Annotated in this window: 105 protein-coding genes and 7 tRNA genes (2 of these 112 running past the window's edge); 58 read left to right on the forward strand and 54 right to left on the reverse strand. The window is 69.7% G+C overall.

Annotated elements, in window-relative coordinates; genetic code table 11:
- From WG922_RS11775 to WG922_RS11785, 3 genes are all read left to right on the forward strand, one after another.
- On the forward strand, positions 1–12 hold the 3' portion of the coding sequence (locus WG922_RS11775) for an oxidoreductase-like domain-containing protein (protein ID WP_445322822.1). Its footprint begins 222 nt before the window's first position; the window shows 12 of its 234 coding nt (coding positions 223–234); the start codon falls outside the window, past its left edge; its stop codon occupies positions 10–12.
- 182 nt (positions 13–194) lie between these two features.
- Positions 195–752 (forward strand): DUF924 family protein, encoded by a 558-nt coding sequence (locus WG922_RS11780; protein WP_340282814.1) that lies wholly within the window; start codon positions 195–197, stop codon positions 750–752.
- Between the two features lie 43 nt (positions 753–795).
- On the forward strand, positions 796–1,245 hold the full coding sequence (locus WG922_RS11785) for a c-type cytochrome (protein WP_340282815.1): 450 nt from the start codon (positions 796–798) through the stop codon (positions 1,243–1,245).
- Here WG922_RS11785 and nadC read toward each other — a convergent pair.
- Both nadC and WG922_RS11795 read right to left on the reverse strand, forming a co-directional pair.
- A complete protein-coding gene (gene nadC / locus WG922_RS11790) occupies positions 1,242–2,138 on the reverse strand; it encodes a carboxylating nicotinate-nucleotide diphosphorylase (RefSeq protein ID WP_340282817.1) in 897 nt (298 codons plus the stop codon). The genes WG922_RS11785 and nadC overlap by 4 nt on opposite strands.
- A complete protein-coding gene (locus WG922_RS11795) occupies positions 2,135–2,620 on the reverse strand; it encodes a bacteriohemerythrin (RefSeq protein WP_340282818.1) in 486 nt (161 codons plus the stop codon). Before WG922_RS11795 ends, nadC begins: the two co-directional genes overlap by 4 nt.
- A gap of 207 nt (positions 2,621–2,827) precedes the next feature.
- Here WG922_RS11795 and WG922_RS11800 point away from each other — a divergent pair, with 207 nt between their 5' ends.
- Both WG922_RS11800 and WG922_RS11805 read left to right on the forward strand, forming a co-directional pair.
- Positions 2,828–4,279, forward strand: a complete 1,452-nt coding sequence (locus WG922_RS11800) for an APC family permease (protein WP_340282819.1) — start codon at positions 2,828–2,830, stop codon at positions 4,277–4,279.
- Positions 4,276–4,887, forward strand: coding sequence for an SAM-dependent methyltransferase (locus WG922_RS11805; protein ID WP_340282821.1), 612 nt, complete (start codon positions 4,276–4,278; stop codon positions 4,885–4,887). Before WG922_RS11800 ends, WG922_RS11805 begins: the two co-directional genes overlap by 4 nt.
- A gap of 42 nt (positions 4,888–4,929) precedes the next feature.
- Here WG922_RS11805 and WG922_RS11810 read toward each other — a convergent pair whose 3' ends face one another.
- The 11 genes from WG922_RS11810 to WG922_RS11860 form a co-directional block, all read right to left on the reverse strand.
- On the reverse strand, positions 4,930–5,901 hold the full coding sequence (locus WG922_RS11810; RefSeq protein WP_340282822.1) for a tripartite tricarboxylate transporter substrate binding protein: 972 nt from the start codon (positions 5,899–5,901) through the stop codon (positions 4,930–4,932).
- A 59-nt stretch (positions 5,902–5,960) separates the two neighbouring features.
- Entirely contained in the window at positions 5,961–6,740 is a 780-nt protein-coding gene (locus WG922_RS11815; protein WP_340282823.1) for a tripartite tricarboxylate transporter substrate-binding protein, read from the reverse strand.
- A gap of 9 nt (positions 6,741–6,749) precedes the next feature.
- Complete coding sequence (locus tag WG922_RS11820) at positions 6,750–6,920, reverse strand: hypothetical protein (protein ID WP_340282824.1); 171 nt, start codon at positions 6,918–6,920, stop codon at positions 6,750–6,752.
- A 25-nt stretch (positions 6,921–6,945) separates the two neighbouring features.
- Positions 6,946–8,076, reverse strand: a complete 1,131-nt coding sequence (locus WG922_RS11825; protein ID WP_340282825.1) for a mandelate racemase/muconate lactonizing enzyme family protein — start codon at positions 8,074–8,076, stop codon at positions 6,946–6,948.
- A gap of 11 nt (positions 8,077–8,087) precedes the next feature.
- Positions 8,088–9,578: a hypothetical protein gene (locus WG922_RS11830; RefSeq protein ID WP_340282826.1), complete on the reverse strand. Its 1,491-nt coding sequence runs from the start codon at positions 9,576–9,578 to the stop codon at positions 8,088–8,090.
- Complete coding sequence (locus WG922_RS11835; RefSeq protein ID WP_340282827.1) at positions 9,575–10,630, reverse strand: dihydrodipicolinate synthase family protein; 1,056 nt, start codon at positions 10,628–10,630, stop codon at positions 9,575–9,577. Before WG922_RS11835 ends, WG922_RS11830 begins: the two co-directional genes overlap by 4 nt.
- A 33-nt stretch (positions 10,631–10,663) precedes the next feature.
- Entirely contained in the window at positions 10,664–11,584 is a 921-nt protein-coding gene (locus WG922_RS11840; protein WP_340282828.1) for a GNAT family N-acetyltransferase, read from the reverse strand.
- Positions 11,571–12,620, reverse strand: a complete 1,050-nt coding sequence (locus tag WG922_RS11845) for an NAD-dependent epimerase/dehydratase family protein (RefSeq protein ID WP_340282829.1) — start codon at positions 12,618–12,620, stop codon at positions 11,571–11,573. Before WG922_RS11845 ends, WG922_RS11840 begins: the two co-directional genes overlap by 14 nt.
- Complete coding sequence (locus tag WG922_RS11850) at positions 12,617–13,351, reverse strand: TetR/AcrR family transcriptional regulator (RefSeq protein WP_340282830.1); 735 nt, start codon at positions 13,349–13,351, stop codon at positions 12,617–12,619. Before WG922_RS11850 ends, WG922_RS11845 begins: the two co-directional genes overlap by 4 nt.
- Positions 13,352–13,446: 95 nt before the next feature.
- On the reverse strand, positions 13,447–15,051 hold the full coding sequence (locus WG922_RS11855) for an FAD-dependent oxidoreductase (RefSeq protein ID WP_445322825.1): 1,605 nt from the start codon (positions 15,049–15,051) through the stop codon (positions 13,447–13,449).
- A gap of 90 nt (positions 15,052–15,141) precedes the next feature.
- Complete coding sequence (locus WG922_RS11860; RefSeq protein ID WP_340282832.1) at positions 15,142–16,149, reverse strand: Bug family tripartite tricarboxylate transporter substrate binding protein; 1,008 nt, start codon at positions 16,147–16,149, stop codon at positions 15,142–15,144.
- Between the two features lie 121 nt (positions 16,150–16,270).
- Here WG922_RS11860 and WG922_RS11865 point away from each other — a divergent pair, with 121 nt between their 5' ends.
- The 6 genes from WG922_RS11865 to WG922_RS11890 all read left to right on the forward strand — a co-directional run bounded on the left by WG922_RS11865 (position 16,271) and on the right by WG922_RS11890 (position 23,007).
- Positions 16,271–17,173 carry a LysR family transcriptional regulator gene (locus tag WG922_RS11865; RefSeq protein WP_340282833.1) on the forward strand — a complete coding sequence of 301 codons (903 nt, stop codon included), beginning with the start codon at positions 16,271–16,273 and terminating at the stop codon, positions 17,171–17,173.
- A 33-nt stretch (positions 17,174–17,206) separates the two neighbouring features.
- Positions 17,207–17,866 (forward strand): response regulator, encoded by a 660-nt coding sequence (locus tag WG922_RS11870; protein ID WP_340282834.1) that lies wholly within the window; start codon positions 17,207–17,209, stop codon positions 17,864–17,866.
- A complete protein-coding gene (locus WG922_RS11875) occupies positions 17,863–19,209 on the forward strand; it encodes a sensor histidine kinase (RefSeq protein ID WP_340282835.1) in 1,347 nt (448 codons plus the stop codon). The genes WG922_RS11870 and WG922_RS11875 overlap by 4 nt, the downstream gene beginning before the upstream one ends.
- Positions 19,210–19,264: 55 nt before the next feature.
- Positions 19,265–20,677 carry a Do family serine endopeptidase gene (locus WG922_RS11880; RefSeq protein ID WP_340282836.1) on the forward strand — a complete coding sequence of 471 codons (1,413 nt, stop codon included), beginning with the start codon at positions 19,265–19,267 and terminating at the stop codon, positions 20,675–20,677.
- 281 nt (positions 20,678–20,958) lie between these two features.
- Entirely contained in the window at positions 20,959–21,939 is a 981-nt protein-coding gene (locus WG922_RS11885; protein ID WP_340282837.1) for a mechanosensitive ion channel family protein, read from the forward strand.
- Between the two features lie 81 nt (positions 21,940–22,020).
- A complete protein-coding gene (locus tag WG922_RS11890; RefSeq protein ID WP_340282838.1) occupies positions 22,021–23,007 on the forward strand; it encodes a Bug family tripartite tricarboxylate transporter substrate binding protein in 987 nt (328 codons plus the stop codon).
- Positions 23,008–23,145: 138 nt separating this feature from the next.
- Here WG922_RS11890 and WG922_RS11895 read toward each other — a convergent pair whose 3' ends face one another.
- The 6 genes from WG922_RS11895 to WG922_RS11920 all read right to left on the reverse strand — a co-directional run bounded on the left by WG922_RS11895 (position 23,146) and on the right by WG922_RS11920 (position 28,671).
- A complete protein-coding gene (locus WG922_RS11895; protein WP_340282839.1) occupies positions 23,146–24,357 on the reverse strand; it encodes an MFS transporter in 1,212 nt (403 codons plus the stop codon).
- A gap of 99 nt (positions 24,358–24,456) precedes the next feature.
- Complete coding sequence (locus WG922_RS11900) at positions 24,457–24,936, reverse strand: hypothetical protein (protein WP_340282840.1); 480 nt, start codon at positions 24,934–24,936, stop codon at positions 24,457–24,459.
- 24 nt (positions 24,937–24,960) lie between these two features.
- The gene (ku, locus tag WG922_RS11905) at positions 24,961–26,007 is read right to left on the reverse strand and encodes a non-homologous end joining protein Ku (RefSeq protein ID WP_340282841.1); all 1,047 of its coding nucleotides are present in this window, start codon (positions 26,005–26,007) and stop codon (positions 24,961–24,963) included.
- 305 nt (positions 26,008–26,312) lie between these two features.
- Positions 26,313–26,525 carry a KGG domain-containing protein gene (locus WG922_RS11910; RefSeq protein WP_340282842.1) on the reverse strand — a complete coding sequence of 71 codons (213 nt, stop codon included), beginning with the start codon at positions 26,523–26,525 and terminating at the stop codon, positions 26,313–26,315.
- 317 nt (positions 26,526–26,842) lie between these two features.
- Entirely contained in the window at positions 26,843–28,201 is a 1,359-nt protein-coding gene (locus WG922_RS11915) for a sigma-54-dependent transcriptional regulator (protein ID WP_340282843.1), read from the reverse strand.
- Between the two features lie 98 nt (positions 28,202–28,299).
- Positions 28,300–28,671 (reverse strand): hypothetical protein, encoded by a 372-nt coding sequence (locus WG922_RS11920; protein ID WP_340282844.1) that lies wholly within the window; start codon positions 28,669–28,671, stop codon positions 28,300–28,302.
- A 335-nt stretch (positions 28,672–29,006) separates the two neighbouring features.
- Here WG922_RS11920 and rpoN point away from each other — a divergent pair, with 335 nt between their 5' ends.
- Together rpoN and WG922_RS11930 are read left to right on the forward strand one after the other, a co-directional pair.
- Positions 29,007–30,389: an RNA polymerase factor sigma-54 gene (rpoN, locus tag WG922_RS11925; protein WP_340282845.1), complete on the forward strand. Its 1,383-nt coding sequence runs from the start codon at positions 29,007–29,009 to the stop codon at positions 30,387–30,389.
- 306 nt (positions 30,390–30,695) lie between these two features.
- Positions 30,696–32,108 carry a sensor histidine kinase gene (locus tag WG922_RS11930; RefSeq protein ID WP_340282846.1) on the forward strand — a complete coding sequence of 471 codons (1,413 nt, stop codon included), beginning with the start codon at positions 30,696–30,698 and terminating at the stop codon, positions 32,106–32,108.
- On the opposite strand, the gene WG922_RS11935 is transcribed toward WG922_RS11930, so the two are convergent.
- From WG922_RS11935 to pcp, 7 genes are all read right to left on the reverse strand, one after another.
- Positions 32,087–32,680, reverse strand: coding sequence for a response regulator transcription factor (locus WG922_RS11935; protein ID WP_340282847.1), 594 nt, complete (start codon positions 32,678–32,680; stop codon positions 32,087–32,089). The genes WG922_RS11930 and WG922_RS11935 overlap by 22 nt on opposite strands.
- A 91-nt stretch (positions 32,681–32,771) precedes the next feature.
- Complete coding sequence (locus WG922_RS11940) at positions 32,772–34,070, reverse strand: tryptophan--tRNA ligase (protein WP_340282848.1); 1,299 nt, start codon at positions 34,068–34,070, stop codon at positions 32,772–32,774.
- Positions 34,071–34,072: 2 nt separating this feature from the next.
- Positions 34,073–34,741: a site-2 protease family protein gene (locus WG922_RS11945; RefSeq protein WP_340282849.1), complete on the reverse strand. Its 669-nt coding sequence runs from the start codon at positions 34,739–34,741 to the stop codon at positions 34,073–34,075.
- Positions 34,742–34,793: 52 nt separating this feature from the next.
- Positions 34,794–35,429, reverse strand: coding sequence for an L-threonylcarbamoyladenylate synthase (locus WG922_RS11950; protein WP_340282850.1), 636 nt, complete (start codon positions 35,427–35,429; stop codon positions 34,794–34,796).
- A 10-nt stretch (positions 35,430–35,439) separates the two neighbouring features.
- Complete coding sequence (locus WG922_RS11955; protein ID WP_340282852.1) at positions 35,440–36,360, reverse strand: DMT family transporter; 921 nt, start codon at positions 36,358–36,360, stop codon at positions 35,440–35,442.
- Positions 36,357–37,211 (reverse strand): 3',5'-nucleoside bisphosphate phosphatase, encoded by an 855-nt coding sequence (locus WG922_RS11960; RefSeq protein ID WP_340282853.1) that lies wholly within the window; start codon positions 37,209–37,211, stop codon positions 36,357–36,359. Before WG922_RS11960 ends, WG922_RS11955 begins: the two co-directional genes overlap by 4 nt.
- A 120-nt stretch (positions 37,212–37,331) precedes the next feature.
- Positions 37,332–38,012 (reverse strand): pyroglutamyl-peptidase I, encoded by a 681-nt coding sequence (pcp, locus tag WG922_RS11965; RefSeq protein WP_340282854.1) that lies wholly within the window; start codon positions 38,010–38,012, stop codon positions 37,332–37,334.
- A 360-nt stretch (positions 38,013–38,372) separates the two neighbouring features.
- Here pcp and WG922_RS11970 point away from each other — a divergent pair, with 360 nt between their 5' ends.
- Positions 38,373–39,791, forward strand: coding sequence for a DEAD/DEAH box helicase (locus WG922_RS11970; protein WP_340282855.1), 1,419 nt, complete (start codon positions 38,373–38,375; stop codon positions 39,789–39,791).
- A 159-nt stretch (positions 39,792–39,950) separates the two neighbouring features.
- Here the strand turns inward: WG922_RS11970 and WG922_RS11975 are convergent, their stop codons facing one another.
- Positions 39,951–40,787 (reverse strand): symmetrical bis(5'-nucleosyl)-tetraphosphatase, encoded by an 837-nt coding sequence (locus tag WG922_RS11975; protein ID WP_340282856.1) that lies wholly within the window; start codon positions 40,785–40,787, stop codon positions 39,951–39,953.
- A 24-nt stretch (positions 40,788–40,811) separates the two neighbouring features.
- Between WG922_RS11975 and WG922_RS11980 the strand changes: the two genes are divergently transcribed.
- From WG922_RS11980 to WG922_RS11990, 3 genes are all read left to right on the forward strand, one after another.
- Positions 40,812–42,095: a hemolysin family protein gene (locus tag WG922_RS11980; protein WP_340282857.1), complete on the forward strand. Its 1,284-nt coding sequence runs from the start codon at positions 40,812–40,814 to the stop codon at positions 42,093–42,095.
- 168 nt (positions 42,096–42,263) lie between these two features.
- The gene (locus tag WG922_RS11985; protein WP_340282858.1) at positions 42,264–42,923 is read left to right on the forward strand and encodes a glutathione S-transferase family protein; all 660 of its coding nucleotides are present in this window, start codon (positions 42,264–42,266) and stop codon (positions 42,921–42,923) included.
- Between the two features lie 381 nt (positions 42,924–43,304).
- Positions 43,305–44,567, forward strand: coding sequence for a SulP family inorganic anion transporter (locus tag WG922_RS11990; RefSeq protein WP_340282859.1), 1,263 nt, complete (start codon positions 43,305–43,307; stop codon positions 44,565–44,567).
- A 19-nt stretch (positions 44,568–44,586) separates the two neighbouring features.
- Here WG922_RS11990 and WG922_RS11995 read toward each other — a convergent pair whose 3' ends face one another.
- On the reverse strand, positions 44,587–45,015 hold the full coding sequence (locus WG922_RS11995; RefSeq protein WP_340282860.1) for a VOC family protein: 429 nt from the start codon (positions 45,013–45,015) through the stop codon (positions 44,587–44,589).
- Positions 45,016–45,340: 325 nt separating this feature from the next.
- On the opposite strand from WG922_RS11995, the gene WG922_RS12000 reads away from it, so the two are divergent.
- A complete protein-coding gene (locus WG922_RS12000) occupies positions 45,341–45,820 on the forward strand; it encodes a VOC family protein (RefSeq protein WP_340282862.1) in 480 nt (159 codons plus the stop codon).
- 76 nt (positions 45,821–45,896) lie between these two features.
- Positions 45,897–46,364, forward strand: a complete 468-nt coding sequence (locus WG922_RS12005; RefSeq protein WP_340282864.1) for an AAC(3)-I family aminoglycoside N-acetyltransferase — start codon at positions 45,897–45,899, stop codon at positions 46,362–46,364.
- Between the two features lie 13 nt (positions 46,365–46,377).
- On the opposite strand, the gene WG922_RS12010 is transcribed toward WG922_RS12005, so the two are convergent.
- Positions 46,378–47,205, reverse strand: a complete 828-nt coding sequence (locus tag WG922_RS12010) for an enoyl-CoA hydratase/isomerase family protein (protein WP_340282865.1) — start codon at positions 47,203–47,205, stop codon at positions 46,378–46,380.
- Positions 47,206–47,465: 260 nt separating this feature from the next.
- On the opposite strand from WG922_RS12010, the gene WG922_RS12015 reads away from it, so the two are divergent.
- Positions 47,466–48,575: an extracellular catalytic domain type 1 short-chain-length polyhydroxyalkanoate depolymerase gene (locus WG922_RS12015; RefSeq protein WP_340282866.1), complete on the forward strand. Its 1,110-nt coding sequence runs from the start codon at positions 47,466–47,468 to the stop codon at positions 48,573–48,575.
- 34 nt (positions 48,576–48,609) lie between these two features.
- On the opposite strand, the gene WG922_RS12020 is transcribed toward WG922_RS12015, so the two are convergent.
- Together WG922_RS12020 and WG922_RS12025 are read right to left on the reverse strand one after the other, a co-directional pair.
- Entirely contained in the window at positions 48,610–49,443 is an 834-nt protein-coding gene (locus WG922_RS12020) for a phytanoyl-CoA dioxygenase family protein (protein WP_340282867.1), read from the reverse strand.
- 218 nt (positions 49,444–49,661) lie between these two features.
- Complete coding sequence (locus tag WG922_RS12025) at positions 49,662–50,741, reverse strand: glycoside hydrolase family 5 protein (RefSeq protein ID WP_340282868.1); 1,080 nt, start codon at positions 50,739–50,741, stop codon at positions 49,662–49,664.
- A gap of 299 nt (positions 50,742–51,040) precedes the next feature.
- Between WG922_RS12025 and WG922_RS12030 the strand changes: the two genes are divergently transcribed.
- The 6 genes from WG922_RS12030 (at position 51,041) to WG922_RS12055 (ending at position 58,283) form a co-directional block, all read left to right on the forward strand.
- On the forward strand, positions 51,041–52,978 hold the full coding sequence (locus WG922_RS12030) for an AMP-dependent synthetase/ligase (RefSeq protein ID WP_340282869.1): 1,938 nt from the start codon (positions 51,041–51,043) through the stop codon (positions 52,976–52,978).
- Positions 52,979–53,004: 26 nt separating this feature from the next.
- Complete coding sequence (locus WG922_RS12035) at positions 53,005–53,823, forward strand: ABC transporter ATP-binding protein (RefSeq protein WP_340282944.1); 819 nt, start codon at positions 53,005–53,007, stop codon at positions 53,821–53,823.
- A gap of 18 nt (positions 53,824–53,841) precedes the next feature.
- Complete coding sequence (locus WG922_RS12040; protein ID WP_340282871.1) at positions 53,842–54,771, forward strand: branched-chain amino acid ABC transporter permease; 930 nt, start codon at positions 53,842–53,844, stop codon at positions 54,769–54,771.
- A gap of 27 nt (positions 54,772–54,798) precedes the next feature.
- A complete protein-coding gene (locus WG922_RS12045) occupies positions 54,799–55,875 on the forward strand; it encodes a branched-chain amino acid ABC transporter permease (RefSeq protein ID WP_340282872.1) in 1,077 nt (358 codons plus the stop codon).
- A 91-nt stretch (positions 55,876–55,966) separates the two neighbouring features.
- Entirely contained in the window at positions 55,967–57,292 is a 1,326-nt protein-coding gene (locus WG922_RS12050) for an ABC transporter substrate-binding protein (protein WP_340282873.1), read from the forward strand.
- Between the two features lie 181 nt (positions 57,293–57,473).
- Complete coding sequence (locus tag WG922_RS12055) at positions 57,474–58,283, forward strand: ABC transporter ATP-binding protein (protein ID WP_340282874.1); 810 nt, start codon at positions 57,474–57,476, stop codon at positions 58,281–58,283.
- 152 nt (positions 58,284–58,435) lie between these two features.
- Here WG922_RS12055 and WG922_RS12060 read toward each other — a convergent pair whose 3' ends face one another.
- Positions 58,436–59,077, reverse strand: a complete 642-nt coding sequence (locus WG922_RS12060; RefSeq protein WP_445322826.1) for a Crp/Fnr family transcriptional regulator — start codon at positions 59,075–59,077, stop codon at positions 58,436–58,438.
- A gap of 209 nt (positions 59,078–59,286) precedes the next feature.
- Here WG922_RS12060 and WG922_RS12065 point away from each other — a divergent pair, with 209 nt between their 5' ends.
- Positions 59,287–60,576: a phenylacetate--CoA ligase family protein gene (locus tag WG922_RS12065; RefSeq protein WP_340282876.1), complete on the forward strand. Its 1,290-nt coding sequence runs from the start codon at positions 59,287–59,289 to the stop codon at positions 60,574–60,576.
- 93 nt (positions 60,577–60,669) lie between these two features.
- Here the strand turns inward: WG922_RS12065 and WG922_RS12070 are convergent, their stop codons facing one another.
- Entirely contained in the window at positions 60,670–61,635 is a 966-nt protein-coding gene (locus tag WG922_RS12070) for a LysR family transcriptional regulator (RefSeq protein ID WP_340282877.1), read from the reverse strand.
- 157 nt (positions 61,636–61,792) lie between these two features.
- Here WG922_RS12070 and WG922_RS12075 point away from each other — a divergent pair, with 157 nt between their 5' ends.
- The 6 genes from WG922_RS12075 to WG922_RS12100 all read left to right on the forward strand — a co-directional run bounded on the left by WG922_RS12075 (position 61,793) and on the right by WG922_RS12100 (position 71,161).
- Positions 61,793–63,964 (forward strand): indolepyruvate ferredoxin oxidoreductase subunit alpha, encoded by a 2,172-nt coding sequence (locus tag WG922_RS12075; protein WP_340282878.1) that lies wholly within the window; start codon positions 61,793–61,795, stop codon positions 63,962–63,964.
- 32 nt (positions 63,965–63,996) lie between these two features.
- The gene (locus WG922_RS12080; RefSeq protein ID WP_445322827.1) at positions 63,997–65,457 is read left to right on the forward strand and encodes an indolepyruvate oxidoreductase subunit beta family protein; all 1,461 of its coding nucleotides are present in this window, start codon (positions 63,997–63,999) and stop codon (positions 65,455–65,457) included.
- 66 nt (positions 65,458–65,523) lie between these two features.
- Complete coding sequence (dctP, locus tag WG922_RS12085) at positions 65,524–66,513, forward strand: TRAP transporter substrate-binding protein DctP (protein WP_340282880.1); 990 nt, start codon at positions 65,524–65,526, stop codon at positions 66,511–66,513.
- A complete protein-coding gene (locus WG922_RS12090; protein ID WP_340282881.1) occupies positions 66,510–67,040 on the forward strand; it encodes a TRAP transporter small permease in 531 nt (176 codons plus the stop codon). Before dctP ends, WG922_RS12090 begins: the two co-directional genes overlap by 4 nt.
- Positions 67,041–67,056: 16 nt before the next feature.
- Entirely contained in the window at positions 67,057–68,376 is a 1,320-nt protein-coding gene (locus WG922_RS12095; protein WP_340282882.1) for a TRAP transporter large permease, read from the forward strand.
- A gap of 370 nt (positions 68,377–68,746) precedes the next feature.
- Positions 68,747–71,161 carry an AI-2E family transporter gene (locus tag WG922_RS12100; protein WP_340282883.1) on the forward strand — a complete coding sequence of 805 codons (2,415 nt, stop codon included), beginning with the start codon at positions 68,747–68,749 and terminating at the stop codon, positions 71,159–71,161.
- Between the two features lie 134 nt (positions 71,162–71,295).
- Here the strand turns inward: WG922_RS12100 and WG922_RS12105 are convergent, their stop codons facing one another.
- Complete coding sequence (locus WG922_RS12105; protein ID WP_340282884.1) at positions 71,296–73,710, reverse strand: ATP-binding protein; 2,415 nt, start codon at positions 73,708–73,710, stop codon at positions 71,296–71,298.
- Positions 73,711–74,096: 386 nt separating this feature from the next.
- Here WG922_RS12105 and WG922_RS12110 point away from each other — a divergent pair, with 386 nt between their 5' ends.
- On the forward strand, positions 74,097–74,333 hold the full coding sequence (locus tag WG922_RS12110; protein ID WP_340282885.1) for a hypothetical protein: 237 nt from the start codon (positions 74,097–74,099) through the stop codon (positions 74,331–74,333).
- 34 nt (positions 74,334–74,367) lie between these two features.
- Complete coding sequence (locus WG922_RS12115; protein WP_340282886.1) at positions 74,368–75,087, forward strand: S1 family peptidase; 720 nt, start codon at positions 74,368–74,370, stop codon at positions 75,085–75,087.
- Between the two features lie 118 nt (positions 75,088–75,205).
- On the opposite strand, the gene WG922_RS12120 is transcribed toward WG922_RS12115, so the two are convergent.
- On the reverse strand, positions 75,206–75,535 hold the full coding sequence (locus tag WG922_RS12120; RefSeq protein WP_340282887.1) for a hypothetical protein: 330 nt from the start codon (positions 75,533–75,535) through the stop codon (positions 75,206–75,208).
- A gap of 66 nt (positions 75,536–75,601) precedes the next feature.
- Here WG922_RS12120 and WG922_RS12125 point away from each other — a divergent pair, with 66 nt between their 5' ends.
- Positions 75,602–75,826, forward strand: coding sequence for a hypothetical protein (locus WG922_RS12125; protein WP_340282888.1), 225 nt, complete (start codon positions 75,602–75,604; stop codon positions 75,824–75,826).
- A gap of 70 nt (positions 75,827–75,896) precedes the next feature.
- Here WG922_RS12125 and WG922_RS12130 read toward each other — a convergent pair whose 3' ends face one another.
- The 8 genes from WG922_RS12130 to WG922_RS12165 all read right to left on the reverse strand — a co-directional run bounded on the left by WG922_RS12130 (position 75,897) and on the right by WG922_RS12165 (position 85,806).
- Entirely contained in the window at positions 75,897–77,090 is a 1,194-nt protein-coding gene (locus WG922_RS12130) for a sensor histidine kinase (RefSeq protein ID WP_340282889.1), read from the reverse strand.
- Between the two features lie 325 nt (positions 77,091–77,415).
- A complete protein-coding gene (locus WG922_RS12135; RefSeq protein WP_340282890.1) occupies positions 77,416–78,678 on the reverse strand; it encodes a PAS domain-containing sensor histidine kinase in 1,263 nt (420 codons plus the stop codon).
- Between the two features lie 89 nt (positions 78,679–78,767).
- Positions 78,768–78,843, reverse strand: a tRNA-Thr gene (locus WG922_RS12140).
- 57 nt (positions 78,844–78,900) lie between these two features.
- A complete protein-coding gene (locus WG922_RS12145) occupies positions 78,901–79,914 on the reverse strand; it encodes a class 1 fructose-bisphosphatase (protein ID WP_340282891.1) in 1,014 nt (337 codons plus the stop codon).
- A gap of 64 nt (positions 79,915–79,978) precedes the next feature.
- The gene (pepN, locus tag WG922_RS12150; RefSeq protein ID WP_340282892.1) at positions 79,979–82,648 is read right to left on the reverse strand and encodes an aminopeptidase N; all 2,670 of its coding nucleotides are present in this window, start codon (positions 82,646–82,648) and stop codon (positions 79,979–79,981) included.
- A gap of 19 nt (positions 82,649–82,667) precedes the next feature.
- A protein-coding gene (prfB, locus tag WG922_RS12155) for a peptide chain release factor 2 (protein ID WP_340282893.1) occupies positions 82,668–83,772 on the reverse strand; the annotation gives its coding sequence in 2 pieces (ribosomal slippage) (positions 82,668–83,690 and positions 83,692–83,772; 1,104 coding nt in all).
- A 113-nt stretch (positions 83,773–83,885) separates the two neighbouring features.
- Positions 83,886–84,809 (reverse strand): hypothetical protein, encoded by a 924-nt coding sequence (locus WG922_RS12160; protein WP_340282894.1) that lies wholly within the window; start codon positions 84,807–84,809, stop codon positions 83,886–83,888.
- An 85-nt stretch (positions 84,810–84,894) separates the two neighbouring features.
- On the reverse strand, positions 84,895–85,806 hold the full coding sequence (locus WG922_RS12165; protein ID WP_340282895.1) for an alpha/beta fold hydrolase: 912 nt from the start codon (positions 85,804–85,806) through the stop codon (positions 84,895–84,897).
- A gap of 26 nt (positions 85,807–85,832) precedes the next feature.
- Here WG922_RS12165 and WG922_RS12170 point away from each other — a divergent pair, with 26 nt between their 5' ends.
- The 8 genes from WG922_RS12170 (at position 85,833) to plsY (ending at position 94,444) form a co-directional block, all read left to right on the forward strand.
- Positions 85,833–87,584: an acyl-CoA synthetase gene (locus WG922_RS12170; protein WP_340282896.1), complete on the forward strand. Its 1,752-nt coding sequence runs from the start codon at positions 85,833–85,835 to the stop codon at positions 87,582–87,584.
- Positions 87,585–87,692: 108 nt separating this feature from the next.
- Positions 87,693–88,664: a TRAP transporter substrate-binding protein gene (locus WG922_RS12175; protein WP_340282898.1), complete on the forward strand. Its 972-nt coding sequence runs from the start codon at positions 87,693–87,695 to the stop codon at positions 88,662–88,664.
- A gap of 56 nt (positions 88,665–88,720) precedes the next feature.
- Positions 88,721–89,215: a TRAP transporter small permease gene (locus tag WG922_RS12180; protein ID WP_340282899.1), complete on the forward strand. Its 495-nt coding sequence runs from the start codon at positions 88,721–88,723 to the stop codon at positions 89,213–89,215.
- Between the two features lie 178 nt (positions 89,216–89,393).
- A complete protein-coding gene (locus WG922_RS12185) occupies positions 89,394–90,674 on the forward strand; it encodes a TRAP transporter large permease (RefSeq protein ID WP_340282900.1) in 1,281 nt (426 codons plus the stop codon).
- 3 nt (positions 90,675–90,677) lie between these two features.
- The gene (locus tag WG922_RS12190) at positions 90,678–91,964 is read left to right on the forward strand and encodes a glycerate kinase type-2 family protein (RefSeq protein ID WP_340282901.1); all 1,287 of its coding nucleotides are present in this window, start codon (positions 90,678–90,680) and stop codon (positions 91,962–91,964) included.
- Positions 91,965–92,044: 80 nt separating this feature from the next.
- Positions 92,045–93,106: an aldo/keto reductase gene (locus WG922_RS12195; RefSeq protein WP_340282902.1), complete on the forward strand. Its 1,062-nt coding sequence runs from the start codon at positions 92,045–92,047 to the stop codon at positions 93,104–93,106.
- A gap of 9 nt (positions 93,107–93,115) precedes the next feature.
- Positions 93,116–93,622 (forward strand): aminoacyl-tRNA deacylase, encoded by a 507-nt coding sequence (locus WG922_RS12200; protein WP_340282903.1) that lies wholly within the window; start codon positions 93,116–93,118, stop codon positions 93,620–93,622.
- A 192-nt stretch (positions 93,623–93,814) separates the two neighbouring features.
- On the forward strand, positions 93,815–94,444 hold the full coding sequence (plsY, locus tag WG922_RS12205) for a glycerol-3-phosphate 1-O-acyltransferase PlsY (protein WP_340282905.1): 630 nt from the start codon (positions 93,815–93,817) through the stop codon (positions 94,442–94,444).
- Between the two features lie 66 nt (positions 94,445–94,510).
- Here the strand turns inward: plsY and WG922_RS12210 are convergent, their stop codons facing one another.
- From WG922_RS12210 to WG922_RS12220, 3 genes are read right to left on the reverse strand one after another with little or no spacing between them, the layout of a single operon-like run.
- Positions 94,511–96,106, reverse strand: coding sequence for an MFS transporter (locus WG922_RS12210; protein WP_340282907.1), 1,596 nt, complete (start codon positions 96,104–96,106; stop codon positions 94,511–94,513).
- A complete protein-coding gene (locus WG922_RS12215; RefSeq protein ID WP_340282908.1) occupies positions 96,106–96,774 on the reverse strand; it encodes a retropepsin-like aspartic protease family protein in 669 nt (222 codons plus the stop codon). Before WG922_RS12215 ends, WG922_RS12210 begins: the two co-directional genes overlap by 1 nt.
- A 4-nt stretch (positions 96,775–96,778) precedes the next feature.
- Positions 96,779–97,264: a YajQ family cyclic di-GMP-binding protein gene (locus WG922_RS12220; RefSeq protein ID WP_340282909.1), complete on the reverse strand. Its 486-nt coding sequence runs from the start codon at positions 97,262–97,264 to the stop codon at positions 96,779–96,781.
- A 41-nt stretch (positions 97,265–97,305) separates the two neighbouring features.
- On the opposite strand from WG922_RS12220, the gene murB reads away from it, so the two are divergent.
- On the forward strand, positions 97,306–98,346 hold the full coding sequence (gene murB, locus WG922_RS12225; RefSeq protein WP_340282911.1) for a UDP-N-acetylmuramate dehydrogenase: 1,041 nt from the start codon (positions 97,306–97,308) through the stop codon (positions 98,344–98,346).
- Positions 98,347–98,417: 71 nt separating this feature from the next.
- Here murB and WG922_RS12230 read toward each other — a convergent pair whose 3' ends face one another.
- The 5 genes from WG922_RS12230 to WG922_RS12250 form a co-directional block, all read right to left on the reverse strand.
- Positions 98,418–98,597, reverse strand: a complete 180-nt coding sequence (locus tag WG922_RS12230) for a hypothetical protein (protein WP_340282912.1) — start codon at positions 98,595–98,597, stop codon at positions 98,418–98,420.
- A gap of 140 nt (positions 98,598–98,737) precedes the next feature.
- Positions 98,738–100,069, reverse strand: a complete 1,332-nt coding sequence (gene argG / locus WG922_RS12235) for an argininosuccinate synthase (protein ID WP_340282913.1) — start codon at positions 100,067–100,069, stop codon at positions 98,738–98,740.
- Between the two features lie 16 nt (positions 100,070–100,085).
- Positions 100,086–100,403, reverse strand: coding sequence for a pyrimidine/purine nucleoside phosphorylase (ppnP, locus tag WG922_RS12240; RefSeq protein WP_340282915.1), 318 nt, complete (start codon positions 100,401–100,403; stop codon positions 100,086–100,088).
- 71 nt (positions 100,404–100,474) lie between these two features.
- Positions 100,475–101,287: a hypothetical protein gene (locus tag WG922_RS12245; RefSeq protein ID WP_340282917.1), complete on the reverse strand. Its 813-nt coding sequence runs from the start codon at positions 101,285–101,287 to the stop codon at positions 100,475–100,477.
- A 106-nt stretch (positions 101,288–101,393) separates the two neighbouring features.
- On the reverse strand, positions 101,394–101,753 hold the full coding sequence (locus tag WG922_RS12250; RefSeq protein ID WP_340282919.1) for an ArsC family reductase: 360 nt from the start codon (positions 101,751–101,753) through the stop codon (positions 101,394–101,396).
- Between the two features lie 35 nt (positions 101,754–101,788).
- On the opposite strand from WG922_RS12250, the gene folC reads away from it, so the two are divergent.
- The 12 genes from folC to WG922_RS12310 all read left to right on the forward strand — a co-directional run bounded on the left by folC (position 101,789) and on the right by WG922_RS12310 (position 109,400).
- A complete protein-coding gene (gene folC, locus WG922_RS12255; protein WP_340282920.1) occupies positions 101,789–103,078 on the forward strand; it encodes a bifunctional tetrahydrofolate synthase/dihydrofolate synthase in 1,290 nt (429 codons plus the stop codon).
- Between the two features lie 24 nt (positions 103,079–103,102).
- Complete coding sequence (locus WG922_RS12260) at positions 103,103–103,960, forward strand: SPOR domain-containing protein (RefSeq protein ID WP_340282922.1); 858 nt, start codon at positions 103,103–103,105, stop codon at positions 103,958–103,960.
- A gap of 12 nt (positions 103,961–103,972) precedes the next feature.
- The gene (locus WG922_RS12265) at positions 103,973–104,464 is read left to right on the forward strand and encodes a CvpA family protein (protein ID WP_340282923.1); all 492 of its coding nucleotides are present in this window, start codon (positions 103,973–103,975) and stop codon (positions 104,462–104,464) included.
- A gap of 4 nt (positions 104,465–104,468) precedes the next feature.
- Positions 104,469–105,977 carry an amidophosphoribosyltransferase gene (gene purF, locus WG922_RS12270; RefSeq protein WP_340282924.1) on the forward strand — a complete coding sequence of 503 codons (1,509 nt, stop codon included), beginning with the start codon at positions 104,469–104,471 and terminating at the stop codon, positions 105,975–105,977.
- A 1-nt stretch (position 105,978) separates the two neighbouring features.
- Entirely contained in the window at positions 105,979–107,190 is a 1,212-nt protein-coding gene (locus tag WG922_RS12275; RefSeq protein ID WP_340282925.1) for an O-succinylhomoserine sulfhydrylase, read from the forward strand.
- Positions 107,191–107,194: 4 nt separating this feature from the next.
- Positions 107,195–108,589, forward strand: coding sequence for a glutamate--tRNA ligase (gene gltX / locus WG922_RS12280; RefSeq protein WP_340282926.1), 1,395 nt, complete (start codon positions 107,195–107,197; stop codon positions 108,587–108,589).
- A 20-nt stretch (positions 108,590–108,609) separates the two neighbouring features.
- A tRNA-Ala gene (locus WG922_RS12285) sits at positions 108,610–108,685 on the forward strand.
- A gap of 34 nt (positions 108,686–108,719) precedes the next feature.
- A tRNA-Glu gene (locus tag WG922_RS12290) sits at positions 108,720–108,795 on the forward strand.
- Positions 108,796–108,881: 86 nt separating this feature from the next.
- Positions 108,882–108,958, forward strand: a tRNA-Asp gene (locus WG922_RS12295).
- Between the two features lie 62 nt (positions 108,959–109,020).
- Positions 109,021–109,096: transfer RNA gene (locus WG922_RS12300), tRNA-Ala, on the forward strand.
- 77 nt (positions 109,097–109,173) lie between these two features.
- Positions 109,174–109,249: transfer RNA gene (locus WG922_RS12305), tRNA-Glu, on the forward strand.
- A gap of 74 nt (positions 109,250–109,323) precedes the next feature.
- Positions 109,324–109,400 (forward strand) — tRNA-Asp (locus tag WG922_RS12310).
- 187 nt (positions 109,401–109,587) lie between these two features.
- On the opposite strand, the gene WG922_RS12315 is transcribed toward WG922_RS12310, so the two are convergent.
- Positions 109,588–110,541, reverse strand: a complete 954-nt coding sequence (locus tag WG922_RS12315) for a tripartite tricarboxylate transporter substrate-binding protein (RefSeq protein WP_340282927.1) — start codon at positions 110,539–110,541, stop codon at positions 109,588–109,590.
- Between the two features lie 96 nt (positions 110,542–110,637).
- On the opposite strand from WG922_RS12315, the gene WG922_RS12320 reads away from it, so the two are divergent.
- Positions 110,638–111,540 carry a LysR substrate-binding domain-containing protein gene (locus WG922_RS12320; RefSeq protein ID WP_340282929.1) on the forward strand — a complete coding sequence of 301 codons (903 nt, stop codon included), beginning with the start codon at positions 110,638–110,640 and terminating at the stop codon, positions 111,538–111,540.
- A 22-nt stretch (positions 111,541–111,562) separates the two neighbouring features.
- Here the strand turns inward: WG922_RS12320 and WG922_RS12325 are convergent, their stop codons facing one another.
- Together WG922_RS12325 and WG922_RS12330 are read right to left on the reverse strand one after the other, a co-directional pair.
- The gene (locus WG922_RS12325; RefSeq protein WP_340282931.1) at positions 111,563–112,009 is read right to left on the reverse strand and encodes an SRPBCC family protein; all 447 of its coding nucleotides are present in this window, start codon (positions 112,007–112,009) and stop codon (positions 111,563–111,565) included.
- A gap of 55 nt (positions 112,010–112,064) precedes the next feature.
- Positions 112,065–112,327, reverse strand: partial view of a hypothetical protein gene (locus WG922_RS12330; protein ID WP_340282932.1) — the 3' end only. The gene runs 295 nt beyond the window's last position; 263 of the gene's 558 nt are visible here — the last part of the coding sequence; its start codon lies beyond the right edge, outside the window; it ends in the stop codon at positions 112,065–112,067.

The following is a 112,327-nucleotide window of genomic DNA, read 5'->3' on the forward strand; positions in this document are numbered from 1 at the left end:
GCTTTGCGCTGAGGAGCGAAGGCCGCTCTGTGGCCGTGTCTGCCGCAGGTCGCCCTGAGCTGCCGCCCGAGGTCTACGGCAGGAGCGCTCGGCGTAAGGGCGCGGTGGCACACAGCACGCACGTCGCACCGCACCCCGCACTTGCGCACTTGCGCACTCGCCCATGCACCGGGTGCAGCGCCTAGACTTCGCGCATGCAGCCCGACGCCTCGCCCCCCACCAGCCCCGACGCGGTCGTTTCCTTCTGGCGCGAGGCCGGCCCCGCCCGCTGGTTTCGCAAGGACGAGACCTTCGACGCCGAGTTCCGCGCGCGCTTCCTGGAGGCCCACGAGGCCGCCGCGGCCGGGCGGCTCGCGCACTGGGAGGCGAGCGCCGAGGGCACGCTCGCGCTGCTGATCCTGCTGGACCAGTTCCCGCGCAACGCCTTTCGCGGCACGGCGCGCATGTTCGCCACCGACGCCCAGGCGCTGCAGCTCGCGCGCCACGCGCTGGAGCAGGGCTTCGATGTGGCGACGCCGCCCGATCTGCGCAACTTCTTCTACCTGCCCTTCACCCACTCCGAGTCGCTCTCGGACCAGGAGCTCTGCGTGCGGCTGGCCCGTGCGCTCGACGCCGAAAGCCTGCGCTGGGCCGAGATCCATCGCGACATCGTCGCCCGCTTCGGGCGCTTCCCGCATCGCAATGCCCTGCTGGGGCGCGAGACCACGCCGGCCGAGCAGCAGTTCCTCGACGAGGGTGGCTTTGCAGGGTGAGCGCCGCTCTCCCGGTCGGCCTGCGGCGGCGGGGGCGCTGGCGATGGCGTTCGTGTCGCTGCTGCTGGCCGGCTGCGACCGCGGGAACGACACGGAGGGCGGTGCAGGCACCGTCCGCCTGCGGCACGACGATGAGGCCGTCGTCGAACGCGGGCGCACCCTGTACGCGCAGCACTGCGCCGCCTGCCATGGCGCGCGCCTCGAAGGCCAGCCCAACTGGCGCGAGCGCGACCCGGGCGGGCGCCTGCCGGCGCCGCCGCACGACACCAGCGGCCACACCTGGCACCACCCGGACCAGGTGCTCTTCGACATCACGAAGCACGGCGTGGCGCATGCCGCCCGCATGCAAGGCTACGACTCCGCCATGCCGGCCTATGCCGGCGTGCTGAGCGACGAGCAGATCGTGGCGGTGCTGTCCTTCATCAAGGCGCAGTGGCCACGCGCCATTCGCCGCCAGCAGGAGGAGGTGGATCGGGCGGCGCGGGGGCGCTAGCGAGACCCGCGTTCCACCGGCCGCTCCGAAAAGCGCATCGAGAAATCCACCGCCTGGATGTCCTTGATGAGCGCACCCACCGAGATGCGATCGACGCCGGTCGCGGCCAGTTCGTGCAGGCGCTCCAGGGTGACGCCGCCGGAAATTTCCAGGCTGCAGCGCCCGCCGGCCATGCGGACGGCTTCGCGCAGCGTCTCGAGCGGCATGTTGTCCAGCAGCACCATGGTGACGCCTGCGTCCAGGGCTTCCTGCAGTTGGGTGAGGGTCTCGACCTCCACCTGGATGAACGCGACCGGCCGGGTGGCGGCAAGCGCCTGGGCAGCGCGAAACGCTGCCGTGAGCCCCCCCGCCGCGGCGATGTGGTTTTCCTTGATCAGCACCGCGTCGAAGAGGCCCATCCGGTGGTTGCTGCCGCCGCCGCAGCGCACCGCATATTTCTGCGCCTGGCGCAGGCCGGGGATCGTTTTGCGGGTGTCGAGGATGGCCGCGCGCGTGCCGCGCACCGCATCGACATAGCGAGCGGTGCGGGTCGCCACCGCGCTGAGGGTCTGCAGGAAATTGAGGCAGCAGCGCTCGGCGGTGAGCAGCGCGCGGGCCGGCCCGTCGATCTCCACCACCTTGGCGCCCGGCGCGGTGCGTTCGCCGTCCTGCAGGTGCCAGCGCGCCTGCGCTCCCGGCGCCACCTGGCGCAGCACCTCCGTGACCCAGGGCTGGCCGCACAGCACGGCTTCTTCGCGGCAGACGATGGTGGCCGTCACGCGGCGCTCGGCCGGCACCAGCGACGCCGTGAGGTCGCCGCTGCCGACGTCTTCTTCCAGGGCGCGGGCGACGTCCGCGGCCACCGCCTGCGCCGGCGGCGGCTCGAGGGCGCCTGCGGAATGCGCGGCGCTCATGCGCCCGCTCCCGTGCCCGGCGCATCGTCCGCGCGCAGCTCGAGATTGCGCCGGATCACCACCGGCTTGCCGCCGTGGCTGCGCTTGCACATCCAGTGCGCCAGCGCCGAGTCGAGGTAGTCGGCGTGGCCGGGGAACCAGTCGGCCAGGGCATGGGCCAGGCGCCGGCATTCGGAGAGGTCGCCGCGGTCGGCCAGTGCGCGCACCTCGCGCACCGACTTCAGCACCGCGGCGTGTTCGTCGATGTGGCAGTCGCGCGCGGGGAATCCGGTATCGCGCATGCAGCGGTCTTCTTCCTCGAAGTGGGCCACGGCGTGGCGCTCCAGCGCCTCCATCAGGGCTGGCAGCTCGGCGTCGGCGCCGGACTGCAGCGCGGCCACGCACTGCACGAATTCCTCGTGCACGCGGTCCATCGGCGCATAGCCCAGCAGGAGTCCATCGTGCCACCGCATGCTGTCGGCGGGGGTGGTTTCGGTCGTCATGCCCTCTATTTGAACAGCAGCCGATGGCCCCGCTCGCGCGCGGGATCCGCGCGGCCGGTCGCCGCCTGCGCCGCAGTTCGCGGCCAGCAGCCGCCGCGCCGTGTAATCCGTCCGGCGAAGGACAACTCCGACGCCGAGTTCGGCCCTTTCCCACAGGCCGCCCGCCTACCATCCTCCGCTGCGTCTTCCCCGCGAAAACCCCGCCGCATGCGTCCTCCCGCCCCACCGCCTCCCGCCCGCATCCTGGGGCTTCGGGAGGCCGTGCTCCTGATCGTCGGCGTGGTGGTCGGGGCAGGCATCTTCAAGGCTCCGTCGGTGGTGGCGTCCGCCACCGGCCACGCCGGGTGGATGTTCCTGGCCTGGCTCTTCGGGGGGGCGGTGTCGCTCGCCGGGGCCCTGTGCTATGCCGAGCTGGCGACGGCCTATTCCCACCCCGGCGGGGAGTACCACTTCCTCAAGCGCGCCTACGGCCGTGGCCTCGCGTTCCTGTTCGCCTGGGCGCGCTTTTCCGTCATCACCACCAGCTCGATCGCGCTGCTCGCCTTCGTGTTCGGCGACTACATGCAGCAGGTGCTGCCGCTGACATGGGGCCGCGTGCCGGGTGCGACCGTGTATGCGCTCGCCTGCATTGCCCTGCTGTGGATGCTGAACGAGCGCGGCTTGCGCTCAGGCGCCCGGGCGCAGAGCTGGCTCACCGCCATCGTCCTGGCGGGGCTGATGCTGATCGTGCTGTCGGCGTTCTGGCTGGTGGCGCTCGAGCCGGCAGCATCGGCAGCCGCGGCTGCTCCATCGGCCCCGGCGGCGGCCGCGGCTGCGGGGCCCGGCGGCGGCTTGCCGGGCCCCGCCGCGTTCGGTCTGGCCATGGTGTTCGTCCTGCTGACCTACGGCGGCTGGAACGAGGCGGGCTACATCAGCGCCGAGCTCAAGGGCGGACGCCGCGACATGGTCCGCGCGCTGGTGCTCTCGGTGCTGGTGCTCACCGGCATGTACCTCGCCGTGACCTGGGCCTACTGGCGCGCGCTCGGCATGGAGGGCATGGCGCAGTCGCAGGCGCTGGCGGCCGACCTGCTGGGCCTGGCCTTCGGCGCCACCGGCGCGGCGGTCATCTCGCTGCTGGTGGCCGTGGCGTCGCTCACGTCCATCAACGCCACCATGATCGTCGGCGCGCGCTGCAACTATGCCGTCGCCTGCGACTGGGACGCTCTGGCGCGCTTCTCGTTCTGGGACGGCGAGGGCGGCACGCCGCGCGGCGCCCTGCGCATGCAGAACGCGGCGGCGATGCTGCTGGTGCTGCTGGGCGCCTGGGCCGGTGCCGGCTTCGAAGCCGTGGTGGAGTTCGCCGCGCCGGTGTTCTGGCTGTTCTTCCTGCTCACGGGGCTGTCGCTGTTCGTGCTGCGCTGGCGCGAGCCGCTGGCCCGCCGCCCGTTCCGCGTGCCGCTGTACCCGCTGGTTCCGGCAGTCTTCTGCGCGAGCTGCGGCTACATGCTGTGGTCCTCGGTGGCCTACGTCGGTGCCCAGCGCGTGGGCGGCGTGGCGGCCGGCTGGATCGGCGTGGCGGTGCTCGCCTCCGGTGTCCTGGTCCTGGCCGCGGTGCAGCTCGCACCCGGCAATCCGCCGCTGGCCGGTCGCCCAGCGCCCATCCGAGGAAAACGTCCATGAAACCCACACCGCCATCCGTTCGACGCTCTGCAGCAGACGCGCCCGACCCGGTGCGCCGCGCGCTTGCAGGCCTGCTGGTTGTGCCGCTGCTGCCGGCCCCGGCACTGGCCGGCGCAGGCAGCGAGACCCGCCCGCGCCTGGACGTGCCCTACGTGCCCACGCCCCAGCCTGTGGTGGACGCGATGCTGGAGATGGGCAAGGTGCGCGACGGCGACGTGCTGTACGACCTCGGCTGCGGCGATGGCCGCATCGTGGTCACCGCAGCCAAGAACCGCGGCGCGCGCGGCGTCGGCATCGACATCGATCCGCAGCGCATCGCCGAGGCGCGCGAGAACGCCAAGACGGCCGGCGTCTCCGACCGGGTGGAGTTCCGCGTCGGCAACCTGTTCGAATCGGACTTCTCGCCGGCGACGGTGGTCACCCTCTACCTCCTGCCCGACATCAACCAGAAGCTGCGCCCGCAGCTGTGGCGCCAGCTCAAGCCGGGTACGCGCATCGTCTCGCACGCCTTCGACATGGGCGAGGCGTGGCCGCCGGAGAGCACCACCCAGGTGGACGGCAAGACCTTGTACTTCTGGACCATCAAGCCCGAGCACAAGCGCGCTTGAGAGCGAGGCGCGGCGGCGTCGGCGCCGCGCCCGCGCCCGTGCTCAGTTGCTGGTGGCGCCCACGGCCTTGGCCACCTTCCTGATCTTGGCCACCTCATCGACCAGCAGCGATTGCAACTCCTGGGGCGAGCCGGTGGCGGCGTCGGTGCCCAGCTTCAGGAACTGCTCCTTCACCTCGGGCAGGGCCATGGCCTTGCGGATCTCGGCATTGAGCTTGTTCACCACCTCGGGCGGCATGCCGGCGGGGCCGACCACCGCCTGCCAGGTGGAGAACGAGAAACCCGGATAGCCCGATTCGGCGATGGTCGGCACCTCCGGCGCGATGGCCGTGCGCGTGGGCGTGGCCACCGCCACCGCGTCGAGCTTGCCGGCCTTCACCTGCGCGATCACGTCGGAAATGTTGGCGAACATCACGTGCGCGCGGCCGGCCAGCAGGTCCTGCATGGCCGGGGCGCCGCCCTTGTAGTGCACCGTGGTCCAGTCGAGCCCGGCGGCCTGCTCGAACTGCTCGCCCGAGAGGCGGGTGAGCGTGGTCGGCCCGGGCGAGGCCAGGTTGAGCTTGCCCGGGTTCGCCTTCGAGTGCGCCACCAGGTCCTTGAGGTTCTTCACGCCCAGGCTGGGGGTGGTCACGGCCATGATGGGCACGGTGGCTACCAGCGATACGGGGCTGAAATCCTTCACCGGGTCCCAGTTCAGCTTGTCGAAGAAGGCCGGCGCCGCGGCGAAGGAGGTGGCCGCCATCAGCAGCGTGTAGCCGTCGGGCGCGGCACGGGCCACCGACTCGGCCGCGATGTTGCCGCTGGCGCCGGCCTTGTTCTCCACCAGCACCGTCTGCCCCATCGATTGCGAAAGCCGGTTGGCCAGGATGCGGCCCGCCAGGTCGGTGGAGCCGCCCGGTGGAAAACCCACCAGCAGCTTGATGGGGCGGTCCGGGTACGCGGCCTGTGCCTGGGCGGCGGGCGCGCTCCAGGCCAGGGCGGCGGCACAGGCGGCGATCAGCAGGGTCTTGGGCATGGCGGTCTCCTGGGGTTGCGGGTCGGTTGCGGGTGGGTTGCGCGTGATCGCTGTCGGCCCTACTGGGGCTGGATGTTTGCGGCGCGGCTGACGCGGCGCCAGGTCTCGATGTCCTCCTTGAGGAAGGCGCCGAGCTGCTGCGGGCTGCCGGGCACGATGTGCATGCCCATGCCGGCGAGCTTGTCCTTCACCTCGGGCTGGGCCAGCGCCTGCGCCACGTCGGTGGCGACCTTCTCGACCACCGGCGCCGGCGTGCCGGCCGGCGCGAAGACGGCCTGCCACACGAAGGTGTCCATGCCCGGCGCGACGGTCTCGGCCAGCGTGGGCACCTCCGCCAGCATGGGCGCGCGCTGGGCGGTGGTCACGGCCAGCGCGCGCAGCTTGCCGGCGCGCACGTGGGTGGTGGCCTCGACCACGTTGACGATCATGGCCTGCACCTGCCCGGCCAGCACGGCCTGCAGCGCCGGGGCCCCGCCGGCATAGGGGACCATCACGATGTCGGTGCCGGTGGCCTGCTTGATCTGCTCGAAGGTCATGCGCTGGCCGCTGGACGCGCCAGGCGCCGCGAAATTGAGCTTGCCCGGCTGCGCCTTCACGTGCGCGACGAACTCCTGCATGGTGCGCGCCGGCACGTCGGGGTGCACCACCAGCACGTTGGGAATGGTCGAGACCATGGTGACCGGCGCCAGGTCCCGCTGCGCGTCGTAGCCGAGCTGCGCGAACACGCTGGGGCTGATCGACAGGGCCGTGGTCGCCAGCAGCAGGGTGTGGCCGTCCGCGGGCGCCTTGGCTGCGTAGGCCGTGCCGAGGTTGGCGCCCGCACCGGGCTTGTTCTCCACGACCACCGGCTAGCCCCAGCGTTCGGACAGCTTCGACGCCAGCAGGCGTGCCGTGAGGTCGGTCGAGCCCCCCGGCGGGAACGCCACCACCAGCTTCACCGGGCGTTCGGGAAAGGTCGCTTGCGCACCGGCCCCGAAAGGCGCGAGGGCGATCAGCAGGGCGGCGAGCAGCGTGCGCATGGCGGGATCTCCTTCAGGGTGTCGTTCAGAGGGACAGGGGCAGGGCGAAGCGCCGCAGGCGCTCCTCGTCGATGACCACGCCCAGGCCCGGGCCCTGCGGCACGAAGGCCACCTGGTCGCGCACGGGCAGCGGCTCGGCGAGGTAGTCCTCGGTGATGAACTGCGGGCCGTTCAGGTCCACCGGGAGCGTGATGCCGTAGGCGGCGAACAGGTGCACCGACGCGGCGAAGCCGATCGGCGCGTCCATCAGCCCCGAGCCGATCAGCGTCAGGCCGGCGTTGAGCGCCAGGTCGCACATCTGGCGCGCGTAGTGGATGCCGCCGACCTTGGAGACCTTGATCGCGATGCCCTCCACCGCCTCGCGGCGGATCATCTCGATCAGGTAGGGCAGCCCCATGGCCGCCTCGTCCAGCGCGATGGTCAGGCCGCTGGCCGACAGCAGCTTCTTCATCGCGTAGGGATCGCTCATGGGCACCGGCTGCTCGAACAGCGTGACGCCCAGCGCGTCGAGGGCACGTGCCATGCGCAGGGCCTCGTCCAGCGTGTAGCCCTGGTTGGCGTCGGCCCACACATAGCCGCCGCGCGCGGCCCCGACCACCGCGCGCACGATCTGCGCATCGAGCTCCTTGCGGTGCCCGACCTTCACCTTGAAGCCGCGGTAACCCTCGTTCCAGGCGCGCTCGGTGATCTGCGCGGCTTCCTCGGGCGTGGCCGCCGAGACCAGGCGCGCGAGCGGCACGCGGTCGCAGCGCTTGGCGCCCAGCCAGCTTTGCAGGTTGATGCCCAGGCGCTTGCCGATCAGGTCGTGCACGGCCAGGTCGATGGCGCACTTGGCGATGGGCTGGCCCGGGTCGAGCCCGACGGCCAGCTCGCGGTTCATGCGGGCGTGCAGCCCCGCGATGTCGAAGAGGTCGTGTCCGATCACCGCCGGCGCCAGGTAGGCGCGCAGCGAGCTCACGCACGACTCCAGCGTCTCGGCCGACCACCGGCGCGAGGGCCCGGCTTCGCCCCAGCCCACGTGGCCGTCGCTGTCGGTGACCTTGACCAGCGCGATGCGCTTGCCTTCCTCGGGCGTGCGCGAGGCGCCGCGCGGCAGGGTCAGCATGCCTTCGATGGGGAGGCGCACGGGAATGACCTCGACGGATGCGATCTTCATGGCGGTGCGCTCTAGCGGTAGTTGAGGAACACGGGGCTGGCCCAGGCGATGTGGCCGTTCTTCTGGCGCGCGCGCAGGTACACGTGCGAGCGGCCTTCGGGCACCGCGATGCGGCAGCTGCCCCGCAGGGAGGACGCGGCGCGCGGCAGCAGCCGGTGCCACTGGTAGCCCTCGCGCGGGAAGCCGCCGGTGAAGAGGTTGCGCGAGCCCTCGTGCAGCGCCCCCAGCGAGGTCGTCGATTGCTGCACCACCGGCTCGTCGAGGGCCAGGTGCAGCAGCGTGTCGGCCCCGCCTTCGAGCTCCAGCACGACGCTCTGGTTGGGGTTCTCGCGGTAGGCGTTCTGGCGCGCGGTGTACGAACGGATCGCGAGGCCGCGCTCGCCGTCGCGCGCGAAGCGATGGCGCCGCACTTCGTCGTACGGCATCGACTGCAGGCAGGGAAAAAAGCGCAGCAGGCGCCCGCCCTCGACGCCGACGCGCATCGACCAGTCGCACACGCGGTCGAGCGCCAGTGCGCCCCAGGGGCCCCAGCCCCACTCCAGCCGCACCTGCAGCGGCGCGCCGAAAGCCTGGTCGGCATCGACCCCGTCGTCGGCATGGGCGCGGTGCACGATGCGCCCGTCCTGGATCACCTCGACCACGTCCAGCTCGTCGCGGCCGTGCACGGTGAAGCCCACCTCGGCTTCGCGGCCGCAGTCGATGGTCGCGCCCATCGGCGCTCCCTCGACCTGGAAGTCGAGCTCGATGCGGTCGCCGGTGAGGGCGTAGGTGCGGCGCGCGCGGATGGCCTCGAAGATGCCCTCGCGCGTGAAGTCGCGCACCAGGGCAGCCATCAGTCCTTCGCCGTAGGCGCCGGGAAAGCCGGCATGGTCGTCGGAGGAGCCGACGAAGCCGAAGCGCAGGCCGGCCTTGAGGCCCGCGGCCGCGGTGTTGGAGGTCTGGCGTCCGCCCATCGAATGCGTGAAGTACCCGAGCGGGCCGCGGTCGTCCTCGCCGTTGCCGTGCTCGGAGTAGATCTCCACCACCGGCGTGCATTCCTCGCAGAAGCACTCCCAGTTCACGCCGCGGCTGCCGCTCGGATAGGCCAGGTGGTGCGGGATCATCAGCGCGCGCTCGGCGCGGCAGAAGCCGCGCAGCTCAGTGGGGTCGGCGGTGTAGAACAGCGGCCGGTGGTCGCCGGGGAACACCACGCACTGGTCGCCCCAGCGCGAGGAATGCCACTCGAATCCGAGGAAGGCGCAGAAGTCGCCGTCGCGGTTGCCGTCGGCGATGACGTTCTGCACGCGCGGCCAGGTGTCCTTCAGGCGCTTGAAGCCGTCGATCCAGTGGCGCTCGCGCTGGCCTTCCATGGCCGGCATGTCGTGCCAGCTCGAGTGGCCGGTGAAGGCGAAGAAGTCGAGGTGCGTGCGCGCGATGTCGAGCGAGCGCTCGATCGAGCCCACGCCGTAGCCGTGGGCGTTGTGGTTGTGGATGTCGCCGTAGAGGATGCGCCAGTCGCTCATGCCAGCCACCGGGCCAGGTGCTCGCGCACGAAGCCGTCGTCGTTCAGGTGCGGATAGTCGCGGTACACCCGGTCGATCTCGTCGGCCTGCCCCGGCGACAGGCCCTCGTGCGGATCGAGGCACCAGGTGCCTTCGAGCAGCCCCTGGCGGCGCAGCACCTCGTGGCAGCCGGCGATGCAGCCGGCGAAGTCGTTGGCGACGTCGAAGAAGGCGCTGTTGGCGTCGGTGACCTGGCTGTCCAGGGCCAGCATCGCCGCACTGGCACTGTCCTTGGCGGCCTCGGCCTGCACGCGCGCGAAGTACTGCACGGCCTTCTGGGTCCACACGCTCCAGTGCCCCAGCAGGCCACCGCGGATGCGCAGCGTGACCTCTTCGGAGCCGCGGCGCAGCGCGAAGGGCGCGAGCAGGTCCAGCACGATGTGGTCGTCGTTGCCCGTGTAGAGCGTGATGCGGTCCTCGGCGCGCGCGAGCGCCACGCCCCGCAGCACGTCCAGGGTGCGGTAGCGGTGGAAGGGCGCGATCTTGATCGCCACCACGTTCTCGATCTCGGCGAAGCGGCGCCAGAACGTGGGTGGCAGCACCGGACCGCCGACGGCCGTCTGCAGGTAGAAGCCGACGAGCGGCATCTCCTGCGCCACGGCGCGGCAGTGTGCGATGAGCTCGTCCTCGCCGGCGTGCGCCATCGCGCCCAGCGACAGCAGCACCGCGTGGTAGCCCAGCGCACGCGCGATCGACGCTTCGCGGCGCGCCTGGGCGGTGGGGCCGCAGGCGCCGGCGATCATCACGACGGGCCGCGGCACCCATTCGCGCGCCTGTTCGGCGGCCAGGCGCAGCACGGGCTCGTACAGTCCCGCCTCGCGGATGGCGAACTGCGTGGTGTGCACGCCCACGGCCATGCCGCCGACGCCGGCGTCGAGGTAGTAGCGGGTGAGTGCGCGCTGGCGCCGCGGGTCGAGCCGTCGGCCGGCATCGAGCGCGAGCGGGTGCGCGGGTATCACGGTGCCGCGCTGCAGCAGCGCCATCACGTCCTGGGGAATGTCGTCGCGGTGCATGGGGGTTCCTGGGGAAAGAAAGGGATGCCTGCGTCAGGCGAGTTCGGGGCCGGCGATGGCGACCATGCGGGTCGCGTCGCCGAAGTCGGGCGCCTGGCCGAGGGCCATGCGCGTGTAGCCGCGCTCGAGCGCGAAGCCCGCGCCTTCGAGCACCGGGCGCAGCCCGGCGTGGGCGTCGAGCACGTCCAGCAGCACGGGGCCGTCGATGTGGGCGAAGGCGTACGCGAGCAGCCCCCGGGCGGTGGCGTCGTCGGTGTCGGCGCCGGCCTGCGGTGCCACCACCACCGGGCCGACCTGGGTCGCCTGCCGGCCATCGCGCCCCAGCAGGAAGCCGGCGAGCCGGCCCTCGCGTTCGGCCGCGCAGGCGAAGCCGCGCGAGCGCGACCAGAGGCTGCGCAGCAGCGCGCCGCGCTCGCCGCCGAAGGCGGCGCGGTCGAGCGCGCACAGCGCCGGCCAGTCGTCCTCGCGCAGCGCACGCACGGCGACGGCGCCCGGCTGCGGCGCCTGCACGCTGCCCATGTGGCGCCAGCGCGTGATGGACCAGCCGTCGCGAAAGCCGAGCGGGCCGTACACCGTGCGTCCGGCGGGCGTGGCGTCCAGCGCGGGCACCAGCTGCGCGGCACGCAGGCGTGCGATGCAGTCCTGCAGCAAGGCGGTCGCGATGCCCTGGCGGCGGCGCCGCTGGTCCACCAGCACCATGCTGATCCAGCCGAAGCCCTGGAACGGCAAGGTCGCGGCGGTGGCCACCACCGCGCCGGCGGCGTCCACCAGTGCCACTGCCTCGCCGTGGGCCTGGAACAGCCGCCAGTCGGCCGCCACCTGGTTCCAGCCGGACTGCGCGACCAGCGCCATCGCGCCTTCGAGCTGCCGTTCGTCCAGGGGCTGCAGCCGCAGCCCGGCGGGCCAGGCGCCGCCGGCGGTTGCGGCGGAGGCGGACGCTTCAGTACTTGCCATCGCGCGTGCCGAAGTGCGTGTCCTTGCCCAGCGAGGGCTTGCCGTCGGCGACCCAGTGCGCGACCCAGTCGAGCATGGCCGCCATGGGCACGCTGGGTGCGCCGAAGAGGCGCTGCGCCTGCGCGGTGTCGATCAGCCAGGCGGTGGGCGCCTCCTGGCCGACGATGCGCGGCTTCTTGTCCAGCCGCCGGCCGAACTCCTCGGCCAGCCAGCGCACCGAGGTCTTCTCGGGCCCGGTCACGTTCAGTGCGCTCGCAGGCGTGGTGCAGTGTCCGAGCAGGCGCAGCGCCTGCTCGTTCGCGTCGCCCTGCCAGATGACGTTGACCCAGCCCATGCTCACATCGACAGGCCGCTCGTGCAGCACGGCGGTGGCGACGTCGAACAGCACGCCGTAGCGCATGTCGATGGCATAGGACAGGCGCACCAGGCGCCCGGGCGTTCCGTGGCGGTGGGAGCCGTGCAGGAACATCTGCTCGCGGCCCACGCAGGTGGCGGCGTAGAGGCCGGGCGGCGGTTCGGTGGGGACTTCTTCGGACGCGCCCGGGCCGGTGACATCGACGAAGGGATACACGCAGGCGGTGGAGAAGGCCACCGTGCGGGCGCTGCGGAAGGTGTCGGCCACGGCATAGGGCACGCCGGCGTTCATGGCCCAGGTGAGCGAGGGGTTGCCCGCCGAGCCGAACTTGTGGCCCGCCATGAACACCAGGTTGGGCGCTTGCGGCAAGCGGCGCAGGGCGGCGGTGTCCAGCAGGTCGCAGGGCAGGCACTCCACGCCCCAGCTTTCGAGCCGCTCGCGCAGGCCGGGCTCGCTGAAACGCGCGACGCCCAGGATGCGCTTGCCTGGCGCGGCGCGCCGGGCCATGCGGGCGAGGGTCGGGCCCATCTTGCCGCCCACGCCCATCACCATCAGGTCGCCCTCCAGCGCCGCGAGCTCGCGCTCGAGCGCCGGCGACGGCGTGGTCATGAAGTCTTCCAGGTGCTCGACGTCGTCGAAGCGGGCGGGGAGGGCGCGCGTGGCGGCAGGCGAATCGGTCATGGGTTCTTCTTGCGAGGTGCGTGGGAGGCGATGGGGGTGGCCGGCTGGAGCAGGTAGCCCAGGACCAGCTCGGTGATGTGGGCCACGCGCTCCTCCAGGCACTGCGGCGACATCAAGTCGCGCTGGAACATGGCCGAGAGCGTGTAGCGGTTGGAGACGTAGAAATAGCCCAGCGCGGAGATCGACACGTAGATCTGCATCGGATCGACGCCGGCGCGGAACACGCCTTCGCGCGCGCCGCGCGCCAGCAGCTCGGTGAGCCGCTCCAGCAGCGGCGAATGCACCGCCGCCAGCGTCTGCGAGCGCGCCACGTGGCGGCCCTGCTGCAGGTTCTCGCTGTTCAGCAGGGCGGTGAACTCGGGGTGGGCGAAGTAGTAGTCCCAGGAAAAGCGGATCAGGCGCCGCATGCCCTCCTCGGGGCTGGTGCGCTCGAGCGCCAGGGCGCGCTCGGCGTCGCGGATGGCCTGGTAGGCCGACTCCAGCACGGCCAGGAACAGGTCGTCCTTGCTGCCGAAGTAGTGGTAGATCATGCGCACGTTCACCTGCGCCTGGGCTGCGATGCGCTCGACCCGGGTACCGGTGGCGCCGTGGCGCGCGAACTCGGCGGTGGCCACGCGCAGGATCCGGTCACGCGTGGACGGCTGCTCCTCAGGAGTGTCGCGGCCGGCGTGTGCTCCGGGGAGGACGGCCTCGTCGGCGGCGGCGCCGGGTGCTTCGGAAGTCTGGCTCACGGGATGAAGTAAATGGACATTTACTTCAGTGTCCTCCCCGCGTCGGGGCCGCGCCTACCCCGGGAATTCCCTGAAGCGCCCGGATGCTGGGGCGTTCACGCGGCGGGCGCCAGCGGCTCGCGGTGTGCACCGCGCAGCCGCTCCACCAGCGCGACGGTGTCCGCCGGCAGGCTGTCGCCCCGCCAGGCCACATGCTGGTCGGCACGCGCCAGCACCAGGCGGTGGCGGTAGGCCGCCGGCACCGGCACCCCTTCGACGTCCAGGACTTCCAAGGGCATGCGCCGGGCCTCGGCGGCGCGCTGCAGGGGTGCGATGTCGAGGCTGCGGTCGAAGCGCAGCAGGGTGTAGCCGGGGCCGAAGGCATCGAACAGCGAGCGGCGGTCGGGCAGCCAGAAGTGCGGCACGCGGCAGCCCGGCACGGTCGATTCGGTGAAGTCGCCCATGGTGTAGGGCGGCGGCGCTTCGCCGTCGGGCACGAGGATGGGCGAGCCCTCGTAGTAATAGCCGAAGTTCAGGCCGCCGCAGCAGAACTGCTGCACGTTCAGCGCGTAGGCCTCGCGGCCGATCTCGGCGCGCAGCTGCTCGCCCGCTTCGCCGGGCGCCTCGATGTCCTGCGGCACGGCGCGGCGCGCCTTGATCATCTTCTGCGCGTGGTCCATGGCGAAGTTCGAGACCTGCTGCGTGATCGGCTGGCGCTCGGCCTCGTAGGCGTCGAGGATGGCCTCGTCGCCCCAGCCCTGCAGCCGTGCGGCGAGCAGCCACGAGAGGTTCACCGCGTCGGCGATGCCGGCATTCATGCCGTAGCCGGCATAGGGCACCCAGAGGTGGGCGGCGTCTCCCGCGATGAAGACCTTGCGGTCGCGGAAGCGCTCGGCCACCAGGCGGCGGCCGACCCAGTCCTCGCGGCTGAGCACCTCGTAGTCGAAGTCGTCGCCGACGCCCATGATCTGGCGGATCGCCCAGTCGCGATCGACCGAGTCGAACTCGGTCTCTTCGGCGTTCAGGTGGTTGTGCACCAGCCAGGTTTCATGGCCGTCGATGGCGAACACCGTGCCGCAGCGGCGCGGGTTCACGGCATAGAAACCCCAGGCGGGCGTGCCGGGGATCATCGCGCGCAGCCCGGGCGCGCGGATGTAGGTGGACTGCACCCGCTGGATGACGGGCGTGCCTTCGAGCCTGGTGCCGATGCGCTTGCGCACGCCCGAGCTGCCGCCGTCGCAGCCCGCCAGGAAGCGGCTGCGCAGGCTGCGCTCGGTGCCGGTCTCCAGGTCGCGCAGCGTTGCGGTCACGCCCGCGTCGTCCTGCGTGAAGCCGGTCACCTCGGTGCGGTTGCAGATGCGGACCTGCGGCTGCTGCGCCGCATGTCGCAGCAGGATGGGCTCGAGGAACAGCTGGTTGATGCGGTGCGGCGGCTCGGGCGTCGGCCACCAGGTGTCGGGCCCGCCGGTGGCGGTGGCGCGGTCGCGCCGGCTGGGAATGGGGATGCGGGTGAGCTCGGTGCCGCAGACGCTGGTGCGAAACGCCACGTCGTGCGGGTAGTCGGCCGGCAGTCCCGCCTCGCGCAGCGCCCCCGCCACGCCGAGGCGGCGGAACACCTCCATGCTGCGCGCCGAGACGTGGTTGCACTTGACGTTGGGCGGCTCGGCGAAGCGGCGCGTCTCGGCCACGGTCACCCGCACCCCGCGCGAAGCCAGGTCCATCGCCAGGGTCAGCCCCACGGGGCCGGCGCCCACCACGAGCACGTCGGTCTGGAAATTGGCAGCGGTCACGATGAAGGAGTTCCTGCGCTGTCAGTTGAGCTTGATGTTCGCCTTGCGGATCACCTGCGACCACTTGGCGGTCTCCGACCGGATGTAGTCCTCGAACTCCTTGGCGCTGGTGGGCGCGGCCTCGACACCGAGGTTGCGCAGGCTGGTCCTGATCTGCTCGTCGTTCAGCGCGTCGGTGATCTCCTTGTTGAGGCGGGCCACGATGGCCGGCGGCGTGCCGGCCGGAGCGACCACGCCGAACCAGCCCGTCGAGTCGTAGCCGGGGAGGCCGGCCTCGGCGACGCTGGGCACCTCGGGCAGCTGCGGCAGGCGCTTGGGGCTGGTCACGGCGAAAGCGGTCAACTTGCCGGCCTTGATGTGCTGCAGCGCCGAGGGCAGGTCCACCACCGCCAGCGGCACCTGGTTGCCCAGCACGTCCAGCGCGGCCGGGCCCGAGCCCTTGTACGGCACCTCGACCAGCTTCACGTCGGCCATCTGCGAGAAGAGAGCCGCCGTGAGGTGCATGGCCGTGCCGTTGCCGCCGTGCGCGATCGACAGCTTGCCCGGCTCCTTCCTGGCCAGCGCGATCAGCTCGGACTGCGTCTTGGCCGGCACGCTGGGGTTGCCGATGATCACGAACGGAATGGCCGCCAGCATGCTCACGGGGGCGAAATCCTTGAGCGGATCGAAAGGCATCTGCTCGTACAGGCTGCTGTTGGCCGAGAGCGCGCCGGCCGCTCCGACGCCCAGCGTATAGCCGTCGGCCGGCGCCTTGGCCACCAGCGACAGGCCGACGTTGCCGCCGGCGCCCGGGCGGTTGTCCACGATCACCTGCTGACCCAGCTTGTCGTTCAGGCGCGGCACCAGCATGCGGACCACCGCGTCGGCGCTGCCGCCGGGCGGGAAGGTGACGACGATGCGGATCGGCTTGGTCGGCCAGCCGGCGGCGGGCGAGGCTGCGGCGGCGGGCGCCGGTGCCTGGGCCTGGGCTAGGCCCAGGAAGGCGCCGGTGGCGACGAGGGCGGCCAGGGCGCGGGTGAATCGTTGCATGGCATGTCTCCTGTTGTGTTCGTGCGGTGATGCGCATGGGGAAGCGGTGCGCAAGGCCATTGGACGGCGGCAACCGACTTTCGTAAATCGAAATATTCCGAAGAATCTATGATGTGACTTCATGAATTCGAGCGGCTTCACACCCACCCTGCGGCAGTTGCGCGCCTTCCACGCGGTCTACCAGCTCGGCAAACTCAGCGCCGCGGCCGAGCAGATGGCCGTGACGCAGTCGGCCGTGAGCGTGCTGATCCGGCAGATGGAGGGCGGCCTGGGCGTGCGCCTGTTCGACCGCAGCACGCGCTCTCTGCAGCCCACGCAGGCCGCGCGCGAAGCGGTCGCGGTCGCCGCGCGCATCCTGCGCGACGTCGATTCGCTGGGGGCGGGATTGCGCGAGCTCAAGGAGCTGCGGCGCGGCCGGGTGAGCCTGGCGGTCACGCCCACGCTGGCGGAGATCCTGCTGCCGCCGGTCCTGCGGCGCTTCGCCACGCTGCACCCGCAGGTGCGCGTGGTCCTCGACGACTGCGCGCCCGACCAGTTCGTCTCGCGGGTGGTCGGCGAGCACGTCGATTTCGGTGTCGGCACGCCCGAGCGCGCGGCCGCCGACGTCGATTCGCGCACGCTGCTGCGCGACCACCTCGCCCTCGTCTGCCCCGCCGACCACCCCCTTGCGAAGGGCCGCACCGTGCGCTGGGCACAGCTTGCCGGCCAGCCGGTGATCACCGTGCGGCCCGGCTACGGCATCCGCCCGCTGATCGACGGCGCCGCCGGCGCGGCCGGTGTCGCGCTCGACGTGGTCAACGAGGTGTCCTTCCTGTCCACCGCACTCTGGATGACGGCGTGCGGGCTGGGCGTGTCGATCATGCCTTCGGCCTACGCCCGCCATGCCGGCGACGCGTCGCTGGCCGTGCGCCCGCTGGCCGCGCCCCGCGTCTCGCGCGACATCGCGCTGGTCACCAAGCGCGGCCGCTCGCTGTCGCCGGCGGCGCAGGAGCTGGTCGAGGTGATGCGCGCGGCACTCGCCTGATCGGGGCGGCATGGCGCGCTAAGCTGTCGGCCCATGCGCATCCTGCTGGTCGAAGACGACGCCATGATCGGCGAGGCGGTGCTCGGCGCCCTGCGCGCCGAGCACTACGCGGCCGATTGGGTGCGCGACGGCGAGGCCGCCGCCCGCGCGCTGCGCAGCGAGACCTACGACCTGGTGCTGCTCGACCTCGGCCTGCCCCGGCGCGACGGCCTGGAGGTGCTGCGCGGCCTGCGGGCCTCCGGCTCGGCGGTGCCGGTGCTGGTGGCGACCGCCCGCGACGCGGTGTCCGACCGCATCGCCGGGCTGGACGCCGGTGCCGACGACTACGTGGTCAAGCCCTACGACACCGACGAACTGCTGGCACGCGTGCGGGCCCTGATCCGCCGCAGCCTCGGCCAGGGCGAGCCGGTCTTCCGCCACCGCAACGTCACCCTCAACCCTGCTACCCGCGAGGCCACGGTCGATGGGAAGCCGGTGGCGCTGTCGGCGCGCGAGTGGGCCGTGCTCGAGCCGCTGCTCGCGCGGCCCGGCGTCATCTATTCGCGCACGCAGCTCGAAGACAAGCTCTACGGCTGGAAGGAAGACATCAGCAGCAATGCGGTGGAGGTCTACGTGCACGGGCTGCGGCGCAAGCTGGGCAGCGACCTGATCCAGACCGTGCGCGGGCTGGGCTACGTGGTGCCCCGGGAATGAGTCCCGGCGACGCCGCGCGGCGGCCCGCGCACTCGCTGCGCCGGCGCCTGCTGGTGGTGGTGCTCGCGGCCATCGCGCTCGCGTCGCTGCTGCAGGCGGCGGTCGCCTGGCGCGCGGCGCTGCGCCAGGCCGACGCCCTCTTCGACGCGCAGCTGCAGTCGGTGGCGCGCATGGTGCAGGCCGGCGCCTGGATGGGCCCGGAGGGCGGCTCCGGCAGCGTCGATGTGCAGGTGCAGATTCTCGGGCCCGACGGCGCGCGGGTATTCGGGTCGGCCCGCCTCACGCTGCCCGCGACGCCCGTGCTGGGCTTCTCCGAGATGCGGGTGCAGGGCGTGCCCTACCGCGTCTACTCGGTACAAACCGCGAGCCACACCATCCAGATCGCGCAGGACCTGCACGCACGCCGCGAGCGCGCGCGTGGCCTCGCAATTGCCGCGGCGCTGCCGGTGGCCGCGCTCGCACCGTTGCTGATGCTGGCGGTCGGCTGGCTCATCAACCAGTCGCTGCGGCCGGTCGAGCGGGTGCGCGCGCAGGTGGCGCGGCGCCCGGCCGACGACCTGTCGGCACTGCCCGAGCAGGGCCTGCCGCTGGAGGTGCTGCCGCTGGTGCAGGAGCTCAACCTGCTGTTCGCGCGGGTGCGGCTCGCGTTCGAGGCGCAGCAGCATTTCGTGGCCGATGCGGCGCATGAGCTGCGCTCGCCGCTCGCGGCGATCCGGCTGCAGGCCCAGTCGCTGCGGCGGCCGCAGCCCGAGGCCGAGCGCGAGCGCTCCGTGGCGCAGTTGAACGCCGGCGTGGAGCGTGCGATCGCCCTGGCCGAACAGCTGCTGCTGCTGGCCCGGGAGGAGGGTGGCGGTGCGCCGCAGGGGGCGGGGGCGGTGCAGCTGCTGGCGCTCGCGGGCGACGCCATCGCGCAGGCGCTGCCGCAGGCCCGCGCGCGGGGCATCGACCTGGGGCTGGCGCGCGGCGAGCCGGCCGAGGTGCGGGGAGACGCCGAAGCGCTCGCGGCGCTGCTGCGCAACCTGCTGGAGAACGCGCTCAAGTACACGCCGGCGCCCGGGCAGATCGACGTGAGCGTGTTCGTGGACGACGGCCGGGCGGCCCTGGTGGTGGAGGACAGCGGGCCGGGCATCGAGGAGGGCGAGCGCGAACGCGTGTTCGACCGCTTCTACCGTTCCAGCGCCGCGCGCGGCGACGTGTCCGGCAGCGGCCTCGGCCTGGCCATCGTGCGCGCCGTCGCGCAGCGCCACGGGGCGCAGGTGCGGCTGGATCGCTCGCAGCGGCTCGGCGGCCTGGCGGCGCGCGTCGATTTCCCGCGGCCCGAGGGGCGCTTAAGCCAGGCCTAAGGTCTCATCGACACCATCGGCGGGTCGAATCAATTCAACCCAAGGAGCCGACGCAGTGTCCACTTCCTCCCGTTTCCGTCCCGCCACCCTCGTCCTGGCCCTCGCGGCCGCCGGCACGGCCGGTGGCGCCGCGGTGCAGGTCCTGAACAACCGTGCCGAGGCCGCCGCCCCGCCGGCCGTTGCCGCCGTGGTTGCGCGCGCGCCCATGGCCGCGCCCGACTTCGCAGCGATCAGCGAGAAACACGGCCCCGCGGTGGTGAACATCACCGTCTCGGGCACCCGCAAGACGGCCATGGGCCCCGGCGGAGCCGATCCCTTCGAGCAGTTCCGCCGCGGCATGCCGGGCCACGGCGCGCCGGGTGGTGAGTCGCCGGTGCGCGGTGCGGGCTCGGGCTTCGTCGTCAGCGGCGATGGCCTGGTGCTGACCAATGCCCACGTGGTGGACGGCGCCAGCGAGGTGACCGTGAAGCTCACCGACCGGCGCGAGTTCAAGGCCAAGGTGCTCGGCGCCGACGCCCGCACCGACGTCGCCGTGCTGAAGATCGAAGCGAGCAACCTGCCCGTGGTGCAGCTCGGCAAGGCCGACACCCTGCGCGTGGGCGAATGGGTGCTGGCCATCGGCTCCCCGTTCGGCCTGGAGAACACCGTCACGGCCGGTGTGGTGAGCGCCAAGGGCCGCTCGCTGCCCAGCGACAGCGCGGTGCCCTTCATCCAGACCGACGTCGCAGTGAACCCCGGCAACTCCGGTGGTCCGCTGTTCAACGGCGCCGGCGAGGTGGTGGGCATCAACTCGCAGATCTACAGCCGCTCGGGCGGCTACCAGGGCCTGTCCTTCGCGATCCCGATCGACGTGGCGCTGCGCATCAAGGACCAGATCGTGGCGACCGGAAAGGTCGAGCACGCCAAGCTGGGGGTGTCGGTGCAGGAGGTCAACCAGGCCTTGGCCGACTCCTTCAAGCTCGATCGCCCGACCGGTGCGCTGGTCGCCAACGTCGAGTCGGGCAGCGCGGCCGAGAAAGCCGGCCTGCAGGTGGGCGACGTGGTGCGCAAGGTCGATGCCAAGCCCATCCTCGGTTCGGGCGACCTGCCGGCCGCCATCGGCGCCTCGGCCCCTGGAGAGAAGGTGGCCCTGGAAGTCTGGCGCGACGGCAAGCCGCAGGTGCTCACCGCCACGCTGGGCAAGGCAGGCGATCCTGAAGGCGAGCAGCAGGCGGCGGATGCCCCGCAGCAGGGCCGGCTCGGCATCGGCCTGGCGAGCGGCGAGCGGGGCCTGGTGGTGCAGGAAGTCACCGGCGCGGCGGCCAAGGCCGGCGTGCGCAAGGGCGACGTGCTGCTGGCCGTGAACGGCGTCGCCGCCAAGGGCGTCGAGCAGGTGCGCGAAGCGGTGGGCAAGGCCGAAGGCAAGTCCGTGGCGCTGCTGCTGGAGCGCGAGGGCCGCAAGCTGTTCGTGCCGGTCGCGATCGGCTGACGAATCGCGCCGCCCGGCCGGCTGGTCGGCGCTCGGCATACGACAAGGGGGCGCACGGCGCCCCTTTTTCTTGGTCTCACCGACCTGCGGCGCGCCACGTCCCGGACGTGGTGCGAAGCAACCCTGCTGCGGCCCGCTGACGGTGCGCACCGGCTCATCCGGCAGGGTTCGACATGACGCCGGGCCGGTCGAGCGCCACCTCGCCGCGTTGTTACGCCTTGAATGCACGAGCCCGGCGTACGGGCGCTCCGTGCCTATAGTCGCCGACCACCTCCTGTTCCATGGAATTCGACCTCACCGAAGCCACCGGCGCCGTCCAGCAGATGCTCGACGGCTTCGTCGCGCGGCTGCCCTACATGGCGCTCGCGGTGGTGGTGTTCGTGGTCTTCTACCTGGTAGCCCGCGGCGTGCGTGCGGCGCTGCGTGCGCTCGCCATGCGCCACAAGCGCAGGCACAACCTCGGGCTGGTGCTGGGCCGCCTGGGGTACGGCCTCATCATGTTCCTGGGCCTGCTGATCGCCCTCGTGATCGCCATTCCAGGCTTTACGCCGGGTCAGCTGATCAGCCTGCTGGGTCTGTCGAGCGTGGCCATCGGGTTCGCCTTTCGCGACATCCTGCAGAACTTCCTGGCCGGCATCCTGCTGCTGCTGTCGGAGCCGTTCAAGATCGGCGACCAGATCGTGATCAACGACTTCGAGGGCACGGTCGACGAGATCCAGATGCGTGCGACCTTCATGACCACCTACGACGGCCGGCGCGTGGTCATTCCGAACTCCAACCTCTTCACCAACTCGGTGATCGTCAACACCGCCAACCAGAGCCGGCGGCTGGAGTACGACGTGACCATCGGCTACGGCGACGACATCGCCCAGGCCAAGCGCGTGATGCTCGAGGCGCTGCGCGGGCTGCCCGAGGTGCTCGAGTCGCCCCCGCCCGAGACGCTGGTGCTGGATCTGGCCGGCAGCAGCGTGAACGTGCGCCTGCGCTGGTGGGTGCGGCCGCCGCGCCAATGGGACAAGCTGCACTCGCAGGACGCCGTGCTCGAATCCGTCTCGGGCGCGTTGCGGCGCGCCGGTATCGACCTGCCGTTCCCGACGCACCAGGTGCTGTTCCACGACCAGACCGAGGAGCTGGACGGCGACCGCACGCGGCAGCGCGAGGGCTGGCCGCACGCGCAAAACGGCGGCGAGGCGCCGCGGCCCGCGCGCATCGTCGATGCGCTGCGGGAGATCGCCCGGGCCGGTCGCGAGCGGTCCTCCTGAAGGCTGCCGCGCTGCGGCGCCACGGCGCGACGGGCTGCGGCAGCCGTAGACTCCGGGGTTCGAACAACCCTGGAGACTTCCATGCGCCCCGTGTCCCGCCGGCTGGCCCTCGCCGCCGCAGCCCTGTGCCTCAGCCCGCTCGCCAGCTCGCTCGCCTTGGCCCAGCAAGCCGCCTATCCCAGCAAGCCCATCAAGGCGATCGTGCCCTTCGCGGCCGGCAGCGCCACCGACCAGATCGGCCGGGCCTTCGCGCAGAAGATGTCCGAGGTGCTGGGCCAGCCGATCGTCATCGAGAACCGCGCCGGCGTGAACGGCATGCTCGGCGCCGACGCGGTGGCCAAGGCCGCACCGGACGGCTACACCATCCTGATCGGCACCAACAGCACCAACGCGGCGCTCAAGAGCTTGATGAAGAAGCTGCCCTACGACCAGGACACCGCCTTCGCGCCGCTCGGCTACATGGGCTCGGTGCCGCTGATCGTCGCCGTGAACAACGACGTGCCGGCCAAGAACCTCAAGGAGCTGGTGGACCTGGCGAAGTCGAAACCGAAGGGCGTGACCTTCGCCAGCGCGAGCACTTCGCAACTGGTGTCCACCGAGATGCTGGCCAACATGGCCGGCATCGAGATGGTGAACGTGCCCTACAAGAGCGGGCCGGCGGCCATGACCGACCTGATCGGCGGCCAGGTGAACATGTTCACCGCCGACTTCGCCGTGATGCTGCCGCAGGTCAAGGGCGGCAAGGTGCGCGGACTGGCCGTGACCTCCGCCAAGCGCTCGCCCGCCATTCCCGAGCTGCCCACGGTCAACGAGGCGCTGGGCATGAAGGACTACGAGCTGATCGCCTACTTCGCCATGTTCGCCCCGGCCGGCACGCCCCCCGAGGCCATCGCCAAGCTGAACCAGGCGATCAACGCGGCCGCCAACAGCAAGGACATCCAGGAGAAGTTCGCCAACATCGGCTTCGCCGTCGATCCGGGCACGCCGGCCCAGCTGGCCGAGCGCAGCCGCAAGGAAACCGAGAAGTGGGCCAAGGCCATCAAGGCCGCGGGCATCGAGCCGCAGTAAGCGGCTGACGCTGCAGCCGTGGCCAGAGCTGCCGCGGCTGCAGCGCGCCACCGTGCGTTCCCCACGACGCGGCCGGCGCAAGTCCATGCAGGCCTTCGTCCTGCTGCGACGCCGTGCGCGGGGCGTCGCCGCCCCTGCTTACTCCGCCGGCTTGCGGCCCAGGGCCCGCGCGAAGCTCCACGCGGCTGCCGGCAGCGCCAGCGCCGCGGCGGCGAGTGGCAGGCCGCTGCCGACGTAGTCGGTCGCCAGCCCGGCCAGCGCCGTGCCGATGGCCTGGCCGAAGAACAGGCAGAACGCGAACAGCGAGACCGCACTCCCGCGCACGGCGGGGGCCATCTGCGTCGCGTGCGTTTGCAAGGTGTTGTGGAAAAGGTAGGTGCCGAACCCGACCAGCAAGGCCACCGGGCCGGCGCTCCACGGGGTGGGCGAGAGCAGCCAGGCGAGAAACCCCAGGCCCATGAACATGCCGCCGAGCCGCACCATCCTTGTCTGGCCCAGCCGGCGCACCAGCATCGGCGCCATCAGGGCGTACAACACGCCGCCGGCCGCATACAGCGCCACCAGCGCCGACGCCGTCGAAAGCGTCAAGGCAAAACGCAGGTGCAGATAGGTGGGCAGGTAGGTCAGCGTTCCCAGCAGGAACACGCCCTCTGCCAGCGCGGCTGCGAGCACCCACCAGGACCAGCGCCGGGCCAGTACCGAGCCGAGCTGCGCCAGCAGCGCCGGCGCGGGCCCGGGCGTCGGCGGGCTGAAGCCGGAGCGCAGCTTGGCGAACAGCAGCGCGGCGACCAGCAGGTAGCAGGCGCCCGCCAGCAGGAAGGCGCCGCGCCAGCCGACCTCGAGGTCGGCGAACAGCCCGCCGCCGAGCTGGCCGGCCATCATGCCGGTCAGGATCCACAGCAGCAGGCGCGCGAGCACGCTCTGGCGCTGCTCGAGCGGTACGTGGTCGCCGATCCAGGCGATGGTCAGCGGGATCACGCCCGCGGCAGCCGCGCCCCAGGCGCCGCGCAGCCACAGCAGGCTGTCGAAATCCGGCGCCAGCGCGCTGGCCCAGGCCGTGATGCCGCTGGCGAACACGGCGATGCACACCACCCGTGCCTTGCCCCAGCGGTCGCCGACCGGCCCGAAGACCAGTTGCATGACTCCGTACACGACGGAAAAGGTGATGACCACGGCGCCGGCCCGGCCGGGCGTGATGCCGAAATCGGCGCCGAGCCGGGGGATCAGCCCGTCGCACAGGCGAATGGCCGCTCCGCTGAAGAACGCCGCCAGTGACAGCAGCGCGATGGTGGTGGCCGTCGCGCGTGCGGCGGCAAGCTCGGGCGGGGGGAGGGGGGTGGAGGAACTCACGTACGGGATGGCTGCGGCCATTATGGTCGCGGGCCTGCTGCTGCGGCCGCTGCGAGCACGGGCCGGCGTGCCTGCGCGCGCGAGCGCGCCGCCGGGCCTTCAGGCGCTGCTGCCGTGCTCCACCGACGGTGCGGCCTCGCCCGTCAGGCGCGCAAGCCGCTCGGTCAGCCGATCCAGCGCCACCAGGTACTCGCGCCAGAGGGCGAGAAAGTGCTCGTCGTGATCCGACTCCAGCCAGGCTTCCGCATCGGTCATGCGCAGCGCGTGCTGCGCGGCAAGAAAGGTGTCGAGCCGGCGATCGATCTCCAGCAGCGCGCGGAACTCGCCGGCGAGCGCGGGAAACCAGCGGGACTGCACCGCCGCCGCCTGCTGCAGGGCCGCGTCGGCCTCGTCACGCTGCAGCTCGAGAGCGACCTTGCTGCGTTGGGCGGCGACCCACACCGCGTGGCGCGAAAGCGCCTGGGCCAGCACCAGCGCCTGTTCGCGGCGGCGCATCAGCCAGGTGAGGCTGGCACTGACGATGGCCACCACCAGCAGGCCGCCCAGCAGCCACAACGCGTAGTAGGTGAGCGGGGACATGGTGGCAGCGAGCTCGCGTGCGCCTCAGGCGGCGCGTCGGGTGCGTGGCCCCTTGCCTGTCGATGCTGCCCCGGGTTCCTCGGCGCGGCCGCCGCCGCCCTCCTTTCCGGACTTCCCCTGCTGGCTTGCCTTGCCGGTCTTGTCCGCCTTGCCGGCCTTGCCGGCGGCCACGGCTTTCTCGGCCGTGTCCTGCGCCGGCTGTCTGGCAGCGGCCTTGCGGCCGGCCGGTTTCGGCGCGGCCTGCGCATCGGCCGCGGCATCGCGCCGGCCCGGCAGGCTGCGGCGCAGCAATTCGGTGAGATCGATCACCTCGGCTCCGGCGGGCGGCGCGGCCGGGGCCTGCGCTTCGCCGACCTGCTCCAACTGGCCGGCAAGGGCCTTGCTCTCGACGAGCTTCATGACTTCGTCCGCGAACGAATTGCGGAACTCGTCGGCGTTCCAGTGGGACGTCATTCCGTCGATGAGCTGGCAGGCCATCGCGAGCTCGGCGTCCCGCACGCCGGCTGCCTTCGCATCGGCCGGCGGAAGCTTCAGATCTTCCCAGCTGCGGATCTCGCCGCCCCAGCGCAGCAGGTTGAGCACCAGGGCGGGACCGCAGGGAATGATCACGGCCAGGTGCTGCTTGGTCTGGATCACCACCCGTGCGATGCCGACCTTGTTGGTGCGCTTCAGTGCCTCACGCAGCAGTGCATAGACTTTGTCGCCGCGGTTCACGGGGCCCACGTAGTAGGGGCGCTCCAGGTAGACGAAGGGCACCTCGTCGGCGTCCACGAAAGACTCGATTTCGATGGTCTGCGTGGTGCGGGGATAGGCCTGCTCGATCTCTTCGGGCGAGAGCACGACGTACTGGTCGTCCTGCCACTTCACGCCCTTGACGATGTCCTCCTTGGCTATCTCCTCTCCGGTCTTCTTGTTCACGCGCTTGTAGCCGACGCGGTCCATGGTGCGCCGGTCGAGCCAGTCGAAATCGACACCGCTCTCGGCCGTGGCGGAGTACAGCCCGATCGGAATGTGGACGAGACCGAACGTGATGGCGCCCTTCCACAGCGTACGTGTGGAGGTCCTTGCCATGCCCTTGTTCGTCTCAGCCATTCCTGCCCGCCCGGAAAGTTCGTTCCCGAGTGTTGCTATTCGTGTCGGCTGGTCTTGTGGGACGGCTGCCGTGCCACCTGTCGGAGGCGGGCTACAGGAGCCGCATGCAGCCGGCCGCCGATCGGGCGGTCACGAGGCAGCGCTGCGGTCGGGCAGGGCGCATGCGGCGCGGCAGCCCTTCGGCCGCATGGCAGACGCATGCTCGTCCTGCTCGTGGTGGCTGAGCAGGTTCGCTAAGACAGGCGCGGCGCGTGTCGCCGCCCCTGCGCACCCGATGCCGGGAGTCAGCGCGACGGGGCGCGCTGGTGGCGCTTGCGACCCGCGGCGCGCGCCTCCTCGCTCGTGAACTCGTGCGCGTGACCGCTCTGGTGTGCCGCGCGTCCCCCGAGGCTGGCGATCTCGCGCTGGCGCTGCGGATCCATGGCAGCAAAACCGCGTGGGCTGCGCTTCGCGGCGGTGGCCTTCTCGCTCGGGTTCGTCGCAGTTTGGTCAGGCATGGTGCTTCCTTTCGTGCGTGGTTGCGGGACCCAGCGAACAGGGCAATGCGTGTGCCTGGACCGGTGCCTGGCCGTGGCCGCGGCGAGCGAATCGTTGGCGGCTGGCAAAGCGGGCGACGGCTGGCGAGGGCTGCGACGCCGACGGCTGCGACTGCCCGTAAGTCTTGCGGCACGAACAGGCAGTGGAACGCGAGAGCGCGAGGAACGCGAACCCGGGCCGACGCGATCCCGCACCACGCGATTCGGGCGCCGAAGCGGCAACCGCACCCGACGTACGACAGCAACCCGGCCCGACGGAGCGCGCGCCACCCCTGCCCTCAGATGCCGTACTCCTTCAGCCGGTTGTACAAGGTCTTGAGACTCACTCCCAAGGCCGCAGCGGTCCGCTCCTTCTGGTGGCCGAAGTGTTCCAGGGTGGCGAGGATCACCTGACGCTCGACCGCCGACAGCGGTGTTCCCAGCGCGATGCCGACGCCGCCCGGCGGCAGGCAGGCGGGTCCCGGCGTGGGCTGTGGGGGCCGGGGCGCGGACAGCCACTGCTCGGTGATGTCGTCGCCGTCGGCCATCACCCACGCGCGCTGCAGTACGTTGCGCAGTTCGCGCACGTTGCCCGGCCAGCGCTGCTGCGCCAGGCGTGCGAGTGCCGCTGGGGTGAGACGCCTGAGCAAACCCTCGCGCTGCGCGAGCTGCTGCAGGAAGTGGCGCGCGAGCAGCGGAACGTCTCCCAGCCGCTCGCGCAGCGGCGGCAGGTGAATGGGGAAGACATTGAGCCGATACAGCAGGTCTTCGCGCAGCGCGCCGGCGCTCACGGCCTCGCAGGGGTCGCGGTTCGAGGCGGCGACCACGCGCACGTCGGTCTCCTGGGCGACGGTGGACCCCACGCGCATGAACGTGCCCGTCTCCAGCACGCGCAGCAGCTTCACCTGCAGCGCCAGGGGCATTTCCGTGATTTCGTCCAGGAACAGCGTGCCGCCGTGCGCGCGCTCGAAGAAGCCCTGGTGCTGCCGGTCGGCGCCGGTGAAGCTGCCCTTCTCGTGTCCGAAGATCTCGCTCTCGATGAGATGCGGCGAAATCGCGCCGCAGTTCACCGCGAGGAAGGGCTTGGTGCAGCGCCTGCTCATGTCGTGCACCGTGCGCGCGGCGAGTTCCTTGCCGGTCCCGGTCTCGCCGGTGAGAAACACCGTGATGGCGGTGCCGGCAACGCGGGCGATCTGCGCGTACACCAGCTGCATGGCTTCGCTGCGACCGACCAGCTGGCCGAAGCCGTCGCCGTCCGCGACGCCGTGCGGCGCGGCGCTTCGCAGCGAGCCGGCCGTGCGCTGCGGCCGCATGACGCGCGCCAGCACATCCTGCAGCTGCAACGCGCTGACGGGCTTCACAAGGTAGTCGATCGCGCCGCGGCGCAGGGCCTCGATGGAGGTTTCCAGGCTCGCGTGCCCCGTCATGAGCACGACTTCGGATTGCCCCAGCAGGTCGTGCTCGTCGAAGAGGCTCAGGCCGCTGCCGTCGGGAAGGTGCAGATCGAGCAGCACCAGGTCGGGCTGCTGCATGGCCATCTGGCGCCGGGCATCGCGCAACGAGGGCGCCGTCGCTGCCGAACAGCCCTGTCCGGCGACCAGCGTGGCCATCATGCGCGCGGAGTCCGCGTCGTCCTCGACGATCAAGGTGTGGGCCATGTCGTGTCCTCCCTCGGTTCGGCCTGCATTGTCGAACGCCAATGCCGGGCAGGGCCGTAACAGCGCGCGGACGCCGGTAAGCGTGCGTTGCTCAGGCGTCAGTGCTTGCGCGGTACCGCGGCGGGACCCGCCACGATCGGCATCGGGTCCGACGATTCCGCGGCGCGCGCGCCGTCCGCACGATCTGCGGGGAGCACCAGCAGCGCCCGTCCGAGCGCCGATGCGGTGTCGCTCGCGCGAGGATCGCCGAGCGCCTCGACCAGCTCCGCGAGACGCAGCGCCTGGCGGCGCACGACCTCGCGTGCGTCGCGGGCCTGCGGACTGTCGCTGGGCGTGATCTCCAGCACCTCGGTGGCGCACAGCAGGGCACCCAGGGCGCCGCGCAACGCGTGCTGCAGTGGCCGCTGTGGCGGGTCACCGGCGCGCTGCGCCGGCGGCTCGGTGCGCCCGTCCGGCGCGCACTCGTCCACGCGTGCAGCGGGGATGCAGTCGGGGCGCGGGAGATGGTGACGGCACGCGTCTCGCATGAAGGGCCGGTGGTCGTGACGCGGAGAGCCTAAGGGGCGCGCGTGCAAAAGAGAAGCGGCCGCAACGCCCTGTAACGCGGCCTTGCGGCAAGCCATACCGGCGCGCGGAGGGCGCGGCTTGCCGCGCGCCCATGGCGGATGTGCCGCCACGCACATTCGCACGCACGCGTCCTGGAGGCGGGTAACGGTGCGTGTGCGCTGTATGGGACGGTCACGGGACGGCAGCCCAGGCACGGCGGTTGCGGTGGCGAGCCGTAGTTGAAGCAGGAGGGAAGTTCATGTTGATTCCATCGCTGGGGCTGCGTGTCGGCGCGTCGATGCACACCAGCCTGTCGCCGCGCCTGCAGAAGGCGGTGCGTCTGCTGCATATGTCGTCGCTGGATTTCTCGCAGGTGGTGCGAGGCGCACTGGACACCAACCCGTTCCTGGAACTCGAAGAGGCGGCGCTGGAAGAGCCGCTCGGGGCGCAAAAGGCAGGCGCCGACGACACCGCGGGCGCGCCGGAACTGTCCCCCTGGGGAGCGGATACGCTCGCGCGGCCACGCGGCGAAGCGATGGAGGGCGGCTTCGACACGCTGGCCGCGCCGACCACGCTTGCCGACCACTTGCTGGGCCAGCTCAACGTGCTGCCCCTCGATGCGCGCGACCTGGCGATCGCCGCGGGCGTCGCGGGCTCGCTGGACGAGGACGGCTGGCTGCGCACGGATCTCGGCGAGATCGCCGCATCGCTGGGCCTGCAGCCGCTCCCAGACGACCAGGAAATGGCGATCGGGCTGCGTCGTGTGCAGGCGCTGGAGCCGGCCGGCGTGGCGGCACGCAACCTGGCCGAGTGCCTGCTGCTGCAGTTGCCGCAGTTGCGTCCGCCGGGCATGCAGGCGCTGGTGCGCGTCCTGCTCGAACGGCACCTGGAGCGGCTCGCCGCCCACGACTACGCGGGCCTTGCGCGGCTGCTGCACGTGACGCGCGAAGAGGTGGAGGCCGCATGCGCGGCCATCCGCCGACTCGACCCGCATCCCGGCTGGCGTTTCGGGCACACGCCGGTGCACTACATCACGCCCGATGTGATCGTTCGCCGGCAGCGCGGGCAATGGACCGCAGTGCTGAACCCGGCCGTCGTGCCGCGGGTACGGCTGAACCAGGCCTACGCCGATCTGTTCAGCCGCCATCGGCAGCCGGAACACACCGAGTTGTCGGCGCATCTGCAGGAGGCGCGCTGGACGGTGCGCAACGTCGAACAGCGCTTCTCCACCATTCTCGAGGTGGCGCAGGCCATCCTCAGGCGGCAGCAGCGCTTCCTGAGCTATGGACCGATCGCCATGCGGCCGCTGGCGCTGCGCGACATCGCGGACGAGGTGGGCGTGCACGAGTCCACGGTGTCTCGCGTGACCAACAACAAGTTCATGGCCACTCCCTGCGGCGTGTTCGAGCTGAAGTATTTCTTCTCGCGCAGCCTCGCGACGGCCAGCGGCGGAGCCTGTTCGCCGACCGCGATCCGCGAGCTGATGCAGGAGCTGATCGCCGCCGAGCCGCCGGGGCGTCCGCTGTCGGACGTGGACATCGCGCAGCAGCTCGCGCAGCAGGGGCTGCGGGTGGCGCGGCGCACCGTCACCAAGTACCGGCAGCAACTGCGGATCGAGCCTGCGCAGCGGCGCCACCCCTAGTCCGGCAAGGGGGCACTCGTTGGCCCAGCGCACACGCGCTGCAGGCGAGCGCGCTCGTGCGCGTGGTGCGTGGTGCGTGGTGCGTGGTGCGTGGTGCGTGGTGCGTGGTCCGGGTGTGCGTGGTGCGTGCGTGCGTGTCCCCGGTTTGCGTCCCGCGCGCGCCGCGCAGCTCCCGCGCCGAACTCGCACCCGAGCGAACGTCCCTGCGGCGGCGCGAGTGGCGGTCCGCCGCGCATTCCGGCGGCTGCCCTCGTGAGGAGCAGCCATGCCTTTGGCTAGACTCGGCAGGCCCGCTTCGCGCCCGACATGAATCCAGCCACCACCGCTCCCTCCCAATTGCCCGCAGAGGCGCAGTGGGTCGAGGCCGAGCTGGTGCGCAGCCTGATGCAATCGGTGCGCGGCACGCAGGTCGCGACGCTCCTGCTCGTTCCGGTGTACGTGGGCGTGCTCTGGGAGGACGTCGCCGGCGCTGCGCTGCTGGTGTGGGCGCTGCTTGCGATGCTCGCGATGGGGGCCAGGTTCTGGGTGACGCAGCACTATGCCCGGAGGGCCGCCCAGGATTCGCCCACCCAGCAGCTTGCGTTCTTCTACCGCTGGAGTGCGCTCTGGCCGGCCGGGGCCGCGGTGTGGGGATCGACGGCATGGCTGTTCTTCGACAGCGCGCCGCTGTCGAGCCAGTTCATCTGCTGGCTGCTGCTTGCCGGCATCGCCATGTTCGGTGTGAACGCGCTGTCGGGGCACCTGCGCACCGTGCGGCGCTACATCAACGCGCTGGTACTCACCGCGCTGGCGCTCGTCGCCTGGCGGGTGGTCCTCGAACTGCAGTTCCGCGGGCCGTACTACCACTACTGGCTGATGGCCCTGCTGGTGATCTTCTGGCAGGTGCTGCACCAGACGGCAAACCGCCTGCACGTCACCCACAGGCGCAACTACGAGCTGCTGTACCGCAACAACCAGCTGATCTCGTCCCTCACGCGCCAGACGCAGGCGGCCCTGGAAGCGGTCGATGTCAAGAATCGCTTTCTCGCAAGCGCCACGCACGACATCCGCCAGCCGGTGCATGCGCTGGGCCTGTATGCGGACTGGCTGGCAAGCGAGCCGGAGCTGGTACACGAACTCGCACCGAAGATCGTCGAATCCACCAAGGCGGTGAACACGCTGTTCGATTCGCTGTTCGACCTCGTGCGGCTGGATACCGGCAACTTGAACCTGGCGATCGAAGAGGTGCCGCTCGAGCGGCTGCTCGCGGAGCTGGAGGTGCAGTACCGGCCGCTGGCGACGTCCAAGGGGCTGCAACTGCGGGTGCGTCCGGCGCGGGGCACGGTGTCGTCGGACATGCTGCTGCTCAAGCGCATCGTGGGCAACCTGCTGTCCAACGCGATCAAGTACACCGAGCACGGCGGCGTGCTGGTGGCGGTGCGCGGCACGGGCGAGCGGCGGCGCATCGAGGTGTGGGACACCGGCGTGGGCATCGCGCCGGCGCACCAGCGCGAAGTGTTCCGCGAGTTCTACAAGGTGCCGATGCACTCGGGCACCGAAGACGGGTTCGGACTCGGGCTGCACATCGTGTCGCGGCTCTCGCAGATCCTCGGGCACCCCGTGGAGCTGGCGTCCCGTCCCGGTCGGGGAACCGTGTTCCGGCTGTTGCTCACACCGGCGCTCCCGGCGCAGGCTGCCGCGCGGGCGGCGGCGATGAATCAGCTGGCCAGGAGGCCGTGAACGCGTGCGTAGTGGATGGTTTGCGTGCGGCTCTTGACGCCGAGGCGGCGGAACAGGCGCCACAGGTGCACCTTCACCGTGTGCTCGCTGATGCCCAGCTCGTCGGCGATTTCGCGGTTCGACAGGCCGCGGTCCAGCATGACGATCAGCTGCTTCTGGCGCTTGGACAGCTTGTTGTCTGTGGGCGCGAGCTCCTCGAACTGCCCATCGGCGGCGAGCAGCGCACGCAAGGCATTGCCGATCTCGCCGGCACCGGCGGACTTCTCGATGTAGATGTCGGCTCCGGCATCGACGCAGATCTCTTCGGCATCGGCAGCCGGCGATGCCGAGATCACGGCCAGCGGCGTGCCGGGGAAGAGGTTCTTGATCTCGTGGACGCCGGAGGTGCCGGTGGTGTCGGGCAGCTTCAGGTCCAGGCAGATCAGGTCGGGTGCGCCGTGCTGGCGGACAGCGGCGTCAATGCCTCCTATGCGGTCCAGCTCCACGACGTTGGCCCCCGGGCGCAGGCGCCGCAGCAGCATCACCACGGCGTCGCGCATGAGCGGATGGTCGTCGATGACGAAAAGGTTCATGGGAGGCGCGGCTGGTGGTTTCGTAGGCTGCATTGTGGTTGTCTTGCGTAGTACCTGCGCGGTCGTTTATAGCAGAGGCACTTTGCAGGTCCTAGCGGGCCTGCGCGAGTAGGGCCAGCGCACTACTGAGTTCGTACTCAGCGATATCGTCCGGGCGTCGAATGTGTTGTTCCAGCCCCGCGATGCGCCCGTCGCGCAGCTGCGCCACGGCGCGCCCGGCGTCGCGCGGCGAGGCGAAGCCGGTGCTGAGAAGCAGCACCCGGCCGCTCGCATCGACCAGCTTGAAGTAGTGCAGGCCATCTGCTTCGCGGTACTGCTTGAAACCGGGCAGAGCCGGGCGCTCGTCCTGTTTGGCCGTGGCCGTCGCGCCCTCCTGTTGCCCCAGGTTGCGCAGGCCGACCGCATGGCGCAGGCGTGCCACGAACGGCGACGCGATGGCGCGTGCCTTGTCGGCGCCGCGGCGCAGGATGGTCTCGAGCTCGGCGGGGTTGCCGGTCAGCGCGCGGTAGCGCTCGCGCATGGGCGCGATCTCGCGGTCGATGCGCTCGAACAGCAACTGCTTGGCCTCGCCCCAGGCGATGCCGTCGGCGTAGGCCTGCCGCAGGGCCGCCGTCTCGTCGGACGAGGCGAAGGCCTGGTAGATCTGGAACAGCGCCGAGTTGTCCGGGTCCTTGGGCTCGCCGGGGGCGCGCGAGTCGGTGACGATGTTGAGGATCTGGCGGCGCAGTTGCTCCGGCGGGGCGAACAGTGCGATGGTGTTGTCGTAGCTCTTGCTCATCTTGCGACCATCGAGGCCCGGCAGCGTGGCCACCGCTTCGTCGATGGCCGCCTCGGGCAGGGTGAAGTGGGGGCCGTAGAGATGGTTGAAGCTCTGCGCGATGTCGCGCGCCATTTCGATGTGCTGGATCTGGTCGCGCCCCACGGGCACCTTGTGCGCGTTGAACATGATGATGTCCGCGGCCATCAGCACGGGGTACATGAACAGCCCCGCGGTGACGTCGGCGTCGGGGTCGCGCCCATCTGCGAGGTTCTTGTCCACCGACGCCTTGTAGGCATGCGCGCGATTGAGCAGGCCCTTGCCCGTGACGCAGGTCAGCAGCCAGGTGAGCTCGGGAATCTCGGGAATGTCGGACTGGCGATAGAAGTACACGCGCTCCGGGTCGAGCCCGGCGGCCAGCCAGCAGGCGGCGATCTCCATGGTGGAGCGCTGGATGCGGGCCGGCTCGTCGCACTTGATCAGCGCGTGGTAGTCGGCCAGGAAATAGAAGCTTTCCGTGCCGGGCCGCAGGCTCGCCTGCACGGCGGGGCGGATGGCGCCGACATAGTTGCCCAGGTGTGGGGTGCCGGTGGTGGTGATGCCGGTGAGAAAGCGGGTCGTCGGTGCGGTCATGGTCAGCGCAGCAGGGCGGTGAGCGGGGTAAGCAGGAAATTGAGCGAGGAATAGCCGAGGGCGATCAGCGGCCGCAGCCACCATGTGCCCAGCACGCCCACGAGCACCAGGCCCAGCACGATGATGAAGCCGTAGGGCTCCAGGCGTGCCACCCACTGCCCCTGGCGCCAGGGAAGCAAGCCCACCAGGATGCGCCCGCCGTCCAGCGGCGGCAACGGGAACAGGTTGAAGGCCCACAGCACGAGGTTGACCAGCACGCCGGCCTTGCACATGTCGAGGAAAAAGCGCTCGGTCACACCGAAGGCCACCAGCAGCGCGAACACGGCGCCCCACAGCAGCGCCTGGATGAAGTTGGAGGCCGGGCCGGCCAGGGCCACCAGCACCATGTCGCGCTTGGGCCGGCGCAACTGGGCGAAGTTCACGGGGACGGGCTTGGCATAGCCGAAGAGGAAGGCGCCGGAGGTGGCGAAGTACAGCAGCAGCGGCATCAGCACGGTGCCGATGGGATCGACGTGCGGGAAGGGGTTGAGCGTGACCCGCCCCTGCACGTATGCGGTGTTGTCGCCAAGGTAGCGGGCGACGTAACCGTGGGCTGCTTCGTGGATGGTGATGGCGAACAGCACCGGGAGCGCGAAGATGAGGACGGTCTGGACGAGGTTGTTGATATCCACGCCCCGATTGTCTCTCAGCGGCCGGCGCGGCCCGCGCTGCGTGCGGTGGCGCTCAAAGGCCCAGCACTGCGGGATCGCCCCGCCCCTGGCGCAAAAGCGCGGGATCGCCGCCGTTCCACATGGGGGTGAGGTCCACCACCGTGGTTGGCTGGGTCGGACAGGCGCCCGCGTCGATCACGCCCTCGATGTCGCGCTCGTAGCGGGCGCGGATCTCCTGGGGGTCGGCCAGCGGCTCGCGCTCGCCCGACGGGATCAGCGTCGTGGCCAGGAGCGGCTCGCCGTGCAGTGCCAGCAGCGCCTGCAGCACCCGGTGGTTGGGCACGCGCAGACCGATGGTCTTGCGCTGCGGGTGACTCAGCCGCCGAGGCACTTCGCGCGTGGCCTCGAGGATGAAGGTGAAGGAGTCGGGCGTCGCGGCCTTGAGCAGCCGGAACTGCCGGTTGTCGACGCGCGCGTAGTTGGCCAGGGCGCTCAGGTCGGCGCAGAGCAGGGTCAGGTGGTGGCGCTCATCGACCCCGCGCAGCCTGCGCAGGCGGTCGGCGCTGGACTTGTCGTCTAGGTGGCAGGCCAGGGCGTAGCTGGAGTCGGTGGGCACCGCCAGGATGCCGCCGCCCGCGAGCAGCCCGGCGGCCTGCTTGAGCAGCCGCGGCTGCGGGTTGTCGGGATGGACCTCGAAGTACTGCGCCATTGCGGCAGTATCAGGCTTCGAGTGCGCCGGTGGGGGCGCGGGCGGCGCGGGTCTCGCGCAGCGTGAGCCAGGCGCCTGCCACGCCGCAGGCGGCGATCAGGGCCATTCCCAGCACGGACCAGCCGTCGGGCACGTGCCCGAACACCAGCCAGCCCGCCAGCATCGCGAAGCCGATCTGCACGTAGACATAGGGCGTAAGGGTCGATGCCGGGGCACGCTGGAACGCGAGGATGAGCAGGAAATGCCCGACCGCGGCGAGCACGCCCATCGCCGCGAGCAGCGCCCACAGCCACGGCGAGGGCAGCGCGGTCCAGACCAGCGGCAGCGCCACCGTCGCGAGCAGCGCGCCGACCCAGCTGGTGTAGAGCTGCATCGTCAGCGGATCTTCGGTGCGCGCCAGCTTGCTGGTGAGGATCTGGAAGCCCGCGTTGCACGCCACCTGGCACAGCGGCAGCAGCATGGCCCAGCTGAACGCTTCACCGCCGGGGCGGATGATGACCAGCGTGCCCGCGAAGCCGCCCGCCACCAGCAGCCAGCGCAGCGGCGACACCCGCTCCTTGAGCACGGTCGCGCCGAGCAGCGTCACCACCAGCGGCGCGATCATGATGATGGCGGTGAACTCGCCCACGGGCAGGTAGCGCAGGCTCGCGAAGACGAACACGCTGCCGGCCAGCAGCAGCACCCCGCGCAGGCACTGGAACGCCGGATGCCGGGTGCGCAGCACGCGCCATCCTCGCATCGGCAGGGCGACGGCGGTGGTGGCCAGTGCCTGTACCACGTAACGGGCCCAGACGCCGAGCATCACCGGCACGCCGGCGAGCACGACGACCTTGCTGCCGGTGTCGTTGCCCGCGAAGAACAGGCAGGCACACATCACCAGCGCGATGCCCGCGAAGATCCGGCGCTGCACGCCGGCTCCGCTCGCGCTCACCGGATGCGGTCTTCGAGCAGTTCCCACACCGGTTGCAGATCGGCCGGCAGGGCCGGCAGTCGCCCGAGGTCGGTGTGGCTCTCGTCGGGGCTGTGGAAATCGCTGCCGCGCGAGGCGGCGAGCCCGAACTCGCGCGCGGTGTCGGCGTAGGCGGCAGCCTCGGCGGCAGTGTGGCTGCCGGTCACCACCTCGACCGCGGCACCGCCGTGGGTCTTGAATTCCGAGAAGAGCGCGAACTCTTCGTTGGCGGTGAAGCCGTAGCGTGCCGGGTGCGCGACGACGGCCTGGCCGCCGGCACCGGTGATCCAGTGCACGGCGTCCGCAAGCGTGGCCCAGCGATGCGGCACGAAGCCGGGCTTGCCGTCGGTGAGGAAGCGCCGGAACACCTCGCCCGTGTCGCGGCACACGCCGGTTTCCACCAGGAAGCGGGCGAAGTGCGTGCGGGAGATCAGTTCGGGATTGCCTGCGTAGCGCAAGGCGCCTTCGTAGGCGCCGGGGATGCCCACCTGCGCAAGCTGCGCCGCCATGTCGCGGGCCCGCTCGCCGCGTCCTCCGCGGGTGGCGAGCAGGCCCTCGCGGATGCTGGGGGCCGTCGCGTCGAAGCCGAGCCCGACGATATGCACCGTCTTTCCGGCGAAGGTGACCGAGATCTCGCAGCCGGTGAGATAGCGCATTCCGTGCGCGCGGGCGGCCGCCTCGGCCCGTTGCTGGCCACCCACTTCGTCGTGGTCGGTCAGGGCCCACAGCTCGACTCCGTTGGCCGCGGCGCGCGCGGCAAGGGCTTCGGGGGTCAGGGTGCCGTCGGACACGACGGAATGGCAGTGCAGGTCGGCGTTGAGGGTGCGGCTCACCCGGGCCATTCTAGGGCGCGGGATGCGGGGCGCAGGACCGCGATCCGAGCCTCCCTGCGTGCATCCGGGGCTTGGGTGTCCCGGCCTGCGTTCGCGAGAAGTACCGGCGCCTCGGCGACTTCAGTCGAGCGCCCCCGCCGCGATGCGCAGGTCTTTGCGCACCGTGAGGGCGCACGCCAGCGCGATGCGCAGCCCGGCCACGGTGGTCTCGAGCGGCATCGCGGGCTCACCCTGGCCCGGCAGCCACGGCACGTGCACCAGGCCGCCGCGGACGCCGCGGCAACCGGGCTGGGCCAGCAGGTGCATGAGCCCGTAGAAGACGTGGTTGCACACGAAGGTGCCGGCGGTCTGCGACACCTCGGCGGCAATGCCGGCACTGCGCAGGGACTGCAGCATGGCCTTGATCGGCAGGGTGCTGAAGTAGGCGGCAGGCGCCCCGGCAACCACCGGCAGATCGACGGGTTGCGCGCCGGCGTTGTCCGCGATGCGCGCGTCGTCCACGTTGATCGCAATCCGCTCGAGCGAGATGGCCGCCCGCCCGCCGGCGAGGCCGCAGCACACGACGAGCGCCGGGCGGTGCCGCGCGACCAGGTCTTCAAGGACCGCGCGGGAGGCGCCGAACACCGTCGGGAGCACGGCGCCCACCACCCGGTGGCCGGCGATGTCGCTGTCGTTCAGGGCCAGCGCGGCGAGGGCGCTCGGGTTGTCTCCGCCCGCGCCGAAGGGCTCGAATCCGGTCACCAGCACCGTGGGCCGCGGCGCGGGCGCTTCTGGTGCGGGAGTGGGTGGTCGCGAGGCCATCAGGCCACTTTAGCGTGCCGGCGCGTCACCGCGCGGCCCAGGAATGCACGGGCTTTCGCCCACGCGCACCTTCCCGCACGCCTGCCGCGCGCACCTTCGACCGAAGCTCCCACGCGCCGCCAACTGCGCGCGACCCTGGATTGGCTTGGAGCGGGCGTCGGAAGCACCGGCCGTGCGGTCGCGCCTGCGCGGATGGTGGGTGGACGAGGGCGGCGCTCGCGGGGCCGGACCGGCTCACGCAGTCGATCCGCCCCCGTGCAATCCGATGAAGCGTGCAGCAGCCAGTCACACTTGCTTGCGAGGGCTTTGCCGGTCCCTTCGCGGGCTCGTCATCCGCGCCTGCCACAATACCCGGTTGACATGACTGCTTCCTTCTCAAAGCTTTCCCTGGCCGAGCCCCTGGCCCGCGCCGTCGCCGAAATGGGCTACGAGTCCATGACCCCCATCCAGGCCGAGGCCATCCCGGTGGTGCTTACCGGGCGTGACGTGATGGGGGCGGCGCAGACGGGCACCGGCAAGACCGCGGCCTTTTCGCTGCCGCTGCTGCAGCGCCTCCTCAAACACGAGAACACCTCCACCTCGCCGGCCCGCCACCCGGTGCGTGCGCTGGTGCTGCTGCCCACGCGCGAACTGGCCGACCAGGTGGCCCAGCAGGTCAAGCTGTACGCCAAGTACACCAGCCTGCGCAGCGCGGTGGTGTTCGGCGGCATGGACATGAAGCCCCAGACGCTCGAGCTCAAGCGCGGTGTCGAGGTGCTGGTGGCCACGCCGGGGCGCCTGCTCGACCACATCGAGGCCAAGAACGCGGTGCTCAACCAGGTCGAGTACGTGGTGCTCGACGAGGCCGACCGCATGCTCGACATCGGCTTCCTGCCCGACCTGCAGCGCATCCTGTCGTACCTGCCCAAGCAGCGCACCACGCTGCTGTTCTCGGCCACGTTCTCGCCCGAGATCAAGCGGCTGGCCAACAGCTACCTGAACGACCCGATCACCATCGAGGTGGCGCGGCCCAACGAGACGGCGTCCACCGTCGAGCAGCATTTCTACAGCGTGGTCGATGACGACAAGCGCCGTGCCCTGCGCCAGATCGTGCGCCAGCGGGGCATCAGCCAGGCCTTTGTCTTCGTCAACAGCAAGCTCGGCTGCGCGCGCCTGGCGCGCTCGCTCGAGCGCGATGGCCTCAAGACGACGGCCCTGCACGGCGACAAGAGCCAGGACGAACGGCTCAAGGCGCTGGCGGCGTTCAAGGCCGGAGAGGTCGATCTGCTGGTCGCCACCGACGTGGCCGCACGCGGGCTGGACATCAAGGACGTGCCGGCCGTCTTCAACTTCGACGTGCCGTTCAACGCCGAGGATTACGTGCACCGCATCGGCCGGACGGGCCGTGCCGGCGCCTCGGGGCTGGCGGTCACCTTCGTCTCGGGCAGCGACAGCCGTCTGGTGGCCGATCTCGAGAAACTGCTGAAGAAGAAGGTGGAGCTCGAGGCGGTGGAGTTCGAGGACGAACGTCCGCGCGGCCGCATCAACGACGGCCGCCGCACCTGGCGCGAGAACGGCGAAACCGGCGACCCGCGCGACCTGCTGGACGCGCCGCGCGAGCGCCGCGCCCCGCGCCCCGCTCCAGCCCCGCGCGACCCGTTCTTCGACCAGCCCTACGAGCCGCCGGCCACCGACCAGCCTCCCACCTGGGAGGCCGGGGCCAAGCCTGCCGGCACGCGCGTGTCGAGCAACATCAAATCGAAGCGGAAGGTGCCGGCACTGTTCAAGTCGCCGGGTTAGAGGGCCGTCGGTTCGGAGGTGGCAGCCTGGCAGCCACCGAGGTTCTGCGCGTGGCCGCAAGCTGCGTCATGTGCGACGAGCCGGCCGAGTTCGGGCGGGGTGTGCGCGAGCGGTGCCCTGCAGACCGCGTGCAGCAAGCCGTGCCAGCCGCGCGCGCCCTCACTCGCCTGGCGCTTGCACCTGCTCGCATGCCACCTGGATGAGTTCGTGGCGGCTCGCATCGGCCGGATCGATGCGCAGCGCGCTCAGGCAGCCGCCCCAGACGCAGCCGCTGTCCAGCGCGAGCAGGTCCGGACGCAGCAGCACGCCCAGCGTAGACCAGTGCCCTACCGCGACGCACACGCCGGCGGTGCGCCGCCCCGGCACCAGGAACCACGGCAGCGTGCCGGCCGGCGCTTCGTCGGGCGTGCCCGAGGCCTTGAGGTGCATGGTGCCGTCGGAGGTGCAAAAGCGCAGGCGCGTCAGCGCATTCACCACCACCCGCAGCCGGTCGATGCCTTGCAAGTCCGCGTCCCATCGCGCGGGCTCGTTGCCGAACATGCCGGCAAGGAACGCACCGAGCCCCGGGCCGCGCAGCACATCCTGCACTTCGCCCGCGAGCGCCATCACCTCGTCGGCATCCCATTGGGGCAGCACGCCCGCGTGCACCATCAGCAGTCCGTGCGCCCGCAGGGCGAGCGGGCGGCTGCGAAGCCACTCCAGCAAGGCGCCACGGTCGGGCGCTTCGAGCACCGTGTCCATGGTGTCGCGCCGGTGCGCTCGCCGGTGTCCGTGCGCGACTGCCAGCAGGCTCAGGTCATGGTTGCCCAGCACGCACTGCGCGCTGTCTCCGAAGGCCATGAGCCGGCGCAGGACCGCCGCCGACGCGGGCCCGCGATTCACCAGATCGCCCAGCAGGTAGATGGTGTCGCGGCTCGGGGAAAAAGCGATCTCGTCGAGCAGGCGGCCCAGGGGCGCGTCGCAGCCTTGCACATCGCCGATCAAGTAGAGTGCCATGGTCCCTGATTCTCCCCCTGCTTGATGGAAGTTCTCTTCATCGCCTGCCTAACGCTTCTCAACGGTGCCTTCGCGATGTGCGAGATGGCCCTCGCGTCGGCCCGCCGCGGACGCATCGCGCACGTGGCCGAGGAGGGCGACCGCGGTGCACAGGCGGCCTTGGCCATCATGGACGAGCCCACGCAATTCCTGTCCACGGTGCAGGTGGGCATCACCTCGATCGGCCTGCTCAACGGGATCGTCGGGCAGGCGGCCTTCAGCGAAGGACTCAGCGTCTGGCTGGGAAGCTTCGGCGTGGGGTCGGGCGCGGCGACGGTCCTGGCGACCATCATCGTGGTGACGGTCATCACCTTCGTGACCATCGTCTTCGGCGAGCTGGTGCCCAAGCGCATCGGGCAGATGTACCCCGAGACCATCGCCCAGTGGATGGCCCCGCCGATGGGGGTGCTGGCCCGCGTCGCGTCGCCGTTCGTGCGCCTGCTGTCGGCGACCACCCGGGGCGTGCTCAAGGTGCTCGGCGTGGCGCTGGACCGCGGCCCGTCCATCACCGAAGAGGAGCTCGCGCATAGCCTGGCCGAGGGTGTGGATGCCGGCCTCATCGAGCAGCACGAGCGCCAGATGGTGCAGAACGTCTTCCACCTCGACGAGCGCCCGCTCACCTCCATGATGGTGCCGCGCTCGGAGATCGAGTGGTTCGACGCGAGCCTCAGCGTGGCCGAATGCCTGGTACGTGCAGGCCATGCGGATTCGCACTCCTGGTATCCCGTGTGCCGCGGCTCGCTCGACAACGTGCTGGGCCTGGTCAACGTGCGCACGCTGCTCGCGCTCGGGCCGCAGCACCAGGGCACCGTCGAGGCGCATCTGGTGCCGGCCACCTTCCTGCCAGAGACGCTCAGCGGCCTGGAGCTGCTGGAACAGTTCCGCGTCCAAGTGGCGCGCATCGCGCTGGTGGTGGACGAGTACGGCGTCGTGCAGGGACTCATGACGCCGCGCGATCTGCTCGAGGCCATCACGGGCGAGCTGCAGCCGGTCGAGAAGACCGAGGCCTGGGCGACGCGGCGCGAAGACGGCTCGTGGCTGCTCGATGGCACCATGCCGATCTCCGAACTGAAGGCCCGGCTCGCGATTCGCGAACTGCCCGAGGAAGACCGGGGCCGCTACAACACCCTGGCCGGCCTTCTCATGGCCGAGTCCGGGCGCCTGCCGGGGGTGGGCGAGCGCATCGAATGTGCCGGCTGGCGCTTCGAAGTGGTCGATCTCGACGGCAAGCGCATCGACAAGGTGCTGGCGGAGTTCGTTCCGGCCTGAGCCTTGGCGCCTGGGGGCCGGTGCGAGCCGGTCGTGTCGTGGCGTGGCCGTGTGGTGAGTGCGGCACGTCGGAGTCAAAGTCGTAGGCCCGCAGCCCGACCTGCGGCCCGTGCGGGTGCATTGCAGACCGCAGCCGTCCGGCTGCACATCGTTGGATCAGGAGGTCCCATGTCGCTGGTGCTCTATGGCCATCCGTTTTCGTCGTATACACAGAAGGTGCTCATTGCACTGGCGGAAAACCGCACGCCCTTCGAATTCCGGTGCGTCGGGCCGGACCATCCCGAGAACACCTCCGAATGGCTGCGTCGCTGGCCGCTGCGCAAGTTTCCGATGCTCCTGGACGGCGACCGGATGGTGGTGGAGACCAGCATCATCATCGAGTACCTGCAGCTCGAGCACCCGGGTCCGGTGCAGCTGCTGCCGGACGATCCGACGGCTGCGCTCGACGTGCGGTTTCTGGATCGCTTCTTCGACCTGCACGTGATGAACGCGGCGCAGCACGCCGTGGACGGTGCCATCACCGGCGACGCGGACAAGCGGCGCGAGGGGCTGGCCCTCTCCGTGACCAAGCTCGAACGCGCCTATGCATGGCTGGAGGGCCAGCTTGCCGGCAAGACCTGGGCCTGCGGGCGCGACTTCTCGCTGGCCGACTGCGCCGCTGCGCCTGCGCTGTTCTATGCCGATTGGGTGCATCCGATCGCCCCCACGTTTGTGCACCTGCGCGCTTACCGCGCCCGCCTGCTCGCGCGGCCGTCCTTCGCGCAGGCCGTGGAGGGGGCGAGGCCGTTCCGGGCGCTGTTCCCGCTCGGCGCTCCCGAACGGGATTGATGACAGGCGCACGCCGCCTTCGGCCCACGCGTGCGATGTGAGGCGCGGCCGTCGGCACGCGCGCGAGGCAGGCGCTGCCCCGGTGCCCGCCCCTGGTGGCGCGGTCGCGAGGCGGACCCCGCAGTGGGCGGCGCGCCACGCCGCGCGCCTTCGACGCCGGGCGGGCACCTTGCCATGGTCTATGCTGCATGCCCTTCGCCCGTCCCGGGCGCAACCGTTGAAGATCGTGCAGTACAGAACTTTCGACGTGGCCAGTGCCGCTATGCCGGCGCTGGCTCTCCCCCTGTGTTTCCCCTCGGCCGGTCCCGGCACGCGTACCCCGCGCGCGTCGGCGCGCTTGTTCCGCAGCCCCTGCAGCCGCCGCCGCGCCAGGGCGCAGGCATGACGCCCGCATTGCCCTTCACCCGCTGGCTGCCGCAGTGGCGCCAGAAGGACGTCGTGCGGGCCGACCTGCTGGCAGGCCTGACCGGCGCCATCGTGGTGCTGCCGCAGGGCGTGGCCTTCGCCACGCTTGCCGGCATGCCGCCTGCCTACGGCCTCTATGCGGCGATGGTGCCCTGCATCGTCGCGGCGCTGTTCGGCAGCAGCCGCCTGATGGTCACCGGGCCGGCCAACGCGATCTCGCTGACCACCATGGCGCTCATCGCGCCGCTCGCGGCGGTGGGCAGCGACCAATACGTGGCGATGGTGCTGACGCTCACCTTCATGGTGGGTGCGTTCCAGCTGATGCTGGGCATCGCCCGCGTCGGCAAATGGGTCGATCTGGTGCCGCATTCGGTGATTGCCGGCTTCACCGCCGGTGCCGCCGTCCTCATCGTCAACAGCCAGGTGGGCACGCTGCTCGGGCTCGACCTGCCGCGCGGCCTGTCGGTGGCGCAGACGCTGCAGGCGGTGTTCCGCACCGAGGACTCCGTCCAGCCGCTGCCGGTCATCGCGGCGCTGGCCACCATCCTGATCAACGTGGCGGCCCTGCGGCGCAGCCGATGGGTGCCGCCGATCCTGCTGGCGGTGATCGGCGGAACGGCCATCACCTGGCTCGCGGCGGGCGTGCTGGGGGCGCAACCGGCGACCGTGCAGGCGCTGCCCGGTGCGCTGCCGCCGCTGTCCGCGCCCGACCTGGGTTTGCTGTCCGCCCTGGTGCTGCCCGCGCTCGTGATGACGCTGCTGGCCGTGACCGAGGCAATGGCCATTGCCAAGGCCGTGGCGCGGCGCGCCAACGAGCCCTTCGACGGCAACCAGGAGCTGGTGGGCCAGGGGCTGGCGAACCTGGTGGGCGCGTTCTTCTCGTCCTACCCGGCCAGCGGGTCCTTCAACCGCTCGGGTGTCAACGTGGCCGCGGGCGCGCGCACGCCGCTGGCGGCGGTGAGCGCCGCCGTGCTGCTGGTGGTGATCCTGGTGTTCGTCGCGCCCTGGGCGCGCTGGCTGCCGCTGGCGGTGATCGCCGGGCTGCTGGTCGTCGTCGCCTGGGGGCTGGTCAATCCGCGCGAGCTCCGCCACCTGTGGCGGGACGAGCCGCTCGACCGGCTGGCGCTGGTGGTGACCTTCGTGGGCACCGTCACGGTGTCGCTCGAATGGGCGATCCTGCTGGGGCTCGCGACCGCCTGGGCGTCGCGCAAGCTGGCGCCCCGGCTGCGCAGGCGCTGAGTGCGCCGGCCTCGGCGACTCAGAAGGTGATCCGCACCGCAGGTGCGCTGCGCGTCGCCTCGCCGTGGAACACGGCCTCGATGTTGTTGCCGTCCGGGTCCAGCACGAAGGCCGCGTAGTAGCTGGGGTGGTAGGGACGCACGCCGGGCGCGCCGTTGTCCTGGCCGCCGTGGGCCAGGGCAGCGGCGTGAAAGGCATCCACCATCGCCCGGTCCTGCGCCTGGAAGGCCAGGTGGTGGCGCCCGGTCAGCGCGCCCTGCGCCGCCGGGCTGTCGGCGGCGGAGACCACCAGCTCGTCGGCCCAGAAGAAGCCCTCGCCGGTGCCCGCCAGCGGCACCTTCAGCACCTCCAGCACGGCGGCGTAGAAGCGCTGCGACGCGGCAAGGTCTCGCACGACCAGCTGGACGTGGTCGATGAGGCGGCCTCGGTATAGCTCCTGGGTTTCCATGCGGGCTCCTGGTGCGGGGTCATTTGGGCTGACGCGGCGGGCCAGAGAACCACTAGCGCCCTGCGCAACGGAGACGATCATGCTCCATGAAGCGGGGCGTGCCGGCGCCGGCGCCAGCAGATTGGACCGGTAACGGATGCGCTCGTTTCTTCAACCCGAGCCGGGGAGCAAAGCTGAGCCGACGTGCTCGCCTGCTTGTCGGCCGTCGCGACCGCCCGATATGCTCACGTGGCCAGATCACTGCACCGCACAGCGGACCAGCGGCGGCGATGTCCTCGCGCATGCGGCGCGACCGGCCGCAACTTCCACCTTCAGGAGAGCGCACATGCCCAGCAAGAACACCATTTGTCTCTGGTACGACGGCACCGCCCTGGAGGCGGCGCAGTTCTATGCACAGACCTTCGCTGACAGCGCCGTGCAGGCCGTCCATCGCGCGCCCGGCGACTATCCCGCCGGCAAGCAGGGCGATGTGCTCACGGTGGAATTCACGGTGCTGGGCATTCCGTGCCTGGGCCTGAACGGCGGCCCCGCTTTCCAACACAGCGAAGCCTTCTCGTTCCAGGTCGCGACGGAGGACCAGGCCGAGACGGATCGGCTGTGGAACGCGATCGTCGGCAATGGTGGACAGGAAAGTGCGTGCGGCTGGTGCAAGGACCGCTGGGGTCTGTCGTGGCAGATCACGCCGCGCGCGCTCACCGAAGCCATCGTCGATCCCGATCCCGCGGCCGCCAAGCGCGCCTTCGAAGCGATGATGCAGATGACCAGGATCGACATCGCCGCCATCGAGGCAGCGCGACGGGGCTGAGCGAGGCCGCAGGAGCGACCATGCCGATGTTCATCGCCACCGGATACGGCAGGCCCGCCTAGGCAGGTCGTTCGCCATGCCGCTCACCATCGAGCATCTCCAGGCCGGCGGCGCAGCGCGCATGCGCGAGCTCAACGCGCTGTTTGCCGAGGCGTTCGGCGACCCGGAGAGCTACGCGGCCGAACCGCCCGACGACGGCTATCTCGCGCACGTGCTCGGACAGCGCCACGCCATCGTGCTCGTGGCCTTGGAGGAGGCGACCGTCGTCGGCGGGCTGGTCGCCTACGAACTTCCCAAACTCGAGCGCGCGCGCAGCGAGATCTATCTCTACGACCTGGCGGTGGCCGCCCCACATCGCCGCCGCGGCGTCGCCACCCGCCTCATCGAGCATCTACGCGGCCTCGCCCGCGAACGCGGCGCGTGGGTCGTGTTCGTGCAGGCCGACCACGGGGATGGTCCGGCGATTGCGCTCTATCAGAAGCTGGGCGCGCGAGAGGACGTGCTGCACTTCGACATCGCGGTCGATCGCCTTGAACGCTCCTGAATGGCCGCGGCCTCTAGAAGGGGCAGTCCGGATCGAAGCGCGGCGGGCGGCGTTCGCGCAGCGACGCGATGCCTTCCTTCACGTCGGGGCCGGCAAAGCCCATGAATTCGAGGGCCAGCGAGGTGTCGAAGCTCGGGCCCGCCATGCGCAGCCAGTTGTTCAGCGCGTACTTGGTCCAACGGATCGCGCTGGACGAGCCGTTGGCGAGCTGCCGCGCGACTTCGAACGCGCGGGGCACGAGATCGGCCTCGTCCACCGTGAGGGAGACCAGGCCGATGCGCTCGGCCTCTTCGCCCGAGACGGCCTCGCACAGCAGCAGGTAGTACTTGGCCTTGGCCATGCCGCACAGCAGCGGCCACACGATGGCCGCGTGGTCGCCGGCGGCCACGCCCAGGCGCGTGTGGCCGTCGATGATGCGTGCCGTGCGGGCGGCGATGGAGATGTCCGCCAGCAGTCCCGCCACCAGACCGGCCCCCACGGCCGGGCCGTGCATGGCCGAGACGATGGGCTTGGAGCAGTTGATGACGTTGTAGACCAGGTCGCGCGCCTCGCGCCACACGCGGGCGCGCACCTCGAAGTCGTTGGCCATCTCCTCGACCAGGCCGAGGTCGCCCCCGGCGGAAAATCCCTTGCCTTCGCCCCGGACGATGGCGACGCGGATCTCCGGGTCGCGATCGATGTCCTGCCAGATGGTGGCCAGTTCGCGATGCATGCGGTGGTCGGCGGTGGAGAGCTTGCCGTTGGGGCTCTGTCCGGCCCCCATGATGACCTCCAGGACGCCCGGGTCGTGTTGGCGCAGGGTCAGGGCTTCGTAGTGCGCGTAGCGCTGCGGGTTGCTCATGCGGCTCCTTCGTGTGGCTTTTTGGGTTGTTTCAGGTGATTGTGGCCATCTTGAGCGGCATCGCCATCGGCATCGCTGCCGGGGCGCTCGGCGCGAACCCTTTGTTTCTTCCGGGTGCCTTGCGCTCACCCGAAGCGGGCCCACCTGCAGTGGCCGCCCCTCACCTCCCGGCAGCCCCTCCCATTCTCCCAAGGCCGATGCACCACGAATTCAAACACCTCCTTCATGAGGCAACCCACCTGACACAGCGCGGTGACCTGTTGGCCGCGACCCGTGCGATCCAGCAGGCGTTGCAGGCTGCCAAGCTCGACCCGGACGGGGCCTCCGGGCACCACGATGGCGAAGTGATCGACGTAGAAGCGCGCGAGGTCCCGACCCGGCACGCTGCCGACCCGTCGATTCCGGTGCTTCCCGGCCGAAGCCCTGCGCCATTCGAGCCCGCCCGGGCGGAGCCGGTGAGCGCACGCGGCCGCACGGTCGATGCCGAACCGGCGTCGGCACGCAGCCGGCCGGCCGAAGGCGGTCCGGGAAGCTTCGTATCCGGCCGCGTCGGCGGCGACGCGCTCGCAGGGCGCGACTACAAGCTGTTCGTTCCACCGGGCGCCGGAAGCCGCCCGATGCCGTTGGTGCTGATGCTGCACGGATGCACGCAGGATCCCGACGACTTCGCCGCCGGAACGCGCATGAACGAGCTTGCGCGGGACCAGGGCTTCTTCGTGCTGTATGCGGCGCAGTCGCAGCGCGCGAACCCGCAGCGCTGCTGGAACTGGTTCAAGCACAGCCACCAGGTGCGCGGGCGCGGCGAGCCGGAGCTGCTCGCGCGCATGGTGCGCGAGGTCATGAAGCGCCATGCCGTCGATGCCGACCGGGTGTATGTCGCCGGGCTCTCGGCGGGTGCGGCGATGGCCGCCATCGTGGCGGCCGCCTACCCCGAGCTGTTCGCTGCCGTGGGGGTCCATTCGGGGCTTGCGCCGGGCGCCGCCAAGGACATCCCCTCGGCATTCGAGGCCATGAAGAAGGGCGCTTCCGGCCCGGTGCGCCCGCTGCCCGTGCCGACCATCGTTTTCCACGGAGAGGCGGACGCCACCGTGCATCCGGCCAACGGCCGCCAGGTGATCACGGCGGCCGATTCCGAGGGGAGCACCAGCGCCGCGTCCGAGGAACTGCGCGCGCAGGGCCGCCGCACCGCTGTGCGCCGGGTTCACCGCGACAGAGTCGGTGCCGTCGTCCTGGAGCACTGGTCCATCCACGGCGCGCCGCATGCGTGGTCGGGCGGCAGCCCCAGTGGCAGCTATACGGATCCGCAGGGGCCGGATGCGAGTGCGCAGATGCTGCGGTTCTTCCTGGAGCACCCGCGCAAGTCACGGTGATCGGGCGCGGCGGCCCGGTCTCGGGCCTCGCCGCTCACCTCTGCCCGGCCATCATCAGCCCTTCGATCTGGTGCTTCTGCACGATGGGCTCGAGCCGGTCCACCACGCGGCACACCAGGTGCTCGCGCAGATCGGCCGGCAACTGCTCGTAGTAGTGCCGTGTCACCGTCATGTCGTGCAGCGCGGCATGGCCCGCGCCAGGGGCGTCGAAGCCCAGCACCAGCACCGGCCGGGCGATGGGCGAGAGGTGCTCCGTGCCGCGGTGCAGCGTGAGCGCGGAGCGGCAGCTGATGTCGCCGGCCCGCGGGTACTTGCGCTGCGCGCGCTGCGCATAGCCCGGCCAGAGCGGCTCGGGCGGAAACATCTCGTGCTTCCACGCGCGGCCATCGTCCCACTGGGTGCCCGGCGCGACCTCGAGCGGACCCATGTCCGGCGTCACATCGACGCCCGTCACGTTGAACGCAAGCGAGGTGATGCGCCGGTCCCGATAGCTTTCGGGGGGCGACGGAAAGTCGCGGTGCCAAGGTTGAAACTGTGCTCCCTGCACCGGCACGTCGAAGCCGACCTCGACGATTTCGTACGCAGGCCCGAGCACCGCCTGCGCCATCGCGCGCACCCACGGATGCCCCGCGATGTCCGCGAAGGCGCCGATCTGCTCGGGGTGCGCCTCGACATACCAGCGCCGCGGGCCGCGACCGACCGCACCGCCGGGCCGCTGGAGGGCCTCCCAGAACGCGCACATCATGTCCTCGCGCATCTGCTCGATGAGCTCCCGCGAGAAAGCGCCCTGGCAGGCGGTGATGCCGTCTACGTGCAGGGCATCGAGATGGCCCTGCACCGCAGGGGGGTCGGAGAGGGCGACGGTCACGCTCGGCTTCCGTGGTGTGCAAGGCCCCCACGATAGCGAGGCAGGCACGCCGGGCGGGTGCGCGTCGCGGCCGTGACCTTCAAGTACAGCCCAGTCCGGGATAAATCCACGCGGGCCGCAGGCGCCGGCGCGCGGCAGCGCGGTGCGGGTTCGCAGCGGCTCCCTGTTCCGGTGCGCACGCTGCGCTGCGCCGGCAGCGCGTCTTTGAACGCCAGGTCTCAGTCGAGCAGAGCCCGCCGGATCGGTTCGACCCAGCCGCGCGTCTCGGGCGACCAGACGCCGGAGAAGTCGGAGGCGAACTCCCACCAGGCCCAGCCGATGCCGCGCTTCTCGGCTTCGTCGCGCATCGTGCGCGCCCAGGCCACGCGCGACTCCATGTCGCCCGCGCTGTGGGCACCGAACTCGCCCAGGTGCACCGGAATGCCGTGCTGCGCGTTCCACCGGCGCGCCTTTTCCAGCGTGTCGCTCATACTGCGCTTCTGCGTGGCATTGCAGCAGGTCTTGCCGGTCGGCATGGGCTCGGGCCGCCAGGTGACGCCCTGGTGGGTGAAGTCGAAGGGGTCGTAGGTATGCACGGCGACGATGAGGTTGCGGTCCGCGGGCAGCTTCAGCTTGGGCAGGTCGCGCACGTTGTTCCAGTAGGTCGGGCCGATCATCACGGCGCGGTCCGGGTTGGTCTTGCGCACCTCGGCCAGCGCCTTGGCGGCGAGCACGTTCCAGGGCTCGCCGTCGAGCTTGCCGTTGGGCTCGTTCAGCAGTTCGAACACCAGCCGCTGGGGATGGCTCTTGTAGCGCTCGGCAATCTGCTTCCAGATGTTGATGAAGCGCGTATCGACCACGTCCGGATCGACGCGGAACTCGTGGTTGTGCAGGCCGTTGCCGGAGATCTGGCTGTAGTGGTGCACGTTGAGGATCACGTACACGCCGCGCGCGAGCAGCGCATCCACCGCCCACTGCACCCGGCGCGCGAAGGCCTCGTCGATGGTCGCGTCGGCCCCGGGCGACGCGTGGTTGCTCCAGCGCACCGGCAGGCGCACCGTGCGGAAGTGCTTGGCCGCGATGTCGATGTATTCGGGTTCGAGCTTCACGCCCCAGTCGCCTTCGCGCGGCGCCTCGAGCATGTTGCCCAGGTTGACTCCGCGCCCCAGCGAATGCGCGAGCGTGCAGGTCGCGCGGCTCACGTTGCTGCAGTTCTGCTGGCGGCCTGCGTCATCGGCCGAACCGCGCGCCTGCGCGCCCATCGCCAGCGCCCCCAGCATCAGTGCGGCCAGCGCCGTGCGTACGTGCTGCATGAACATCGACATGACTCCCGGTAAGTGGTTGCGGCACATTCTTTTGCAGAGCCTGCTGCAACGGGGAACAGCAGCGGGTAAGTGAATGCAAGGGGCGTGCAACACCTGGCGACCTCTTCGGTGGTCGCAGCCTGAGAACGTGCCTTCCCCCGGATGGGCGTGTTACGCGGCGAAGCGCTGCGGGGCGGCACCAGGCCATGCCGCAGCGCTGCCGCCGCTCAGGGTTTCCTCTAGCCCCAACTGTCTGCCGCGGAACAGTCGCGCCGTGCCACGGCACCCAAGATGCATGCGGCACGAGGACCAGGATGACCGAGCAGACTTTCCCCCAGCGCATGCTGATGCACGCCGAACGGCAGCCGCGGCATTGCGCCATCCGCGAAAAGGAGTACGGGATCTGGCAGGCGCTCACCTGGGCCGAGCTGGCGCGGCTGGTCGAGCACTTCGCCTGCGGGCTGCACCAGGCGGGCCTGCGTCGGGGCGAGCACCTGGTGGTGATCGGCGCCAACCGGCCCCGGCTGTATGCGGCGATGCTGGCGGCGCAGTCGCTCGGCGCGGTGGCGGTGCCGCTCTACCAGGATGCGGCCTCCGCCGAATACGTCTTTCCGATCAACAACGCCGACATCCGCTTCGCCGTGGTCGAGGACCAGGAGCAGGTCGACAAGCTGCTCGAGGTGCGCGCGCAGTGCCCGCAGCTGGCCGCCATCTACTACGACGACCCGCGCGGCCTGCGCAACTACGATGCGCCCGGGCTGCAGCCGCTCGCGAAGCTCATCGTCGATGGCGCGGCGCTCGCGGCGCGTGAGCCCACGCGCTTTGCCGACGAAGTCGCGGCCGGATCGCCCGACGACGTGGCCGCGATGTTCTTCACCTCGGGCACCACCGGCCAGCCCAAGGGCGTGGTGCACAGCCACCGCAGCCTGCTCGACCGCGCCCTCGCCGGCGCGGAGTTCGACCGCCTCACGGACCGCGAGGAGGTGCTCGCCTACATGCCCCCTGCGTGGGTGGGGCAGAGCATGTTCAGCTATGCCCAGTGGCTGGCCTGCGGCTACGTCGTCAACTGCCCCGAATCGGCCGCGACGGTGAGCATCGACATGAAGGAGATCGGCCCGACCTACTACTTCGCGCCGCCGCGCATCTTCGAGGGCCTGCTCACCAGCGTGATGATCCGCATGGAGGACGCCGGTGCGCTCAAGCGGCGCATGTTCCACGCCTTCATGAGCCTGGCCCGCCGCGTGGGGCCGCGCCTGCGCGATGGGCAGCCGGTGGCGCTGACCGACCGCATCGCCTACGGCCTGGGCAACGTGCTGGTCTATGGGCCGCTGCGCAACAACCTCGGGCTGTCGCGGGTGCGGGTGGCCTACACCGCCGGCGAGGCGATCGGGCCCGACCTCTTCACCTTCTACCGCGCCATCGGCGTCAACCTCAAGCAGCTCTACGGCTCCACCGAGACGGCGGTGTTCGTGTGCATGCAGCCGGACAACCAGGTCAAGCCCGACACGGTGGGCGTGCCCTGCCGCGACGTGCAGATCCGCGTCACCGACACCGGCGAGATCCTGGTGCGCTCGCCGGGGCTGCTGCGCGAGTACTACCGCAATCCCGATGCGACGCGCGAGGTGAAGACCGACGACGGCTGGTACCGCACCGGCGACGCGGGCTTTCTCGATGCGCAGGGGCACCTGAAGATCATCGACCGCGCCAAGGACGTCGGGCGGATGGCAGGCGGCGCGATGTTCGCGCCCAAGTACATCGAGAACAAGCTCAAGTTCTTCCCCTACATCAAGGAAGCGGTGGCCGTGGGCGACGGGCGCGAGATGGTGTGCGCCATGGTGAACATCGACTTCGAGGCCGTGGGCAACTGGGCCGAGCGGCGCAACCTGCCCTATGCCGGCTACACGGACCTCGCGCGCAAGCCGCAGGTGCTGGAGCTGGTGCGCGACTGCGTGGAGAAGGTCAACGCCGACCTCGCCGCCGACGAGCGCCTCTACGCTTCGCAGATCGAGCGCTTCCTCGTGCTGCACAAGGAGCTCGACGCCGACGACGGCGAGCTCACGCGCACCAACAAGGTCCGCCGCGGGTATGTGGCCGAGAAGTACCAGGTGCTGGTGGACGCCCTTTACGGCGGGCGCACCGAGCAGTACATCGAGACCCAGGTGAAGTTCGAGGACGGCCGCTCCGGCATGGTCAGCGCCACGCTGCCGATCGTGCAGGCGCGCACCTTTCCCCCGGTGAAGGCTGCGGCATGAAGATCCTTCCTTCCGAAAGCGGCAGCATGAGCGGCCCCAACCCGCCACCGCTGCCCGGCGCACCGGGGCGCAGCTTCGGCGAGGTGATCCTCGACGTGCGCGACATCTCGCTCGCCTTCGGCGGCGTCAAGGCGCTCACCGACATCTCGTTCGATGTGCGCGAGCACGAGATCCGCGCCATCATCGGGCCCAACGGCGCCGGCAAGAGCTCGATGCTCAATTGCATCAACGGCGTCTACCAGCCGCAGCAGGGAACCATCCGTTTCCGCGGCCGCGAGTTCCGTCACATGAACTCGCGGCAGGTCGCCGAGATGGGCGTCGCCCGCACCTTCCAGAACCTGGCCCTGTTCAAGGGCATGAGCGTGCTGGACAACATCATGACCGGCCGCAACCTCAAGATCCGCAGCAACCTGCTGCTGCAGGCGCTCGGTGTGGGACCGGCCCGGCGCGAGGAATACCGGCACCGCGAGCAGGTCGAGCGGATCATCGACTTCCTGGAGATCCAGGCCTGGCGCAAGACGCCGGTCGGCCAGCTCCCCTACGGCCTGCAAAAGCGCGTCGATCTCGGCCGCGCGCTCGCGATGGAGCCGCAGGTGCTGCTGCTCGACGAGCCCATGGCCGGCATGAACGTCGAGGAGAAGCAGGACATGTGCCGCTTCATCCTCGACGTGAACGACGAATTCGGCACGACCGTGGTGCTGATCGAGCACGACATGGGCGTGGTCATGGACATCTCCGACCGCGTGGTGGTGCTCGACTACGGCCGCAAGATCGGCGACGGCACACCCGCCGAGGTGCGGGGCAACGAGGAAGTGGTGCGGGCCTATCTGGGCACCTCGCACTGAGCGGAAAGGCACAGCCAAATGGGTTTCTTTCTCGAGACGCTGCTGAGCGGCCTGATGACCGGCATGCTCTATTCGCTGGTCGCGCTCGGCTTCGTGCTGATCTTCAAGGCCTCGGGCGTCTTCAACTTCGCGCAGGGCGCCATGGTGCTGTTCGCCGCCCTGGCCATGGCCCGCTTCGCCGAATGGATTCCCGCCTGGACCGGCATCGAAAGCAAGGTGCTCGCCAATCTGCTGGCCTTCTTCGTCGCCGGGGCGGTGATGTTCGTGGTGGCCTGGCTGATCGAGCTGCTGGTGCTGCGACACCTGGTCAACCAGGAAGCGGCGACGCTGCTGATGGCCACGCTGGGCATCACCTATTTCCTGGAAGGCGTGGGCCAGACGCTGTTCGGCAGCAGCATCTACACGATCGACATCGGCATGCCCAAGGACCCGGTGATCGCGTTCCAGGACGTGTTCGAGGGCGGCATCCTGATCAGCCGCGAAGACCTCATCGCCGCCGCCATCGCGGCCACGCTGGTGGCGCTGCTCACGCTGTTCTTCCAGAAGACCGGAACGGGCCGCGCGCTGCGGGCCGTGGCCGACGACCACCAGGCGGCCCAGTCGATCGGCATTCCGCTCAACCGCATCTGGGTCATCGTCTGGTGCGTCGCCGGCGTCGTGGCGCTGGTCGCCGGGATGATCTGGGGCAGCAAGCTGGGCGTGCAGTTCTCGCTCACCACCGTGGCGTTGCGCGCGCTGCCGGTGGTCATCCTGGGCGGGCTCACCTCGGTGCCGGGCGCCATCATCGGCGGGCTCATCATCGGCGTGGGCGAGAAACTCTCCGAGATCTACATAGGCCCCCTGGTGGGCGGCGGCATCGAGATCTGGTTCGCCTATGTGCTGGCGCTCGGCTTCCTGCTGGTGCGGCCCCAGGGTCTCTTCGGCGAAAAGATCATCGACCGCGTCTGACGCGCCACCCCGGAAAAAGAGCCATCCATGATCTATCGCGAGAACGGCCAGTTCAAGACCAGCTACCGGGCCGACCAGCAGATCTTTCCCATCCTGCAGGACCGCGTGGTCATGCTGGCGCTGCTTGCCGCGGCCTTCTTCCTGGTGCCGGCGCTGGCCAGCGACTACGTGTTCCGGGCCATCCTGATTCCTTTTCTGATCATGTCCCTGGCCGCGCTCGGCCTGAACATCCTGGTGGGCTACTGCGGGCAGATCTCGCTGGGCTCGGGCGCCTTCATGGCCGTGGGCGCATACGGCGCCTACAACTTCTTCGTGCGCATCGACGGCATGCCGCTGATTCCCGCCCTCATCCTCGGCGGCCTGTGCGCCACCGTGTTCGGCATGCTGTTCGGCCTGCCCTCGCTGCGGGTCAAGGGGCTCTATCTGGCGGTGGCCACGCTGGCAGCGCAGTTCTTCGCCGACTGGATGTTCCTGCGCATCGGCTGGCTTACCAACTACTCCCCTTCCGGCTCGGTGTCGGTCGCGGGCCTGCAGGTGCTGGGCATGCCGATCGTGAGCGCGCAGTCCAAGTACTGGCTGTGCCTGTCGGTGCTGCTGGTGATCGGGCTGCTGGCCAAGAACCTGGTGCGCGGCGCCCTCGGCCGCGAGTGGATGGCGATCCGCGACATGGACGTGGCGGCCGCCGTGATCGGCATCCGGCCGATGTACGCCAAGCTGAGCGCGTTCGCCGTGAGCTCGTTCATCATCGGCGTTGCCGGAGCGCTGTGGGCCTTCGTCTACCTGGGCACCTGGGAGCCCGCGGCCTTCTCGGTCGATCTGTCCTTCCGGCTGCTGTTCATGGTGATCATCGGCGGGCTCGGCTCGATCATGGGTGCGTTCTTCGGGGCGGCCTTCATCGTGGTGCTGCCGATCGTCCTGAACCAGTTCCTGCCCGCGGCGCTGGGGGTGTTCGGCATCAGCATCTCCACTGCGGATGTCTCGCACGCGGAGTTCATGATCTTCGGCGCGCTGATCGTCTGGTTCCTCATCGTCGAGCCGCACGGCCTGGCGCGGCTGTGGAGCACCGGCAAGCAGAAGTTGCGCCTGTGGCCGTTCCCGCACTGAGCGCGTGCTCGCAACTACCGATGTGCACGCGCCGCCAAGCTCCTTCCAATCGCGTTTCGGTCCTTACTTTCATACAACAGGAGACATCGCCATGAGAGTTCGCAACATGATCCTCGGCAGCATCGCGGCGGCTTCGCTGCTCGGTGCCGGTGCCGCGGCAGCCCAGGCCGCCAACGAGCAGTTCTTCCCCTTGCTGTCCTACCGCACGGGCGCGTACGCCCCCAACGGAACTCCCTGGGCCAACGGCAAGCAGGACTACCTGAAGATGATCAACGCCCGCGACGGCGGCATCAACGGCGTCAAGCTCACGTGGGAAGAGTGCGAGACCGGCTATGCGACCGATCGCGGCGTCGAGTGCTACGAGCGCCTCAAGGGCCGCCAGGGCGTGACCCTGTTCGATCCGCAGTCCACCGGCATCACCTTCGCGCTCACCGACAAGGCGCACACCGACAAGATCCCGCTGCTCACGCTGGGCTACGGCCTCTCGGTGTCGCAGGACGGCATGGCCTTCCGCTACAACTTCCCGCTCATGGGCAGCTACTGGACGGGCGCCGACGCGCTGGTGCAGCACATCGGCAAGAAGGAAGGCGGCCTCGACAAGCTCAAGGGCAAGAAGATCGCGCTGGTCTACCACGACTCTCCCTTCGGCAAGGAGCCGATCCCGCTGCTGCAGGAACGCGCGCGCATGCACGGCTTCGATCTGAGCCTGATCCCCGTCACCGCGCCCGGCGTCGAGCAGAAGGCGGCCTGGCTGCAGGTGCGCCAGCAACGCCCCGACTACGTCATGCTGTGGGGCTGGGGGATCATGAACTCCACCGCGCTGAAGGAGGCGCAGGCCACCGGCTACCCGCGCGAGAAGATGTACGGCGTGTGGTGGGCCGGTGCCGAGCCGGACGTGAAGGACGTCGGCGCCGGCGCCAAGGGCTACAACGCGCTGGCGCTCAACCCCGCAGGCACCAACTTCAAGGTCATCCAGGACATCGTGAAGCACGTGCACGACAAGGGGCAGGGCACCGGACCCAAGGACGAGGTCGGCGACGTGCTCTACACCCGCGGCGTGATCATCCAGATGCTGGGCGTGGAAGCCGTGCGCCGGGCCCAGGAGCGTTTCGGCAAAGGCAAGGTCATGACGCCCGAGCAGGTGCGCTGGGGCCTGGAGAACCTCGCCCTCGACCAGAAGAAGCTCGACTCGCTCGGCTTCTCCGGCGTGATGCGGCCGCTGTCCACCAGCTGCGCCGACCACATGGGCTCCACCTGGGTGCGCGTGCACACCTGGGACGGCGCGAAGTGGAACATGGGCAACGACTGGTACCAGGCCGACGAGCAGATCATCAAGCCCATGGTCAAGGCCGGCGCCGAGAAGTACGTGCAGGACAAGAAGCTGCAGATGCGCGACGCCAAGGACTGCCAGTCCTGAGCGGCATCGCCTGGGGCCACCGGCAGGCGCCCCGCGTCGCGGGCACGTTCCCGGCCCCTTCCGCAGCGCGGGAAGGGCAGCGGCTGCAACGCAGCCGCCCGGGGACGGCGCCTCCTCGTCGCGGTGGCGCCTCGCGCGGCGGCAGGCGACACCGCTCTCCATCGATTCTCCGGGACCCGACATGACCCAGACCCCCATCGTTCTCGACGTCAACGGCATCGAGGTCATCTACAACCACGTGATCCTGGTGCTCAAGGGGGTGTCGCTGCAGGTCCCCGACGGGGCGATCGTCGCGCTTCTCGGCGGAAACGGCGCCGGCAAGACGACCACGCTGCGGGCGGTGTCCAACCTGCTGCGCGGCGAGCGTGGCGAGGTCACCAAGGGCAGCATCGAGCTGCGCGGCGAGCGCATCGAAAACCTGTCGCCTGCCGACCTGGTGCGCCGCGGCGTGGTGCAGGTCATGGAGGGACGGCACTGTTTCGCCCACCTCACCATCGAGGAAAACCTGCTCACCGGCGCCTACACCCGCTCCAGCAAGTCGGAGGTGGCGGCGAACCTGGAGAAGGTCTACACCTATTTCCCGCGGCTCAAGACGCGCCGGGGCTCGCAGGCCGCCTATACCTCGGGTGGCGAGCAGCAGATGTGCGCGATCGGCCGCGCGCTCATGGCGAGCCCGAACCTCGTGCTGCTGGACGAGCCCTCCATGGGCCTGGCACCGCAGATCGTCGAAGAGGTGTTCGAGATCGTCAAGGACCTCAACGTCCGAGAGAAGGTCACCTTCCTGCTGGCCGAGCAGAACACCAGCATGGCGCTGCGCTACGCCGGCTACGGCTACATCATGGAAAGCGGCCGCGTGGTGATGGACGGTGCCGCGTCCGAGCTGGCCGACAACGAGGACGTGAAGGAGTTCTATCTCGGCATGGGCGGCAGCGAGCGCAAGAGCTTTCGCGACGTCAAGAGCTACCGTCGGCGCAAGCGCTGGCTGGCCTGAGACGGTCAGAAGGAGCGGCTTACGAGCGCCGCCGCTGCGCCGATCGCACGACGAAGGGCTCGGCCCGCGAGCGAATCCTGGCGGCGCACCTCCTTCGCGCTGCAGGCGCGGTAAGCGGTCCGGGCGGTGCGCGGATTTCGTTGGCGCGCCGGTCACACCCCGTGCGCCATGGCCTGCAGCGCCGGCAGGTCCAGCACCTCGATCATTCCGTAGCCGATGCGGATGATTCCGCGGTCCTGCATCTCGTGCAGCGCGCGGTTGGCGATCTGGCGCGACACCCCCGACAGGCGCCCGATCTCTTCCTGCGAGATCGCCAGTTGCGGCGTGGTGCCGGGGTAGAGGTCGCGGTTGAACAGGCTGGCCAGGCAGTACGCGACCTGCGCCTTGGTGTCGTTCAGGCGCAGGCTCTGCACCAGCGCGATGAAATGACCGAGCCGGGCGTTGAGCTGGTTGATCAGCCAGCCATTGAACGGGTTGCTCTCGGCCATCAGCCACTGGAAGGTGCTGCGCGGCAGGAAGGCGACCGTGCTGTCGCGGATGGCGACCACGTCGTAGGGGCGCGGCTCACCCTTGAGCACGGCGCCTTCGCCCACCCATGCGCCGGACGGCACGCCCGCGAAGCTCGCGCACTTGCCGGCGGCGGTGACGGTCTCGACCTTCAGCATGCCCTCGACCACGCCCAGCCAGTGGTTCGACGGCGTGCCGCGTGCGCACACGGTGGCACCCGCCGCGAACTCGCGCGCGACCACGTCGCGGTGCACCCGGTCCGCCTGCGCCGGCGTCAGTGCCTGCATCCAGGGAGAGGTGTCCAGGAAGTCGCGAAGTCGTTGGTGTGGATAGGTCACCGGGGAAGCGGCAGTGCGGTGGTGCCGGAATTCTCCCCGAACGACGGCCCGGGTTTTCCCTGGGGTGCGCCCGCGGCAAATGGTGAGCCACGGACAGTGCCGCGTGGGGCCGCCCCCTACAGTGCTCTCTCGTGCGGACCTCCAGGCAGCCACCTTCCATGAACACACCGATGCACTACGACGCCCTCGAGGCGCGCGACCCCGCCCTGCGGGAGGCCAGCCTCATGGAGGCCCTGGCCTGCCAGGTGGCGCATGCGCAGGCGCACAGCCCGGCGCAGGCGAAGCGGCTTGCCGGGATCGACGCCGCGGACGTGCGCAGCCGCGCAGCGCTCGCGCGGCTGCCGGTGCTGCGCAAGTCCGAACTGCTGGCCGAACAGGCGAGCCAGCGCGGCGAAGGCGACCCGTTCGCCGGCTATGCCGCCTGTGGCTGGCGCGGCCTGCCGTATCTCCGGTCGGCGCGGCGCGTGTTCCAGTCGCCTGGGCCGCTGTACGAGCCGCAGGGCGGCACCGGCGACGCCTGGCGACTCGGCCGTGCGCTGTTCGCGGCGGGCTTCCGGGCGGGCGATCTGGTGCACAACAGCTTCAGCTATCACCTGACGCCCGCCGGCTTCATGATGGAAGAGGGTGCCTTCGCGCTGGGGTGCACGGTGTTTCCCGGCGGCGTCGGCAACACCGACCTGCAACTGGCCGCCATGGCCGACCTGCGCCCCTGCGGCTACTGCGGGACGCCCGGCTTCCTCAAGACGCTGATCGAGACGGCGGTGGGGCGCGGTGCGGGCGTGTCGTTCCTCGAACGCGCGCTGTTCAGCGGCGAGGCTTTTCCCCCGTCGCTGCGCACCTGGATGCGCGGGCATGGCGTGGAGGGGCTGCAGTGCTATGCCACCGCCGACCTCGGGCTCATCGCCTACGAAACCCCCGCCTGCGAAGGCATGGTGCTCGACGAAAACGTGATCGTCGAAATCGTGCGCCCCGGCACCGGAGACCCGGTCCCCGAGGGCGAAGTCGGCGAGGTGGTGGTGACCAGCCTCGATCCGAACTACCCGCTCATCCGCTTCGGCACCGGCGACCTGAGCGCGGTCCTGCCGGGCCACTGCCCCACCGGGCGCACCAACATCCGCATCCGGGGCTGGATGGGGCGTGCCGACCAGACCACCAAGGTGCGTGGCATGTTCGTCACGCCTGCGCAGGTGGCGCAGGTGCTGCAGCGGCACCCCGTCGTGGGGCGCGCCCGGCTGGTCGTCGAGGGCCGCATCGGCGACGAGCGCATGGTGCTGCACGCCGAGGCGGCGGCGGCGCAAGACGGCGGCAATGCAGGTGCGACGCTGGCCGAGTCGCTGGTCGCAAGCCTGCGCGAAGTCACCAAGCTGCGCGGCGAGGCGCGGCTCGTCGTCCCGGGGAGCCTGCCGGCCGACGGCAAGGTGATCGAGGACCTGCGCGACTACTCCTGACGTACGGCCGCGTGCGGCGTGCCATCGTCCGCCGCCGGCAGCTGCGCACGTGCTGGAAAGGGAAAGCGAGCAGGCTGCAGCCCGAGGCACGCCTCAGGTTGCGGATCGCCCGAAGAGTTCGTGCAACAGGGCACGCAGCCACTGCTGCGCCGCGTCGCGGGCGGTGCTGGCATGCCAGACCAGCCGCACGTCGTAGAACGGTGCGGCGGGCAGCGTCCACACCCGCACGCGGTGCAGGCTGGCCGCGTACATGGCGGGCACGATGGCCAGCAGGTCGGTGCGCGCGACGAGGTCGGGCAGCGCACTGAAATGGCGGGCGCGCAATACGATGCGGTCGTCCAGCTGCAGTGCAGCAAGCATGTCTTCCACGCTGCTGTGGAAGGTGGCGGTGGGCGCCGCCACCGCCAGCCAGGCTCCGGCGAGCTGCTGCCGGGTGAGTGCCTGCTGCGCAGCGCCGCCGGCGACCTCCGCATCGGACACCTCGGCACCGCCGCCCGCCGAGGCGCCGGGCGCCGCGGGCCGCCAGCGCGTGGAGGTGATCGCCACGTATTGCTCGCGAAACAGCAGGTCGGCGTGCACCGACCGGTGCTGGGGCTCCAGGATTCCAACCGCGCAGTCGAGGGCCCGCGACTCCAGCGCCGCCGCCACCGCCGGGGCCTCCACCGCGATATTGGCCACCCGGGTGTGCGGCGCCCGCCGCCGCAGGGCGGCCGTCAGGCGGGGCAGAAACAGCATTTCGCCCAGGTCCGACAGCGACAGCCGCCAGGTGAGCTCGCTGCTCGCCGGCTCGAATTCCTCGGCGCCGCTCACCAGGGTCTCGAGCGCCAGCAGGTGGCCGAGCACGGCTGGCGCGAGCTGCTCACACAGCCGCGTCGGCTGCAGGCCGGTGGGCGAGCGCACGAAGAGCTCGTCGCCGAAGAACTGGCGCAGCCGCCCGAGCGCATTGCTGGTGGCCGACTGCGACAGCGAGAGCGCGCGGCCGGCGGCGGTGACCGAGCCGGTGCGGTGGATGGCTGCGAGGACGCGCAGGAGGTTGAGGTCGAGCAGGCGGAAGTTCATGGACGCATCGGCACGGCGCCGGTCGGCGGCCCCAGGTGTCGGGTATTCACCGGATGAATGTAGTCCATCCACACAAACCATTCGCCAAATGCCCGCGGCCTGCGTAGATTCGGGCGGCCGGGCACACCGCTGCACGGAACGAACAGAGGGGCGACGCATGGCCGAACGATCATTTGCTACCGAGGTGGAGAAGCTGCGGCTGGGTGCCGGCGACGAGTTCCGCGGGGAGGGCATCCTGGCGGTCACCAAGGCGCTGCTGCAGTCGGGTGTGTCGTACGTGGCCGGCTACCAGGGCGCGCCGATCTCGCACCTGATGGACGTGCTCACCGACGCCAACGACATCCTGCGCGAGCTGGGCGTGCGTTTCGAGCACAGCGCTTCCGAGGCTACGGCCGCGGCCACCCTGGCAGCTTCGGTCAACTACCCACTGCGCGGAGCCGTCACCTTCAAGAGCACCGTGGGCACCAACGTGGCCTCCGACGCGCTCGCCAACCTGGCCTCCGGCGGCGTGACCGGCGGCGCATTGATCATCGTGGGCGAGGACTACGGCGAAGGCTCCAGCATCATGCAGGAGCGCTCGCATGCCTTCGCCATGAAGTCGCAGGTGTGGCTGCTCGATCCCCGGCCCAACCTGCCGAGCATCGTCGCGGCGGTGGAGCAGGGCTTCGAGCTGTCCGAGGCGAGCCGCACGCCCGTCATGCTCGAGCTGCGCATCCGTGCCTGCCACGTGCACGGCAGCTTCGTGGCCAAGGACAACCGGCGCGCAGCCTTCACGCTCAAGGACGCGATGGAGCAGCCGCGCCGCGACACCGAGCGCATCGCGCTGCCGCCGTCCACCTACCTGCACGAGCAGGAGAAGGTCACCCAGCGCTGGCCCGCCGCGGTGCGCTTCATCCAGGAGCGCGGCCTCAACGAGTTCTTCGGCGAAGAGGCGCAGGACTTCGGCATCGTCCTGCAGGGCGGCCTGTACAACGGCGTGCTGCGGTCGCTGGAGCTGCTCGGGCTGGCCGACGCTTTCGGCAATTCGAAGGTGCCGCTGTACGTGCTGAACGTGACCTATCCGCTGGTCGATGCGGAGTTCACGCGATTTTGCGCCGGCAAGCGCGCGATCCTGATCGTGGAGGAGGGCCAGCCCGACTTCATCGAACAGGCGGTGCACGCCATGCTGCGCAAGGCCGACGTGCAGACCCGGGTGCACGGCAAGGACATGCTGCCGATGGCCGGCGAGTACACGGGCGGCGTGCTGCTCAAGGGCATCGCGCGCTTCGTGGAGCAGATGGCACCGGCCCTGCTGGAGGGCCGCGAGCTGCCGCAGGCGGCGCGGCCCACGCCGCCTGCCGCGGGACCCAGGACCATCGCCATACAGGATGCCACCTCTCAGGTGCACGGCCGCCCGCCCTCGTTCTGCACCGGCTGCCCCGAGCGGCCGATCTTCACCGCCATCAAGCTGATCGAGCGCGAACTCGGCCCGCACCACGTCAGCGCCGACATCGGCTGCCACCTGTTCTCGATTCTTCCGCCCTTCAACATCGGCGCCACCACCATGGGCTACGGCCTGGGCTGGGCCGGCGCGGCGGCGTTCAACACGCCGGAGACCGACAAGCGCACCTTGTCCATCATGGGGGACGGCGGCTTCTGGCACAACGGCCTTACCAGCGGCGTCGGCAACGCGGTGTTCAACCAGACCGACAACGTGCTGGTGGTCATCGACAACGGCTACTCGGCCGCCACCGGCGGCCAGGACGTGCTCTCGTCCAAGGCCGACAACCCGATCCGCGCCACCCGGCACCCCATCGAGAAGGCGGTGCGCGGCGTGGGCGTCGATTGGGTGCGCACGGTGGACAACACCTACAGCCTGGAGCGCATGCGCGAGGTGCTGCGCGAAGCGCTCACCACCAAGGCCAAGGGCCCCAAGGTCATCGTGGCGTCCAGCGAGTGCATGCTGAACAAGCAGCGCCGGGTGAAGCCGCTCACGCGCAAGGCCATCTCGCAGGGCCAGCGCGTGGTGCGCGAACGCTTCGGCGTCGATCCCGACACCTGCACCGGCGACCACTCGTGCATCCGGCTGTCGGGCTGCCCCTCCCTGACCATCCGCGACAACCCCGACCCGTTGCGGCGCGATCCGGTGGCGGCGGTGGTGGACAGCTGCGTGGGCTGCGGCCTGTGCGGCGAGGCGGCGCACGCCGCGGTGCTGTGCCCCTCGTTCTACCGCGCCGAGATCATCAACAACCCGAGCCGCTGGGACCGCTTGCGCCAGCGCGTGCGCGACACCGTCATCGGCTTCCTGCAAGGCCGCATCGAGCGGCGCCTGGAGGGCCTCGCAGCATGAGCGACCTGCACACACCCGCCACCTCCGGCGCCGTGCAGCCGCGGGCGCTCACCATCGCGCTGCTCGCCATGGGCGGCGAGGGCGGCGGCGTGCTGGCCGACTGGCTGGTCGATCTCGGCGAGCACAACGGCTGGTTCGCGCAGACCACCTCGGTGCCCGGCGTGGCCCAGCGCACCGGCGCGACCGTCTACTACATCGAGCTGTTCCCGCGCGCGCTCGCACCCGAGGGCCGGCAGCCGGTGCTGGCGCTGGCGCCGGTGCCGGGGCAGATGGACGTGGTCGTCGCCTCCGAGCTGATGGAGGCTGGGCGGGCGCTGCAGCGCGGGCTGGTGACGCCGGACCGCACCACCCTCGTCGCCTCGACGCACCGCGTCTATTCGATGACCGAGCGCACCGCCATGGGCGACGGGCGGGTCGATGCCGACAAGCTGGTCGAGGGCGCACGCGCCGCGGCGGCGCGCCTGGTCTGCGCCGATTTCGCCTCGCTGGCCGAGCAGGCGGGCGGCCCGATTGCGCCCGTGCTGTACGGTGCGCTCGCCGCCTCGCAGGCGTTGCCTTTTTCCCGAGCGCAGTTCGAGGAGTCGATCCGCCGCGGCGGCGTCGGCGTGCAGGCTAGCCTGAAGGCCTTCGCTGCCGGATTCGACACGGCGCTCGCCCCGCCGCGCCAGCCGGTCGCGCCGGCACCGGCGGTGGTGCTGGGGCCCCGGCTCGCAACGCTCGCGCAGCGCATCGCCGCCGACTTCCCGCCCGAGGCCCACGACCTGCTGCGCCACGGCGTGCTGCGCCTGGCCGACTACCAGGACGAGGCGTACGCCGCGCACTACCTCGACCGGCTGCGGCCGCTGCGCACGCAGGGCGAACTGCTGCAGGAGGCCGCGCGCCACCTGGCCCTGTGGATGTCGTACGAAGACGCCATCCGCGTGGCCGATCTCAAGACGCGGCGCAGCCGCTTCGACCGCGTGGCCGGCGAGGTGCGCCTGTCGCAGGCCCAGATGCTGGAGATCAACGAGTTCATGCACCCGCGCGTGGAGGAGATCGCCGACATTCTTCCGCGTGGCATGGGGCAATGGCTATTGCAGACGCCCTGGGCCCGGCGCGCGCTGGGCCCCATGACGGGCAAGGGCCGCGTGGTGCGCACCAGTTCGCTGGGCGGCTTCCTGCAGCTCTATGCCATCGCCGCGCTGCGGCCGCTGCGCCCGCGTTCGCTGCGCTTCGTGCAGGAGCAGGCACGCATCGAGGCCTGGCTCGCACAGGTCGAGCGGCTCGCCTCCATCAACCCCGCGCTCGCACTGGAGGTGGTGCGCGCCCAGCGGCTGGTCAAGGGCTACGGCGACACGCATGCGCGCGGCTGGCGCAGCTTCCAGCGGCTGATGGCCGCGCTGCCGGCACTGGAGGGCGACACGCGCGGTGCGCAGCGCCTGCATGAGCTGGCGGACGCGGCGCTGTCGGACGACAGCGGCCGGGCGCTGGACGCCGCCCTCGCGTCTTCCTGAATTGACCAGCCGCAGCCCAGGCTCTAAGGTCCACCCGTTCGAGAAACAGCAAGAGGAGACAAGACGATGAAGCGACGCATGATGTTCAGGACCGTTGGCCTGGCGCTGGCAGCCGGGTGCGCTGCAACCTTCTCGGCCGCAGTCGCGGCGCAAGAGACCACGCTGCGCCTGGTCAGCGCCTTCGCCGAAAACGGCATCTACGTGCAGCGCCTGCAGCCGTGGATCAAGCAGTTCAACGCCGAGGGCAAGGGCGTTCTGCAGATCAACTTCATCGGCGGCCCCAAGGCCATCCCGCCCTTCGAGGTGGGCAATGCGGTGAAGACCGGCGTGGTCGATATGGCTTTGGCCACCGGCGCGTTCTACACCAACGTCATGCCCGAGGCCGACTTCCTCAAGCTCACGCAGGTACCCGTGGCCGTGCAGCGCAAGAACGGTGCGTTAGACGCCATCAACAAGGTGTGGAACGAGAAGGGCAACATGCAGTACCTGGCGCGGATGGTGGAAAACCAGCCGTTCCACATCTACACCAACAAGAAGGTCGACAAGCCCGACCTCACCGGCCAGAAGATCCGCATCACACCGGTCTATCGCGACTTCTTCCAGGCCCTCAATGCCAACGTCGTCACCACGGCGCCGGGCGAGGTCTACACCGCGCTCGAACGCGGCGTGGTCGATGGCTACGGCTGGCCGATCGGCGGCATCTTCGACCTGAACTGGCACGAGAAGACCAAGTTCCGCATCGATCCCGGCTTCTATGACGCCGAGGTCTCGCTCATCATGAACCTGGGCGCCTGGCGCAAGCTCTCCGAGCCGCAACGCGCCTACCTGAACAAGCAACTGGCTGCGCTGGAGGCGCAGAACGGCTTCTGGAACCAGTACGCCGCCGACGAGAAGGCGCGCCAGCAGAAGGCGGGGATCGAGACCATCACCTTCGATGCGGCCACCGCCAAGTCCTTCCGCGACAAGGCCTACGACATCGCCTGGGCCGGCGCCGAGAAGCAGAGCCCCGAGATCGCCAAGCGCTTCAAGCCGCTGTTCGCGCCCGCCGCCAAGTGATCGGGGCGCTCGCGCGGGCCTGGGCCGGCCTGCTCGCCGCGATGGCGCTGGCCGCGTGTGCGGTGCTGTTCGCGATGATGCTGGTGATCGTGGGCGACGTGCTGCTGCGCAACGTGGCAGTCCCCGGGCTGCCGCGGGGCATCGCCTGGAGCAACGAGGTTTCCGAGCTCATGCTCTATCTCACCACCGTGCTGGTCGCGCCCTGGCTGCTGCGCCAGGGCCAGCACATCCGGGTCGATATCCTGCTGCAGGCGATCCCGCCGCGCCTGGCGTGGGTGCTCGAGTGGGTGGCCGACGTGATCGGCCTCGCGTGCTGCCTGGTCATCACCTGGTATGCGAGCCGCGCGGCCTGGGCGAGCTATGTCGATGGAGCGCTCAGCATCAAGACGCTGGTCACGCCGGAGTGGTGGTCGCTCGCACCGCTGCCGGTGGTGTTCGCGATGCTGTCGGTGGAGATGGTGTTCCGCATGGTCCGGCTCGCGCGGTCCGAACGCGGACCCCGCAAGGATGCGGTGAGCGCCGCATGAGCCGGGGACCACGCACATGACGGCCTGGGTACTCGCCGCCTGGCTGATGCTGGGCGGCTCGACGCTGCTGCTGCTGATCGGCATGCCGGTGGCGCTGACCTTCATCACCGTGAACATCGTCGGCGCGTGGCTGTACATGGGCGGCGAAGCGGGCCTGGCGCAGCTCGCGCGCAGCAGCGTGAGCTCGGTCACCGCCTTCTCGCTCACCCCGATCCCGCTGTTCGTGCTGATGGGCGAAGTACTGTTCCACACCGGGCTCGCCCTCAAGGTGATCGAGGGAATCGAGCGCCTGATCCGGCGCATTCCGGGCCGGCTGGCCGTGGTGGCGGTGGTCGCCGGCACCGTGTTCTCGGCCATCTCGGGATCGACCATCGCCACCACCGCCATGCTGGGCTCGCTGCTGCTGCCGGTCATGCTGGCGCGCGGCTACCACCCGACCCTGGCCACCGGTCCGATCATGGCCATCGGCGCGGTGGACATGCTGATTCCGCCCTCGGCGCTCACGGTGCTGCTGGGCTCGCTGTCGGGCATTTCCATTTCCAAGCTGCTGATCGGCGGCGTGCTGCCCGGCATGATCCTGTCGGTGGCGTTCGTGCTGTGGATCGTGCTGCGCGTGCGCCTGACTCCGGCGCTCGCGCCGGCCACCGACGAGGGGCCCACCCACAGGGGCTGGGAGCGCTGGAAGCCGTTCTTCGGCTACGTGCTGCCGACGCTGTCGATCTTCGGCGTGGTGGTGGGCGCCCTGGCGATGGGCTGGGCTACGCCCACCGAATGCGCGGCGCTCGGCGCCTTCGCCACGCTGGTGCTGGCGATGGCCTACCGCTCGCTCACCTTCGACGCGCTGCTGAAGGCGCTCAAGGGCACGGCGGGCATCTCGGGAATGATCCTGTTCATCATCCTGGGCGCCACCACCTTCGCGCAGATCCTGTCCTTCTCGGGTGCCAGCAACGGACTGGTGCAGCTGATCACGGGGCAGGGCTGGTCCACGGAGATGATCGTGGCCGGGATGATGCTCATGCTCATTTTCCTGGGCGTCTTCGTCGATCAGGTGAGCATGATGATGATCACGCTGCCGATCTTCATGCCCATCGTCCAGACGCTGGGGATCGATCCGGTGTGGTTCGGCGTGATGTTCCTGATCTGCATGCAGCTGGGGCTGCTGCTGCCGCCGCACGGATTGCTGCTGATGACCATGCGCGGGGTGGCGCCGCCCTCGGTCACCATGCTCCACATCTTCCAGGCGGTGACGCCGTACGTGGTCATGAGCCTGCTGCTGCTGTCGGCGGTGTTCTGGCTGCCCGACATCGCCACCTGGTTGCCGCGCTGGGTCGGATAGTCGGCGCCGCTCGCGCCGGCCATGCCATCGCGCGCTCGCCTGCCGCCGGGGCGCGCAGCGCCGGGGGAGGGCGTGCGTGGCGCAGGTGCCTGCGGTCGGGGGATCCGCCGTCGAGAACGCCCGCAGCTGCCTAGCGCCGAGTCCTACGAGCCGCCGTCGGGCACGCGCATACAGTCGCGGCGGGACGCGATCGTTCGCCGTCCCGGATGCAGCAAGGAGGTTGTATGTCGTGCGTCGCCCCAGCCTGTCGCGCGAGAGCCTCTTGGGCGGGCCGCACCGCGCCGGCGGGCCGGTGCAAGACCGGCCACGCCATGTCGGGTACCGCGCGCGGCTGGCGCGCCGGGCGCCTGCGGCCCGCGGGACCGACGCCATGAACGAACCCGAACAACCCGGCGCGAGGCCGGCCTGGAGTGCCTTGCCGGCCGGGGCGCCGCCGATCGTCCAGCTGGCCGCCGGCCTGGTCTCGGCCGCACTGATCATCGCCGGGCTGTGGCTGGGGCGCGAGCTGCTGGTGCCGCTGGCGCTGGCGTTCCTGCTGGGGTTCCTGCTCGATCCGCTGGTGGTGCGCCTCAAGCGCAAAGGCGTGCCGCGCCTGCTGGCCGTGTCCGCGGTGGTGCTCCTGGCGCTGGGTGTGCTGGCCGGGGCCGGCCTGCTGCTTACCAGCCAGGTGCGCGCGCTCAGTGCCGAGCTGCCGCTGTACGAGACCAACATCCGCGTCAAGCTGCGTGAGCTGCGCGACCAGATCGCCAGCCCGGGCATGCTCTCCGGCGCGGCCAAGACGCTGGAGACGGTGAAGGAGGAGGTCAAGGCGGCATCGCCGACCGACCCGCCCGCCACCGGTCTGTCGGAGCCGCAAGCGGCACCGCCGCAGCGCGTGCAGATCGAGCGGGAGCCGCAGTCGCCGGTGGCCGAGGCCATGAAGTGGCTGGCCGCTGCCAGCGGGCCGCTGGCCGGCGCCGGCATCGCGTTCGTGTTCCTCGTGCTGGTGCTGCTGGATCGGCAGGATCTGCGTGACCGGCTGCTGCGGCTGCTGGGCGGAAACCTGCACCGCACCACCGACGCGATGGACGAGGCGAGCGAGCGCATCAGCCGCTATCTGCTGATGCAGCTGCTGGTGAACGTGAGCTATGGGCTGCCGATGGCGGTGGGCCTGTGGCTGATCGGCGTGCCCGGCGCGCTGCTCTGGGGCGTGGTTGCCGCGCTGATGCGCTTCGTGCCGTTCCTCGGTCCGGTGATCTCGGCGGTGTTCCCGCTCGCCCTGGCCTTCGCGGTGGACCCGGGCTGGAGCATGTTCATCTGGACGGCGACACTGATCGTCCTGCTGGAACTGGTGAGCAACAACATCGTCGAGCCCTGGCTGTACGGCGCAAGCACCGGCCTGTCGGTGATGTCGCTCATCGTCGCGGCGATCTTCTGGACCATGCTGTGGGGGCCGGTGGGGCTGGTCATGTCCACCCCGCTCACCGTGTGCCTGCTGGTGATCGGACGCCACCTTCCGGGGCTGCAGTTTCTGGACATCCTGCTGGGGAGCCAACCGGTATTGGACGCACCTACGCGCTTCTATCAGCGGCTCATCGCCGGCGACGTGGAGGAGGTCGTCGACATGGCCGAGGAGACGAGCGAGGACGGCAAGGCGGTGGCGTTCTACGGCCAGGTCGCCCTGCCGGCGCTGCGGCTGGCCAGCCTCGACCCGGACGGTACGTCCAACGTCGAGCACCGCCATCGTGTGGTCGTCGGCATGGACCGCGTGATTTCCGAGCTGCGCGAGCAGCATCCCGGGCCCGCCGAGGGCGCGCGGCCGCGGGTGGCCTGCCTGGGCGGCAAGTGGCAGGTCGATGCGCTTGCCTCGCGCATGATCGCCCACTGCCTGCAGCTCTCGGGCGTGCCGGCCCGCGAGCTGGAGGTGGAATGGTCCAGCGCCGCCGCGCCGCAGCAGCTGGACCTGCGGGGCGCCCGCATCGTGTGCCTGTCGCATTTCAGCCCCGAGCCGCAGGCGCAGGTGCGCTTCCTGTGCCGCCGCCTGCGCCGCCGCTGGCCCGATCTGAAGATCGTTCTGGGCTTGTGGAACGCGCCGCCGCGGCTGCTGGAGGCCGGCGGCACCGAGGAGCTGGGCGTCGATGCGGTCGCCACGACCGTCGAGGAGCTGGTGCTGCGCGTCGGTCGCCTGGTCGGATCGGCGCAAGCCGAGGACTATTCCCCCGCGCCGCTGCCCGAGAACGACAGCGAGCGGGTGCGCACGCTCCACGACAGCGGGCTGCTGCACGAGCGCCTGCGCCCACGCTTCGAGCGCGCGGCCAAGCGGGCCGCCGACATCTTCGACGTGCCGCGTGCGACGGCGGTGCTGCTGGACGCGCAGTGGCAAAGCGTCAGCGGCTCGCACGGAGCCCCGGCGCCCGACGAGCAGGCGCGCACCCCCCGGCAACTCGCGGTGGCGGACCATGTGGTCTCCAGCGGTCGCAGCCTCGTCGTCGAGGACGTCGCGCGCGATCCGCGCTTTGCCAGCCATCCGCTGCTGCAGGCCGAGGGCGTGCGTTTCTGGGCCGGAGCGCCCCTGCGCGATCGCAACGGATTCGTGCTGGGGGCGCTCTGCCTGCTCGACACCCGACCGCGTCCGCTCGGCGAGCGCGAGCTGCGGCTGTTGGAGTCGATGGCCGATGACCTGATGGAGGCACTGGTCGAGGACGCGGCCGGAGCGCCCGGCACGCCTGCCGCGCCACCGCCACCGCCACCGGCGCAGACGCCCGAGCCGCCCTCGGCGACGGTCGGGCAGATGGTGCCGGAGTAGCGGCGCAGACGGGGGCGCGCACCGTCCCTCCGTTCGTTTCGTTCGTTCGTTCGGGCGACGAGTGCGGCGACTGCGAGTGCGCGCGGGTCGGACCGCACGCCGCCACCGGCATCGCACCCGCCGGCGCCGCGCATTCAGGAGCCGCCGAACTCCATGTTCAAGGCGCGCGCGATCGAGTCGGCGGCCACCGGCTTGGTCAGGTGGAGATCGAAGCCGGCGTCGCGGGTGCGCTGCAGATCGCCGGCCGCGCCCCAGCCGGTCAGCGCCACCAGCCGGGCGGCGCTGCCGGCCTCGCGCAGTCGGCGGGCCACTTCGAGGCCGCTGATGTCGGGCAGCCCGAGGTCGAGAAACACGAGGTCCGGCGCCTCGGAAGCAACGACGGCAACGGCCTGCTCCCCGGTGTGCGCGACGCGCACGTTGTGGCCGTCGAGCTCGAGCATCCAGGCCAGGGTCTGAGCGGCATCGACGTTGTCATCGACCACGAGCACGGTGCGCGCGGATGCGGCGCCGGATGGCTGCGCGGCCTGCGGACGCTGCGCCGCGGCAGGAGCGAGCGCCGGCAGCTCGAGGGTGAAGGTGCTGCCGCAACCTTCGCCGGCGCTGTCGGCGCGGATCGTGCCGCCGTGCAGATCCATCAGGCGCCGCGCCAGCGCCAGGCCGATGCCGAGCCCGGCTTGCGGGTTGGACCCGGACGATTCCAGCTGCGTGAACAACTCGAAGATGGATTCCAGCTGCCCGGCTGGAATGCCATGACCGGAGTCGATGACCTGCACGACCACCCGGCCATCGCGCGGCGCCGATGCGATCAGACGAATCGTTCCGTGCGGCGGGGTGTACTTGGCGGCGTTGTGCAGCACGTTCGATAGCACCTGGGACAGGCGGGTCCCGTCGGCTTCGAGCTCGATCGGCGCCTGCGGCACATCGACGTGCAGCGCATGGTGTGCGGCGTCCACCGCGGGGCGGGTGCTCTCGACCGCGAGCGCGATCACATCCTGCAGCGTGAGCGTCTCCTTGCGCAGGTGCAGCTTTCCGCGGCTGATGCGGGAGATGTCGAGCAGGTCATCGACGATGCGCACCAGGTGGCCCAGCTGCCGGTCCATGAGGTTCACGGTGCGCGCGCTCGGGTCGTTGGCAGCGAGGCGCCGCCGCAGGATGTCCAGCCCGCTGCGAATCGGCGCAAGCGGGTTGCGCAGTTCGTGCGCCAGCGTGGCGAGGAACTCGTCCTTGCGCACGTCGGATTCGCGCAGCGCGTCCTCGGCCCGCTTGCGCTCGGAAATGTCGGTAAACAGCAAGGCAACCTTGCGCTCCTCGGCCGGGCCGATGCGAAAGGCGAAGACGTCGAACCAGCGGCCCATGGAGGCGGCGTAGCTCGCGAACCGTGCGGGTTCGCCCGTAAGCGCAATCTGGCCGTATGTCTCGATCCAGGACAGCTCGATGTTCGGAATCATTTCGCGCACGCTGCGGCCCTGCGCGTCGGCCAGGCCGCTCTGCCGCTCGAACGCGGGGTTGACCTCCAGGAAGCGGTAGTCCACCGGCCGGTCCTGCGCGTCGAACAGCACCTGCATCACGCAGAAGCCCTCGTCGATGGTCTCGAACAAGGTGCGGTAGCGCTGCTCACTTTGCTTCAGGGCCAGCTGCGCCGTCTTGCGTTCGGTGATCTCGAGGAACAGTACGGAGAACTGGTCCGTGCCGATGCGGCGGGCGCGCGCCTCGTACCAGCGGTCGTTCAGCGCGGGAATCAGCACTTCGAACTCGGCGCTCTCGCCCGTGTCCACCACCCGCGCATAGGTGGCGATCAGCTCCGGCGGCACGCCCGGGATCACCTGCGTCACGGGCTTGCCCAGCGCACCCGCGGTGGGCACGCCGGTCAGGCGCTCGAAGGCGGGGTTCAACTCGAGAAAGCGGAAGTCCACCATGCTGCCGTGCTCGTCGCGGATCGCCTCGCCGACGAAGAAGCCCTCGCCCATGCGCTCGAACAGGCCGCGCCAGCGGGATTCGCTTTCGCGCAGTGCCGCCTCGGCCCGCGTGCGTTCGATCAGCTCGCGGGTGCGCTCGGCCACCTCCTCCATCAGATCGACCTCGTGCATGCTCCAGCTGCGCTCGGCCCGCTGATTCAGGTAGACGATGGTGCGCAGCTGCCCCGCCGTGAACAGGGGCACGACCAGGATCGCGCGGGTATCGACCTCGTGCGAGGTGCGCAGCGCCGCGGCGTCGCTGGTGAGAACGTGCTCGCGCACATTGCCGATGACCACCGTGTGGCCACCGCGCAGCCGATCGATCACCTTTTGGCCGAACGCGCTTGCCGGGTGGACACCGAGCAGCGTCGGCACGGTGCCGTCGGTCCAGCAGATCTCGTATTCGATGCGGTCGAGCGACTCGTCCACGTGGCCGTAGCCCACTCGCTGTACCTGGAACTGCTGTCCCAGCAGCTCGCACACCCGCTGCAGGATCTGCGGCGTGCCCTGCGCGCCACGCAGCACGTCGGTGAGGGTCAGCAGGAAGGACTGCCGCTCGACCTGGTCGAGCGAGCCGGAGCGGTCAAGCGGCACGAGGAGGGTGATGAAAAAGGGCAGCGGGCAGTGTAGCGGCCGCCATCCTTGCATGTAGCCCAGCCGTAAAAAGCCTCGGCAGTGCGCAGAAGCGCCGCATGGCGTCCCGGGTTCAGCCTATCCGGGAAACAGGCGTGTCGGGACATTGCCTCTACGGCACAGGTCGATCTGCACCGCAAGAACGCGCGAGCTCCGAACCCCGGAGGGAGCATCCGGGAACAGCCGCTCACAGGATAGGGGCAGCGCAGCGGGGGTGGCCGCGGCCGGACGGTGCATGATCTCCCTCGATGCGCGGTGCCGGAGGCTCCTTCCTCCGTGTGCCCCGTCCACCCGGCCCCCGGAGGCTGCCGGGTGCAACCCTCGCCGCAGACCGGCATGGAGAACCAGTGACCTTCATCACACAGGATGGCGTCGAGCGCACCTCCGAGCAGATCGAGGCGGCTTTCGCCTGCTGCCGGCAGCTGCAGTTCGCGTGTGCCATGGCCAGCGAAGACAACGACGGAACCGGACGGGTGCACTGGCAGGACATCGACGATGCGCTCGGCTGGGCAGCGGAGGCGCTGGCACCCGGCGAGCGGCTCAGCATTGCTGCAAGCGCCGCCGCCAAGAATGGCACGCCGTGAGCTATCGCCCGCCCGCGACCTGCAAGGCCCTCCCGTGATCGATAACCTGCTTTTCTCTGCCGTTCGCGTGGCGACGTTCGCCGGCGGAATGCAGCTCACGAGCGCTTCGGGCTTCTTCTACGAGCACGCGCACCGCCTGTTCCTGGTGACCAGCCGGCATGTCTTCCACGATCCGCCCAGCGGCCACCTGCCGGACCGCATCGAGTTCGTGGTCCACACCGACAGGACGAACCTCAGCGTCTGGACCACCATCTCGGTGCTGCTGTACCGCAACGGGTTGAGCCAGTGGCGCCAGGCGCAGGATTCGGGTGGTGAGGTCGATGTTGCCGTCATCGAGCTGGACCGCTCGGTGCTGCCCGCGCAGGCGGTCCTGCATCCTTTCCGCGCCGACCTGTGCCCCGGCGCCAACGACGTGCACGCGCCGGGTGCGCCCGTGCTGGTCGTCGGCTTTCCGCTGGGCTTCTACGACACGGTCCACCATCTCCCGGTGGTGCGCACCGGCGGCATCGCGTCCGCCTACGGCGTGCGGTTTCAGGGCAAGGGATATTTCCTGGCCGACGCACGGACGCACCGCGGCACCAGCGGCGCGCCGGTCGTGACGCGTGATGCCGCCTGCGATCCGCAGTTGCCGTGGCGGCTGCTCGGCATCCACTCGGCGACGCTCGACATGGCCACCCGCGAGGAGCACCTGGACGAGCGCCTGGGCCTGAGCTGCGTGTGGTATGCGGACATTCTGAGGACGCTTACGTCCTGAGCGCGGCGAGGGCGCACGTGCGCCCTCGCAGACACACGTTCCGCAGGCAGCCCAGGCCGCGCGTACCGTCCCTGCAAGCGACGGCCCACTCGGCGCACGGGCCGATGGACGCTGCGGCTCAGGCGCGGTCGAACAGAAGGCTGCTGACGGCCTTCAGAAGCTCACGGGTCTCGGTGCTGTCCACCAGCTGATGGGTATCGGGCCGGCGGCGCGGCGAGACGGAATGCCCATCGATGCCCATGGCCGCGGAGAGTTTGTCCACCGAGTCCTGCCGGTTGGCGGTTTCGCGATCGGTCTCCATCGCCCCGGGCTCGGCAAACGTCTTTCCGTGCATGTTGTCCACCTCTTCCTGGAGACGCTCGAGCACGAGCTCCAGCAGATGGGCGGTTTCGGCCGGAATGAGCAGGTCGCCATTCGGCTGCCGGATCGCTTGGAGGGCTGGGTTCATCGGGTCAGTATCGCAGTAAGGGAGCAGGCGCCCGCGTATAGTGTTTTGCCACCTGGAGAGTCCTCAATGACCATTACCCACCCTGATGAGTTTGGCCGTGTCGAGGAGCGGCTACTGGAGAGTGCGATCGACAGCACCGAGGGGCAGTTCCTGGAGGCAGAGCGCATCGTTTCGCAACGGTTTCCCACCGCGACCGGTGACATGAAGGCGCAGCTGGTGACGTCGGTGGCGCAGGTCATCGCCACCAACTACGTGGCTGCCGCCACGATCCGCAACTTGCCGAAGGGGTGAGCTGCCGCAGCGGATGCGCGGTGCGTGTCAGCCTGGCGGACGCCGCCGCGGTCGCACGGGTGGCATTCGCCTACCCACGGAGCTGCGTTCCGGGTGAGTCCAGCGAATTCTTGACCCGGCGGTCCGCAGCCACGGGCGGAACCCGTGGCAGCCGAACGGAAAAGGTGGTTCCTTCGTCGCCGGATGCGAATGCCACCGAGCCACCGTGCGCGACTGCAATTTGCTTGGTGATGTAGAGACCGAGGCCCAGGCCCGACGAGCCTGTTCGCCGCTCGCCTTCGGTTGTCGGCTTTTGGCGGAGCGGAGAAAACATGTTCTCCCGTGCGTCGTCGGGAATGGGAGTCCCGGCGTTCTTGACCTGCACGCAAACGGCATTTCCGTCGCCTTCCACGGAGACGATCACCGGCTCACCCGATGCTCCGTGCTGAACAGCGTTGGCAACCAGATTCGCGAGCATCTGTCCGACCCGGGCCGCATCCCAGCGGCCGCTCAGGTCGCCTTCGCAGGTGAGCTCGATTCTGGCTTCCGGGTGCAATGCCGCAACCTCGGTGACGATGTTCGCGGTGATGTCTCCGACATCCGCAGCGCCCGGCGTGATGGGAAGCGATACACCGAAGGCAGTCTGGGTGAAATCAAGAATGTCGTTCACCAGGCCGCGCATCCGCTCTGCGGCCGTCAGAACACGCGCCACTGCTTTCGTCTGGGCACCGGTCAGCGTGTCAGCCCGCAGGAGGTAGTGCGCGCTTGTGTGAACGACGCCCAGAGGTGTGCGCAAGTCGTGCCCGAGTACGCCCAGCAGGAGGTTGCGCGAGTCGTCCACCTTCTTCGAGTACAGGGAGGCCGATTCTGAAAGCGCCTGGTCCATGCTCTCGCCAAACCGAGTGAGCTCCTCCAGGTCCTGCGTACGCGCGTCCTGAATCTGCATCGTCCATCTTCGGATCACGGACGCGCGAAGGGCGCGGAACTCGGAGAGCAGGTCGTCCAGCGTAAATCCCTGGTCGAAGCGCTGTGCAGCGTGTTCGCGCGCCATACGGGTAACTTTCGGCGCGTTGTTCGGCTCGTTGCCTTGCGACTTGTCGTGCTTCGCGGCCGCCCCCTGGGATTGCTCCATGTCAGCCGCAATCGCGAGGAGAAGCATTTTCGCGTGGTCCGCAAGTTCCTCCCGCGTGAATCCGTGCGAGGCAGGGAGCCGGGTGTGCGCAAAATCCACCCACTCATCAACGATGGGCTCGACCTGCTCTTTCAAGAAAGCGCCGATGTTCATTACCTGCTTACCTCACGGTTCGGTCCAGCGCCGGGCCGACTGCTGCATACCAGTCACGATTCTCATGCCCGCAACCATTGCGCGGGGTCTCATCAATGAATGGAAGCGCGGTGCGGTTCGAGAAGCGCGAGGACAATGCCTTGACGCCGTGCGTTGAATGAGCCTGACCGGCTGCGGCTGCGGCTGCGGCTGTTCGGCATCGCCGGATGCCACAGGACCGGAATGCCTGCTGACCCCGGCTGCGTCGGCGCGACGTCAGCAGCACATCCCGAAGGAGCTGCGCACGACGCGGGCTAGGTGCCCCGCGCGCAGGCTCCTGCGCAGCTCATGCGCGTGCGGCGGGCAGTACCACCTCGAAGGTGCTGCCTCGCCCTTCGCCGTCGCTGCTGCCGCGGATGGAGCCTCGATGCAGCTCGACGATGTGCTTGACCAAGGCCAAACCGACTCCGAGCCCGGCTCCGGCTCCTTCCGCCTGCCCCTGCGTGAACAGGTCGAAGACGCGAACAACGAGCTGCTGCGACATCCCGACCCCCTGGTCCGTGACGGAGACCCTCGCGCTGCCCGCTTCGCACCCGACGGATACGGTGATGCGGCCACCCGTCGGCGAATATTTGGAGGCGTTGTCCAGAAGATTCGCAAACACCTGAACGAGCCGGGCGTGGTCCCCATCGACATGGACGCCCTCTGAAGGCCCTGTGATATCCAGTTGCTGCTGGCGCGCTTCGAGATGCGGGTGCACTTGCTCTGCCGCATCGCGCAGCGTGCTCGCAAGGTCAACCCGTGCGGCTTTGATTTCAAGCACGCCGCGTGTCATACGCGATACGTCGAGCAGATCGTTGACCAGCGACGCCATGTGGGACGCGTGCTTCGCAACGATGCCCCCCGCCCGGCGAGCCGCCGGTTCCGCGCAGGTGCGCTGGAGAAGGAAGGCGGCGGAGGTGATGGGCGCAAGCGGGTTGCGAAGCTCATGTGCAAGCATCGCGAGGAACTCGTCCTTCCTCCGGATCTCGGCCAGTTCGTGCTCTCTCCGGCGTCGCTCTTCGGTGATGTCCTGGACTTCGATGACGGTTGCTACTGGCTTGCCACCCCGGAAAATCGGGCTCGCCGCACATCGAACCGGGAAGCTGGAACCGTCCTTGCGAAAGAAGAGGTCCTCGTGCGCCCTGACATCGAAGTTCTCGGGCAATGCTCTGTCGATGGGGCACTCGCTCATCGGATAGTGGCTGCCGTCCGGGCGCCGGTGGTGGATGAGGTCATGCAAGGGCTTCGAGCCGAGCTCCTCGTTCGTGTACCCCGTCATCGCCAGGAGCGCCTGGTTGGCGTAGATGCAGTAGCCGCGCGCGTCCATCAGCACGAGTGCGTGCGTCGAGTTCTCGGCGATGGTCTGCGCGAGTTCCGAGGGGTCCAGGTCACGGCTTGGAGTGGCCGGTTCCGACTTGAAAGCCGAATGGGCACATGCGACCAGCTGCGCATGCCACTCGCCGACCTGCGCTTCGCTCACGCCATACCGGTGCGCTACGTCGCTGTGGGGGTCGCAGATGGCCGCAAGGGCTACCGCGGCCTTGAAGGCGGGAGAGGTTTTCGACACGAGAGGAAGGGGGGAGGGCACATGGTCGGCACGACCAGGTGTCTGGACAAGATCTGCTACTTGTTCACTGGCATGAACCCCGTGGCGCGTGGTGCCGGAGAGAGGAATCGAACCCCCGACCTTCTCATTACGAATGAGCTGCTCTACCGACTGAGCTACTCCGGCGACCGAAGCCCGCGATTATAGCGGTCCTGCGGGGTGCCTCAGCGCTGTGCGCCGCCTTCAGCCCTGCGCCGCGTCGGCGTGGTAGCGGGCGACGCGCTCGACCTCGTTCTTGCTGCCCAGGATGACGCTCACGCGCTCGTGCAACTGGGTGGGTTGGACATCGAGGATGCGCTGGCGGCCGGTGGAGGCGGCGCCGCCGGCTTGTTCGACCAGCCAGCCCATGGGGTTCGCTTCGTACATGAGGCGCAGCTTGCCGGGCTTGTTGGGTTCGCGCTTGTCCCAGGGGTACATGAAGATGCCGCCGCGGGTGAGGATGCGGTGCACGTCCGCCACCATGGAGGCGATCCAGCGCATGTTGAAGTCCTTGCCGCGCGGGCCTTCCTTGCCGGCCAGGCATTCGTCGATGTAGCGGCGCACCGGCGCGTCCCAGTGGCGCATGTTGCTCATGTTGATCGCGAATTCCTTGGTGTCGGCGGGGATCTGCAGCTTGTCCTGCACCAGCACGAAGGAGCCGAGTTCGCGGTCGAGCGTGAACATCGCGACGCCGTCGCCCACGGTGAGGACCAGCGTGGTCTGCGGCCCGTAGACGCAGTAGCCGGCAGCGACCTGCCGGTGCCCCGGCTGCAGGAAGTCCTGCTCGCTCACCACCGGGCCCTCGGGCTTGCGCATGACGCTGAAGATGGTGCCGATGCTCACGTTGACGTCGATATTGGACGAGCCGTCCAGCGGATCGAACATCAGCAGGTATTCGCCTTGCGGGTAGCGGTTGGGCACCTGGTAGATGCCCTCCATTTCCTCGCTGGCCATGGCCGCCAGGTGACCGCCCCATTCGTTCGCCTCGATCAGGACTTCGTTGGCGATGATGTCCAGCTTCTTCTGCACCTCACCCTGCACGTTCTCGCTGCCGGCCGTGCCGAGCACGTCGCCCAGAGCGCCCTTGTTGACCTCGAAGCTGATGCGCTTGCAGGCGCGCGCGACCACCTCGAGCAACAGGCGCAGCTGGCCCGGAATGAGTCCATCGACACGCTGCTGTTCGACGAGGTACTGGGTGAGGGAAACCCGTTTGGACATGCGTTGTTCCTTCGAGAAGCTGGAGGGCGGAAGCAGGTGGAGGTGTGCGGCTCGGGCGTGCGGATCACTCGGCCAGCGCGCGGCTGACCACCTCGCGCACGTCGTTGCTCAAATCCGGTTTCGCCGCCACGCGGGCAATGGCTTCGCGGGCCGCCCCGCGACAAGGCTCGACCAGCTTTTTCCAGCGGTCCAGCGCGCGCGCCAGTCGGGCGGCCACCTGCGGGTTGATGGCGTCGAGCTCGATCACGCGCTCGCACCAGAACACATAACCGGCGGCGTCGTGCCGATGGAATGCGCCGGGGTTGGCGGCGCAGTAGCTGAAGATCAGGCTGCGTGCGCGGTTCGGGTTGCGGATGTTGAAGTCGGGGTGCTGCATCAGCTGCTTGACCACCGGCAGCACGTCGCCGCCTCGGTCGGGTGCGCCGGCCTGCAGGGCAAACCACTTGTCGAGCACGAGGGGCTCGTCCTTGAACATCGCGTGGAACCGCTGCAAGGCCTGGCCCGCGAGTTCGTGGCCGCTGGAGACCAGCGCCGCGAGTGCGTTGAAGCGGTCGGTCATGTTGCCGGCGTCCTTGAAGCGTTGCAGCGCCTTGCCGGGCCACACCGGGTCCTTGCTGGTGCGCGCGGCCAGGCACAGGTGCGTGAGCGCCAGGCCGGCGAGGGCGCGGCGGCCCGACGAGCGCGGATCGGGCCGGTAGGCGCCGCTGTCGCGGTGGCTCTCGTAGGCCCACTCCCAGTCGGCGCGCAGCGCGCCAGCCAACTCCAGGCGCATGGCTTCGCGCACGGCGTGGATGCGCTGCGGATCGACCACGTCGAGCTGCTCGGCGATGTAGGTCTCCGAGGGCAGGGTGAGCACCAGGTCCTTGAAGGCGGCGTCGAGCGTGGGATGGCGCAGCACCTCGCGCATCGCGCCGATGAAGGCGGCGTCGAGCTGCACCGTGCCGCCCTCGCGCACGAAGCGCAGCGCGCGGTTCAACGCGAGCCGCTGCGCCGCCTCCCAGCGGTTGAACGGGTCGGCGTCGTGCGTGAGCAGCGTGAGCAGCTGCGCGTCGGTGTAGTCGTATTCGAGGATCACCGGTGCGCTGAAGTCCCGCAGGATCGAAGGCACGGGCTCGGCGGCCAGGCCTGCGAAGCGCAGCGTGTCGCTGGCGTCGGTGAGCACGTGCAGCCCCTCGCTCACCGCCCGGCCTTCGCTGTCGATCAGGCCCAGGCGCACGGGAATGACGAAAGGCTCCTTCACGGGCTGGCCCGGGGTGGGCGGGCAGCTTTGCGCGAGCGAGAGGGTGTAGGTGCCGGTCTCGGGCTCCCACTGCGTCGTGACCTTCAGGCGCGGGGTGCCGGCCTGGCTGTACCAGCGGCGGAACTGCGGCAGCAGGCGCGCCAGCGGCGAGTCGGGGTTGGCGTCGGCGATGGCCTGGGCGAAGTCGTCGCAGGTGACGGCCTGGCCGTCGTGCCGCTCGAAATACAGCGCCATGCCGCGTGCGAAGCCCTTGCGGCCGAGCGGATCGGTCTGCAGGTTGCTCACCAGCGTCTGCATCATGCGAACGAGCTCGGCGCCCTTTTCGTAGATGGTGACGGTGTAGAAGTTGTTGATCTCGAGGTACTGGTCGGGGCGCACCGGGTGCGCCATGGGGCCGGCATCCTCGGGGAACTGCGCGGTGCGCAGCACGCGCACGTCCTCGATGCGGCGCACGGCGCGCGCCGACGCTTCGCCGGCCAGGTCCTGGCTGAACTCCTGGTCGCGAAAGACGGTGAGGCCTTCCTTGAGCGACAGCTGGAACCAGTCGCGGCAGGTGACGCGGTTGCCGGTCCAGTTGTGGAAGTATTCGTGGCCGACGACGGACTCGATGTTGGCGTAGTCGGTGTCGGTGGCCGTGGCCTGGCTCGCCAGCACGTACTTCGTATTGAAGATGTTCAGGCCCTTGTTCTCCATCGCGCCCATGTTGAAGTCGCTGGTGGCGACGATCATGAAGCGCTCCAGGTCGAGCGGCAGGTCGAAGCGCGCTTCGTCCCAGGCGATGGACGCCATGAGCGAGTTCATCGCGTGCTCGGTCTTGTCCAGGTCGCCCGGGCGCACGAACACCTGCAGCAGGTGGTCGGTGCCTTCACGCGTGGTGATGCGCTGCTCGCGCGCGACCAGCTTGCCGGCGACCAGCGCGAAGAGATAGCTCGGTTTGCGGTGCGGATCGACCCAGCGCGCGTAGTGGCGCCCGCCCTCGAGGTCGCCCTGATCGACCAGGTTGCCGTTGGACAGCAGGACCGGATACTTCGCCTTGTCGGCGCGCAGCAGCACGCTGTAGCTGGCCATGACGTCGGGCCGGTCGAGGAAGTAGGTGATGCGCCGGAACCCCTCGGCTTCGCACTGGGTGAAGAAGGATTCGTTGCTCACGTACAGGCCCATGAGCTTGGTGTTCTTGGCCGGGGCGCAGGTGGTGAACACCTCCAGCTCGAAGGGCTCAAGGCCTTCGGGCAGGTTCTCCAGCACCAGCTGGCTGTCTTCGAGCTTGAACGACGTGCCCTGGCCGTTGACCAGCACGCGCGCGAGGTTGAGGTCCTCGCCGTCCAGGCGCAGGGCCTGCGATGCGACATCGGGGTTGCGGCGCAGCCGCATGCGATTGAGCACGCGGGTCTTGGCGGGGTCGAGGTCGAAGCAGAGCTCGACGGTGTCGATCCAGAAGGCGGGTGGTCGGTAGTCGGCGCGGTAGATCACCGCGTTCTGTCCTTCACGCAACATCTGCTTGTTCCTTGTGGGGTTAAACGCCCTGCTTCAACGAGGCTTCGATGAAGGGGTCGAGGTCGCCGTCGAGCACCTTCTGCGTGTTGGAGATCTCCACGTTGGTGCGCAGGTCCTTGATGCGGCTCTGATCCAGCACATAGCTGCGGATCTGGTGGCCCCAGCCCACGTCGGTCTTGGTGTCCTCGAGCTTCTGCTGTTCTTCCATGCGCTTGCGCATTTCATGGTCGTACAGCCGCGAGCGCAGGCGCTGCCAGGCGACGTCGCGGTTGCTGTGCTGGCTGCGGCTGTCCTGGCATTGCACCACGATGCCGGTGGGCACGTGGGTCAGGCGGACGGCCGAGTCGGTCTTGTTGATGTGCTGGCCGCCCGCACCCGAGGCGCGGTAGGTATCGACGCGCACGTCGGCGGGGTTGATGTTGATCTCCACCGAGTCATCGACTTCGGGGTAGACGAACACGCTGGCGAAGCTGGTGTGGCGCCCGCCCGCGGAGTCGAAGGGCGACTTGCGCACCAGCCGGTGCACGCCGGTTTCGGTGCGCAGCAGGCCGTAGGCGTACTCGCCCTCGATCTTGATGGTGGCGCCCTTGATGCCGGCGATGTCGCCGGCCGACTCTTCCTCGACCACCGCCTTGAAGCCCTTGCGCTCGGCATAGCGCAGGTACTGGCGCAGCAACATGCCCGCCCAGTCGCAGGCCTCGGTGCCGCCCGCGCCGGCCTGGATGTCCAGGAAAGCATTCATGGGGTCGGCCGGCCGGTTGAACATGCGGCGGAACTCCAGCGCCTCGATCTCGGTGGTGATGCGCTGGGCGTCGGTCTCCAGCGTGGCGAGACCGCCCTCGTCGCCTTCCTCCTTGCTCATGTCGTAGAGCTCGAGGTCGTCCGAGAGGTCGCGCTCGAGCGCCTGCAGCGTGACGACGACGCTGTCGAGCTGCTTCTTTTCCTTGCCCAGTTCCTGGGCCTTCTTCGGGTCGTTCCAGACGGCTGGATCTTCCAGCGCGGCGTTGACGGTCCTCAGGCGTTCGGCTTTGGCATCGTAGTCAAAGATACCTCCGTAAGTCCGCGCAGCGGGACTGCAGGTCCAGGAGGGTGGTGCCGATGAGGTTGATGCGTTCTGCGTCCATGGGGTGCGATTTCCGGTGCGTGGCCGGCCCGTCGGGCCTGCCGGTCAAAGCCACGGATTTTCGCACGCGGTGCAGCCGCGCCGGGCCGGCCGCAGGACGCGGCCGCTGCTATTTCAGCGGAACGAGCCCAGCTGGGCCTGCGCCCGGCGGTTGCCGGCGCTGGCGGCGCGCTCGAACCACTGGATGGCCTGCGTGCGGTCGGCCGCCACGGCGGCGCCGTTGAGGTAGGCCATGCCCAGGAAGTAGCTCATCTCGGCGCGGCCCCAGCGGATGCCGTCGTCGGTCGACTTGCCCGATCGGCGCACCACGGCCGGGATGTCGCCGTTGCCGTTGGCGAAGTTGTGCATCTGCTGCACGGTCTCGGAAAAGAAGCGGTTGCGCACCTGCGTGGCGGTGGCGGCGTCGGGCTGGGTGGCGACCAGCTCGTCGGCGAGCACGGTCATGGCCTCGAAAGGCGTCATACCGCCGGCCATGCGCGGTGAGTACCAGGCCCGGAGCATGACCTGGTCCAGCGGCAGCAGCGCATCGACCTTGAACGGGAAATAGCTCAGCACCGTCTTGCCCGCCGGATGGCCGCGCACGCCCATGACGTGCATGGCTTCGTGGTGCGCGCAGCGCCACGCATCCTTGCTGCGCATCTGCACGCTGGCGGTTTCGATGCGGGTCTCGTTGCGGAAATTGAGCACCGTCACGCAGGGCTGGTTGTCTTCGAGTGCGGTGTCCGGCGTGATTTCAATAGTGAGGTTGGCCGGCAGGTCGGGCCGGTCGCTCACGTCCACCAGCCGGATGTTGGCCTCGGTGGTGACGGCCGACATGGCCTGGAGCACCATGTCGCGGTGCTTCGCCACGTCGATGCCCGACAGGCGCATGTGGATGTCGCCCTCCCAGCGCACCACGCGGGTCGGCGTGCCGCTCTGGTGCCAGAGCACCTCCCACATCGTGGCCAAGCCCTCTTCCAGGTCATCGGTAGCCCGGGCCATGCCCGGGATGATGAGCGCCGCTGCCAGCAGCAGCGCCGAATACGTCCTGCTCTTCAAAGCTGTGATCCCTCAGCAATTTGAGGTTACAGCTTACGGGTAGGAGTGCTCCTACGGCAACAGCTCTGTGCGTCCTACGTGCGGCTCAGTCGCCATTCGAGAAAAAAGTCTCGCAAAGCTCGGCAATACGTGCGGGTTGGTCGTGGTGCAGCATGTGGCCGGCGTCCTCCACGCGGGCGGTCTGCAGCCGTGGCACGCAGCGCAGCCGCTCGTGGAACTCAGCCAGGGTGAACCGGTCCTGCCACCAGCGCGAGAGGCTGTCGTCGCCCGCCTCGACCCAAAGGACGGGCGGGGTGATCCGTCGGTAGCTCTCCAGCATCTCGTCCACGCGGAACAGCTGGGCCGAGGTCACCTTGTGCCCGGCGTCGCCCAGGATGCGCCAGCGGCCCTGCGCATCGGGGCGGGCCCACTGCCGGGCCAGCCAGCGCGCCCGGTCCAGGTCGAGGCGGCGGTTGGTCTTCATGAGCCGCTGCGCCACACCTTCGGCATCGCCGTAGGACTGCAGGTCCATCGCGCCGCGGTGCAGCGCCTTGAGCTCGTCCATCCAGCGCGCATAGCGGCCCGGCGCCTGCGAGGGCCGCGTGGCGGGCATGCCGAAGCCTTCGAGGTTCACCAGCCGGCGGATGCGCTCGGGCCGGGCGCCTGCGTACAGCATCGACACCGTGCCGCCCATGCTGTGGCCGACCAGATGCACCGGACGTTCGGCGACGAAGTGGTCGAGCAGGAAGTCGAGATCGGCCAGGTAGTCGGGAAACCAGTAGGTGTCGGCCGCCGGGCCCTCGGTGAGACCGAAGCCGCGCCAGTCGGGCGCGATGATGAAGTGCTCGCGTCGCAGGGCGTCCACCACGAACTGCCACGATGCGGCCACGTCCATCCAGCCGTGCAGCAGGACCAGCGGCGTGCGCTCCTCGGAGGGCTCGCCCCACAGGCGCACGTGGTAGCGCAGGCCGCGCAGGGGCACAAATGCGCTGCGCGCCTCGCGTCGACATTGATACATTCGCCCGATCATAAGGAGACGGTGCAATGGCAGGCAGTCGAGCCAGGGACAACCACGCAGCGCTGCACGCGCAGTTCCGCTGGCAGGTGCCGGCGCGCTTCAACATCGCGCAGGTCTGCTGCACGCGCTGGGCCGAGGCGGGCGACGGTGCGCAGCGCACGGCCGTCATCGCCCATGGCGCGCCGGCCGTCCGGGCTGCCCTGAGTTACGCCCAGCTGCAGCGGCGCGCCAACCGGCTGTCGCACCTGCTGCGCGAACTGGGCGTCGAGCGCGGCGACCGCGTAGCCATCGTGATGCCCCAGCGTTTCGAGACCGCGGTGGCCTACATGGCGGTGCTGCAGATGGGTGCCGTGGCCATGCCGCTGTCGATGCTCTTCGGGCCCGAGGCGTTGCAATACCGGCTGCACGACAGCGAGGCGGTGGTGGCCTTGTGCGACGAAAGCTCGGTGGCGTCGCTGCTGTCGGTGCGCGCGAGCTGCCCGGCGCTGCGCAGCGTGGTGGGCGTCGGCGCCGCGGCGCTGCGCGCCGACCTCGACTGGGAGGCCGAGTTGGCCGGCAGGCCGGAAACCTTCGAGGCGGCCGACACCGCGGCCGACGATCCGGCCGTCCTGATCTACACCAGCGGCACCACCGGCGCCCCGAAAGGCGCGCTCGTTCCGCACCGCGCCCTCATCGGCAACCTGCCCGGTTTCGTGTGCAGCCAGAACTGGTTCGGCTTCGACCCCGCCACGGGGGCCGACCCGCAAGACCAGGTGTTCTGGTCGCCTGCGGACTGGGCCTGGACCGGCGGCCTCATGGACGCGCTGCTGCCCGCGCTCTATTTCGGGCGGCCCATCGTCGCGTGCAACGCGCGCTTCGGCCCCGAGCTCGCCTACACGTTGATGCAGCAGCACGGCGTGACGCACACCTTCCTGTTTCCGACGGCGCTCAAGGCCATGATGAAGGCGTATCCCCAGCCGCGCCGCAGCTTCCGCCTGCGGCTGCAGGCCATCATGAGCGCGGGCGAGGCGGTCGGTGACGCCGTGTTCGCCTATTGCCGCGACCAGCTGGGCGTGGTGGTCAACGAGATGTTCGGCCAGACCGAGATCAACTACATCGTGGGCAACTGCGCGATGAACGGGCGGGACACGCCGGCCACCTGGCCGGCGCGCGCCGGCAGCATGGGCCGGCCGTATCCCGGGCACCGGGTGGCGGTCATCGACGAGGAGGGCCGCGAGTGCCCGCCAGGCGTCGCCGGCGACGTGGCGCTGCACCGCTGCGATGTGCACGGCCACCCCGATCCGATCTTCTTCCTCGGCTACTGGAAGAACCCCCAGGCGACCGCCGCCAAGTTCACCGGCGACTGGTGCCGCACCGGCGATCTCGCCATCCGCGACGCCGACGGCTACCTCTGGTACCAGGGCCGCGCCGACGACATGTTCAAGGCCGCGGGCTACCGCATCGGTCCCGGGGAAATAGAGAACTGCCTGGTCAAGCATCCCGCGGTGGCCAATGCCGCGGTGGTGCCCAAGCCCGACCGCGAGCGCGGCGCGGTGGTCAAGGCCTATGTGGTGCTCACCGCGCAGGCTGCGGCCGAGCGCGCCGGTGCCCGGGCGGCGGCTTTCGAGGCGCAGCTGGTGGCGCAGCTGCAGGCACACGTGAAGGGCCAGCTCGCGCCCTACGAGTACCCCAAGGAGATCGAGTTCATCGAGCAGCTGCCCATGACCACCACGGGCAAGGTGCAGCGCCGCGTGCTGCGGCTGCAGGAAGAAGAGCGCGCCCGCCAGGCGGCGGCCTGAGCCTGCCGCGCTGCGCTCCGTCTGGTTTCCCCGCATGGCCGCCCGCGGGACGCGCAGCTACATTGCACCCGCGTGCCGGCGTGGCACGACCATAAGCAGGAGACCGCCGTGAAATTCGCCAAACTGGCCCTTGCCCTCGGGCTGGCCCTGGGCTTCGCCTCGGGTGCGATCGCCCAGACCACCATGAAGATCAGCATCTCGGTGGCCCAGAACTCCCACCAGGGCGTGGCCATCGACACCTTCGCGCGCGAGGTCGAAAAGCGCACCAACGGACGCTACAAGATCCAGACCTTCTATTCGGGCTCCCTGGGCGGCGAGCGCGAGAGCATCGAGGCGGTGCAGCTGGGCACGCAGGAGCTCGCCTTCAGCTCCACCGGGCCGGTCCCCAACTTCGTGCCCGAGGCGCGCATCCTCGACATTCCCTTCCTGTTCCGCGACAAGGGCCACGCCCGCGCCGTGCTCGACGGCCCCATCGGCCAGGAGATGCTGACCAAGTTCGACTCCAAGGGCTTCAAGGCCCTGGCCTGGGCCGAGAACGGCTTCCGCCACATGACCAACAGCAAGCGCGCGGTCAACACGCCCGACGACCTCAAGGGCCTGAAGATGCGCACCATGGAGAACCCGGTGCACGTGCAGGCGTACAAGGGTCTGGGCATCGTCACCACGCCGATGGCCTTCCCCGAGGTGTTCACCGCCCTGCAGCAGGGCACCGTCGATGGCCAGGAAAATCCGCTGTCGGTCATCATGGCCGCCAAGTTCGACCAGGTGCAAAAGCACCTTTCGCTGACCGGCCACGTGTATTCGCCGGCCATCTTCCTGATGAACAAGGGCAGCTTCGACAAGCTCTCGGCAGCCGACAAACAGGCCTTCATCGACGCCGCCAAGGAAGGCACCAAAGCCAACCGCGCGCGTGTCGACGAGGACGACGCCAAGGGCGTGGCCGACCTGCGCAGCAAAGGCATGCAGGTGGTCGACAACCTCGACAAGAACCGCTTCGTCAGCACGCTGGCTCCGGTGAACGCCGAATTCGAGAAGCAGTTCGGCAAGGCCAACATCGAACGCATCCGAAATTACAAGTAAGCCGACGGCGGGAGGAGGGCGGCGGCCCCCGCAGCTGGCGGGTGGCGCTGCTGCAGATGAAGCAAGCGTTCCTGCGTCTCGAGCGCCTGGCCACCGAACTGTCGCTGGCCGGCGCCTGCGCCATGCTGGTGGTCGCCAGCGCCCTGGGCGTGTTCCAGATTTTCACGCGCTTCGTGCTCGAGCAGCCCGCCGAGTGGACCGAGGTGCTGATCCGCTTCTCGCTGATCTGGATGGTGTTCCTGGGCATTCCGGTGGCCTTCCGCCAGGGTGCGATGGTCAGCGTGGACGTGCTCTATCGCTGGAGTCGGCCGTCCGTGCGCCGCGTGCTCGACTGGGTGGTCTGCATCGCCGCCCTCGTGCTGATGGCGGTGCTGCTCTGGTGGGGCTGGGACTATGCGACGCGCGGGCGCGTGCAGACCATGATCGGCCTCGAGGGCGTCTCCATGTTCTGGGCCTACCTGGCCATGCCGGTGGGTGCCGCCTTCTCGGTGCTGGGCATCGTGGGAAACCTGCTCGATCCGCGCCGGCTGGAACTGGAGACCACGCAGTGATGCGGAATCGGCGGCGCAGATCCGGCGACCTTGGAGGCGGTGGCGCAGGAGCGGCGACGCAGGATCAGCGACCCGGACATGGCCGCGGAGTCACAGTGAAGAAAAAGTCCAGTGACAGGCACCCGCGCCCGCGCGGAACGCGCAGTGAGGGCAAACGCACCATGAAGGGAAGCACGCCGTGACGGCGCTCATGATCGGCACCATGGTGCTGTGCTTCGCACTCACCATCTCGGTGGCCGTGTCCATCGGCCTGGCGGCGGTGCTGGGCATCCAGGCGAGCAACGCGCACATGCTGATCTCGGTCAAGGAGATGTACAGCGCGATCAACAAGTTTCCGCTGGCCGCCGTCCCCTTCTTCATCCTGGCCGGCAACCTGATGGAGACCGGGGGCATTTCGCGGCGGCTGGTCGAGTTCGCCAAGTCCCTGGTGGGCGGCGTGCAGGGGGGCCTGCCCATGACCTGCGTGCTCACCTGCATGATCTTCGCGGCGGTGTCCGGCTCGTCGGTGGCGACCACCTTCGCCATCGGCGCCATCCTCATTCCGGCGCTGGTGCGCCACGGCTATCCGGTGTCCTATGCCGCCTCGCTGCAGGCCACGAGTGCCGAGCTGGGCGTGGTCATCCCGCCGTCCATTCCCATGATCCTCTACGGCGTCAGCGCCGAGGTGTCCATCGGGGAGCTGTTCGTGGCCGGCATCGGCCCGGGACTGCTGATCGGCGGCGCCCTGATGCTGTTCGTGTGGCTGTGGTGCCGCTGGAAGGGGTGGGGCCGCAACGACGGCGAAGGGCGGCTTCCGGTGGGGCGCGCCACGCTGCAGGCCGGCTGGGCGCTGCTGATGCCGGTCATCATCCTGGGCGGCATCTACGGCGGCATCTTCACTCCCACCGAGGCGGCGGCCGTGGCGGTGGCCTACGCGCTGCTCGTAGGCATGGTGATCTACCGCGAGATCGGCCTGCGCGACCTCTACGGCGTCCTGCGCAAGTCGGTGGTGTCCTCGGCCGTCATCATGTTCATCATCGCCAGCGCGGGGCTGTTCGCGTTCCTGCTCACGCGCGCTGGCGTTCCCGACGCGATCGGCCAGTGGCTCAAGGAGGTGCTGAGCACGCCGGTGTATTTCCTGCTGGGGGTCAACGCGGCGCTGTTCCTGATCGGCATGTTCATCGAGACCAGTGCCGCCATCATCGTGCTTGCGCCCATCCTCGCGCCCGTGGCAATGCACTTCGGCGTCGATCCGGTGCACTTCGGTCTGATCATGGTGGTGAACCTGGCCCTGGGCATGATTACTCCGCCTTTCGGCGTGAACCTGTTCGCCGCGTGCACGGTGGCCCGCATCTCCCTGGATCGCATCGTCTGGCAGCTGCTGCCCTTCGTGCTGGTGGTGCTGGCCTGCCTCATGATCGTCACTTTCGTGCCCGGGCTGTCGCTCGGGCTGCGCGACCTCGCCTACGGAACCCGCTGAGCCATGTCCACGCCCCCGTCCCTCGAGCGCCCCACCCCCGCGGCCGGCCGCGAACTGCTGCGCGCGCTGTTCGCCGAGGCACTCACGGCCGTCGATCCGCTCGCCGCGGTGCCGCGACACCTGCCGCCCAAGCCGCGCGGGCGCACCGTCGTGGTGGGAGCCGGCAAGGCGGCGGCGCGCATGGCGCTGGCGCTGGAGCAGGCCTGGGACGCACCGCTGAGCGGGCTGGTGGTCACGCGCTACGGGCACGGCGAGCCGTGCCGGCGCATCGAGGTGGTCGAGGCCGGCCACCCGGTGCCCGACGCGGCCGGCCTGCAGGCGGCGCAGCGCATCCGCGCATTGGTCGATGGGCTCGGCGCCGACGACCTGGTGATCGCACTCGTCTCCGGTGGCGGCTCGTCGCTGCTCACCGCGCCTGCCGAGGGGCTCGACCTGGCCGAGAAGCGCCAGCTCACCACCGCGCTGCTGCACTCGGGCGCCAACATCCACGAGATGAACTGCGTGCGCCGCCACCTCTCGTCCCTCAAGGGCGGCAAGCTGGCCGCCGCCTGCGGGCCTGCCGCGGTGTGGACGCTGGTGGTCTCCGACGTGCCGGGCGACGACCCGCGCACGGTGGCCTCCGGCCCGACGCTGCCCGACGACTCCACGCCGGCCGATGCACTGGAGGTGCTGCGGCGCTACGGCATCGCGCCCTCGCCGGGCGTGCGGCAGGTGCTGGAGCGGCCGCCGGCGGCGCCGGGCCGCGGCGTGGCGCAGGGGCCGCGGGAGTGTCGCGTCATCGCCACCGCCCAGTCGGCGCTGGAGGCGGCGGCCGCGGCGGCGCGCGCGCGCGGACTGCAGGCGCTGATCCTGGGCAATGCGCTTGAGGGCGAGGCGCGGCAGGTGGGGCTGGTGCACGCCGGCATCGCCCGCCAGGTCGCTGGGGTCGGCCAGCCGCTCGGCGCGCCCTGCGTGCTGCTCTCCGGCGGCGAGACCACCGTCACCGTCACGGGCCGCGGCCGGGGCGGGCGCAACGCCGAGTTCCTGCTGGGCGAGCTGATCGGGCTGGCCGGCCATCCGGGCGTGTGGGGCCTGGCCGCCGACACCGACGGCATCGACGGCAGCGAGAGCAACGCCGGCGCCGTCTTCGGCCCCGACAGCTGGGCGCGCGGCGAGCAGCTGGGGCTTGCGGCGCGCGAGCTGCTCGCGCGCAACGACGCGTTCAGCTACTTCGACGCCCTCGGCGACCTGGTCGTCACGGGGCCCACGCGCACCAACGTCAACGATTTCCGCGCCGCCCTGATCGCCTGAGGCAGCGCCTCGCAGGTGTGCCGTCCACCCCGGCGCCGGCCTACACTTGCCGGCCGACCACAGCCACCGACCCGCACCCCATGACTCCTGTCCGCCTCGGCCGCAGCGACCTGCACGTCAGCCCCATCTGCCTGGGCACCATGACCTTCGGCGAGCAGGTCGATGAAGCGCGCGCCCACGCCATCCTCGACCGGGCGCTCGAGCGGGGGGTCGATTTCCTCGACACCGCCGAGATGTACGCCGTGCCCGCGCGTGCAGAGACCTGCGGCGCCACCGAAACCATCATCGGCAACTGGTTTCGCCGCAACCCGTCGGCCCGCGCGCGGGTGACGCTCGCCACCAAGGTGGCGGGCCCGTCGCGCGGCATGCCCTGGATCCGCGCCGGCGCCGGCATGACCGCCCAGGACATCGTGGACTCGTGCGAAGGCTCGCTGCGCCGGCTGAACACCGACGTGATCGACCTCTACCAGATCCACTGGCCCGAGCGCACGGTGCCGGCCTTCGGCTCGCTCTATTACGACCCGAGCAAGGAGCGCAGCCAGACATCGATCCACGAGCAGCTGCAGGCCCTCGACGGCCTGGTGCGCGCGGGCAAGGTGCGCCACATCGGGCTGTCCAACGAGACGCCGTACGGCGTGCACGAGTTCGTGCGCCTGGCCGAAGCACACGGCTTGGCCCGCATAGCGACCGTGCAGAACGTCTATTGCCTCCTCAGCCGCGCCCTGGAGAACGGTCTCGACGAAACCATGCACCGGCTGGGCGTGTCGCTGCTGGCGTACTCGCCGCTGGCGTTCGGCCTCTTGACCGGCAAGTACGACGCCGGCGGCGTGAGCGGCCCCGACGCGCCGGCCGAAGCGCGCATCGCGAAGTTCGAGAGCGTGCGCAAGCAGCGCTGGGGGCGGCCTGAGGCCGTGGCGGCCGCGCGCCGCTACAACCAACTCGCCCGCGAGCACGGTCTCACCCCCACGCAGATGGCGCTCGCCTTCTGCTACACCAAGTGGCAGGTGGCCAGCACCATCATCGGCGTCACGTCCCTGGCGCAGCTCGACGAAAACCTGGACGCCTGGGGCACCCGGCTCGCCCCCGAGCTGCTCGCGCAGATCGACCAGATCCGCTGGGAGATCACGGACCCCGCAGCCTGAGCCGCCGCCATGGCCCGTCGCAAGCACGTGAGCGAAACGCCCGCCACCGCCTTTCTGCGGGCGCACGGAGTGGCCTTCACCGAGCACGCCTACGAGTGGATCGAGCATGGGGGCGCGCAGCACAGCGCCGAAGTGCTGGGGCTGGACCCGCACACCGTGGTCAAGACGCTGGTGATGGAGGACGAGGCGGCGCGGCCGCTGATCGTGCTGATGCACGGCGACCGCACGGTCTCGACCAAGAACCTCGCGCGCCAGATCGACGTGAAGTCGGTGGCCCCGTGCCGGCCCGAGGTGGCCAGCCGGCACAGCGGCTACCAGGTGGGCGGCACTTCGCCTTTCGGCACGCGGCGCAGCATGCCGGTCTACATCGAGCAGACCATCCTCGCGCTGCCGCGCATTGCCATCAACGGAGGGCGGCGCGGCTTGCTCGTGGGCATCGATCCGCAGGAGTGCGTGCGGCTGCTGCAGGCGCGGCCGGTGCAGTGCGCGCTGGCTATGGGTGCTGCGGGCGGGTGATCGGAGGGCTATCCATTTCCGCGCGCAGCCTTCCACCGTCTTCGACTCCCGGAGCCCAAGACCCTGAGCCCTGAGCCCTGAACCTTCTTCGAGCCCGGGGCCTTCTTCGAGCCCACAGGTCCGTTCGCCTCCGCAGCCATGCGAGGTCGGGCCCACGCAGGCGCTGAGCTGGCGCTGGCAGAATCGCGGCCCATGGACATCCTGCTACCCCTGACCGCGGGCATCGCCGCCTACCTTCTCGGCTCGCTCGCCTTTGCGGTCATCGTCAGCCGCGCGATGGGCCTGTCCGATCCGCGCACCTTCGGCAGCAAGAACCCCGGCGCCACCAACGTGCTGCGCTCGGGCAGCAAGGTTGCGGCGGGACTCACGCTCCTGCTGGACGCCTGCAAGGCGCTGGTGCCGGTGCTGCTGGTGCGAGCGTACGGCGCGCCCCATGGGCTGGAGGAGGGCACGGTGGCCCTGGTGGCGGTGGGCGCCTTCCTGGGCCATCTCTATCCGGTGTTCTTCCGCTTCGAGGGTGGCAAGGGGGTGGCCACCTTCTTCGGCGCGGTGTTCGGGATCGACTGGATGCTGGGCGTGGCGACCGGCCTCACCTGGCTGATCATCGCCTTCTTCTTTCGCTACTCGTCACTCGCCTCGCTGGTGGCTGCGGTGTTCGCGCCGATGTACTTCCTGCTGGGGGATCGCATCGCCTGGAGCGCCGACGCGCCCGAGGTCGCAGCCCTGTGCTTCATGGCCCTGCTGCTGGCCATGCGGCACCGCGCCAACATCGGCCGGCTGATCAAGGGTACCGAGTCACGCCTCGGAGCGAAGAAGCCGTAGGTCTGCGGGGCAAGAAGCGCTGTCCGTGGTGACGCGCTCCGGCGCACGACTCGCCGCGCCGACGCCTCAACCCTGCTCGATCAGGAAGCGCGTCACGCGCGGCGCCTCGCTGCCGATGTGGAACTGCAGGCGTCGCTCGCGCAGCTGCGCGTCGGCGGCGGTGATGCGGTCGAAGCGCCGCAGGTGCTCGGTCCAGGATTCATCGACCATCTGCTCGACATAGCGCCCCGGCTCTGCCAGGTCGTGCAGCAGGTGCCACTCGAGCGCGCCCTGCTGCAGCCGGCTGCGGCGGCTCAGCTCCATCAGGGCCAGGAAGTCGTTCTCGTGGGCGGGGTCGATCAGGTACTCGATGCACACCATGATGCGGCCCGGGCGCGGCGGCATCGCCATCTGCGGCACCCGCAGGACATTGGACGGCGTAAGGTCTTCTTCCGTCCCGCGATCGGGCACCAGGCGGTAGGCCAGGAGCATGAGCACCACGGCGCTCGCCGCCGAGGCCAGCAGGCTCTGGTGGATGGTCGTCCAGGTGGCGATCTGGCCCCAGAGCGCCGCGCCGGCGGCGGTCGATCCCATCAGCGCCATCTGGTAGATCGACATGCCGCGCGCGCGCACCCAGTCGGGCAGGGCCATCTGGGCGGAGAGCGTGAGCGAATTGGCCGAGGAGATCCAGGCCATGCCCGAGATGAACATGGCAGGGACGGCGAGCCAGACGGTGGGGGCGACCGCCAGCGCCGCCGCACTCGCGGCTTGCACCACGGTGCCTCCGAGAATGAGCTGGGGCAGCGTCACCATCCGGCGGATGCGCGGCATGAGCAGGGCCGCCAGGATCGCGCCCATGCCCATCGACGAGAGCAGCAGGGTGAAGGTGCCGGCACCGCCGCCGGGCAGCGCGCGGGCCAGCAAGGGCAGCAGCGCCAGGATGGCGGTGGAGTGGAAGAAGAACAGCGAGATGCGCAGCAGAATGCTGCGCATGCGGCTCGACTGGCGTACGTACTGCAGGCCCACGCGCATCGCGCTGGTGAGGCGCTCGCGCCCCAGCGGACTCTCCTTGTGCTCGCGCCGCCAGCGCATGATGATGAAGCCGGCCACCAGGGACAGCACCGCGTTGAACACGAACACCCAGGCGCTGCCCGCGCCTGCGATGATCGCGCCGGCCAGCAGCGGCCCGACGATGCGCGAGCCGTTCATCGCGATGCCGTTCAGGGCCAGCCCCTGGGGCAGCTGTGCCCGCGGCAGCACCTCGGGCATGATGGCCGAGAACACCGGCCATCGCATCGCCAAGCCCACGCCGTTGGCAAAGGTGAGCAGCAGCAGCAGGGCAGGCGTCATCCACCCGAGCAGCACCGCGACGCACAGCACGCTCGCGATGCCGGCAACCCAGAACTGCGTCACCATGAAATAGCGGCGCCGATCGACGATGTCGGCCAGCGCGCCGCTGGGAAGGCCCAGCAGGAACACCGGCAGCGTCGAGGCCGCCTGCACCAGCGCGACCCACAGCGGCGAGGGCGCCAGCGACGTCATCAGCCATGCGGCCGCGACATCGTTCATCCACATCGTGGTGTTGGCGGCGAACCAGGTGATCCAGAGCATCCGGAACACGGGCAGCCGCAGGGGCCCGAACGGCGAGTTCGACGCGCGCTGTTCGGCGCTGGCAGTGGGCATCAGTAGCGTCGCTCGAGCACCATCTGCTCGTTCTCGCGTTTCATCTGGAAGCGGATGAGAAAGCTGTTGCCCAGCAGGATGTGCGGCATGGACTGCGGCGTGACCACGGCATCGACCTCGTGGGCCTCGACGTCGCCGATGCGCACGGAACCGAGCTTTAGGCGCCAGCCGGTGGTGCTGCCGTTGGCGGTGTTGACCTGCACCGGGCGGCCCGCGCGGTAGTTCAGGCCGATGCGGTCGGCGTCGCCGGCGCTCAGCGCCACCACCGACGCGCCGGTGTCCACCAGGAAGGGCAGGGTGCGTCCGTTGACCGCGGCGATGCCGGTGAAGTGGCCATTGCTGCCGGCGGTGAGCACGATGCGGGTGCCGCGCGGCGGGGCGCCGCCGCCTCCGATGCTCACCGGAGCCTCTCCCACGCGGAGCGTCTGGCGCCGGCCTCCGATCTCGATCACCGCCTCACCCGCCGCCGTGGACACCAGCGTCACGCCGTGGTGGGTGTCGCCGGGCACGAGCGCCTTGGGCGCGCCGCCATCGATGGTGAGCAGTGCGCGCGTGCCCATGGTGCCGTGCAGGCCCACCGACTGGGCCCAGGCCGGCATGGCGAGCGCCAGGAGTGCCAGGAGCAGCGACAGGGTCAGCGCCCGCGACGGCGTGAGGACGGCCGGCATCCGGTCAGTCGCGGAAGTTGTCGAAGCTCAGGGGCAGATCGGGGATGTCCTTGCGGATCAGCGCCATGGCCGTTTGCAGGTCGTCACGCTTGGCGCCGGTGACGCGCACCGCGTCGCCCTGGATGGCGGCTTGCACCTTCAGCTTGCTGTCCTTGATGAGCTTCTGGATCTTCTTGGCCTGCTCGGACTCGATGCCGCTGCGCACCTTGACGACCTGCTTGACCTTGTCGCCGCCGACCTTCTGGACGGCTCCCTTGTCGAGAAAGCGCACATCGACGTTGCGCTTGGCCAGCTTGTTCGTGAGGATGTCCTCGACCTGCTGAAGCTGGAATTCGGCGTCGCCGAACAGGGTGATGTCCTTGTCCTTGAACTCGATCGCGGCCGAGGTGCCCTTGAAATCGAAGCGCGTTCCAATCTCCTTGGAGGTGTTGTCAACGGCGTTTTTCACCTCGACCAGGTTGGGTTCGCAGACGGTGTCGAAAGATGGCATGGATGCTCCGTGTCGCTGTTCCCGGGTGCGACAATTCTCCCATGATCGTCGAGCAGAACGTGCCGCTGCAGGCCCACAACAGCTTCGGCATCGTCGCCAAGGCGCGCGAGCTGGTGCGCGTGCGCGGCGAAGAAGACGTGCGGGCGCTGCTGGCCGATCCCACGCGGGCAGGTGCTCCGAAATTCGTTCTGGGCGGCGGCAGCAACATCGTGCTCACGGGTGACGTCAAGCCGCTGGTGCTCAAGGTGGAGATCGAAGGCGTTCGCGTGGTCGAGGACGGCGCCCGGGCCACCATCATCGAGGCCGGCGCCGGAGTGAACTGGCATGCCTTCGTCACCTGGACCCTCGACCACGGCTTTCCCGGACTGGAGAACCTGGCACTCATTCCAGGCAGCGTCGGGGCGTCGCCCGTGCAGAACGTCGGAGCCTATGGTGTGGAACTCCAGGACCGCTTCGAGGCGCTGGACGCGATCGACCTCGCCACCGGTCGCATCTTCACGCTCGGTGCCGGCCAGTGCGCCTTCGGATACCGCGATTCCGTGTTCAAGCACGTCCCGGCCAAGGAGGGCGACCTCGGGCTCGCCGGCCGGGCGCTGATCCTGCGGGTGCGGTTCCGTCTGCCCAAGCCGTGGAAGCCGGTGCTCGGCTACCTCGACCTGTCGCGCAAGCGGGCCGAGAGCGGAGTCGATGCACCGAGCGCGCGGCAGGTCTACGACTGGGTCTGCGCGATCCGCCAGAACAAGTTGCCCGACCCGCGCGTGCTGGGCAATGCCGGCAGTTTCTTCAAGAACCCGACCGTCACGCCCGAACAGTGCCACGACATCATCGCGCGCGAGCCGAACATCGTGCACTACCCGATGCCCGACGGTTCGGTGAAGCTCGCGGCCGGGTGGCTGATCGACGCCTGCGGCTGGAAAGGCAAATCGGTGGGCAAGGCCGGCGTCTACGAGAAGCAGGCCCTGGTGCTGGTGAACCGTGGCGGCGCGACGGGAGGCGAGGTGGTGACGCTCGCCCGTGCAATCCAGACCAGTGTGTATGAACGCTTCGGCATCCGGCTGGAGCCGGAGCCGGTGGTGGTCTGACGCCGCTGGCGAGGCGCTGTTCGTTCAAATGCGTACGTGGGCCGAAGTCCCTCGTACGCCTTTGAAACGACTCAGTACGAGCCAGGCCGGTTGCTGTCGCGGTCGCGCCCGGTGAGTTTGCGGCCGGCCTCCTTCAGCGAGGCCTTGGCGCGGCCGGCTTCGACCGGGCTCTTGCGCCTATACGAATCCCAGGCCTTCTTGGCAAGGCCCGAGGTGATGGCGAGCATGACGACTTTTCTGAACAGGGCCATGGTGTGCTCCGATGCGTTGGGTGGATGGGGGATGGATCCACGCAGCGTACGGTCGAGGCCAGGCGCGCGGGGACCAGAAAAGTCGCGCATGTGCGTCAGTGACGGCTTACGGCGCGGAGCGGCGTTCCCGCCGCCGCCGCTTACTTGCCGCCTGTCAGCCGCAGCAACTGCTCGGCGTCGCCGCCGGAGAGCAGCCCCGCTTCGCTATACACACCCAGCTTTTCGCGCGTGTCGGTAATGTCGAGGTTGCGCATCGTCAGCTGGCCGATGCGGTCGCGCGGCGAGAACATCGACTCGCCTTTTTCCATGGTGAGCCGCTCGGGCTTGTAGGTCAGGTTGGGCGACGCGGTGTCGAGCAGGCTGTAGTCGTTGCCGCGGCGCAGCTCGAGGGTGACTTCACCGGTGATCGCGCGGGCCACCCAGCGCTGGGCCGTCTCGCGCAGCATGAGTGCCTGCGGGTCGAACCAGCGACCCTGGTAGAGCAGGCGGCCGAGGCGCCGACCGTTGTCGCGGTACTGCTCGATGGTGTCCTCGTTGTGGATGCCGGTCACCAGGCGCTCGTAGGCGATGAACAGCAGCGCGAGACCGGGAGCTTCATAGATGCCGCGGCTCTTGGCCTCGATGATGCGGTTTTCGATCTGGTCGCTCATGCCCAGGCCGTGGCGACCGCCGATCCGGTTGGCCTCGAGGATCAGCTCCACCGGGTCGCTGAAGCTGCGGCCGTTGAGGGCCACCGGCTGGCCTTCCTCGAAGCGCACGGTGACTTCCTCAGCCGCGACCGGCACGTCGTCTTTCCAGAAGGCGACGCCCATGATCGGATTGACGATGCGGATACCGGAGTTGAGGTGCTCGAGGTCCTTCGCCTCGTGGGTCGCGCCGAGCATGTTCGAGTCGGTGGAGTAGGCCTTCTCCGCCGACATCTTGTAGGCGAAGCCTGCCTGCTGCATGAACGCCGACATTTCGGCGCGCCCGCCGAGTTCGTCGATGAAGGCCTGGTCCAGCCAGGGCTTGTAGATGCGCAGGCCGGGGTTGGTGAGCAGGCCGTAGCGGTAGAAGCGCTCGATGTCGTTGCCCTTGAAGGTGCTGCCGTCGCCCCAGATGTTGACGTCGTCCTCCTTCATGGCCGCCACCAGCATGGTGCCGGTCACGGCACGTCCGAGCGGCGTGGTGTTGAAGTAGGTGATGCCGGCGGTGGAGATGTGGAAGGCGCCCGACTGCAGCGCGGCGATGCCTTCCTGCGCGAGCTGGCGGCGGCAGTCGATCAGGCGCGCCTGCTCGGCGCCGTACTGCATGGCCTTGCGCGGGATCTCGTCGTAGTCGGGCTCGTCCGGCTGCCCCAGGTTGGCCGTGTAGGCGTAGGGCACGGCGCCCTTCTGGCGCATCCAGTGCAGGGCGGCGCTGGTGTCCAGGCCGCCGGAAAAAGCGATGCCGACCTTCTGGCCGACGGGCACGTGTTCGAGGATGGTGCTCATGGGGTCGCTGCGGGGATCAGCCGAAATGGCAGATGTAGTGGTAGGGCTCGGTCACGCGGATGTCGAAGCGGGCGTTTGCCGGCACGCTGAAGCGCTCGCCGGCACTGGAGCGCGTCCAGCTCTCGGTGCCCGCCATGCGCCATTCGCAGGCGCCCCCGACGCACTCCATGACCTCCGGCGCGCCGGTGGTGAAGGTGAGGGTGGACGGCAGGATGACGCCGACCGACTTTTTGGTGCCGTCGGCCAGTGTGATGCCGTGGCTCACGCACTTGCCATCGAAATAGACATTGGCCTGGGTGGTGACGGTGACGCCGTCGATCGTGTCGGTGGTCATGAAGGGAATGCCCGGTTGCGCCGTGGAAAACCGGGAATTCTAGGCGCTGCGGCCACCCCCAGCGCCTGCGTTCAGTGCCAGCCGCGGTGGCGGTGGCGGTGACCGCCACGCACGTAACCGAGGTGCAGCGAGACGCGCGGCGGGTAGTAGTATGGCCGCGCGAACGGCGCCGGCACCATGCCATACGCGGGCGCCGGCACCATGCCGTAGGCTGGTGCGGGCATCACGCCGTAGGCATGGGGAACGACCATCGGCGGCGGCACCAGTTCTCGCAGGATGACGACGGGCGGGCTGCTGGATGGAGCCGTGAGGGTGGGCGATGCCAAGTCCTGCGGCAGGGCCTGCGCACTGCCGATGGGCGCCACCGGGGCAGGCAGCGGTGCCGTCGATTGTTGGGGCGGCGGCGTGTAGCCGGCGCCCGCAGGCAGGATCTGCAGGGCAATGGTGGGGCCGGGGTCGTACGGCAGCTGCACGCTGTACTGCCTGCCGGCGTACTCGTACGTGACCTGGTAGGAAACCGCCCGGTTCTCGTAAGTCGTCTGCGTGCTGCACTGGGTGTGCTGCTGCAGCTGGGCGTTCGGTCCCTCGATGCGGTCGCCGAGCACCGCGCCGCCGAGCAGGCCCAACGCCGTGGCCACTGCACGGCCGCCGCCGTCGCCGATGGCATTGCCAGCTGCGCCGCCGGCGATCGCCCCGAGCAGCGCGCCGGCGCCACTGCGAGGCTGCTCGACCACCACGGGGTAGTTGTTGCACACCTGCCGCGGCACCGCCACCTGCTGGATGACCGGGACGCTGGAGAGCACGCGGCCGCTCTCCTGGGCCTGCAGCGCGGGCGCGGCGCAGGCGAGGACGGCCAGTGTGCTGAAGAAAACGGGTCTGTTCATGAGCCACCTCGCACCGGAGTGATCCCGGAATTCTAGGCAGCCGGCTCCCGCAGAGCCACGCCGGGCGCCGTAAAGAGGTTGTAAACGCCGAGCTTGGGGCAGCGCCTCAGGCGGCGCCGTCCAGCCGGGCCTGCCAGCGGGCCGGATCGAAGCCGACGCTGCTGTCCCGCGGGCCCCAATCGACCACCGGGCGGCGGATCACGCTGGCTTCGCGCCCCATGAGGGCGCAGGCGCCGGCAGCGTCCGACACCGCGGCCTGCGCCGCCGGCTCGAGCTTGCGCCAGGTCGTGCCCTTGCGATTGACGAGTGCCTCCCAGCCGAGCTGTTCGACCCAGCTTGCAAGCCGGTCCTCAGGCACGCCGTCGCGGCGCAAGTCGTGGAAGCGATAGGCGACCTGGCGCTCGGCCAGCCAGGCGCGCGCCTTCTTCACCGTGTCGCAGTTGGGGATGCCGTAGACGACGATCATGGAGGCGGATGGTAAGGCCCGACAATCGCGGCTCCATGGAAACCCTGCACGACTGGCTGGCGCACTGCGAGCGCCTGCATCCCAAGACCATCGCCCTCGGCCTGGAGCGCGTAGGCGCGGTGGCGCAGCGCCTCGGCCTGCGATTCGACTGCCCGGTGATCACCGTGGCGGGCACCAACGGCAAGGGATCGACCTGCGCCATGCTGGAGTCGATCGCGCTGCAGGCGGGCTGGCGCACCGGCCTGTACACGTCGCCGCACCTGGTGCGCTTCGAGGAGCGCTGCCGCATCCGGGGCGAGTCCGTCGATGCGGGCGCGTTGGTCCCGCACTTCGCCCGGGTGGAGGCTGCGCGCGAGGGCGTGGCGCTCACGTACTTCGAGTTCACCACGCTCGCGATCCTGAGCCATCTGGCGGCGTCTCAGCTGGACCTCGTGATTCTCGAGGTCGGCCTCGGCGGGCGCCTCGACGCCGTGAACGTGATCGATGCGGACTGCGCGGTGATCACCAGCATCGACCTGGACCACCAGGACTTCCTCGGCCCGGACCGCGAATCGATCGGCCGCGAAAAAGCCGGCATCCTGCGTGCCGGCCGGCCCGCCGTGGTGAGCGATCCCGTGCCGCCGCACAGCGTGATCGAGCGCGCCGAGGAGGTCGGCGCGGACCTGTGGCTGCTCGGGCGCGATTTCAATTTTTCGGGCGACAAGCAGCAGTGGGCCTGGGCCGGCCGCGGCCGGCGCCATCCCGGGCTGGCCTATCCGGCGCTGCGGGGCGCCAACCAGTTGATCAACGCCTCGGGTGCGCTGGCCGCGCTCGCTGCGCTGCGCGAGCGCCTGCCGGTCACGGCGCAGGCGGTGCGCAGCGGGCTGGCGCTGGTCGAGTTGCCCGGGCGCTTCCAGATCGTGCCGGGCGAGCCGGTGCTGGTGCTGGACGTGGCGCACAACCCGCATTCGGTGGCGGCGCTGGTGGCCAACCTGGACGCGATGGGTTTCTATCCGACCACCCACGTCGTGTTCGGCGCCATGGCCGACAAGGACCTGGACGCGATGCTGCGCCGGATGGGCCCCCTGGCCGACCGGTGGTACTTCTGCGACCTGCCAAGTGCACGCGCCGAAACCGGCGCTGCCCTGCACGTGCGCTGGCAAGGCGTTCGCACGCGTGCGGACGTGGTGGCGAGCGTGCACGGTGGCCCTCGCGCGGCACTCGACGCGGCGATCGCCGCGGCAGACCCGGCTGATAGAATCGTCGCCTTCGGTTCCTTCTTCACCGTAGGCGGCATCCTCGAAGGCGGCGTGCCCCGCTTGCAGGCTGCGCACCTGCGGTCCTGAGTCCCCCGGTCACGACGCAAGGCAATGGCTTTCTTCAAGTTTCGAAAGGGTCAAGGCGCATCGGTCGCCGCGCCTGCCAAGTCCGAGAGCGTGGAGGCGATGCGCCGGCGCGCACGCCAGCGACTGATCGGCGCCGCCGTGCTGGTGCTGGCCGGCGTGATCGGATTCCCGCTCCTGTTCGACACCCAGCCGCGACCGGTGGCCGTGGACATCCCCATCGAAATTCCCGACCGTCAGCGGGTTGCCGCGCTCAGCCTGCCCGCGCCGGAAGCGCCGGCTGCGGCTGGTGGCGTCAGCGCCGCATCGCAGCCGGTAACGCCTTCTGCGGCGGCGCCCCAGCCGACAGGCGGCAGGACGGCCGGCCCGGTCACTCCCGCATCTCCGTCGCAGCCGCAGGCCGCGCCGGCCTCCGGGCCTGCAACGACGCCAGGTTCGGCACCGGTGCCGGCTACCGCACCCACCCCCGCTCCGCCTGCGAACGCAGCCGCGGCGCGCGCCGACGCGCGTCCCGACGCCAAGCCGGAGTCCAAGCCGGAGCCCAGGCCAGAGACTCGGATCGATGCGAAGAAGGCCGTGAACGCCGACGAGGCGGCCCGCGCCCGCGCACTGCTCGAGGGGCGCAGCGTCCCGGTCGCCGCGGCTGGCGCCGCCGAGGAGCGCCTGGTCGTGCAGGTCGGCGCCTTCGCCGAGCCCGCCAAGGCGCGCGAGGTGCGCCAGAAGCTCGAGCGTGCCGGCGTAAAGACCTATGTGCACGTCGCGGAAACCAAGGAAGGTCCGCGCATCCGCGTGCGGGCGGGCCCCTTCAACAGCCGCGCCGAGGCCGACAGGGCCGCCCAGAAGATCAAGGGCCTGGATTTGCCCGCTGCCATCCTCACCTTGTAAGCTGGCCGCGCGATGCCCGTGCTCGATTGGGTGTTCCTTGGCGTCATCGTCCTGTCCGTGGTGATCGGCGCGTGGCGCGGGCTCATCTACGAGTTGTTGTCTTTGCTTGGCTGGGTGGCCGCGTTCGTGGTCGCCCAGTGGCTGGCGCCTGAAGTCGCGGGCTGGCTGCCGATGGGCGAGGCGCGGCAGTCGGTGCGTTTCGCGGCGGCATTCGTGCTGCTGTTCATCGCGGCGGTGTTCGCCGCCGGACTGATGGCCGCGGTGGCGCGCAAGCTGATCGCGGCGGTGGGCCTCAGGCCGGCCGACCGCGTGCTGGGCACGGCGTTCGGCGTGGTGCGCGGGCTGGTGGTCGTGCTGGTGATCACCATCGTCTTCCTGCTCGTGCCGCTGACGCACACGGGCACCTGGCGCGAGTCGGGCGGCGCGCCGATGGCGGTGGCGGCCCTCAAGGGATTGAAACCGATGCTGCCCGAGACCTTCGGGCGGTACTTACCGGGGTATTGAGCCAATGTGCGGAATCGTCGGGGTCGTGAGCAGCGGCCCGGTCAACCAGCTGATCTACGACGCGCTGCTGCTCTTGCAGCATCGCGGACAGGACGCGGCCGGCATCGTGACCCAGCAGGAGCGCAAGTTCTTCATGCACAAGGCCAAGGGCATGGTGCGCGACGTCTTTCGCACCCGCAACATGCGCGCGCTGCCGGGCAGCGTGGGTCTGGGGCAGGTGCGCTATCCGACCGCGGGCAATGCCGACAGCGAAGAAGAGGCGCAGCCCTTCTATGTCAACGCGCCCTTCGGCATCGTGCTGGTGCACAACGGCAACCTCACCAATGCCGACGTGCTGAAGGCCGAGCTGTTCTCGACGGACCATCGCCATATCAACACCGAGAGCGATTCCGAGGTGCTGCTGAACGTGTTCGCACACGAGCTCGATCGCTCCACCCGGGGCGCGCAGCTGCACCCGGACGACGTATTCGCCGCCGTCTCGGCGGTGCACCGGCGGGTGCGCGGCTCGTACGCCGTGATCGCCCTGATCGCCGGCCATGGGGTGCTGGCGTTCCGCGACCCGTTCGGCATCCGCCCGCTGTCGATCGGTCGCGGCCAGGACGGCACGCTCATGCTGGCGAGCGAGTCGGTGGCGCTGGAGGGCACCGGGCACGTCTTCGAACGCTCGGTGGCGCCCGGCGAAGCGGTGTTCATCGCCCTGGACGGCACGCTCCATGCTCGCCAATGCGCCGAACAGCCGCGCCTGAACCCCTGCATCTTCGAATACGTCTACCTGGCCCGACCGGATTCGGTGCTCGACGGCGTCTCGGTGTACCAGGCGCGCCTGAACCTGGGCGAGACCCTGGCCAAGCGGGTGATCTCCACGGTGCCGCCCAACGAGATCGACGTCATCATCCCGATCCCCGAATCCAGCCGCCCCAGCGCCACCCAGCTGGCGCACCTGCTGGGGGTGCCCTACCGCGAAGGGTTCGTGAAGAACCGTTATGTCGGACGCACATTCATCATGCCGGGGCAGGGCGTGCGCAAGAAGTCGGTGCGCCAGAAACTCAACGTGATCACCAGCGAATTCAAGGGGCGCAACGTGCTGCTGGTGGACGACTCCATCGTGCGCGGCACCACCAGCCGCGAGATCGTGCAGATGGCGCGCGACGCCGGCGCGAAGAAGGTGTACCTCGCCAGCGCAGCGCCGCCGGTGCGCTTTCCGAACGTCTACGGCATCGACATGCCCACGCCCGGCGAGCTGGTGGCCCACGGCCGCACGGTGGAGGAGGTGCGCCAGATCATCGGCTGCGATGCGCTGATCTACCAGGACGTCGAAGCGATGAAGCGTGCCATCGGCTCGCTCAACCCCGCGCTCGACGGCTTCGACGCCTCCTGCTTCGACGGTGTCTACGTCACCGGCGACATCGATCCCGAAGACATCGCGCGCATCAACCAGGCGCGCATCGGCCAGGAAGATCCGCTCGCGCAGGATAGCTCCCGGCTGGCCCTGCCGAACGCACAGGAGGCCTGACGTGAGCGCCAAACAACTGCCCGAGGGGCTGCACCTGGACACGCTGGCCGTGCGCGCCGCCGTCGACAAGAGCCAGTACGGCGAGAACTCCGAGGCGCTGTACCTCAGCTCCAGCTTCACCCAGCCCGACAGCGAAACCGCCGCGCGCCGTTTCGCCGGGGAGGAAGAGGGCTACATCTATTCGCGCTTCACCAACCCCACCGTCGCCAGCATGGAAATGCGGCTTGCAGCGCTGGAGGGCACCGAGGCGTGCATCGCTGCGGCCAGCGGCATGGGGGCGATCCTGCTGCTGTGCATGGGACTGCTCAAGGCGGGTGACCACGTGGTCTGTTCGCGCTCGGTGTTCGGCTCGACCATCAAGCTGATCGGCAGCGAATTCGGCAAGTTCGGCGTGGAAAGCAGCTTCGTCTCGCAGACGGACCTGGCCGAGTGGAGGGCCGCCATCCGGCCCAACACGCGGCTGCTGTTCGCCGAGACGCCGACCAACCCGCTCACCGAAGTCTGCGACATCCGTGCGCTGGCCGACATCGCGCACGATGCCGGCGCGCTGCTGGCGGTGGACAACTGCTTCTGCACACCGGCCCTGCAACAGCCGGCGCAGCTCGGCGCCGACATCGTGGTGCACTCGGGCACCAAGTACCTCGACGGACAGGGGCGCGTGATTGCCGGTGCGGTCTGCGCGAGCAAGGCCCTGATCCGGGACAAGCTGATTCCCGTGATGCGCAGTGCCGGCATCACGCTCTCGCCCTTCAATGCCTGGGTGGTGTTGAAAGGCCTGGAGACGCTGGGCATCCGCATGGAGGCGCAGTCGCTGCGCGCGCTGGAGCTCGCGCGGTGGCTGGAGGAGCACCCTGCGGTGGAGCGGGTCTACTACCCGGGCCTTGCCAGCCATCCGCAGCACGAGCTGGCCATGCGGCAGCAGTCCGGCAAGGGCGGCGCCGTGGTGTCCTTCGACGTGAAGGGGGCCGACCCCGACACCGCGCGGCGCAACGCTTTCCAGGTGATCGACTCCACGCAGCTGCTCTCGATCACCGCCAACCTCGGCGACGTCAAGAGCATCATCACGCAGCCCGCCAGCACCTCGCATGGCCGGCTCACCGAACAGCAGCGCCTCGCCGCCGGCATCCGGCAGAACCTCATCCGGGTGGCGGTCGGCCTGGAACACCTCGATGACCTGAAGGCCGATCTCGCGCGCGGCCTCGACCTGCTCTGAACACGTGAAAGTCCGCACCCGATTCGCTCCCTCGCCCACCGGATTCATCCACCTGGGCAACATCCGTTCCGCCTTGTACCCGTGGGCGTTCGCCCGGTCGCAGGGGGGCGAGTTCATCCTGCGCATCGAGGACACCGATCTCGAGCGCTCCTCGCAGGCGGCGGTGGATGTCATCCTCGAAGGCATGGCCTGGCTGGGGCTCGACCACGACGAGGGCCCCTACTACCAGATGCAGCGAATGGACCGCTACCGCGAGGTGCTGGCGCAGATGCGCGCACAGGACCTGGTCTACCCCTGCTACATGAGCGTCGCCGAACTCGATGCACTGCGCGAGCGGCAGATGCAGGCCAAGGAGAAACCACGCTACGACGGCACCTGGCGCCCCGAACCTGGCAAGCAGCTGCCACCGGTGCCCGAAGGCGTGCAGCCGGTGCTGCGCTTTCGCAATCCGCAGGGCGGCGCGGTGGTGTGGGAGGACAAGGTCAAGGGCCGCATCGAGATCAGCAACGACGAACTCGACGACCTGGTGATCGCCCGGCCCGACGGCACTCCCACCTACAACTTCTGCGTGGTGGTCGATGACATCGACATGCGCATCACCCACGTGATCCGCGGCGACGACCACGTGAACAACACGCCCAGGCAGATCAACATCTTTCGCGCGTTGGGGCAGGAGCCACCGGTGTACGCGCACCTGCCCACGGTGCTGAACGAGAGCGGCGAGAAGATGAGCAAGCGCAACGGCGCCAAGCCCGTCACCCAGTTCCGCGATGAAGGCTTCCTGGCCGATGCGGTCGTGAACTACCTTGCGCGGCTGGGCTGGTCGCATGGCGACGACGAGATCTTCAGCCGCCAGCAGTTCCTGCAGTGGTTCGACCTCGATCACCTGGGCCGCAGCGCCGCGCAGTTCGACGAGGCGAAGCTGCGCTGGGTCAATGCGCAGCACATGAAGCAGGCGAGCGATGCGAGCCTTGCCGATCTGGTGGCGCCGCAGCTGCGTGCGCGAGGCATCGAGCCCGATGCGCGGCTGCCGGCCATCTGCGGCCTGTTCAAGGACCGCTGCGACACCACGGTGGTGCTGGCCGACTGGGCAGGCAAGTTCTATCGGCCGGTGGAGCCCTCGCGCGACGAGTTGGCCAAGCACCTGACCGAGGCCGTGCGGCCGGCCATCGGCATCCTCGCGCGCATGCTCGAAGGATGCGAATGGAACAAGGACGCGATCGGCGAGGCGATCAAGGAAACCCTGCGCGCCAGCGGCCTCAAGATGCCCCAACTCGCGATGCCCGTGCGCGTGCTCGTGCTGGGCACCGCGCAGACCCCGTCGCTCGATGCGGTGCTCGCACTCTCCGAGCGAAAAGATGTTGTCGAGCGGCTGCTGATGGGCCAAAAACCAGTATAGAATTTCGGTCTCGACGCCACGGGGGTATAGCTCAGCTGGGAGAGCGCTTGCATGGCATGCAAGAGGTCAGCGGTTCGATCCCGCTTACCTCCACCAAACGTCGAGACGGCACTGAAAAGTCCAAGGTTACGACCCTATCGTCTAGAGGCCTAGGACATCACCCTTTCACGGTGAGTACCGGGGTTCGAATCCCCGTAGGGTCGCCAGTTTTTCCGTCACGGTTTTCCGTCACGGGAGTTGGCACAAGCAGGTTGCACTTGGTCCGCGCAAGCGGGCAGACGCAGCACCACGCGGAGTGGTAGTTCAGTTGGTTAGAATACCGGCCTGTCACGCCGGGGGTCGCGGGTTCGAGTCCCGTCCACTCCGCCAAAGTCAGTCGATAAAACCAGCCCGTCGAGGCTGGTTTTATTTTGGGTCCCGATGTCAGGTGCGGGGGTATAGCTCAGCTGGGAGAGCGCTTGCATGGCATGCAAGAGGTCAGCGGTTCGATCCCGCTTACCTCCACCATCAGCGTCGGGAAAATCGATTCGCCTCAAGGGAGGCTGCAGCCGCAGGCGCACAGCCGGTGAATGCGACCCCCCGATGACCCTATCGTCTAGAGGCCTAGGACATCACCCTTTCACGGTGAGTACCGGGGTTCGAATCCCCGTAGGGTCGCCAGATTTCCCTCTCGCGGGATACGGCACAAGCAGCTGGCACTTGGTCCGCGCAAGCGGGCAGACGCAGCACCACGCGGAGTGGTAGTTCAGTTGGTCAGAATACCGGCCTGTCACGCCGGGGGTCGCGGGTTCGAGCCCCGTCCACTCCGCCAAGCACACGTACAAGCGCGATGCGGCTTTCAGCCCATCGCGCTTTTTTTTCTTGTCCGCCGAGGCTATCCAGCCTCTGCCGTCTCCAGGTTCCTTCAGTAGCTCGCGCCCCGCAGGTGCGTGCACCCTCCCACAGGCTGCGGGCTGAACGGTGTCATGCGCATCCGTGGGACGCCCGCGCGCAGCTGTTCACTGCGTCGCACCTGTGGCGCGGCGCATCACAGCGGCCCAGCGGTCCGTCTCGGCTTCGATGAACGCGCCAAACTGCGCGGGGCCCGAGTCCGCCAGCGGCTCCAGGCCGAGTGACTGCAGCCGCTGCTGCACCGCGGGCGTGGCCAGAGCCTGGCCGATCGCATCGGCCATGTTCGCGATCCGGGCGGCGGGCGTTCCGGCCGGCGCCACGACGCCATGCCAGTCCTGGAGGCCGGCTCCGGGGTAGCCCAGCTCGGCCAGCGTCGGGACATGCGGCAAGGCCGCGAGGCGCTGCGCAGCGGTGATCGCGAGCGGGCGCAGCTTGCCTGCATGGATCAGCGGCAAAGCGGCCGGGGTCGTCGCGAACATCAGATCGACATGGCCGCCGGCGAGCGCAGCGAGCCCCGCGACCGGACCGTTGAAGGGTACATGCCGTAATCCGCGCTGCACCTCCTGCGCGAACAACTCGGCTGCCAGCTGCGAAGGTGTTCCCATGCCGCCCGACGCATAGGTGAGGCGGCCGTGCTGCGCCTGCCGCAGCAGCGCCGCGAGGTCCGTGAGCGCGCTGTCCGCGCGCACGACGAGGAGGTTGCTTACCGTGGAGATCTGCCGCACCGGCGACAGGTCGCGTTGCGCGTCGTACGGCATTGCCTTGACCAGCTGCGGCGCGACTGCGTGCTGCAGGGCAAAGATCCCGAGTACCGAACCGTCTGCGGCCGCTCGGCTCACGGCCGCGAGCGCCAGCGTGCCCGCAGCACCGGGCTTGTTCTCAACCATCACGGGGCGGCCGAACTCACGTGCGAGCGGTTCGGAAAGCGCGCGGGCGAGCGCATCCCCGGGCGTGCCAGGTGGGCCGCCCACGATGATGGTCATGTGGGGTGCGGACAGTGGCTGCGCCTGGGCCATCGCAAGCGCCAGCAATCCACCAAGCAAGCAGAGGCGTCGTTTCATGATTGAAGCCCTCGTGTGTCGTGGCGGCAGTACACCACCGGAGCCCGGGAACCATAAGATGCGAAGGCTTCTTGCAGATAACCGGTGCCTATCACCATGCAACTCGCCCAGCTGAAAGTGCTCTGCGCCGTGGCCGAGGCGGGAAGCATCCGTGCAGCCGCGCGCAAGCTGAACCTCTCGCAGCCGTCGGTTACGAAGAGCCTGCAGGCGCTCGAGCAGGATCTCGACGCGACGCTCGTTCATCGCAGCAGTCGTGGCATCGAGCTCACCGACGCCGGCCGGGCGGTGCTTCCGCGCGCCCGGGGCATTCAGGCCGAGGTGCAGAGGGCACGCGAGGACGTCGAACGGCTGGCCGGGCGCGCGCGGAACGCGGCAACGTTGGGGGTCGCGTCCGTGATAGGTGCGTGGCTCATTCCGCCGGTGCTGGCGCGCTATGGCCGCGAGCGCCCGGACACCCGGGTACGAATCGTCGAGGGAACCCAGGAAACGCTGCTTCCGATGCTGCGCGAGGGCACGCTCGACTTCGCCGTGTGCCTGCGCCTGGAGCGGGAGCCGACCAGCGGCTTTGCCGTGCGGGCGCTCGCCCGCTTCCGACTCGTGGTCGTCGCGCGCAAGGGCCATCCGCAGCGCCACGCGCGCAGCTTGCACGAGCTTCGCTCGGCGCACTGGATCCTGACGCGGCCGCGAGGGGCCGGTGGCGTGCTGGAGGAGGCGTTTCGCGCCGAGGGGCTGGAGGTGCCTGCATCGGCTGCGGAATGCGAGTCGCATTCGATCAAGATTGCAACTCTCGCCCAGAGCGATTCGCTCGCGCTGGTCGGACGGCCCATGCTGAGTGAACCCGCGGTCGCGCAACTGCTCGAGGAGATTCCCCTGACCAAGCCGCTTCCGCTACTGACAGCAGGGCTCTACACCCGCAGCGAAGACCGGCTGGCTCCCGCGGCACGCGACCTCGCCGCGCTCATCACCGCAGAATGCAAGCGGATCCTGCGGCTGAACTGAGCACAGCCCCCGAAGGGGCACATCACTCGGGAATCCGAGGCTCCACCAGCTGCGCCAGCGCGACCAGGGATTCCTGCCAGCCCAGATAGCACATCTCCGCAGGAATGACCTCTGGAATGCCTTCCTGCGTCACCTGCATATCTGTGCCGCAGGACACCGCGGTGAGGATCACGGTGGTCACCATCGTGCCCGGCAGCTCGGGGGCGTCGAAGCTCGCGTCGTACACGAGGCGGCGGCCGGAATCGATCTCGCGGTACTTTCCGCCGAAGTGGTGGCTGTGCCCGGTCCCGAAGTTGGTGAACGACATGCGCCATTGGCCTGCGACCACCGGCTCCATCGCGTGCACCTTCCCGGTAAATCCGAACGGCGGAAGCCAGCGTTCGAAGGCGGCGGGCTCCACGAAGGCGCGAAACACCCGCTCCGGCGGGCAGCGCAACACGCGGTGGAGACGGACGGTCTGGGACGACATGGTGGTTTCCTCGCAACTGGGGTGGGCGAACGATAGCGCGGGCCGCACCCCAGCGCTATCGCCGCGCCAGGTCTCGGCGGGCCGCGCGCCGAAACAGCCAGGCGGAGCCAAGCCATGCCGCGACGAAGACCCAGGCGACAGGCTCGACGGCCTGGGTGCCGGCGTAGTGTGCAACGAGCAGGACCGCCGCTTGAGCGAGCGCCGTGGCGAACATCGCCGCCGCCATGCCGGGCGCACGCAGGCGCGCGAGCAAGGCGCCCACCAGGCCGACGGCGAGCACGCCGTGGTGCAGGGCGTTCAAGGGGTTGCGCTCCGAGC

Origin of the sequence: Ramlibacter sp. AN1015, assembly GCF_037726105.1 — a bacterium.
In the GTDB taxonomy this organism is placed as follows: domain Bacteria; phylum Pseudomonadota; class Gammaproteobacteria; order Burkholderiales; family Burkholderiaceae_C; genus Ramlibacter.

Bases quoted from the DNA above. Each gene is read 5' to 3' on its own strand.
- WG922_RS12320 (WP_340282929.1), top strand. From the start codon at position 110,638: ATGCAACTCGCCCAGCTGAAAGTGCTCTGCGCCGTGGCCGAGGCGGGA.
- WG922_RS12210 (WP_340282907.1), bottom strand. From the start codon at position 96,106: ATGCCCACTGCCAGCGCCGAACAGCGCGCGTCGAACTCGCCGTTCGGG.
- WG922_RS12040 (WP_340282871.1), top strand. From the start codon at position 53,842: ATGGGTTTCTTTCTCGAGACGCTGCTGAGCGGCCTGATGACCGGCATG.
- WG922_RS11840 (WP_340282828.1), bottom strand. From the start codon at position 11,584: ATGGCAAGTACTGAAGCGTCCGCCTCCGCCGCAACCGCCGGCGGCGCC.
- WG922_RS11885 (WP_340282837.1), top strand. From the start codon at position 20,959: ATGGAATTCGACCTCACCGAAGCCACCGGCGCCGTCCAGCAGATGCTC.
- WG922_RS11795 (WP_340282818.1), bottom strand. From the start codon at position 2,620: ATGACGACCGAAACCACCCCCGCCGACAGCATGCGGTGGCACGATGGA.
- WG922_RS11985 (WP_340282858.1), top strand. From the start codon at position 42,264: ATGTCGCTGGTGCTCTATGGCCATCCGTTTTCGTCGTATACACAGAAG.
- argG (WP_340282913.1), bottom strand. From the start codon at position 100,069: ATGAGCACCATCCTCGAACACGTGCCCGTCGGCCAGAAGGTCGGCATC.
- WG922_RS11810 (WP_340282822.1), bottom strand. From the start codon at position 5,901: ATGCCCAAGACCCTGCTGATCGCCGCCTGTGCCGCCGCCCTGGCCTGG.
- WG922_RS11865 (WP_340282833.1), top strand. From the start codon at position 16,271: ATGAATTCGAGCGGCTTCACACCCACCCTGCGGCAGTTGCGCGCCTTC.
- WG922_RS11845 (WP_340282829.1), bottom strand. From the start codon at position 12,620: ATGACCGATTCGCCTGCCGCCACGCGCGCCCTCCCCGCCCGCTTCGAC.
- WG922_RS12190 (WP_340282901.1), top strand. From the start codon at position 90,678: ATGTCCACGCCCCCGTCCCTCGAGCGCCCCACCCCCGCGGCCGGCCGC.
- ku (WP_340282841.1), bottom strand. From the start codon at position 26,007: ATGGCAAGGACCTCCACACGTACGCTGTGGAAGGGCGCCATCACGTTC.
- ppnP (WP_340282915.1), bottom strand. From the start codon at position 100,403: ATGACCACCGACACGATCGACGGCGTCACCGTCACCACCCAGGCCAAT.
- WG922_RS12180 (WP_340282899.1), top strand. From the start codon at position 88,721: ATGAAGCAAGCGTTCCTGCGTCTCGAGCGCCTGGCCACCGAACTGTCG.
- WG922_RS11950 (WP_340282850.1), bottom strand. From the start codon at position 35,429: ATGGCGCAGTACTTCGAGGTCCATCCCGACAACCCGCAGCCGCGGCTG.
- WG922_RS12200 (WP_340282903.1), top strand. From the start codon at position 93,116: ATGGCCCGTCGCAAGCACGTGAGCGAAACGCCCGCCACCGCCTTTCTG.
- purF (WP_340282924.1), top strand. From the start codon at position 104,469: ATGTGCGGAATCGTCGGGGTCGTGAGCAGCGGCCCGGTCAACCAGCTG.
- WG922_RS11805 (WP_340282821.1), top strand. From the start codon at position 4,276: ATGAAACCCACACCGCCATCCGTTCGACGCTCTGCAGCAGACGCGCCC.
- folC (WP_340282920.1), top strand. From the start codon at position 101,789: ATGGAAACCCTGCACGACTGGCTGGCGCACTGCGAGCGCCTGCATCCC.
- WG922_RS12000 (WP_340282862.1), top strand. From the start codon at position 45,341: ATGCCCAGCAAGAACACCATTTGTCTCTGGTACGACGGCACCGCCCTG.
- WG922_RS12060 (WP_445322826.1), bottom strand. From the start codon at position 59,077: ATGCAGGCACTGACGCCGGCGCAGGCGGACCGGGTGCACCGCGACGTG.
- WG922_RS12005 (WP_340282864.1), top strand. From the start codon at position 45,897: ATGCCGCTCACCATCGAGCATCTCCAGGCCGGCGGCGCAGCGCGCATG.
- WG922_RS12165 (WP_340282895.1), bottom strand. From the start codon at position 85,806: ATGTATCAATGTCGACGCGAGGCGCGCAGCGCATTTGTGCCCCTGCGC.
- WG922_RS12325 (WP_340282931.1), bottom strand. From the start codon at position 112,009: ATGTCGTCCCAGACCGTCCGTCTCCACCGCGTGTTGCGCTGCCCGCCG.
- WG922_RS12035 (WP_340282944.1), top strand. From the start codon at position 53,005: ATGAGCGGCCCCAACCCGCCACCGCTGCCCGGCGCACCGGGGCGCAGC.
- WG922_RS12095 (WP_340282882.1), top strand. From the start codon at position 67,057: ATGACGGCCTGGGTACTCGCCGCCTGGCTGATGCTGGGCGGCTCGACG.
- pepN (WP_340282892.1), bottom strand. From the start codon at position 82,648: ATGTTGCGTGAAGGACAGAACGCGGTGATCTACCGCGCCGACTACCGA.
- WG922_RS12050 (WP_340282873.1), top strand. From the start codon at position 55,967: ATGAGAGTTCGCAACATGATCCTCGGCAGCATCGCGGCGGCTTCGCTG.
- WG922_RS12215 (WP_340282908.1), bottom strand. From the start codon at position 96,774: ATGCCGGCCGTCCTCACGCCGTCGCGGGCGCTGACCCTGTCGCTGCTC.
- murB (WP_340282911.1), top strand. From the start codon at position 97,306: ATGATCGTCGAGCAGAACGTGCCGCTGCAGGCCCACAACAGCTTCGGC.
- WG922_RS11785 (WP_340282815.1), top strand. From the start codon at position 796: ATGGCGTTCGTGTCGCTGCTGCTGGCCGGCTGCGACCGCGGGAACGAC.
- WG922_RS11860 (WP_340282832.1), bottom strand. From the start codon at position 16,149: ATGCAACGATTCACCCGCGCCCTGGCCGCCCTCGTCGCCACCGGCGCC.
- WG922_RS12030 (WP_340282869.1), top strand. From the start codon at position 51,041: ATGACCGAGCAGACTTTCCCCCAGCGCATGCTGATGCACGCCGAACGG.
- WG922_RS12260 (WP_340282922.1), top strand. From the start codon at position 103,103: ATGGCTTTCTTCAAGTTTCGAAAGGGTCAAGGCGCATCGGTCGCCGCG.
- plsY (WP_340282905.1), top strand. From the start codon at position 93,815: ATGGACATCCTGCTACCCCTGACCGCGGGCATCGCCGCCTACCTTCTC.
- dctP (WP_340282880.1), top strand. From the start codon at position 65,524: ATGAAGCGACGCATGATGTTCAGGACCGTTGGCCTGGCGCTGGCAGCC.
- WG922_RS12220 (WP_340282909.1), bottom strand. From the start codon at position 97,264: ATGCCATCTTTCGACACCGTCTGCGAACCCAACCTGGTCGAGGTGAAA.
- WG922_RS11990 (WP_340282859.1), top strand. From the start codon at position 43,305: ATGACGCCCGCATTGCCCTTCACCCGCTGGCTGCCGCAGTGGCGCCAG.
- WG922_RS11975 (WP_340282856.1), bottom strand. From the start codon at position 40,787: ATGGCACTCTACTTGATCGGCGATGTGCAAGGCTGCGACGCGCCCCTG.
- WG922_RS11800 (WP_340282819.1), top strand. From the start codon at position 2,828: ATGCGTCCTCCCGCCCCACCGCCTCCCGCCCGCATCCTGGGGCTTCGG.
- WG922_RS11915 (WP_340282843.1), bottom strand. From the start codon at position 28,201: ATGGCCCACACCTTGATCGTCGAGGACGACGCGGACTCCGCGCGCATG.
- WG922_RS12100 (WP_340282883.1), top strand. From the start codon at position 68,747: ATGAACGAACCCGAACAACCCGGCGCGAGGCCGGCCTGGAGTGCCTTG.
- WG922_RS12315 (WP_340282927.1), bottom strand. From the start codon at position 110,541: ATGAAACGACGCCTCTGCTTGCTTGGTGGATTGCTGGCGCTTGCGATG.
- WG922_RS12120 (WP_340282887.1), bottom strand. From the start codon at position 75,535: ATGAACCCAGCCCTCCAAGCGATCCGGCAGCCGAATGGCGACCTGCTC.
- WG922_RS12010 (WP_340282865.1), bottom strand. From the start codon at position 47,205: ATGAGCAACCCGCAGCGCTACGCGCACTACGAAGCCCTGACCCTGCGC.
- WG922_RS11980 (WP_340282857.1), top strand. From the start codon at position 40,812: ATGGAAGTTCTCTTCATCGCCTGCCTAACGCTTCTCAACGGTGCCTTC.
- WG922_RS12170 (WP_340282896.1), top strand. From the start codon at position 85,833: ATGGCAGGCAGTCGAGCCAGGGACAACCACGCAGCGCTGCACGCGCAG.
- WG922_RS12130 (WP_340282889.1), bottom strand. From the start codon at position 77,090: ATGAACATCGGCGCTTTCTTGAAAGAGCAGGTCGAGCCCATCGTTGAT.
- WG922_RS11935 (WP_340282847.1), bottom strand. From the start codon at position 32,680: ATGAACCTTTTCGTCATCGACGACCATCCGCTCATGCGCGACGCCGTG.
- WG922_RS11780 (WP_340282814.1), top strand. From the start codon at position 195: ATGCAGCCCGACGCCTCGCCCCCCACCAGCCCCGACGCGGTCGTTTCC.
- WG922_RS11825 (WP_340282825.1), bottom strand. From the start codon at position 8,076: ATGAAGATCGCATCCGTCGAGGTCATTCCCGTGCGCCTCCCCATCGAA.
- WG922_RS12075 (WP_340282878.1), top strand. From the start codon at position 61,793: ATGGCCGAACGATCATTTGCTACCGAGGTGGAGAAGCTGCGGCTGGGT.
- WG922_RS11970 (WP_340282855.1), top strand. From the start codon at position 38,373: ATGACTGCTTCCTTCTCAAAGCTTTCCCTGGCCGAGCCCCTGGCCCGC.
- WG922_RS12055 (WP_340282874.1), top strand. From the start codon at position 57,474: ATGACCCAGACCCCCATCGTTCTCGACGTCAACGGCATCGAGGTCATC.
- rpoN (WP_340282845.1), top strand. From the start codon at position 29,007: ATGTTGATTCCATCGCTGGGGCTGCGTGTCGGCGCGTCGATGCACACC.
- WG922_RS12195 (WP_340282902.1), top strand. From the start codon at position 92,045: ATGACTCCTGTCCGCCTCGGCCGCAGCGACCTGCACGTCAGCCCCATC.
- WG922_RS11830 (WP_340282826.1), bottom strand. From the start codon at position 9,578: ATGAGCGACTGGCGCATCCTCTACGGCGACATCCACAACCACAACGCC.
- WG922_RS11910 (WP_340282842.1), bottom strand. From the start codon at position 26,525: ATGCCTGACCAAACTGCGACGAACCCGAGCGAGAAGGCCACCGCCGCG.
- WG922_RS12265 (WP_340282923.1), top strand. From the start codon at position 103,973: ATGCCCGTGCTCGATTGGGTGTTCCTTGGCGTCATCGTCCTGTCCGTG.
- WG922_RS11940 (WP_340282848.1), bottom strand. From the start codon at position 34,070: ATGACCGCACCGACGACCCGCTTTCTCACCGGCATCACCACCACCGGC.
- WG922_RS11870 (WP_340282834.1), top strand. From the start codon at position 17,207: ATGCGCATCCTGCTGGTCGAAGACGACGCCATGATCGGCGAGGCGGTG.
- WG922_RS11890 (WP_340282838.1), top strand. From the start codon at position 22,021: ATGCGCCCCGTGTCCCGCCGGCTGGCCCTCGCCGCCGCAGCCCTGTGC.
- WG922_RS12230 (WP_340282912.1), bottom strand. From the start codon at position 98,597: ATGGCCCTGTTCAGAAAAGTCGTCATGCTCGCCATCACCTCGGGCCTT.
- WG922_RS11875 (WP_340282835.1), top strand. From the start codon at position 17,863: ATGAGTCCCGGCGACGCCGCGCGGCGGCCCGCGCACTCGCTGCGCCGG.
- WG922_RS12045 (WP_340282872.1), top strand. From the start codon at position 54,799: ATGATCTATCGCGAGAACGGCCAGTTCAAGACCAGCTACCGGGCCGAC.
- WG922_RS12065 (WP_340282876.1), top strand. From the start codon at position 59,287: ATGAACACACCGATGCACTACGACGCCCTCGAGGCGCGCGACCCCGCC.
- WG922_RS12250 (WP_340282919.1), bottom strand. From the start codon at position 101,753: ATGATCGTCGTCTACGGCATCCCCAACTGCGACACGGTGAAGAAGGCG.
- pcp (WP_340282854.1), bottom strand. From the start codon at position 38,012: ATGGCCTCGCGACCACCCACTCCCGCACCAGAAGCGCCCGCGCCGCGG.
- WG922_RS12145 (WP_340282891.1), bottom strand. From the start codon at position 79,914: ATGTCCAAACGGGTTTCCCTCACCCAGTACCTCGTCGAACAGCAGCGT.
- WG922_RS11855 (WP_445322825.1), bottom strand. From the start codon at position 15,051: ATGGACCTGGCTTCGCGCGGGGTGCGGGTGACCGTGGCCGAGACGCGC.
- nadC (WP_340282817.1), bottom strand. From the start codon at position 2,138: ATGAGCGCCGCGCATTCCGCAGGCGCCCTCGAGCCGCCGCCGGCGCAG.
- WG922_RS11995 (WP_340282860.1), bottom strand. From the start codon at position 45,015: ATGGAAACCCAGGAGCTATACCGAGGCCGCCTCATCGACCACGTCCAG.
- WG922_RS11930 (WP_340282846.1), top strand. From the start codon at position 30,696: ATGAATCCAGCCACCACCGCTCCCTCCCAATTGCCCGCAGAGGCGCAG.
- WG922_RS11900 (WP_340282840.1), bottom strand. From the start codon at position 24,936: ATGTCCCCGCTCACCTACTACGCGTTGTGGCTGCTGGGCGGCCTGCTG.
- WG922_RS11820 (WP_340282824.1), bottom strand. From the start codon at position 6,920: ATGCGCACGCTGCTCGCCGCCCTGCTGATCGCCCTCGCGCCTTTCGGG.
- WG922_RS12025 (WP_340282868.1), bottom strand. From the start codon at position 50,741: ATGTTCATGCAGCACGTACGCACGGCGCTGGCCGCACTGATGCTGGGG.
- WG922_RS11835 (WP_340282827.1), bottom strand. From the start codon at position 10,630: ATGCACCGCGACGACATTCCCCAGGACGTGATGGCGCTGCTGCAGCGC.
- WG922_RS12070 (WP_340282877.1), bottom strand. From the start codon at position 61,635: ATGAACTTCCGCCTGCTCGACCTCAACCTCCTGCGCGTCCTCGCAGCC.
- WG922_RS12125 (WP_340282888.1), top strand. From the start codon at position 75,602: ATGACCATTACCCACCCTGATGAGTTTGGCCGTGTCGAGGAGCGGCTA.
- WG922_RS12245 (WP_340282917.1), bottom strand. From the start codon at position 101,287: ATGAACAGACCCGTTTTCTTCAGCACACTGGCCGTCCTCGCCTGCGCC.